The organism is Rhizobium sp. AN80A (assembly GCF_030053015.1).
GTDB lineage: Bacteria > Pseudomonadota > Alphaproteobacteria > Rhizobiales > Rhizobiaceae > Rhizobium > Rhizobium metallidurans.
On the sequence record NZ_JASJPX010000003.1, the window covers coordinates 2272173 to 2382386 of the forward strand.

Genomic DNA, 110214 nt, shown 5'->3' on the forward strand with positions numbered 1-110214 from the left:
CGGTCGCCACGACAATGCGCTCGGACAACAAGGCGGTTTCGGCGGTGCAGGACGCGCTGGGACTGAGCGGCGCCATTCTCGACACGACCTACGAGGCGATTGCCTCCTCGATCGACGTCATGTCGGAGATGAAGGCGAAGTTGGTCACGGCTTATGAAGACGGCGTCGACAAGACGAAAGTCAACGAGGAACTGACGCAGTTGAAGGGGCAGCTGACGGCGACGCTGGCGGCGGCGTCGTTCAACGGCCAGAACTGGCTTTCCTGGAACAGCAGCGTCGATTCCGCCGACAAACAGATCGTCACCTCCTTCATCCGAAACAATGACGGCACGGTCGAGCTCGGCACGGTGAGCTACGCGATCAACACGCCGCCGCCCCGCACCGACACCGACGTGCAGTATTTCGTCGACAACGGCGGCTCCGGCGAATACGGCATCCTGTCGAGCGAGGCCTTCGCCGTGCAGGCAGGCTCGGCCAAGAACTACGTGGTCCTGAAGGGCGCCACGGCGCCCGCGACGGCGACCGACCTGGCGATCAACAATTCGACGACATCGGCGGAACTCGACGACATGCTATCGACGCTCGAAGGCATGACAAAGCAGATGACGAAGGTGGCGTCCGACATCGGCTCCTTGAGCCGCACCGTTGACCAGCAGAACGACTTCGCCTCGAAGCTCAGCGATTCGATCGACAGCGGCATCGGCCGTCTCGTGGACGCCGACATGGAGGAGCAATCCTCCAGGCTCTCGGCGCTACAGACACAGCAGCAGCTGGCCGTTCAATCGCTTTCGATCGCGAACTCCGCGCCGCGCAACATTCTCAGCCTGTTCCAGGGCTAAAAACGATCTCGTAGCTCAACTGCAATGCAACGGCACCCGGCCGAACACGAGTGCCGTGCGACGCGAAATACGCGGGCTTTTCATCGTCTCGATCAACGGTTCAATCTGAGGGAAAGAGTGGTGCCCAGACGCGGATTTGAACCACGGACACGCGGATTTTCAATCCGCTGCTCTACCAACTGAGCTATCTGGGCATTCCTGCTTCGGCCACACTCTCACTTGCAAGAGCGGAAGGGGTTTGGTTTTCCCCGGAAGCGAGCGGGGTTATAACATCTTGTTCGGCCATGGCAAGCGCCAAATGAGAGTTTTTTGACAGGCCTGTGAATTTTCCGAATTATCGAACAAAATGAACGGCTTCCCGAGCGGAAAACGCGATCAGTTCTCGTCGGGATACTCGGCCTTCGTTTCGTCCTCGGCAACGGGAATGGCGTAGGAGCCGTTCAGCCAGCGGGAGAGATCGACTTCGCGGCAGCGGTTCGAGCAGAACGGATAATGCTCGCGCTGCGACGGCGTGTTGCACTCGGGACATGGGTGCGCCTTGCGCAGCGGTTCGATCTTGGCGCTCTGTCTGGTGTCATCGGGCATGGTCATTCCTTCGGGTTTTCGGCCCGCCGGCTTCAAGCCTCGGGCCACCGGCTATGGACGTCGAAGCCCTCGCCGGTCAGAAGCAAAATGGTCTCGTACAGCGGCAGGCCGACGACGTTGGTGTAGGAGCCGACCATCTTCTGCACGAAGGTGCCGGCCAGCCCCTGGATGCCGTAGGCGCCCGCCTTGCCGCGCCACTGGCCGGAGGCCAGATAGTTCTCGACCTCGAAACCCGACAAACGCTTGAAGCGCACCTTGGTTTCCACGATCTTCTGGCGGATCTTGCGATCAGGGGTCACCAGGCAGACGCCGGTGTAGACCCAATGGCTGCGGCCGGAGAGCAGGTAGAGCGAGGCCGAGGCCTCGTCGGCGAACTCGGCCTTGCCGAGAATACGGCGACCGACGGCCACGACGGTATCGGCGGCGAGGATATAGCTGCCCTTCCAGGTCATGTCGCCCTTGATGGCGGCCAGCGCTGCCTCGGCCTTTTCCGTGGACAGGCGGCGGGCCAGCGAGCGCGGGTGCTCCGACTTCTTCGGCGTCTCGTCGATATCCATCGGCATCAGGCGCGACGGCTCGATGCCTGCCTGGTTGAGCAGGTCAACGCGGCGGGGCGAACCCGAAGCCAGAATGAGCTTGTATTTGAGCGCCATGGAACCTCGACCACCGGGCAGACGGAAGCGAAAGCCCTGGGGGCTTTCAGCTCAAGCTTACTTGAAGCGGTAGGTGATACGGCCCTTGGTGAGGTCGTATGGAGTCATTTCCACAAGAACCTTGTCGCCGGCGAGAACGCGGATACGGTTCTTGCGCATGCGGCCAGCCGTGTGGGCGATGATCTCGTGCTCGTTTTCGAGCTTCACGCGGAACGTCGCATTCGGCAAAAGTTCGGTGACGATACCCGGGAACTCGAGGACTTCTTCTTTAGGCATATAGGTGTTTTCTTCCTGTCGGTTGAGATGGCGGCATTGGCCAAGATTGGGGCCGCCTCAAAATTTGGGCGGAAACTACACAATCAACAGAGGTTTGTGAACCAAATTGATCGCGTTTCCTTTATTTGTTTCATGCGGACTGCGCGGCGATACCACTTCGGTCTAATAGACGGTTCTCGATAAGCTCGGCGAGATGATTTCGCACCTCGCGATAGCTCTCCAGAATCTGCTCCCGCGTGCCCTGCACGACGGTCGGGTCCATGGTCGGCCAGTAGACCACCTCGACGGCGCTCGCTCGCGTCAGTTCCAGCGCTGCGTGATGGGCTGGCGGAGAAAGCGTGATGATCACATCGAAATAATCGTCTTCGAGATCGTCGAGCGTGTGCGGCAGATGGCGCCCGAGCGAAAGTCCGATTTCATCGAGCACCACATCGACAAAGGGATCGCGCTCGCCCGCACGGACGCCCGCCGAGCATATATAGGTATTGGCGGGCAGCATGCTACGAGCGATCGCCTCCGCCATGGGCGAGCGGATGGCATTCAGGCCGCACATGAACAAAATCGCGCCCGGCTTGACCCTCGCGCCTGCTGGTTCGAGCTCGTCCATCCCGGTCATCCGCGCCAGTAGAGAACGCAGACCAGCGTGAACAGGCGGCGCGCGGTATCGAAATCCACCTCGATCTTGCCGTCCAATCGGTTCCGCAGGGTTTGTGAACCTTCGTTATGGATGCCGCGCCGACCCATGTCGATCGCCTCGATGCGGCTTGGCGAGGCGGAACGGATCGCCTCGTAATAGCTCTCGCAGATCATGAAGTAATCCTTCACGATGCGGCGGAACGGGGTGAGCGACAGGATATGGGTGGCGACAGCCTCGCCGCCTTCCGTCGTGATCGCAAAGACCAGCTTGGCATCGACGAGCGAAATGTTCAGCCGGTACGGGCCACCGGCATGGCCGATGGGCGTAAAACTGTTTTCCTCGATGAGATCGAAGATGGCGACGGCGCGCTCGTGCTCGACATCGGGCGTCGATCGGCCGATGGTGTCGTCCAGGACGACGTCGCAAAGCCGGAAGTCGCCCGCAGCCATCGCTTACCGTTCCAGGTTGAGGCGGATCGCGACCGACCGCGCGTGGGCGTCGAGACCTTCGGATACCGCGAGCGCGATAGCGGCCGGGCCGAGGGTGCGCAGCTGTTCGGGGCCGAGACGCAGGATCGAGGTGCGCTTGACGAAATCAAGCACCGAGAGGCCGGACGAAAACCGCGCGGAGCGGGCCGTCGGCAGCACATGGTTGGAGCCGCCGACATAATCGCCGATCACTTCGGGCGTATGCGCGCCGATGAAGATGGCGCCGGCATTGCGGACCTTGTCGACCAGCGCATCGGGATCGGCGACGGCGAGTTCCAGATGCTCGGCGGCGATGCGGTTTGCGAGCGGGATGGCGTCGCTGATCTGCTTGACCAGGATGACGGCGCCGAAATCACGCCAGCTGGCGGCGGCCGTGTCGGCGCGGTTCAGCGTCTTCAGCTGGCGCTCGACTGCTGCCTCGACTGCCTTGCCGAAGGCCGCGTCGTCGGTAATCAGGATCGACTGGGCGCTGACATCATGCTCCGCCTGGGCGAGCAGGTCGGCCGCGATCCAATCCGGATTGTTGTCCTTGTCGGCGATGACGAGGACTTCCGACGGGCCGGCGATCATGTCGATGCCGACAGTGCCGAAGACGTGGCGCTTGGCGGCGGCGACATAGGCGTTACCGGGGCCGGTGATCTTGTCGACCGGCGCGATGCTCTCGGTGCCGTAGGCGAGCGCCGCGACCGCCTGGGCACCGCCGATGCGGTAGATCTCGGTGACGCCGGCAAGCTTGGCGGCGGCGAGCACGGCGGGGTTGACCTGGCCGCCCGTTGCCGGAACGACGATGACGACACGATCGACGCCGGCGACCTTGGCCGGAATGGCGTTCATCAGCACAGAGCTCGGATAGCTTGCCGTGCCGCCGGGAACATAAAGGCCGACCGCCTCGATCGCCGTCCAGCGCGAGCCGAGCGTCACGCCCATGGCGTCTTCGTAGATATCGTCCTTGGGGAGCTGGCGGGCGTGGTGGGATTCGATGCGGACGGCGGCGACCTTGAGCGCGCCCAGCACCTCGGCGGGCACGGCCTCGACGGCCGCGTCGATTTCCGCTTCGGTGACGCGCATCGGCGTCTCGGCGAAATCGATGCCCTCGAACTTGCGCGAGTATTCGGCGAGCGCCGCATCGCCGCGGGCGCGCACATCATCGATAATGGCGCGAACGGTGGTGTTCACGTCCTCGGACATTTCGCGCTTGGTCGTCAGAAACGCCGCGAAACGCTGTCCGAAATCGTCCGATGCCTGATCCAACCAGATTGCCACGCGTCAATTCCTCTCGGTATGCTTCGATAAATGCGTATTCAGGCGCCGGGATGGCGCGGCTTGGATGCGGTTTCCCATGCGCCGCCGATATCCGCAAGCTGAACCTCGATGCATTCGACATCGAGCGCGATGGTGGCGCCGGCGGCCAGATCGATCTGCACGGTGCCCTCGGGCCCCTCCCCCTTCTGCTCGAAACGGATGGCGAGCAGCGACAGGACGTCCTCACGGTTCTTTTGATTGATGCCGACGGAGCGCACGGCCAGCACGCGCTTGAAGACGATGGCGGCGCGGCGGCGCTCGAAGCCCTTGCGCTTGGCGGCCGCTTCTTCCCAGACGAAACGATTGGCGGCGATGGAGAACTGGTGGTCGCGCGGCGACCAGGAGAGATCCGCGACCTTGAAGACGCTATCCTGCGTATGCGCGGAGACGATGGCAAGGTCTTCGCTATCCAGCGCAACAAGCTTCAGGTCGGTCATTCAGGCAGCACCCCGTTGTCTCCGATATCGCCGGGATGGCGATACCCGGCGCCGCGGAATGGCGGTGCCGTAGCAACAAGGGACATAAGGCGCTAACGCCCGTTGCGCAACGGGGACAAAGGGCGAATGACCGCCCTTTGTCTCGTTACGTCTACAGTTGCGCTTATTCGCTGACGCGTTCGACCACCGCGCCGCAGCGGGTGAGCTTTTCTTCCAGGCGCTCGAAGCCACGATCGAGGTGGTAGACGCGCGACACCATGGTCTCGCCTTCGGCCGCAAGGCCGGCGATGACGAGCGACACGGAAGCGCGCAGGTCGGTTGCCATGACCGGAGCACCCTTCAGGCGCGGCACGCCCTCGATCTTCGCCGTCTGGCCCGACAGCGAGATCTTGGCGCCGAGGCGGGCAAGTTCCTGCACGTGCATGAAGCGGTTTTCGAAGATGGTCTCGGTGACATGAGACACGCCGGTGGAGCGGGTCATCAGCGCCATGAACTGCGCCTGCAGGTCGGTCGGGAAGCCCGGGAACGGATCGGTGACGATATCGACCGGGCGGATGCCGGCGCCATTGCGGCGGACGCGCATGCCGTTGTTGGTCGCGGAGATCTCGGCACCGGCGCGGCGAAGCGTCTCGAGCGCGGTGTCGAGCAGCGCCACATCGGTGTTTTCAAGCACGACATCGCCGCCGGCCATGGCAACGGCCATGGCGTAGGTGCCGGTCTCGATACGATCCGGCAGAACGCGGTGGCGCGCGCCCGACAGCGAGGTGACGCCTTCGATGGTGATTGTCGAGGTGCCGGCGCCGGAGATCCTGGCGCCCATGGCGATCAGGCAGTTGGCGAGGTCGACGACCTCGGGCTCGCGGGCGGCGTTGCCGATGACGGTGGTGCCGCGGGCAAGCGTGGCGGCCATCATCATGACATGGGTCGCGCCGACGGAGACCTTCGGGAAGGTGTACTTTGCGCCGATCAGGCCGCCCTTGGGGGCGGTGGCGTTGACATAGCCGCTGTCGATATCGAGCGTCGCGCCGAGCGCCGTCAGACCGTCGAGGAAGAGATCGACCGGGCGCGTGCCGATGGCGCAACCGCCGGGGAGCGAAACGCGGCACTGGCCTTCACGCGCAAGAAGGGGGCCGATGACCCAGAAGGAGGCGCGCATCTTCGAGACCAGCTCGTAGGGAGCGGTCGTGTCGACAATGGTGCGGCAGGTGAAGTGGATCGTGCGGGAGTAGCTGTCTTCCTGGCGTTCGCGGCGGCCATTGACCGAAACATCGACGCCGTGGTTGCCGAGGATGCGCAGCAACTGCTCGACATCGGCCAGGTGCGGCACGTTTTCGAGCGTCAGCGTATCGCTGGTCAGCAGCGAGGCGATCATCAGCGGCAAGGCGGCATTCTTGGCGCCGGAAATGGGAATGATGCCGTTAAGCTCATTACCGCCGACAATTCTGATACGATCCATAGGCGATTACGGGCGATGCCCGCCTTTCTGAAACTCTGTCTTTTAAAAGGATGCAGGTCTTTAGACGAAATCCGCGAAGGCTTCAATTCGAAGCAGACGGAACATTACGATCCGTCCATTTTTGCGGCAGGCAGCCCATTTGTCTCGTCGGCCTGGCCGGAACGGCGGGCGCGCGTCTGCTGTTTGCGCCTCGAAAGATTTTCCCGCAATTTTTCGGCGGCCCGATCGCGGCGCAATTTCGCCTGCTGCTCGATCGCGTCCTTGCGGCCCTTGCGGGCATTTTCAGTGTCTTCGGTCATGTTTCATGGCTTACCCGAATTCGCGGCAATCCAAAAGTGGCGACGTGAAACTGACAGAAGTTTGAAATTGCGGCTTGCGCTTGTCCCGAAGCTGTGGCAATAGCCGCCCCGTTCACGCAACGCAGCCGGTTCGGTTGCCCAGCGTCTGGTCCTCGCTGCCGTAGCTCAGTGGTAGAGCACACCCTTGGTAAGGGTGAGGTCGGTGGTTCAATCCCACTCGGCAGCACCAGTTTTCTCCCCGGTAAATACCAGCTTCCGTATTGCGTCCGATCGACGCAGGTCCGCGCCTGTTCGGCCGGACAGCCGGGCCATTTTGGTGGAAAGCCCTTTTGCTACGGCATTATTGCGAGATTTGCGGTAATTGCGACGTGCAACGGACCTCCGGCTGAAAGAGATATCCCGGTTTGCGAAAGCGCGGCCGACTGGCTAAGAGGTGCCGATATTCAAACGCCTCTCCGGCCGCATAAGCGACAGGGCATGGCGACCCAGCAGGAGACGACGATGAGCACTGATGACAACGACCAGCAGAACAGCAAGGTGACGAAGGCCGTTATCCTCATTGCCATGGTCCTGGCTGTTTTCACCGCCGTCATCGGAACCATCGCCGTCTACAGAGCCATGTTCGTCTATACCATCGCTCAATAAAAGCTGTTCGCCGCCGGGATGACCCGGACATGAACATGCCTCTCAGCTCACATTCATGCTGCGCTTATTATTCGTATCGAACAAATTATCGATACGAACGTTTCGTCAACGCTGTTATGAATGGAGACCAGCATGAAGAAGCTTATTACCGCCGCCGTCGTGGCTATCGCATCGTTCGGCGCAACGGCAATGCCATCCTTTGCCGATAGCGTGACGGTGAGAATCGGTCAGCCCGGTTATCACGAGCGCTACAAGCCCCGCCCCTATTACAACCGCTCCTATCGCCAACATTCGGCGCGCTCCAATTGCCGCATGAAGACCGTGAAGTACCGCAGCCACGGCAAGCTCGTGACCGAGACCACACGGGTCTGCCGCTAAACGCGCAGGCTTGACGGATGTTGCAGGCACTCGGTCGAACGGGCCGGGTGCTTGTGCCGGATACGCCTTTGGTTCGGTCCGCCGAATGCGTGCGTCTTTTCCCATTTGCGGGTTTGTGAATTATCGCTAAAATGCTCTCGCACACTGCTTTGCGGGAGGAGCAGGCAGAACGCTGCAGAGTTATGGCGTGAGCAATGGAGGAGTGCGCAAATGGCAAGCGAAAAGTGGAATGACCCTATCCATGTCGGCTTCGAAACGACGGGCGCGCGGACGATATCCGGCCCATTCGACGCACTGACATGCCTTACGGAGCTCTGGCCCAATGTTCGCGGCCTGCGCTATCTAAAGGCCCGCAGCACATGCCGGGCGGCGCTGGACGGCCGCAAAAGCGTGGAAGAAGCACGCGCGGAATTCGTCGCGGCGGCGGAAGAAGCAAGGCTTCACGTCCACTGAACGAGCGCAGCCGATCAAATCGGTATCGGTTCGAGGCCCGATCGGGATCGTAACGGTCCACAATTGGCTCGAAATAAAACAGAGTTGATTTTTGCTTAACCCTTGCGGGAGCTTGTCGGGGGCAGCCGCGCGAAGCCGGTTGTCACGGTGACACAACGATCACTAGAACATTCTCAGCCATCATGATGATGGTCAGAGGCTCGTCACCCTCTGTGCCAAAAGCGCAGGCGGGCCTCGTACGATCTCCTTCAAAACAACAGCTTAGACAATGATGTTTGAACGGGCGGCAATACGCGCCTCACGTCCGCGCATCGTCTGGCGATGCGCCACGGCCGGCTGGTTAATTGAGCGTTACCTGATATCAGCATCCCGTATCGGCGCTTGCCACTTCCACATAACCCACGCCGATGATCGTGCCGTCACCGGCGCGAATGAACGACGGAACGTAACGTGCGGCGGAGGGTACGCAGGCGATCGGATCGCCATATTGCGCCACCACGACATCATCACGCTGCAGCGCGGAATAGTCGCTGTCGATCTCCAGTGAAGCCAAGGCCGGCAATGCAAATGCGCCAACCATCAGCGCTAAAGAAGGCATCCCAACTCGAAGAAAGCGCTTCATGCCATTCTCCCATGTTTGATTTACGCAAGTAACGGACCAGCCGCGAGTTTAGTTCCGCAAGAACGTGGCCACTTTTAACTGCGTTAACGTTTTTTACTTCTCGCTCACAGTATTGCCCCACCAGTGCACGACAAACCGGAAACACCAATCATCAGCGCCGCAGCATCCGGCTCTGGACATTGCCTTTTCCCACGACGTCCTCGGCGATCATCGTGGCGCGAACGATGTCGCTGGCACTGTGCGCGAACCCCTCGAGCACGGCGTAAGGCCCAAGCATCGTGACCGTGATCTCGGTGCAGTCGAGCTCGGCATCGGCGCTCAGCGCGCTTTCGACGGCAGCCCGCATAGACGACTGGCTGTGCCCCTGTTCGCAGTGATCCTCATGACCGGCAAAGGTCTGGAACAGCTGTACCATCTTCGCCTCCAAAGCGATTTGTCCTGCTGTTTAACGCTGCAACGCGGCATTTCGTTGCAGTGCGCGCGCGCTATAGTTCGAGTATTTTCGAGAAGAAAATCCGAACACCTCTTGGCGCGTGAAGCGAAGCGAGCCATATCAACAGCATAGACATTTTGGGTGATCGCCATGAAAATCCTGATATCGGCCGTTGCGGCGACATTTCTTCTGGCCGGCTGCACGACCAGCGAGACGGCGGAGGTGCAGCCCATCCCCGGAAGCATCACCTATGGCGGGCAGCCGCGCACCAAGCTGACGAAATCGCCGCCGGGCAGCGTCGTCCATAATTCCTTCTATGATTCAACCGGAACGAAGGTGCTGGAAACCTACATCCTGCAGCCCGACCGGACGCTGAAGCTGACCCGGCGCGAGACTATTCCGGATTTCCCGATGTAAGCACCGCGCCTGCCTAGACGAGCGCCAGCGGCGGTTCCGCCGGGCGCAGGAAGCGCTCGATCTCAGCGGGTTCGACCGCCTCGATCGTGGCGGGCATCCATTTCGGCTTGCGGTCCTTGTCGATGACGGCGGCGCGGATGCCCTCGTAGAAATCGGGACTGTGCAGGATGCCCAGGCAGGCGCTGAACTCGCGCCGCAGGCACTGGCCCAGGCTGCGGCTCTGCTTGCCCTCGTGCAACAGGCGCAGGGTCAGCGCCAGGCTGGTCGGCGAGCGCAGCTCGATGGCGCGCAGCGTTTCAGTCGCGAAATCCGAAACCTCCGCTTTCAAGGCGGCGATGATTTCGCCGACCGTGCCGAAGCGAAAGGTGCGCTCGATCAGGCTGCTGTTCAGCCTGAGCGGTCCCTTGCCCGGATCGGTCGACAGGTTCTTCAGGACGACATCGACATCGCGCGAGCTGGCGCCACGCGATAGCCCGGCCAGCGTATCGACGAGCTCCGGCAGCTGGAACGAGGCAACTTGCACATCGGCGAGGCCGGCATGAATCACGTCGGCCGCGCCCACCTCCAGGCCCGTCAGGCCGATCCAGATGCCAACTTCGCCCAAGGCGTGCGGCAGCAGCCAGGTGGCGCCGACGTCGGGGAAATAGCCGATGCCTGTCTCGGGCATGGCGAAGCGGGTGCGCTCGGTGACCACGCGGTGGCGACCATGCGCGGAAAGACCGACGCCGCCGCCCATGGTGATGCCGTCCATCAGCGCGACATAGGGTTTGGGATAGAAGGCGATGCGGTGATTGAGATGAAACTCGTGGCGCCAGAAGTCTTCCGCCAGCGACGTGCCGGCACGCCCGCTCTCGTGCAGCGCGCGGATATCGCCACCGGCGCAGAAGCCGCGCTCTCCCTCGCCCATGACGACCACGGTCGCCACATCGGCATCGGCGGCGAATTCACTGAGCGCCGCATCGATCGAGCGGACCATATCGAGCGTCAGGCTGTTCAACGCCCTCGGGCGGTTGAGGCGGATGATGCCAGCGGAACCCTGTCGCTCGACGATAACCTCGCGCTGATCGACCTTGTCGTGCATCCCGGGCCTCCTTGCGGCTTAACCGCGATCATGCGGCCACGCCAAATTGCTACTCCGCGCTCATGCTGTCAGCGCGAGGCGCTGCTTGTACACAAACTTATCGCGCTCGGCCGGATAGTCGATGGCTGTCCTGTGAGGAAGGCACTCGTGCCCGCGTTCGGTCGCAAGACTGCGACAGTCTCGGCGGAGCATGAGCTCGGTGGTGAACAGGCCTGACGACGGCTCAGAAGGAGGCGGCAAGTACGCGATGCAGCCCCTGCAGATCCTCGGCATCACGGCGCATCAACGACAGCTCCCAATCGAGCGCGCTGCGCACGATGGTCTCGAGCGAATCGTATCGGGGAGTCCAGCCGAGCACGCGGTTCGCCAGAGTAGCATCGGCCACGACGCTTGCGGAATCGCCGGGACGACGCGGCGCCATGTGGATCTTGAAGGCCTGGCCGTGCAGGCGCGTGACCATGTTCAGCACGTCGAGCACCGAATATCCGGCGCCATAACCACAATTGGCGACCAGCGAGCCGCGCTCGCGGCGCAGGTGCTGCAGGGCTCTCAGATGCGCCTCGGCCAGATCGCTGACGTGGATGTAGTCGCGCACGCCGGTGCCGTCATGCGTCGGGTAGTCAAGCCCATAGACGCTGACGCTGTCGCGGCGCCCGAGGGCCGCTTCGCAGGCGACCTTGATCAGATGCGTCGCGCCCGAGGTCGACTGCCCGGCGCGGCCGAGCGGGTCGGCGCCGGCGACGTTGAAGTAACGCAGGGCCACATAGTTGAAATCATAGGCGGCGGCGGCATCGCGGAGCATGAACTCGGTCATCAGCTTCGACTGGCCGTAGGGATTTTCCGGGTTGAGCGACGCGTTTTCCTTGACCGGGGCCGAGCTCGGCTGCGGCCCGTAGACGGCGGCGGTGGACGAGAAGACGAAATGGCGGATACCGGCGCTGACCGCCGCGCTCATCAGCGCCCGGGTCTTGCCGGAGTTATTGTCGTAGTAGGACAGCGGATCGGCGACGGAGGCCGGGACGACGGCGGAACCGGCGAAATGGATGATCGCCTCGATGTCGTTTTCGATAAAGATGGTCTTGAGCAATTCGGTGTCGGCGACATCGCCGAGATAGAAGCGCGCTTCCGGCGCCACGGCCCATCGAAAGCCCGTGGAGAGGCGATCGAGGACAACGACCTGCTCACCGGCATCCAGCAATGTCCAGACCATATGGCTGCCGATATAACCGGCACCACCCGTCACCAGAATTGCCATGTCCCACACTCCCGTTTTATCACACGGGCATCTGACGCGGCTTTCCTTTCCGAAATTCGAATAAACGGCCCGAGCGGTGTATCCGCAGGGGCGAAGTTTGCCGGTGTGGTTAGGGGCTGATTTGCGGGTTCGCTAGAATTTTATCGATGTGGCCGTTTCGGCCCCATCGAGAGTTCAGGCGCGCGGTTCCGCTGCGGCCCGGGGAGCCAGGAAGCCCTGCTCGACGGCGAGCGCGATCAGCCGTTCGGTGAGGTCTCCGAGTGTGCCCGAAGCGATGGCGATCGGCTCCATGCGCCTTACAACGTCCGGCTCCGTGACACCTGCCGTATGCCAGGTGCCGCCGCCGGTGAAGAAATTGTGGAGCAGCGGCTGGAAGCGGTCCATGGCATTGGCGAAGCGCGCATCGCTGGTGCGCTTCTCCTCGAACTCATCCCAGAGCGCGCGGAACTCGACGGCCTGATCGGCGGGAAGCAGGGCGAAGATGCGGTCGGCGGCCAAAAGCTCGCGCTCGGCCTGGCTGGCGCGGGCGACCGCGTCATAGGCGAAGGTGTCGCCGGCATCGATTTCGACGACGTCGTGGATCAGCAGCATCTTCAGGACGCGCAGCAGATCGATCGGCTCGCTCGAATGCTCGGCGAGGACGGCCGCCATCAGCGCCAGCTGCCAGGTGTGCTCGGCGTCGGTTTCGACACGCGAGCGATCGAGCAGCAGCGTGCGGCGCAGGATGGTCTTCAGCTTCTCGACCTCGAGAATGAAGGCCAGCTGCTCCATAAGGCGGCGATTGCCGAGAAAGCCTTCCAGATGGTCGGCGGTGATCTTTTCGGACATATGGATGCTCCCTGTTCAGAGCTTCAGGATATAGTCGCAGAGCCTGTCGGCGGCCGTCTGGATCTGGGCGGGATCGCGCAGGAAGCAGGCGCGGAGAAACAGCTCGCCGCCGGGGCCGAACGCGGTTCCGGGCGCCAGGCCGACGCCGGTCTTGTCGACGATATCGATCGCCGCCTTGCGGCTGTCGGTAACGCCATCGATCTTCAGGAAGGCATAGAGCGCGCCATCGGGCTTCAGCGTCTCGACCCGGTTGGTCGCAATCAGCGCGTCGCAGAGGATGTCGCGCGAGCGCCTTGCCTTGTCGATGTTGGCCTGCACGAAGGCATCGCCCTCGTTCAGGGCGGCGACGGCGCCCCGCTGCATGAACTGGGCAACGCCCGAGGTCGAATACTGGATCAGGTTCTCAAGCACCTGTCCGGTCTCCGGCGGCGCCACGATCCAGCCGACCCGCCAGCCGGTCATCGACCAGTTCTTCGAGAAGGAATTGACGAACATGACCTTGTCACCCACTTCCATCACATCGAGGAAGGAGGCGGCGCGGTCGCCGGGGAAATAGTAGCGGGCGTAGATCTCGTCCGCCATGATCCACAGGCCATGCTTGCGGGCGAGGCCGAGGATGGCGGCCAGATCCTCGCGCGTCGCGGTCCAGCCGGTCGGGTTGGATGGCGTGTTGATGAAGAGCGCCTTGGTCTTGTTCGTGATCGCGGCGGCGATGCGGTCGAGGTCGACGGCCCATTTTCCACCTTCGAAGTCGAGCTGCACGCCGACGGAGCGAGCGCCGGCGATCTCGAGAGCGGCGGCGATATTCGGCCAGGCGGGCGTCAGATAGACCAGTTCGTCACCCGGCGAGGTCATCGCCTGCACGGCGATCTGGATCGCCTGCATGCCGGAGCCGGTGACGAAGAAATGCTCGACCGGCAGCTGAATGCCGAAGTGGCGGGCGTAGTAATCGGAGAGTGCCTGGCGCAGCTCGGGAATGCCGCGCTGGTAGGTGTAGAAGGTCTCGCCGGCGGACAGCGCCGTCATGGCCGCCTGATTGACGAAATCGGGCGTGGGCAGATCGCCTTCGCCGACCCAGAGCGGCAAGAGGCCATCGCGGCCACGGGCATAGTTGACGACTTCGACGATCCCGCTTTCAGGTGCCTGGATGGCGCGCGGGCTGAGGCTATTGACGATCGACATGCATCACTCCGGTTTTCGCCTACATAAAACAAATGAGCGGGCGAATCCCATGACAATACGTGATGGCCGATCGATTTCCGTGATGGGTGAGCCCCGCCTCATCCGGCAGGGCTCGCATGCCCATCAGACCGTCGGACGCTTGGCCAGGAGGTCGCGGATTTCGGTGAGAAGGGCGACGTCGGCCGGCGGCGGCGGTGCTTCTTCCGGAGCGACCTTCTTCTGGCGTTCGACCTGCTTCTGCAGCGTGTTCACGCCCTTCACCATCAGGAAGATGATCCAGGCGAGGATCAGGAAATTGATGAGGACGGTGATGAAGCTGCCGTAGGCGAGGACGGCGCCCTGCGCGCGGGCAGCGGCCAGCGTCGGCGCATTGACGTTGGACGAGAGGCCGATGAAGTAGTTGGAGAAATCGAAGCCCCCGAAGAGAGCACCGACGATCGGCATGATGACGTCGTCGACCAAGGATTTGACGATGCCGCCGAACGCACCACCGATGATGACACCGACGGCAAGGTCCATGACGTTGCCGCGAGCAATAAACGCTTTGAACTCGTTGAGCATGCGATCTGTCTCCCTCTGATGCAGTTTGATTGCAGGCTGTTGTTTTTATTAGCTACATCTTCGTCGAGATTATTCAATTACAAATTACGAATTATTCATTTGCTGCCCGCGTCTTTGACTTAAGACCTAGACGCCGGCAATTCTCAAAGGCGCCGATTTGCCGTAGGCTTCGAGATCCGGGAGGGCCGGCGCATGGGACGCCGGCGGAGGAGAAATGCTGCCAGGCTGGGTCATACTCGCATCGGCGTTCGGCTACCTGTTACTGCTGTTTGCCGTGGCAAGCCACGGCGACCGGCAGCGCAGGAATTTCGGCGCGCCCGACAACGGCCGGCCCGTCGTCTATGCGCTCAGCCTCGCGATCTACTGCACCTCGTGGACCTATTTCGGCGGTGTCGGCCTTGCCTCGCAGCGCGGGCTGGAATTCACCGGCATCTATATCGGCCCGATCCTGGTGTTCACGCTCGGGATGCCGGTGCTGCGGCGGATCATCGACCTCGCCAAGACGGAGAAGCTCACTTCCGTCGCCGACTTCATTTCGGCGCGCTACGGCAAGAACTCGGCGGTGGGGACGATCGTGGCGCTGATCTCGCTCGTCGGCGCAATTCCCTACATCGCGCTGCAGCTGAAAGCGGTGTCGAGCACCGTGACGGCGATGCTCAATCCGTCGGATTACGGCATCGGCAGCGGCAATCTCTATTTCCTCGACCTGCCGCTTCTGGTGACGCTGGTGCTCGCCTGCTTCGCCATCATGTTCGGCACCCGCCATACCGATGCGACCGAGCATCAGGACGGGTTGATCCTCGCGGTCGCGATGGAATCGGTGGTGAAACTGCTCGCGTTTCTGACGGCAGGGGTCTGCGTCGTGTGGTTCCTGTTCGACGGACCGGCCGACCTCTGGCAAAAGGCGTCGGAGAACGAGCTGGTACTTTCGGCGCTGCAGTACCAGACGCCGATCAGCCGCTGGCTGACGCTGACCGTGCTTTCGGCCTTCGCGATCATCATGCTGCCGCGGCAGTTTCATGTGACTGTGGTCGAGAACCGGACGGCGAAGGAGCTGCGGCTGGCGGGGTTCCTGTTTCCGCTCTACCTCGTCGCCATCAATCTCTTCGTGCTCCCGATGGCGATTGCTGGCCTGCTGACCTTCGGCGGCAACGGCAATGCCGATCTCTACATGCTGTCGCTGCCGATCGTCGGGCAGATGCCCTTGATGTCGCTGATCACCTTCATCGGCGGTTTCTCGGCGGCGACGGCGATGGTGATCGTCGCATCGGTGGCGCTGTCGATCATGGTCTCCAACGACATCGTCATGCCGATCTTCCTGCGCCAACGGCTTGCCGGGCGCGGCGGCCAGCGCGACGATTTCGCCAAGACGCTGCTCAACATCCGCCGCAGCGCCATCTTCGCCGTGCTGCTGCTCGGCTATGCCTACTATCGCTCGACGGACAGCACCACGGGCCTGGCCTCGATCGGCCTGCTATCGTTCGCCGCCATCGCGCAGATGGCGCCTTCGCTACTCGGCGGACTGATCTGGCGGCGGGCCAATGCGCGCGGCGCGATCCTCGGCCTCTCCTCCGGCTTCGTGATCTGGATCTACCTGCTCTTTCTACCCTCGCTTGGCGGACCGGATTATTCGGCGGTGGCGAGCGCCGTGCTGGGCTTCGTCTTTCCCGGCACCAGCGTGTTCACCGACAATGCCGATCCGCTGGTGAACGCCACGGTCATGAGCCTGATCGTCAACACCGGGTTCTTCATTGTCGGCTCGATGACGCGCAATGCGCGGCCGCTCGAGCGCATCCAGGCCGGCATCTTCGTCAAGCGGCAATCGCGCTCGCAATTCGCCACGCGCGGCTGGAAAACGCGGATCAGCGTCGGCGACCTGAAGGCGACGATCTCGCGCTATCTCGGCGAAGAGAGGATGGAGCGGTCGTTCCAGACCTACCAGCAGAACTCCGGCCGCAAGCTGGAGGACGACCAGCCGGCCGACATGGCGCTCATCCATTTCACCGAGCAGCTGCTCGGCAGCGCCATCGGCTCGTCGTCGGCGCGGCTGGTGCTGTCGCTCATCCTGCAGAAGGTGGAGGATGCCTCGGCAGACACCGCGTGGCTGCTCGACCAGGCGAGCGAGGCGCTGCAGTATAACCAGGACATGCTGCAGACGGCGCTGTCGCAGATGGACCAGGGCATCGCGGTGTTCGACAGCTCCAACCACCTGACGATCTGGAACCGGCGCTTCCGGCAGCTGCTCGATCTGCCCGAGACATCCGGCCAGGTCGGGTTTCCGCTCGCCGATATCGTCGCCATCCTCAGCCAGCGCGGCGATGTCCCGGTCTCCGAGGTCAGCCAGACGGTCCGGCATTTCCTGACGCTGGACAAACCCTTCGCGCTGGTGCTCGGGCGCGGGGAACGCATCATCGAAGTGCGCTCCAACGCCATGCCCGACAAGGGGATCGTTGCGACCTTCACCGATATCACCCAGCGCGTGGCCGCCGACCAGGCGCTGAAGCAGGCCAACGAGACGCTGGAGCAGCGGGTGGCGGAGCGCACCGCGGAGCTTACCCGTGTCAATCACGAGCTCGGCGAAGCGCGCGCCTCGGCCGACGAAGCGAATCTCGGCAAGACGCGCTTCTTCGCCGCCGCCGGGCACGACATCCTGCAGCCGCTTAACGCCGCCAGGCTCTATTCCTCGGCGCTTGTCGAGCGGATGGGGCAATCGGAGAGCAGCGCCATCGTGCGTAACATCGATTCGGCGCTGGAATCGGTGGAGAGCATTCTGGGCGCCGTGCTCGACATTTCCAGGCTCGACACCGGGGCGATGCGCCCTCGCCTCGCCTCGGTTCCGCTTGCCGATCTGCTGGAGCGCATCCAGACCGACTTCGCGCCGATTGCGCGCGAGAAGCATCTGAAACTGGTGGTGATGCCGACGTCTCTTCGCGTGCGGTCAGACCCCAATCTGCTGCGCCGACTGGTGCAGAACCTGGTGTCGAATGCGATCAAATATACGCTGACCGGCAAGGTGCTGGTGGGTGCGCGGCGGCGCGGCAACCAGGTCGTCATCCAGGTGATGGATTCGGGCATCGGCATTCCGCCGTCGAAATTCCGCACCGTGTTCAAGGAGTTCGCGCGGCTGGACGAAGGCGCCAGGACCGCATCGGGCCTTGGGCTCGGGCTATCGATCGTCGATCGCATCGCGCGCGTGCTCAGCCACCCGGTGGAGCTGCATTCGACGCATGGCAAGGGCACCGACTTCCGCATCGTCATGCCGCGCGACATCTCGCCGGTGACCGAAGCGCCGATCACGGCTGCGCCCGCCGAGCGCTCGGCGCGGAATCTGGAAGGGCTGAAGGTGCTCTGCATCGACAACGAGTCGCATATCCTCGAGGGGATGCAGCTGCTGCTGAGCGGCTGGGGCTGCGCGGTGCAGTCGGCGGATTCGCTTGTCGGCGTCGCGGCGCTCGATGTCCGTGAGGGTGCGCCCGATCTCGTCATCGCCGACTACCATCTTGGAGACGGGACCGGGGTGGCCGCGATCCTCTCCGTGCGCGAGCGCTTCGCCACCTATGTTCCCGGTCTCGTCGTCACCGCCGACCGGACGCTGGAGGTGCGCGCGGACGCCGAGCGGCACGGGATCGGCATCCAGCACAAGCCGGTGCGCCCCGCCACGCTGCGCGCCTACATCACCCAGATATCGGCGCAGAAGCGGGCTGCGGCTGCCGAATAGGCTCGCGCGCCAGCACATCCGTCACAAGGTCGCGAACGCGCTCGATCGAGGGCTGGTCGCCAAAGAGGATGCGGTAGATGATGGGGGCGACGACGCCGTCCATGACCGCATCGATATCGGGAAACGCCTCGCCACGGGCATGCGCGCGCTCAGCAATCAACGCGATCTGTTCGCGGGTGAAGGCATCGCACTTGCAGGCGTTGGCGTTGTCCTGGACGGCCAGCACGTCGCGCATCATGTCGCGACCGATGCCAGAGGACATTTCCTCGCAATATTGCTCCGTCCACACTTCCAGATCGCCGCGTGCGCTGCCGGTATCGATCGGCAGCATGTCGGGGCGAAGGCGCTCGACGGCGACATCGGCGAGCAACTCCTGCAGCTCGCCCCAGCGGCGGTAGATTGTCGACGGCGTCACGCCTGCCTCGGCCGCGATCAGCGGGATGGTGACGTCGGCGCGGTCCATCGTCTTCAGAAGCGAGCGGACGGCATTGTGGACGGAGGCCTGAACGCGGGCGCTGCGCCCGCCGGGGCGGAGATTTTCTTTTGCTGGCATTGGTTATCCGACCTTCGGCCTCCCGAGCGCGCCATGGTTCAAAAACTTTGAGCGATCCATTAACGCAAATTATTTGCTTTTAGCGTGCGCCTACCCTACATCGGACTAACGCAACGACTTAGCTTTAAGGAGCTTATATATGCCCGCGCCCGGCAAATCCATAGAGACGAAGTCAAACCCCATCCGTTTTCACGCGGTGACGCTCGCCACCTTCTTCGGGGCCTCGGCGGCGCCGACGCCGCTTTACCGGATCTACCAGGAAGCCTTCACCGTTTCTCCCGTGCTGATCACGGTCATCTTCGCCGTTTATGCCTTCGCGCTGCTGCTTGCCTTGTTGATCGCCGGCTCGATCTCCGACCATCTCGGCCGCAAGCCGGTGATCTTTTCGGCGCTCGTGCTCGAGATCATCGCCATGGCGCTGTTTGCCGCCGCCAGCGGACCGGACTGGCTAATCGCGGCGCGGATCATGCAGGGGCTGGCGACAGGCATCGCCGGCGCTTCGATCGGTGCTGCGCTCGTCGATGTCGACAAGGCCAAGGGGCAGCTGGTGAACTCGATCGCGCCGCTATCCGGCATGGCGATCGGCGCTTTCGGAACCAGCGCGCTGATCCAGTATGGGCCCTTTCCGCTGCATCTCGTCTACGTGATCCTCCTCGTCGCCTTCGTCATCCAGGCCGGCGCGATCTGGGCAACCAGCGAGACCGCGTCCACGCGGCCGGGCGTATGGGCTTCGCTGAAGCCGCGCGTCGCCATCCCGCCGCAGGTGCGGCGGCCGCTGGCGCTCGTTACGCCGATCAACATCGCCAACTGGACGCTGGGCGGCTTCTATCTCTCGCTCGTGCCGTCTCTGGTGGTCAGCACCACAGGCAGCCATGCGCCGCTGACGGGCGGATCGGTGGTGACGGCGCTGATGGTATCGGGGGCGGTCGCCGTCTATCTGAGGCGCGCCAAATCGGCCAACGCCAACCTCGCCTTCGGGACGCTGGCGACCACGCTTGGCGTGCTCACGGTGGTTGCGGGCGTGCACCTTGCCAGCGTGCCGCTGCTGCTTTTAGGCACACTGCTGACCGGCGTCGGCTTCGGCACGAATTTCCTGGGCGCGATGGGCACGATCATGCCACTTGCCAAGCCGGACGAGCGCGCCGAACTCTTGTCGGCGTTCTATATCCAGAGCTATCTGGCCTTCAGCCTGCCGGCCATTCTCGCCGGTTTCCTGGCGAAGTCGCTCGGGTATCAGCTGACCACGGATATCTACGCGACGGCGATCATTCTCGTCACCTGGATCGGCTTTCTCGGCTTGCGGGCGGAGCGCGCGAGAGCGCAGCGGATCGCCGCCTGAACCCGAAAATCGGGCAACAAAAAAGGCCGGGCGAACCCGACCTTTCGTCCGTCCCGGCGAACCGGAAACGATATATTCGAAACTTAAGCAGCCTGCAGACGGTCTGCGGACATCTTGCCCGAACGCTTGTCGGCAACGAGCTCGTAAGACAGCTTCTGGCCGTCCTTGAGTTCGCGCATGCCGGCGCGCTCAACAGCAGAGATGTGAACGAAAACGTCGGCAGAACCGTCGTCCGGCTGAATGAAGCCGTAGCCCTTGGTTGCGTTGAACCACTTAACAGTACCTGTGCTCATGACGATATCCTTTTATAAATCGTACATAGATGGTGCACACCGAACAAAGCCAGCATGCGATGGAAACCGATTTTGGAGGAAGTTCGCGAGCAACAGCACGAGCGGCCGTAACAAAGTTCATCTAGCAAGATCGATGCGAGGCTTTTACGTGGTAATTGTGTCTCTGGCAAGGCAACTTTAGCGACCAGAGATGCCCGGATCGATCAATTTTTGGGGTGACCGGGCAGACTGAAAAGCCCGCCCGATCATGCGTATGGAAAGGTCGGTCAGGCAGCAGCCTTCGCGCCGGCATAAGGGTCGAAGCGGCCGTAGAAGGTCTCGCCCTTCGCCGCCATATCCCTGAGCAGAGCAGTCGACGCGAAGTGCGGTCCGTAAGAGGCTGCTAACTTCTCGCAGAGCGCCACGAAATTTTTCGCGCCCATGCCGTCGATGTAGGAGAGCACGCCGCCGGTATAGGGCGCGAAACCGAAGCCGAGGATGGAGCCGACATCGGCATCGCGCGGATCGGTGACGATGCCCTCCTCCATGGTGCGCGCGGCTTCGAGCGCGATGGTGACGAGGAAGCGCTGTTTCAGCACCTCGACATCGATCTCGTCGGCCTTCTTCTGCGGGTAGAAGGTCTTCAGCTCCGGCCACAGCGACTTCTTGGCGGGTTTGGCCGGATAGTCGTAGAAGCCCTTGCCGTTCTTGCGGCCGCGACGATCGAGTTCGTCGACCATCTTGTTGATCAGCGCCAGGTGCCTCGGGTCGACAGCTGCTTCGCCGAGATCGGCGACGGTCGCCTTCAGGATCTTCTGGCTGAGATCGATCGCCACCTCGTCGTTGAGCGACAGCGGACCGACCGGCATGCCGGCCATCTTGGCGGCGTTTTCGATCATCGCCGGCGGCACGCCTTCGATCAGCATGTCGTAGGCTTCGTGGATATAACGGAAGACGCAGCGGTTGACGAAGAAGCCACGCGTGTCGTTGACCACGATCGGCGTCTTCTTGATCGCGGCGACGTAATCGAGTGCCACCGCCAGCGCCTTGTCGCCGGTTTCCTTGCCGAGGATGACTTCGGTCAGCATCATCTTTTCGACCGGCGAGAAGAAATGCACGCCGATGAAATCGACCGGCCGCTTCGAGTTCTTCGCGAGGCCGGAAATCGGCAGCGTCGAAGTGTTGGAGGCGAAGACCGCGCCTTCGGGTAGCACCGCTTCGACAGCCTCGATCACGGCCTTCTTGATGTCGCGATCCTCGAAGACGGCCTCGATGACGAGGTTGACGTCCGCGAGATCGGCATAATCGGCCGACGGCGTGATGCGCGCGAGGAGGGCCGCACCCTCATCCTGCGTCAGGCGGCCCTTGCCGACCGAATCCTTCACCAGTCCCTCGGAGACCGACTTGCCCTTAGTCGCGGCTTCCATGTCGCGGTCGATGAGGGTGACGGGAATGCCGGCGGCGGCGGTCACGTAGGCGATCGACGCCCCCATGAAACCGGCGCCGACGACACCCACCTTCTTCAGCTCCGTTTTTGCGATGCCGGCGGGGCGGCGGGCCCCTTTGCCAAGCTCCTGCATGGAGATGAAGAGGGAACGGATCATCGAGAATGCTTCGGTGGTCTGCAGCACCTGCGTGAAGTATCGCTGCTCGATCTTCAGCGCCGTATCGAAGGGAACCTGCAGGCCCTCGTAGACGGATTTAAGGATGGCAAGCGCGCCGGGATAGTTGCCCGCCGTTTCGCGGCGCAGGATCGCCGGTGCGGCCGGCCAGAGCTGGGCAGCCGCCGGTGTCCATATGCCGCCGCCGGGGGCCTTGAAGCCCTTTTCGTCCCAGGGGGCGATCGGCTTCAGGCCGTCCTTGATCATCTGCTTTGCCGCGGGGATCAGTTGATCCGGCTCGACTACCTGGTGGATCAGGTTCATCGCCTTGGCGCGCGAAGCCGTCAGCGACTGGCCCGTTGTCATCATCTGCAGGGCGGACTGGGCATCCGCCAGGCGCGCGACACGCTGCGTGCCGCCGGCGCCGGGAAAGATGCCGACCTTGACTTCGGGAAGCGCGATCTTGACGGACTTGGCATTGGAGGCGACGCGGCCGTGGCAGGCGAGCGACATCTCCAGCGCACCGCCCATGCAGGTGCCGTTGATGGCCGAGACCCAGGGCTTGCCGGATGTTTCCAGCTTGCGGAACAGGCCGGTCATGCGGCCGACGAGATCGAAGAGTTTTTGCGCGGCGGTCGACGGGTCCTTGACCTTCTCCTCGTTGTAGAAGGTGAACATCGCCTTGATCATCGAGAGGTCGGCGCCGCCGGAGAAGCTCGACTTGCCTGAAGTGATGACCACGCCCTTGACGGCGCTATCGGCCACCGTCTGGTCGATGATCGCATTCAGTTCGTCCATCACCTCGGAGGTGAAGACGTTCATCGACTTGCCGGGCATGTCCCAGGTGACGAGGGCAATGCCATCGGCGTCGGTCTCGACGGTGAAATTGGTGTAGGTGGTCATGATGGGATTCCTCTTCCCGTGGAATTCTCTGTTGTGCCAGACCGCCCCTCACCCGGCCTCCGCTACGCTCGGCCACCCTCTCCCCGAGGGGAGAGGAGGATCGTCCACGTTGCGGCTCCTTCCCTTCTCCCCCACGGGGAGAAGGTGGCCCGAAGGGTCGGATGAGGGGGCTACACCCTCTCGATCACAGTCGCCGTGCCCATGCCGGCGCCGATGCAGAGCGTGACCAGCGCGGTGTTGAGATCGCGGCGTTCCAGCTCGTCCAGCACCGTGCCCAGGATCATCGCGCCGGTGGCGCCGAGCGGGTGCCCCATGGCGATGGCGCCGCCGTTGACGTTGATCTTGTCATGGCTAATGTCGAAAGCCTGCATGTAGCGCAGCACCACGGCGGCGAAGGCTTCGTTGAGCTCGAAGAGGTCGATATCGGCGAGCGTCATACCTGATCGCTTCAAGAGCTTCTCGGTGACATCGACAGGGCCGGTCAGCATCAGCGCCGGGTCGGAGCCGATGTTGGCGAAGGCCTTGATGCGGCCGCGCGGTTTCAGCCCCATGCTCTCGCCGCCAGCCTTGGAGCCGAGCAGCACGGCGGCGGCGCCATCGACGATGCCAGACGAATTGCCGGCATGGTGGACATAGTTGATCCGCTCGATCTCCGGATGCGCCTGGATGCCGACGGCCTCGAAGCCGCCCATTTCGCCGGGCATCTGGAAGGACGGGTTAAGCGATGCCAGCGCCTGCATGTCGGTGCCGGGGCGCATGTGTTCGTCGCGATCGAGGATCACGAGGCCGTTCTGGTCCTTCACCGGGATGACCGAGTTCTTGAAGTAGCCCTTTTCCCAGGAATTGGCGGCGCGCTTCTGGCTCTCGACGGCATAGGCGTCGACGTCGTCGCGGCTGAAGCCGTATTTGGTGGCGATGAGATCGGCCGAGACGCCCTGCGGCATGAAATAGGCCGGGAAGTTGACCGACGGGTCCATGAACCAGGCGCCGCCGGACATGCCGAGACCGACGCGCGACATGCTCTCGACGCCACCGGCGATCACGATGTCATCGGCGCCCTGCGCGATCTTGGCGGCAGCGAAATTGACGGCGTCGAGGCCGGAGGCGCAGAAACGGGAGATCTGCATGCCCGGCGCCTTGATGGAATAGCCCGCCTCGAAGGCCGCACCGCGCGGGATCACCGCGCCGGCTTCCATGACAGGATCGACGCAGCCCATGATGATGTCATCGACCGTTTCGGTGTTCAGCCCATTGCGGTCGCGCAGCGCTTCCAGCGTTTTCGCCGCAAGGCGCACCGACGGCACCTCATGCAGCGAGCCATCCTTCTTGCCGCGCCGCGCGGCGTGCGGACGTGATCGTAAATGAAAACTTCGGTCATCCTGTCTCGTCTCCCTAGCGGCGGTTAGGCCGTGAATTTGTCTGCCTCGGGCTTCCCTTCTCCCCCACGGGGAGAAGGTGGCCCCGAAGGGGTCGGATGAGGGGGCGGTTGGCTCGGCCTGACGGCCGATCGCTCCTTCGTCGCTCCCCCCTCATCTCCGGCGCAACGAGTTGCGCCTGATCCTTTCGGACATCTTCTCCCCGCTGGGGAGAAGAGAAAACCAGTGGTCAAAACGCCTCGGCGCTCAATGCCATCATCGTTTCCGCGCCGGTCTCGATGCGCGCCTTGCGCAGCGTCGTTTCCGGCATGATCCGCTCCATGAAGAAGCGGGCGGTGATCAGCTTGTTGCGCAGGAAAGCCTCTCGATCGGTCTCTCCGGCGGCCAGTCCGTCATTGGCGGCCTTGGCCATCTTCGCCCACATATAGCCGAGAATGACGAGGCCGAAGAGATGCATGTAGTCGGTCGAACCGGCGCCGGCATTGTCGGGCTTTGCCATCGCATGCTGCATGAACCACATGGTCGACGCCTGCGCGTCGTTCAAGCCCTTCTTCAGGTTCTTGGTGAAGAAGGTCATCTGCTCGTCGTTGCGGTTCTCCTCGCAGAAATCGCCGATCTCCTTGAACAGCGCCATCACCGCGCGGCCGCCATTCTGGCCGAGCTTGCGGCCGACGAGGTCGAGCGCCTGGATACCGTTGGCGCCCTCGTAAATCATGGCGATACGGGCATCGCGGACATACTGGCTCATGCCCTGCTCTTCGATATAGCCGTGGCCGCCGAAAACCTGCTGGGCCATGACCGCATGGTCGAAGCCCTTGTCGGTCATCACGCCCTTCAGGATCGGGGTAACGAGGCCGAGAATATCGTCGGCCGTCTGTTGCTCCTTCTCGTCCGTCGCGCGGTGGGCGATGTCTGATTTCAGCGCGGTCCAGAGCAGGAAGGCGCGGCCGGCTTCGTTGAACGAGCGGATGGTCATCAGCGCGCGGCGAACGTCGGGATGGACGATGATCGGATCGGCCTTCTTTTCCGGTGCCTTGGCGCCCGACAATGCCCGGCCCTGGATGCGCTCGCGGGCATATTCGGCGGCGTTCTGGTAGGCGATCTCGGCAATCGCCAGCCCCTGCAGGCCGACGCTGAGGCGGGCCTCGTTCATCATCACGAACATGGCGGCCAAGCCCTTGTTCTCGGCGCCGATCAGGAAGCCCGTCGCCTCGTCGTAGTTCATGACGCAGGTGGCGTTGCCGTGGATGCCCATCTTGTGCTCGAGCGCGCCGCAGGAAACCCCGTTGCGTTCCCCGGCCGCGCCATCGGCACCGACCATGAACTTCGGCACGATGAAGAGCGAGATGCCCTTGGTCCCCTCGGGGGCGCCCTCGATGCGGGCGAGAACGAGGTGGACGATGTTGCCGGACATGTCGTGTTCGCCGGCGGAGATGAATATCTTCTGGCCTGAAATCTTGTAGCTGCCGTCGGCCTGCGGCACGGCCTTGGTGCGCAGCAGGCCGAGATCGGTGCCGCAATGCGGCTCGGTCAGGTTCATCGTGCCGGACCATTCGCCGGAGACCATCTTCGGCAGATAGGTCTTCTTCTGCTCGTCGGAGCCGTGGACGATGATGGCGGCGATGGCGCCCTGGGTCAGGCCCGGATACATCATCAGCGACATGTTGGCGGCCGAGGTGTATTCGCCGACGGCGGCATGCAGCGTGTAGGGCAGCCCCTGGCCGCCGAACTCCTCCGGCACGGCAAGCCCCGTCCAACCGCCCTCGCAATAGGCGTCATAGGCCTGCTTGAAGCCCTTCGGCGTCTTCACCGAGCCGTCTTCCTTGCGCGTGCAACCTTCCTGATCGCCGGAATAGTTCAGCGGGAAAAGCACCTCTTCGGCGACCTTGGCGGATTCACCGAGGATCGCCTCGATCATGTCAGGGGTGGCGTCGGCGAAGCCCGGCAGGTTGTTGTAGCGCTCCAGACCCAGCACATCGTTCAGCACGAAAAGCGTGTCGTTTACCGGGGCCTTGTAGACTGGCATCGTTCGAATTCCTCCAATTCGTCAGCCGGGCGAGGCCGGCCTGTGTATGTGTCTTACAAAATATTGACGTTTGCGTAAACGTCAAATTTTGCTGCATCGCGAATTTGTGAGATCGATGCCGGGCGGGGCGGCGCGCAAGCGACGTCAGACGACAGCATTGCCGCGCAATCATCCCGTCAGCGGGTGGCCCGCGACACACTGTGAGGGTGCTATCTTTCCGCCGAGCTTCTCTATAGAACTCATCGCGACTTCAATGACCGGATGCCGCATGACCTCCACTGCCGCTTTCCTCCGCTCCAGCCTGATCATGCTTGCCGTAGGCGTCCTGATCCTGCTCGGCATCGTCGGCTCCTCGCTCTGGCTTGTCCAGGCGAACCGCGAATATTCCGACGAGACGGCATCGCTGCGCCGGGTGCGCAGCGCCATCGTCGGCGTTTTGACCACCGTGCAGGACGCGGAAACCGGCCAGCGCGGTTATCTTTTGGCGAACGACATCGTTTACCTCGCGCCATACACGACGGCGCTGGAAAGCCTGCCCAAACGCCGCCAGAACCTGATCGACAACGTCAAGTCGCAGCCGAGCTACGCGATGCAGCTCGACGCGCTGAACGAAGCGATCGACGGCAAGATGAACGAACTTGCCAAGACGGTCGCGCTGACGCGGGAGGGCAAGACCGCGGAGGCGGTGGCGGTCGTGCGTGACGATGCCGGACTAGTCTACATGAACAAGGTTCGTGCCATTCTCGGCGATTTCCTCGACCAGACCGACGGTCGCCTGCGGGTTCTGGTGGAAAAGCAGCTTTCCGCGGCCAGCACGCTGCAGATGGTGACCATCGGCGGCGCGCTGGCGATCCTTGTCGTCCTGGGCGGGGCGATCCTGATCATCGTCCAGCACGTGCGCGATCTCTCGCTCGCGACCAAGGAGGTCGAGCTGCTCAATGTCGGGCTCGAGGCGCGCGTCAACGAGCGCACCGAGGACCTGATGCGCGCCAACCAGGAAATCCAGCGTTTCGCCTATATCGTCACCCACGATCTCAGGGCGCCGCTGGTCAACATCATGGGCTTCCTGAGCGAACTCGACACGGCCATGAAGGCGGTCTCGACCTATGTGCTCGCGGACAACAAGACGCTGAGCGAGCAGGACATCCAGGATGCACGGATGGCGGTGGAGGAAGACCTTCCGGAAGCGCTCGGCTTCATCCGCTCATCCACCCGCAAGATGGATGCGCTGATCAATGCGATCCTGAAGATCTCCCGCGACGGTCGCCGCAAGCTGCAGCCTGAAAGAATCGACCTCAAGGCGATGATCGACACGGTTGCCGCCAATGTCCACCACCAGCTGGTGGAGACGGGCGGGACGACGGAAACCCGCGTCCGCATCGGCAATATCGTCAACGACCGCTTCTCGCTGGACCAGATCTTCGGCAACCTGTTCGACAACGCGGTCAAGTATCAAATGCCGGGACGGCCGCTTAAAATCGACGTCGATGCCTATCCCGATGGCCCCGGGCGTGTCAGGATCGACGTCAAGGACAATGGCCGCGGCATCGCCACCAATGATCTCGAACGGGTTTTCGAACTGTTTCGCCGGGCCGGCGAGCAGGATCAGCGCGGCGAAGGTATCGGCCTTGCGCATGTGCGTTCGTTAATCCGAAATTTGGGCGGAGACATTACGGTCCAATCCGAACTCGGAAAGGGCAGCACGTTCATTCTGACGCTGCCCGCGGACCTCACAAAAATCGTACGGAGTATGGAACTATGAAAGCAACCGGTCAGGAAGTCACGATCGTGATGATCGAGGATGACGAGGGCCATGCCCGTCTCATCGAAAAGAACGTGCGCCGCGCCGGCGTCAACAACGAGATCGTGCCGTTCACGCTCGGCAAGGGCGCGCTCGACTATATCCTCGGACCGGATCGCGACGGGCTGGTCAGCAAGGATCGCTATCTGCTGATCCTGCTCGATCTCAACCTGCCTGACATGTCCGGTCTCGACATTCTCGAGAAGATCAAAACCAACGAGCACACGCGCCGCCTGCCTGTCGTGGTTCTGACCACGACCGACGACGAGCGCGAAATCCAGAAGTGCTACGATCTCGGCGCCAACGTCTACATCACCAAGCCGGTGGACTATGACGGCTTCTCCACCGCGATCCGCAATCTCGGCCTGTTCTTCTCCGTCATTCAAGTTCCCTAACGAGTAGCCAAAATCTGTGCGCATCCTTTATGTCGATGATGATCCGGCCCTAGCCCGCCTTGCAACGCGGGTGCTTGCGCGCAGCGATTTTACGGTCGTCCATGCCCCGTCCATCGAGATCGGGCTCGAGCTTTTCGCGGCAGAGACCTTCGAGGCCGTCGTTCTCGACCATTATTTCGAGAACCAGACGGGCCTGAACTTTCTCGAGGCGATCGCCGAGATCGGCAAGCCGACGCCGGTTCTCTACGTCACCGGATCGAGCGACGCCGACGTCGCCATCCGGGCGCTGAAGGGCGGGGCCGCGGATTACGTCGTGAAGACGGCGACGGACGATTTCTTCCCGCTTCTGATCAGCGCGCTCAACCAGGCGATGGAGAATTCCCGGCTGCGCAGCGAGAAAGAGGAGGCCGACCGGCAGCTCGTCGTCGCCAAGGAGCGGGCGGAACTGCTACTCGCGGAGATGAACCACCGTATCGCCAACAGCCTGTCGCTGGTTTCGGCGATGATCCGCATGCAGATGCAGATCGCCGGCAGCGAGGAGACGAAGACGGCGCTCAACGAGACGCAGAACCGCATCACGGCGATCGCCGGCGTGCATCGCAGCCTCTACACCTCGGAGATCATCGGCGAGGTCGAGCTCGACGTCTATCTCGGACCGCTGCTGGCCGAGCTACATGGCAGCAGCACGATCGCCCGCGGCATCACGCTGAAATCGCAGCTGTGTCGGATCTCGACCACGGCCGACAAGGCCGTCGCGCTGGGTGTCATCCTGATCGAGCTCGTCACCAACGCGACGAAATACGCCTACACGGCTGGCACCGGCGAGGTGCGCGTCGTGCTTGATGCCACGGAGGATGGTTTCGCGGTGCTTTCGGTCGAGGACGACGGGATCGGCTATGACCGCAGCGTCGGCCCGAAGGGAACAGGCCTCGGGACGCGGCTGATCAACGCCATGGGCACGACGCTCGGCGCCGAGATCAGCTACGGACGCGACGGCAAGGCGGCGGGCACCTATGTCGCCGTTCGCTGGCAGCAGTAACACATCCCACTCTTGACATAGCTTGCGGCCGGTCGTCTGGCGGGCGCGCCGCAGGTATCGTTTGCTTCCTGCCGAAGACGCGCTAAACTTCGTTGGCTAACCGACGAAAAAGCTTAGGAGGAGCGATTTCATGAGACGGATGTGGCCCGAAGAGTTCAACTTCGTTCTGGACAATGCAGAAGAAGTAACACTCGATCTTCCCGCGATAGAACATGAGGACGGCTCGCGCAGCGAGGCAATCAGCCGACAGGCGTTGAAAGTCCGCATTCCGATGGAGGATTACGAGCGCATCTGGCCGCTGGCGGAAGCCCGCTACCGGCTCGACGGCCGAAACCTCGGCAAGGCGGTGACGCTGATCACCACCAATCCGCATTACCACGCCTGGCACCCCGCCGATGGCGGTACGGTCGACAACGTCACCGAAGGCGGACGCCACTTCACCACCAAATATGTGGTCGTGCACTTCCTGCTCGACGACGTCAGGGAGACGGCGGCGGCCTGAGCCGCCGCTTTTCCCTCACTCGCGGCGATCAGGCCGCGTCCAGCGCCTGGGTCAGATCGGCAATGAGATCGTCTGGATGCTCGATGCCGATCGACAGCCGAATGGTGGAATCCAGGACGCCGATCCTTTGACGCACATCGGCCGGAACGCCGGAGTGCGTCATCGTCGCCGGATGGCTGGCGAGCGATCCCGTGCCGCCCAGGCTGACGGCGAGCTTGAAGATCTGCAGCGCGTTGAGGAATTTGAACGAGGCCGGCTGGCCGCCTTCGATATCGAAGGAGAAGGTCGATCCGGCGCCGGTGCATTGCGCGGCGAAAGTGCGGCCGAGCGGCGATGACGGCTCGTGATACGGAAGATAATGGATCTTCCTGACCTTCGGATGCGCGCGCAGGAAGTCGGCCACCGCAAGCGCGTTGCTGTTGGCGCGTTCCATGCGGATCTGCAGCGTTTCCAGCGAGCGGCCGAGCATCCAGCAGGAGTGCGGATCGAGCTGCGTGCCGATCGCGCCTCTCAGCGCCTTGACCTGCTTCATGACGGCCTTGCTGCCCAACGCCGCGCCTGCGATCAGGTCGGAGTGCCCGCCGACATATTTGGTCAGCGAATAGAGCGAGATGTCGGCGCCGTGTTCGATCGGGCGCTGGAAGACCGGACCGAGCAGCGTGTTGTCGCAGGCGACGATCGGCGTGTGGCCCTGCTTTCTACCGATCTCATCGGCGATGCGGCGCATCATCGCGACATCGACGAGGCTGTTGGTCGGGTTCGCCGGCGTTTCCACGAGGATCATCGACACACGGCCCTTGGCCATCGCCTGTTCGGCGGCGGCGCGCACCGAGTTCTCGTCGACGCCATCGGCGAAGCCGACGGCCGCGACGCCGAGATTGAGGAAGGTCTTGGCGAGCAAGGTTTCCGTACCGCCATAGAGCGGCTGCGAGTGCAGCACCGCATCACCCGGGCGCACGAAGGCGAGCAGCGTCGTGGCGATGGCCGACATGCCGGACGAGAACAGCGCGCAGCTTTCCGTGCGCTCGTAGACGGCGAGGCGATCCTCGACGATCTCGCTATTCGGATGATTGAAGCGCGAATAGACGAGGCCGGCCCCCTGCCCCGCCGGCGGCTCGCGGCGGCCGGAGACATAATCGAAGAAATCGCGGCCATCCTCTGCGGACTTGAACACGAATGTCGAGGTCAGGAACACCGGCGGCTTGACCGCGCCCTCGGAGAGTTCGGGATCGTAGCCATAGTTCAGCATTTGCGTTTCGGGATGCAGGGCGTGATTGCCGATATGGGTCTTGGAGGGATGCGGCGCGGTCATGATCGTCTCCTGCTTCAAAGATGGATTGATGACGGCAAAATATATCGAAATGCGTGCGGTGTTATTGCTATTTGGAGCGCGGCTGCGATGTTGGAAGCAACATCGTGCGAGAGCGGAGAAGATTGCATGCAGAAAGTTGCGGATGAGATGGACAGGCGGATTCTGAAGGAACTGGCCGGCGACGCGCGGCTTGCCAACAACGAACTCGCCGAGCGCGTCGGCCTTTCCGCCTCCGCCTGCCTGCGCCGCTTGCGGCGGCTCGAGGAGGCCGAGATCATCCAGGGATATACCGCGCTGATCGATCCCGCCGTCAACGGCTGGACGATGACGGCGCTTGCCTCGATCCGCCTCAGCCGCCAGCACGAGGACGAGATCCGGATGTTCGAGAATGCCGTGCGCGAATGGGACGAGGTGCTGGAGTGCCATCTCGTCACGGGGTCGCGGGACTACGTGCTCAAGGTGATGAGCTCGGGGCTCGACGACTACGAGCGCTTCGTCAAGGAGAAGATCGCGCGGCTGAAATGCGTCGACACGATCGAGACGAGCTTCGTGATGAACACGATCAAGGCGCGCCGGATCTAGCGCTTCGCCTTGCCCTCCTTGTCGGCCGACACCCGGCGGCAGCGGTGGTATCCGCCTGAGCCTGCTTGTACATTAGAAGACCGGTTTCGGCACGAAATCGGCCGTGGCACCCGCAAAAGTTAAAAAATCTCCACACCGGTTAACGGGTTATTTACCACGTTCCGTGAAAGGTGACGGTTGAGCATTGGTGTCCTGCATTCCTTCTTTCAAGTCTCGCGTTTTATGGAATGCGCGCCACACGTACAGCTTGAGGAAAGCCTAATTGAATATCCTCTTATGGACGATGCTCTCTGATCCGCATTCGTTGCGGCTCTGACGGAAAAGCCAATGATCGGCCCTGACGAGGGTGCGAACAGATAAGCGAGCAAGAAGATGAACGGATCGCGATCACATTCTCCCCGGCCTTCCGACAGGGCGTCGCTTGACGCGCTGAACCGCACGATCGAGGGATTGGAAGCACGGATCGAAGGCTTGATCGGCAGCGGGGTGCGCGAGCAGCGCAATCGCCCGCCGGCGCCCGAACGCGAACCCGCCCCCGCCAGCTACGCCCCGCGCGCGCCATACGCCGCCGCCGAGCCGCGTCCCGATCCGCTCGCCGAGATCCGCCAGCGCCAGCGCATGCTGGACGCAAGCCGCGAGCGTGCCGCCCGCGAGACCACTCCTTACGCACCCCGCGAACAGGCGACGGCCTATGCGGCCCAGCCGGCACCCGCACACACGCCAGCGCCGCAGCCGCGCGCGGCCGTCCAGCCGCCGCAGGCACCCGTCGCCCATCAGCGCGGTGCCGAAGACACGATGACGGAAATCGCCCAGGCGCTCGTCAGCCTGCGCCAGGATCTGAAGCGCGATATCTCCGAGGGGGTTGCCCGGGAAATGGACGCGCTGCGCGGCGAACTGCGCGAGATCAAGGCGACGGCCGCCGACCGCCCCTTCGCCGAAGACATTCATGCCGACATGAGCCGGCTTGCCGACAGCATCAACCATCTGGCCGCGCGCTCGGAGACCTCGGAAGCCCATGGCCTGCGCGGCGAATTCGAAGACCTGCGCTCGCTGATGGACGGGCTGGCGCGCGAGGATTCGCTGCGCCACATGGACCAGCGCTGGGACGGCTTCGAAAACCAGTTGCACGCGCTCGACACGTCAGGCCTGCAGGAAGAGCTGGTGGCGCTTGCCTACCGCCTCGACGATATCAAGCGCCATATCGGCGGCATGGGCGAGAGCCCGGCCGTCAAGGCACTCGAAGACAAGCTCATCTCCATCGCCACGGCGATGGAGCAGTTCGGCAGCATGATCCAGCCGCATGACCGGGCGATGTCCGAGCAGTTCGCGTCGATGGACAGCCGCCTCGACGAAATCAGCCGCGCGATCGCCGCGACCGGCCGCGCCGCGACGTCGGGCGACCCGGCCGCCATGCACCGCCTCGAGGGACGGTTGAGCGGCCTTGCCGAACAGATCGAGATGATGGGCCAGAGCGTGGCAAGCCGCGCGAGCCCGGCCGACGGTCTCGCCGAACGGCTGGAAGCCCTGACCGCGCGTGTCGAGGAAGTCGCCAATGCCGAGGCCACGTCGCGGCTCGACGAACGGCTCGAACATCTGGCCTTCCTGCTCGAAAAGAGCCAGCGGGCCGCTCCGCAGCCGGAACTGACCGGCGCGCTCGCCGATATCTCGCGCAAGATCGACGCGCTGGAGAACGGCGCCGTCAACGACGCGCTGGCGCAGCGCCTAGACTATCTCGCCCGCCGCATCGACGAGATGGAATTCCAGCCGCAGCAGGCGATCCAGACCCCTGTCGATGACGCCGCATTCCTGCGCATCGAGGACCGGCTGAGCGATATCGCCGCGCGTCTCGACGAAAGCTCGGCAGCGCCCGCGACCGACGCGAATGCGCTGCGCAACCTGGAAGACCAGATCGCCAATCTTTCCGCGCTGATGAGCGAGCCGCGCCCGAGCACCGAGATCGCCATCGATTTCGACCGCCGCATGGGCGCGATCGAAGACTATATGGCGACCAGCGACGAATATATCGTCGAAGCCGCCCGCCAGGCGGCTGAAGCGGTTGTCGAGGCCTATTCGCGCAATGGCGCCCTGGCGGGCGGTGGTGCCGGCGTCGACATGTCGGCGCTCAACGCGCTGGCGGCCGATCTGCGCCATCTCGAGGATCTGAGCCGCAGCGGCGAGGAGCGCACGCACAAGACCTTCCAGGCGCTGCACGAGACGCTGGTGCACATCGCCGACCGGCTGGACGACATGGAAAGCCGCACGGCCCGTCCGCCGGCGCGGATGCCGACCGCCGACGTCGATTTCAACGTCGATCCCTATGCGATGACGCAGGCCGGCGCCGAAGAGACCGAGAGGCCCGCCGTGTTCGGCACACGCGTGCCGGAAGCGGTGCGCAAGACCGAAACCACGCCAGAGCCGGCCGCACCCGCGATCGCTCCATCCGACACCAGCGCCATTGCCATCGAGGCCGCCAGCAAGCCCGCCGCAGCCGCCAAGGGAAGCCTGCTCGTCAGCCTCGGCAAGCGCCTGCTGCCGTCGAAGAAGGCCAAGACCGGCGAACGCGCCGTCATCGACCCGGCTCCGTCGATCGATCCTGTTGACGTGATGCCGGCGGAAGCGGCCAACGAACCGCTGGAGCCGGGTTCCGGCGCACCCGACGTCAAGAAGATCCTGGAACGCGTCCGCGCCAGCCAGAACGCGGCCCGCACCAATCCGAAACCGGAAAGCGATACGGATCGCGCCGACTATATCGCGGCCGCCCGCCGTGCCGCGCAGGCTGCCGCTCTCGAAGTCGACCCCAGCGGCAAGACCGCGTCGGTGAAGGGCGAGAAGAAGGCGAAGATCAAGGACCCGACCAGGGAATCAGGCAAGGGCAGCGCGTTTTCGCGCTTCCGGCGTCCGATCCTGCTTGCCGTCGGCGCCGTGCTTCTGGCGATCATGGCGTTTCCGCTTGCCCGCACGCTGACATCGGGCGCGCCCGCGCCGACCGCGGAAGTGGCGACGATCACCGACGGACAGAACGGAACTCTACCGGCCGACAGCGAAACCGCGCCAGAGCCTTCGGCGCCCGTCGCCGCAGCGCCGGAGGCACCCTCCGTCTCGACGCAGACCCCGCCGGTGACGGCGGACACCGCGCCGGCGCCGACCGAGCCCGGCACGCCCGAGCGCCTGACCGAAGCCGCACCGCTCGGCGGCAGCGGCACGCTCTCGCCTTCCGGCGCTCCGCAGGACACATCGGCATTCACCGCCAACGACCCGGCACCATCGGCAGCCGCGACGGCGCCGACCGCCGAGATCGCCGTCCCCGACACGATCCAGCCGAAGTCGCTTTCGGATGCGGCAAAGTCCGGCGATCCGCTGGCGCTGTTTGAAATCGGCGCACGCTACAGCGAAGGCCGCGCGGGCGTGACCGCCGATGCGAACCAGGCGCTGAACTGGTATCAGCTGGCGGCCGACAGGGGCTTCGCCCCGGCGCAATACCGCCTGGGCAGCATGTACGAGAAGGGCAACGGCGTTGCCCGCGACGCCGACAAGGCCAAGCAGTTCTACGAACAAGCCGCGAGCCAGGGCAACGCGAACGCGATGCACAATCTCGCCGTGCTCTACGCCTCCGGCGCGCTTGGACAGCAGGACTATTCGGCAGCGGCCAACTGGTTCACAAAGGCCGCCAACCTCGGCATCACCGACAGCCAGTTCAACCTGGCGATCCTGTGCGCTCGCGGCAACGGCGTGCCGCAGGACCTGACGGAATCCTACAAGTGGTTCGCGATCGCGGCCAAGGGCGGCGACAAGGACGCTTCGCAGAAGCGCGACGAAGTGGCAAATGCCATGAAGCCGGATCAGCTGGAAAAGGCCCGCGCCAAGGCGGATCTGTGGAAGGCCGAGCCGCTCGACAACAAGGCCAACGGCATCCAGGTTCCTGACGAATGGGCCGGCACCGGCGCCGGCATCAAGACATCCAGCGTCGACATGAAGCGGGCGATCCGCAACATCCAGGCGATCCTGAACAATAACGGTTTCGACGCCGGCCAGCCGGACGGTGAAATGGGAACCAAGACGGTTGCCGCGATCAAGAGCTTCCAGAAGTCGATCGGCCAGGAGCCGAGCGGCAAGATCAACGACGCGACCGTCAAGGCGCTGCTGGAACGCAACAAGGCGCCGTCGACCAAGGCCTGATCGAACAAGGGCTCGCTACACATCCCCGCGAACCGTCGTTCGCGGGGGATTTTCGTTTGATTGAAGATCGCCTGACCAAATGCCTTTCGCCGGTGTGGGTTTAGTCCGGCATGATCAGCGAGCGGTGGGCGGCAACGCCGGCCATCACGCCCGCGGCCGAGGCCATGGTCGCATTGGCCATCGCGACCGCCGCATCGCCGGCGGCATAGACGCCCTTGACCGTGGTCTGCTGAAAATTGGCGACGCGGATGAAGGGGCCGGTGGGACCGGCTTCCAGCGCGCAGCCGAGCCGCTCGGCAAGGGGGGCTCGCGAGATGCGTCTTCGGCGCGACGAACAGGCCGCCGAGCGGCACGACGCGGCCGTCCTTGAGCCGGACGGCTTCCAGCTTGGTCTGTTCTCCCAGCAACTCGACGACCGGGCTGCGGACAATGGTGACGCCGCGCGCATCGAGCAACGCCGCCTGCTCGGGATCCGGCTCCCATTCTCCTTGCGTGAAATAGGTGGTCGGCCCCCAGTCCGGGATCATCTGCGCCTGATGAACCGACATCGGGCCGCCGGCAAGCACGCCAAGCGGCTGGTCGGCGACTTCGTAGCCATGGCAATAGGGGCAATGCATCACGGTCTTGCCCCAGCGCTGTTGCAATCCATCGATATCGGGAAGCTCATCGCGAACGCCGGTGGCGAGAACGACGCGGGCGGCGCGCAGCGTTTCGCCATCGGCAAGCGTCAGCGAGAACACATCCCCTTCCCTGCCGATGTCGGTCGCTTCGCCCTCCAACTGCGTCACCGTCCTGTAGAGGGCGAGCTGGCGTGAGGCCTCGGCGATGATCGCCTCGGGTGCCTTTCCATCCTGGCCGAGAAAGCCGTGGGATGCGGCGGCGAAGCGATTGCGCGGCTTGCGGCCGTCGACGACCAGCACGTTGCGGCGGGCGCGGGCGAGTTGCATGGCGGCGGACTGGCCGGCGAAACTGCCGCCGACAATGATGACATCGTAAATCATGACGTGCTCCTATCTCTCGCATCTTCATATGTTACATAAAAGCCTGTCGTCAAGACACGTAACCTATCTTGTTACAAATGATCGCCGGCGCTACATTGCTCGCAACAGGAGTAAGCGAATGAGACGCGACAGCCGCCTTTCGCGTATGCTGCACGTGCTGATCCACATGGACCGGCACTACAAGCGCGCGACATCGGAAACCATTTCGAAAATGCTCGGCACCAACGCGGTCGTCGTCCGGCGGACCATGGCGGGCCTGCGCGACAGCGGCTATGTCCGATCCGAGCAGGGGCATGGCGGTGGCTGGGAGCTCGCCCGCGGCCTCGACCAGATCACGCTGTTCGACATCTACGAAGCGATCGGCAAGCCGCCGCTGTTTGCGATCGGACCATCGGTCGATCAACCGGAATGCCTGGTGGAACAGGCCGTCGATGCGAAACTCGGCGATGCGCTGAAGGAGGCCGAGGCCTTGCTGCTCGAGCGTCTTCGCACCATCACCATCGCCGACATCGCGGCCGACTTCGACCGGCGCATGCCGGAGGGGCGATGCAATATTCACACGGAACAATCGGCATCCGCCTGAATTTACGCGAAAGGCGCGGATCTTTTGCGGAAGCTGGCCGACAGCACTTGATCCATTGCCGACCGATCATTTAAGCCTTGGCGACGCCGGGGAGAGGCTTCGGGCAGCGCAGGGATTTATCGCATCATGGAAATATTCACATCCGCCGGCTTGCTGGCGCTTCTGCAGGTCATCGTCATCGACCTGGTCCTGGCCGGCGACAATGCCGTCGTGATCGGGCTCGCGGCCGCGGCCTTGCCCCCGATCAGCGCAAGAAGGCCATTCTGGTCGGCATCATTGCCGCCACCGTGCTGCGTATCGCGCTTGCCAGCGTCACCGTGCAGTTGCTTGAAATCATCGGCCTGCTGCTCGCAGGCGGTATCCTGCTTCTATGGGTCTGCTGGAAGATGTGGCGGGAAATCCGCGCCAACAGCGCCCAGGACGCCGACGGGCAGAATGGCGAGGGCACACAGGCGCCGCGCAAGACCTTCTTCCAGGCCGCGACGCAGATCGTCATCGCCGACGTGTCGATGTCGCTCGACAACGTGCTCGCGGTCGCCGGCGCGGCCCGCGAACATCCGACCGTGCTGGTCATCGGCCTGATCCTGTCGATCGCGATGATGGGTATTGCCGCAAACTTCATCGCGCGCCTCCTCAACCGCTATCACTGGATCGCCTATGTAGGCCTGGCGATCATCCTCTATGTCGCCTTGAACATGATCTATCGCGGCACGCTGGAAGTCTGGCCGTACATGGCAGCGGCAACCGGCGGCTGACGCCCGCGGCCCCTTTTCAGGGGCCGTTGACGAGTTTCAGGATGAGCGCCTGCACAGTGCCGCCGTCGCTCATCTCCACTCTATCGAAATCGCGGCCGCGCTGGCGCTGCCTTGCGGATATCTCGCCGAGGCGCTCGGTGAGATTGGCGCGTATCTTGCCGCAGTCGGGATCGTCGGGCGCGGAAAAGCCGAGGCTCAGCGTCTCGATCTCCTTCACCATGTCGACGATGGTGTCTGCGTGCACGCGCTCATGCGTGCGGATGGCTTCTATGAAACTGTTCCAACCGGCCTGAACCGATGGCGAGAGCCGGGAAGACGGCTTGGGCAATGTGTAGATGATCGTCAGCTTCGGCCTGGCCACCGTCAGCTTGCAGGCGTTATCCGGCTGCCGCTCGTATTTGCGCGTCCATGTCAGCTTGAAGGTGGTGTGGGCGATGACCCGCGCCTGACCGCCGACCTCGGGACCGCGCTCGCCGATCGAGCGGTAGAGCTCGGCGCCGGTCGTGCCGGTTATGGCATAGTTGCGCACGTCTTCGACCGGCTTCCACTGCGCCGATGCCACGGCCGGCGCCGACGCGATCAGCGCGCCGAGCATCAACATTCGGATCGCTGATCTCACATGGTCCCCCGTATCTCGTTGGCGCGGCCAATCTAGAGAGCCGCCCGTCGCCGTTCAATCGTGCCAGCGGACGTTCGGCCGATCTTCACCACCCTCCTTGGCACTTGCGGCGAACAGTGTGCCGCGATTGTCACAAAACCTGAAAAAAGCCTGATTAATCAGAATTCTTCGCGTATTGAGGAGACACGGTGTCGCTGATCGAAAGCCTATCGCAACGATTTCAGGCTAGGGTGTCTCATTCGCACAAGATGTGGGGAAGGCAACGGCCCGTGGGGTCGTGCGCAAATCGGGGTCGGCTGTGACAATCTATCTGCCCATCGCAGAATTGTCGGTGAACATTTTCATCATCCTCGGCATGGGTGCGGCCGTCGGCTTCCTGTCCGGCATGTTCGGCGTCGGCGGCGGCTTTCTCATCACACCGCTTCTGATCTTCTATAACATCCCCCCCCGTCGTCGCCGTTGCCACCGGCGCCAACCAGGTGGTGGCCTCGTCGATTTCGGGCGCACTCACCCATTTCAGGCGCGGGACGCTGGATGTGAAGCTCGGCTCGGTGCTTCTGGTGGGCGGCCTGGCGGGCGCGACAGTCGGCATATGGGTGTTTTCGCTGCTGCGCCGGATCGGTCAGCTCGATCTGATCATCTCGCTGATGTACGTGCTTTTCCTCGGTACGGTTGGCGGGCTGATGCTGTTTGAAAGCATCAACGCCATGCGGCGGGCGTCGAAGAACATTCCGCCGGCGCCGCGCCGGCCGGGGCATCACCACTGGGTTCATCGCCTGCCGCTGAAAATGCGCTTCAAGAAATCGAAGATCTTTCTCAGCGTCATCCCGATCATAGCGCTCGGCTTTGGCATCGGCATCCTGACGTCGGTCATGGGCGTGGGCGGCGGGTTCATCATGGTGCCGGCGATGATCTATCTGCTGCGCATTCCGACCAACGTCGTCGTCGGGACCTCGCTGTTCCAGATCATCTTCGTCACCGCCTATACGACTGTGGTGCAGGCAGCGACCAACTTCTCGGTCGATATCGTGCTTGCCTTCATCCTGATGATCGCCGGCGTGATCGGCGCGCAATACGGCGTCCGCGTCGGCCAGAAGCTGCGCGGTGAACAGCTGCGCGCGCTGCTCGGCCTTTTGGTTCTGGCCGTCGGCCTTCGCCTGGCCGTCGCGCTGGTCGTCACACCGAGCGACATATATTCGGTCGCGATAGGTGGCAACTGATGCGTCGTCTGCTGCGTGCCCTGCTCTTCTCCCTGATGCTGCCAACGGCCGCCGGCGCGCAGATGCTGCTGCCGGGACAGGCAACGCAGCCGATTGCCGAAGGGCTGGAAATCGGCACCTCGACCAGCGAGATCGCCATCACCTCCGATTTTCACGGGGCGGATCTGACGATCTTCGGAGCCTTGACCAATACCGACAGCCTGCTGCTGGCGATTGGCCAATATGACGTGGTCGTGGTGCTGGAAGGCCCGCGCGACAATGCCACCGTGCGCAAGAAGGAACGGGTGTTCGGAATCTGGGTCAACACGCGTTCGATGACATTCGAGACGGTGCCAAATTCCTATTCGATGTCGAGCTCGCGCATGCTCAACGATGTAACGACGCCGCTCGATCTGACCGATCGCGGCATCGGCATCGACCACATTCCGCTGACGCCCATGGGCTTTCTCGGCAATGCCAGCAATGTCGGCGAATTCCGCGATGCCTATCGTCGGCTGCAGGAACGCAGCGGCCTTTACGTCCGCGATCCGAGCGGCGTGCGCTTCGTCAGCTCCAACCTGTTCAAGGCCAGCCTGCGACTGCCCGCCAACATTCCGAACGGCGTGCATACGGTTCGCGCCTATCTGTTCAAGAGCGGCAAGTTCGTCACCGAGAAATCGGCGCCGTTGCGCGTGATCAAGACCGGCATCGAGCAGACGATCACCGATGCCGCGCACGAGCAGCCCATACTCTACGGCCTGTTCGCCGTGTTTCTGGCGGTCGTTACCGGCTGGGGCGCCAGCGTGATGTTCCGCAAGGAGTAATCGGTCTTTTCCGGCGACGGCGAGCCCCGCCCCGCTCTCGCCACAAGATGATCACGGCTTCGTCATTGTCTAAAAACCGACCATTAAGATTTACCGGTTAGTAATCTCTCCGACGTCGAGAGGTTTCAGTCATGCGTATCCGTACTCTCCTTGCCGTCGCCATGCTGGCTGTGCTTGCCGGCTGCGCGACCGCGCCCAAACAGACCCGGAACATCTGCGCGGTGTTCGACCAGCGCGACGGGGTGTTCACCAGCTGGCAGCGCTCCGCCGAGAAGGCCGAGAAGAAATACGGCGTGCCGGTGCCGATCCTGATGGCGACGATGTACACGGAATCGGGCTTCCAGCCGAATGCGCGGCCGCCGCGCACGAAGCTGTTCGGCTTCATCCCGTGGAAACGGCAATCGACCGCCTACGGCTATTCGCAGGCGCTCAACGGCACCTGGGATCACTACCAGTCGGCAACCGGAAACTGGAGCGCGCGGCGCACCAACTTCGCCGACGCGATCGATTTCATCGGCTGGTATCACTCGCAGAACAGCCAGACGACGGGCATCCAGCTCAACGACGCCTACAGCCTCTACCTCGCCTACTATTCCGGTCCGAAGGGATATATGCGCGGCGACTGGCGCTCGAACCCGAAGCTGCAGAAGACGGCGCAGCGCTTCTCCAACATGGCGGCGACCTATCAGCAGCAGTTGCAGGGCGGCTGCAGCTGACTTGAATGACAAAGGGCCGGCGATCGCCGCCGGCCCTGTAAACATTCACATCGATATCAGGCGGCCCTGGCCGTCTTGTCGATCGGATGCTGGGCGCGGAAGCCGACGGCCAGGCGGTTCCAGACATTGATGGCGCCGATGGCAACCGTGATGTTCATCATCTCGGCCTCGCTGAAATACGCCTTCAGCGCCTCATAGTCGGCATCGGGCGCACCCGTCTGGGCGACCTTGGTGACAGCATCGACCCAGCCGAGCAGCGCGCGTTCGCGTTCGTCGTAGACCGGCGATTCCTGCCAGACGCACATGAGGTTGATCCACTGTTCGCTCAGGCCGTCATGGCGGGCTTCCTTGACGTGCATGTCGACGCAATAGGCGCAGCCGTTGATCTGCGAGGCCCGCAGCTTGATCAGGTGGATGAAGCGGCGTTCGAGGCCGGACTTCTGCACATAATCCTCGAGCGCGAGCACGGCCTTGTAGGCTTCGGGTGCGGCCTTGGCGAAATTGAAACGCGGTTGCATGGCACTTTCTCCTTTGATGGCTCAGCGAGCCGTTCGACGTTCATGCAGTTCCAGGAACGCGCAGCTTCTGGCTGCGATCGTCCCGTCGTCGATCTCCGCCAGTTCGGCGCCGAGATCGGCAATGGTGGTCTTGGCAAGCTCGGCGCGATAGACGCGCTCGGCCTTCAGCATCGCCGCCGAGATGTTGCACGGCTTGGCAAAGAAGCGGTCCGGCGCCGGGTTCGGCCCGCGCTGGCGAATTTCGTTGCAGCGAAAGGCAGGTGCAGGCCCTTCGACGGCGAGCACGATATCGAGCAGCGTGATCTTCTTTGCCGGCCTCGCAAGGCGATAGCCGCCCTTCGGGCCGGGTACGGTATGAAGGATGCCGGCGCCGGAGAGCGCCTGGAGGTGCTTCAGAAGATAGCTCGTCGAGACGCCGTGAAACTCCGCGAGTGCTGCGGCCGACAGCACGCCACCCTCGGAAAGACCCGAAAGCATCGCCACGCTGTGAATGGCCTGTTCCACACCGTCTCCGAGTTTCATGTGACCGGCTCCTCAATTCATGGATAAAATATATCCATGATTATTCTGCGCGTCAATCCTCTTTCCGCGGCGCCGCGATTGCGCGCGGGACGGTAGACTTTGGGCTTATTCAGCGAAGGCTTGTGAAGCGATCGGGATCAGCTAAGGTTGCATTGTCAAAAACACTTCAAAAGGGAACATCAATGAAGAAGACGATCCTCCTCACGACCGTGGCACTTCTCGCCACGGCGCATCTGGCGTCGGCCGAAGACACCATCCGGATCGCCACCGAGGGCGCCTATCCGCCGTTCAACTACGTGGAATCGGACGGCAGCCTGAAGGGGCTCGACGTCGACATGGCCAAGGCGCTGTGCGAGGAGATGAAGGCCAAGTGCACGATCGTCGCCCAGGATTGGGATGGCATCATTCCCGGCTTGCTCGCCAAGAAATACGACGCGATCATCGCCTCGATGAGCATCACCGAGGAGCGCAAGAAGCAGATCGACTTCACCAACAAATACTACACGACGCCGCTTGCCGTCGCCGTGCCCAAGGACAGCCCGATCAAGGGTGTCTCCGTCGAGGACATGAAGGGCAAGGTGGTCGGCGCTCAGGCATCCACGACGCAGGCCAATTATACCAGCGACGTCTACGCCAAGGGCGGCGCCGAGGCGAAGCTCTACCCGACACAGGACGAGGCCGTGGCCGACCTGCAGAACGGCCGCACCGATGCCCTGGTCTCCGACAAGTTCGTGGTCGTCGACTGGCTGAACAAGGCCGGCAAGGATTGCTGCAAGCTTCTCGGCGACGTGCCCGGAACAGAGACGCAGGCCGGTATCGGCATCCGCAAGGGCGAGACCGAGCTGAAGGAGCGCTTCAACAAGGCGATCGACGCGCTGGTTGCCAACGGCACCTACCAGAAGATCACCAAGCAGTATTTCCCCTTCGACATCTACTGATCGATCGCGTGGCCAAAGTGCGAGGCCCCTCAGGCTTCGCACTTTTCGCCGATAGCGAACGGACCGCCTTCTCATCGTCGCGGTTTGAACTACATTCAGGCGGTGGACCAGATCGATAGCGAACGCCTGATATCCCTGCCCGCCCCCTTTACCCGCTGGTTCGCGGAGAAGGGCTGGCAGCCGCGCAGGCATCAGCTGGAGCTTCTGGCGCGCGCCGAGGCCGGCGAGAGCACATTGTTGATCGCGCCCACCGGCGCCGGCAAGACACTGGCCGGCTTTCTGCCGTCGCTCACCGACCTCACCCGCCGCGGCAAGATGCCGCCTGGCTCGGCCTTTACCGGCATCCACACGCTCTACGTCTCGCCGCTGAAGGCGCTGGCGGTCGATATCGAGCGCAATCTGATGAAGCCGGTGCTGGAGATGCGACTGCCCGTCACCGTCGAGAACCGCACCGGCGACACCCCCGTTTCGAAGCGCCAGCGCCAGAAGCTCAGCCCGCCCGACATCCTTTTGACGACGCCGGAGCAGGTGGCGCTTTTGCTCGCCAATGGCGAGGCTGACCGCTTCTTCAAGGATCTCAGATACATCATCTTCGACGAGCTGCATTCGCTGGTCACCTCGAAGCGCGGGCACATGCTGTCGCTGGGGCTGGCGCGGCTCAGGCGGCTTGCGCCGAAGCTGCAGACGATCGGCCTTTCGGCCACCGTTGCCGAGCCGCTGGAGCTGCAGAAGTGGCTGGTGGCGCAGCCGGAAGGTGGCGAGCGGCATGCCGGGATCGTTACGGTGGAGGGCGGGGCCAAGCCCGACATCTCGATCCTTTCCACGGAAGAGCGCATTCCCTGGTCCGGGCACTCGGCCAAATACGCGATCCCCGACGTCTACAAGCAACTGCTCGAGCACCAGACGACGCTGCTCTTCGTGAACACCCGCAGCCAGGCGGAGATGCTGTTTCAGGAGCTGTGGACCGCCAACGACGACAATCTGCCGATCGCGCTGCATCACGGCTCGCTCGATGTCGGCCAGCGGCGCAAGGTGGAGGCGGCGATGGCGGCGAACCGGCTGCGCGCCGTGGTAGCCACCTCGACGCTCGACCTCGGCATCGACTGGGGCGACGTCGATCTGGTCATCCATGTCGGCGCGCCCAAGGGCGCCTCGCGGCTGGCGCAGCGCATCGGCCGCGCCAACCACCGAATGGACGAGCCCTCCAAGGCGATCCTCGTTCCCGCCAACCGTTTCGAGGTGATGGAGTGCCAGGCGGCACTCGACGCCAACTATATCGGCGCGCAGGACACGCCGCCTATCGGGCGCGGCGCGCTCGACGTGCTTGCCCAGCATGTTCTCGGCATGGCCTGCGCCGAGCCCTTCGACATGCTGGAACTCTACGACGAGATCATCAGCGCCTCGCCCTATGCGGATCTTTCCTGGGAGACCTTCGAGCGGGTCGTCGATTTCGTCGCTACCGGCGGCTATGCGCTGCGCACCTACGAGCGCTATGCCCGCATCCGCAAGACCAGGGAGGGGCGCTGGCGCGTCTCCAATCCGCAGGTGGCGCAGCAATACCGGCTCAATTCGGGCACGATCGTCGAGAGCCCGATGCTGAACCTGAAGATGGTGAAGCGCGGCGAAGGCGGCCGCATCGGGCGCGGCGGGGCCACGCTTGGAAAGATGGAGGAGTATTTCTTCGAGCAGCTTTCGCCCGGCGACACCTTCATCTTCTCCGGCAAGGTGCTGCGCTTCGAGGGCATCCGCGAGAACGAGGCGCTGGCGAGCCAAGCCTATTCCAACGATCCGAAGATCCCATCCTATGCCGGAGGCAAGTTTCCGCTCTCCACCTATCTCGCCGATCAGGTGCGCTCGATGCTCGACGATCCCGACCGCTGGCACCGGCTGCCGGACCAGGTGCGCGACTGGCTGGCGATCCAGAAGGAGAAGTCGATCCTGCCGAAGCGCGACGAGCTGCTGATCGAGACCTTCCCGCGCGGCAGCCGCTGCTACATGGTGGCCTACCCGTTCGAGGGGCGGCTGGCGCACCAGACGCTCGGCATGCTTTTGACCCGCCGGCTGGAACGCGCTGGCGCCAAGCCGCTCGGCTTCGTCGCCACCGACTATTCGCTCGGCATATGGGGGCTGGAGGATATGGGGCGGATGATATCAAGCGGCCGGCTCAGCCTCTCCGAGCTCTTCGACGAGGACATGCTGGGCGACGATCTCGAAAGCTGGCTCGACGGATCCTTCCTTTTGAAGCGCACGTTCCGCAATTGCGCCGTGATTGCGGGCTTGATCGAGCGTCGGCACCCGGGCAAGGAAAAGAGCGGCCGGCAGGTCACGGTTTCGGCCGATCTGATCTACGATGTGCTGAGGACCCACGAGCCCGACCACATCCTGCTGCAGGCGACGCGGCAGGACGCGGCGACCGGGCTTTTGGACATCGGCCGTCTTGGCGATATGCTGAAGCGAATCAAGGGGCACATCACCCACCGCCCGCTGGAGCACATCTCGCCGCTCGCCGTGCCCGTGATGCTGGAGATCGGCAAGGAGCATGTGCATGGCGAGGCGCAGGACCATCTGCTGGCGGAAGCGGCGGACGACCTGATTGCCGAAGCTTTGATGGATTGAATGGTGACTGGCTGAGGCCCACCTTAGTTCGCCCTCATCCCTGTGCTTGTCACAGGGATCCAGCCAGCCCAAGTCCTTGGGCTGAAAAGAGTCCCTACCGCGCAGACGCGCGGTAGCTGGATTCCTGTGACGAGCACAGGAATGAGGGTGGTCGAGCGGAGAAGAAACAAGCGTGATGAACCGGCTGGCCCTGGCGCGGGAATTGAACGGGATTGCGGCGATGCCGGGCGTGGAAACGTCCGTGCATGGGATCGCTGCCGTGTGCGATCCGCTGGGCGGGCTGTATCTGCCTGATACCGGCGTTCTCGTCGTCTCCGACCTGCATCTCGAAAAAGGCGCCGCCTTTGCCCGACGCGGCATGATGCTGCCGCCCTATGATACGCTGGCGACGTTGACGGTACTGTCGGCCGTCATCGCCCGCTACGATCCGAAGCTGGTGATCTCGCTCGGCGACAATTTTCACGACCGCATCGGCTCGGCGCACATGCCGGAGGCGTTTCGCACGCTGATTTCGGACATGGCGCGCGGGCGCGAGTGGATCTGGATCAACGGCAACCATGACCCTGACGGCACGGTCGATCTGCCCGGTGCCTGCGCCGACGAACTGCATCATGGCGGGCTCACCTTCCGGCACGAGCCGAAGGGCGGGTTGCAGAGCGGCGAGATCGCGGGGCACCTGCATCCTTCCGCCACCGTGCGGCGGCGCGAGAAATCGATCCGCCGTCCCTGCTTCGCCACCGATGGCGCAAGGCTGCTGATGCCGGCTTTCGGGGTGATGAGCGGCGGGCTCGATCTGCGCCACAAGGCGATGAAGGGGCTGTTCGACCAGCCGTCGCTGATCGCGCACTTACTCGGGCGCGACCGGATCTATTCGGTCCGCTTCGGCAATCTGCTCGGTTAGAGCGCGACGTAGCGGTCGGCGCGGTGGTTGATCGTGAGGAAGAGATTGAGCACGACGGCGCCGAGCACCGAGTAGAATACGACAGGCGGCGTGGTGACGAAGAAGGCGGCCGCAAGCACGCAGAGATCGACGGCCATCTGCACGAGGCCGGCGCGAATGCCAAAGCGCTCCTGCATGTAGATGCCGAGAATGCCGACGCCGCCGAGGCTGGCGCGGTGGCGATAGAGCGCCAGCAGGCCGAAGCCGAGGAGCAGACCGCCGAGAAGTGCTGCCCAGGCCGGATGAATGGTGGCGATGCTCATGACATTGGGCTGCAGGCTTGTCAGCAGCGAGGTCAGGCCGATGGCGATGAAGGTCTTCATGGTGAAGACGACACCGAGGCGCTTCCACGAGAGATAGAAGAACGGCAGGTTGAGCAGGAAGAAGGCGAGGCCGAAATTGATGCCGAAGGCATAGTGCAGCAGGAAGGCGATGCCCGCCGTGCTGCCGGTAAGCAAGCCGGCGCTTGCCAGCACGTATAGGCCAAGGGCGGCGACAAGGCTGCCGGAGAAGATGCCCTGCACGTCCTCGACGGGGGTATGGCGCGTGGCGCTCGTGTTCCAGAAGCCAAGGGCATTGATGAGCTGAGTCATGTCGCTAATCTCCAACGGCAGACAAGTTCAAGAACGCCCGGACAGATCCCAGGCGGCAGGGGATGTGAATGATTGGTCGCCGGGAAGAATTCGCGCTCTTCGGCTGATGAGCGGGATTATCCGGCTCATCAGCCGCGTTTTCAAGCGAAATACGTAAGCAATGCTGACCTATTCAAACTTCGCAAGAATCGGTCCGTCAGGCGATCTTGCGTGCAAGGAACAGAATGCCCGGAATGATGTTGGCGCCATCTTTGCGAATGGTGGTGCGGCTCATCGCGATCACCTTGAAGCCGTGGCGGGCGCAGAGCGATCGGATGTAGCCTTCCGAATGGGCATAGCGCAGGGAATGGGCGAGGTGAACACCATCCTCGTCCTCGGTTTCCTCGACCGAAAAGCCGAAATCGGCGCCTTCGGCGCAAAGGCCCGCGACCGATGTAAAGGCGATCTCCAGGTTGCCGAGATAGATCAGCACATCGGCCGCCGTGACGAGATCGGCGCGATGCGCGCCGCCATCGGAAAACAGCCCGGACGCTTGCGCGGGCAGCGACAGGTCCGCCTGGGCGAGATGGTCGTAGACATGCTTTTCCTCAGCCTTCGCCAGCATGTTCTGCGAGAGATCGAAGCCTTCGAGCCTGCCGGCCATGGAGCGGATTTCCGGCCCCATCAGCCCCGTGCCGCAGCCGAGATCGGCGGCCAGAGCGTAATGCCGGCCGGTCGCGGCGATCATACGGGCGAGCTTCGCCGGCACGTCGTAGCCGAGCTTATCGACCAGCGAGGTCTCGAAGCGGGCGGCGTAATCGTCGAACAGGCGCTCGACATAGATGCTCGGCGGCTGATCGGGCACGGCGATGTCGCCCAGGAAGGCGAGCTTCAGCGTGGCGCCGAAGATATCGTCTTCGGTGAGTTCGCCGGTCCGCCTGTAGGCTTCGATCGCACCAGCGATATTGCCTGATTTTTCGCGGTAGGTGGCAAGCCAGTACCAGCCGACCGCCCAATCCGGCACCAGTTCCAGCGCCTGCTCCATGAGTTCGGCGGCGGCATCCGGCTCGCCGCCCTTGTCCAGCATCCTGGCGTAATCGGCACGGCGGTCGGCGATGGCATCGCCTGAAGTCTGGAGATGAGGCGGCATGATGGTGACCTGTTGGCGCGGCCCGCATTTGGCGGCGGCCACAAAAAAACTCAAGTCCTATTTCAGAGGCGGATGCAACAGCCCTGAAAAAGCTTGCGGGCAACGATCCGCGCCCATATCTCAGGGGTGAACAGGAGATGATGCATGTCCGATCAGGTGAACAAGTTTCTGGGCGACTCGCTCGGCCGTACGTTGATCAAGCTTTTGGTGGTGTCGCTGATCGTCGGCTTCATCATGGCCGTCTTCGGGCTGGCACCGCTCGATTTCGTCTACGGCGTCCGCGATTTCGTCCTCGAGGTCTGGCGCCGCGGCTTCTCCGCGCTTGGTCGCGTCGGCGACTATCTGCTGCTGGGCGCCACCATCGTCATTCCGATCTTCCTCATCATCCGTCTCTTCAGCTATCGCCGGTAACATGACCTCAATCGATCTCTCACGGCGCAGTCTTCTGCGCTTCTCCGCTCTTGCGCTTGCAGCCGGCGTCGCCGGCTGCGCCACCGGCCCGAAAGAGCCCTCGACGCCATCCAACGGCGAGGACCAGACGGCGGCATCGCTGCCGCTCGTCAACCAGGTGCGCGCCAAGAACGGCCTGCCGCCGCTTCAGGTCGATCCGGCCGCGACGGCCGCCGCCCTCTTCCAGGCCAAGCGCATGGCAGCGGCCGGCAAGATGAAGCATGTCATGGGCATCGCCGACGGCTTCGGTCCGCGCGTGAAGGCGAGCGGCGTGCGGCTGCCGGCCGCCGAAAACATCGCCACGGGCCAGCAGACGGTTCCCGCCGTCGTCACCGCCTGGATCAACTCGCCATCCCACCTGGAAAACATGCTCGGCCGCTATACCGGTCTCGGCGTCGCGGTTGCCTACAATCCCGCTTCCCGCAACGTGCCCTATTGGGCCATGGTGCTTTCCAACTGAGGTGATTGCGCCTCTCTGTCGGGAGGCAGGACTTGAACGCAGGCTTGGACACCGGCGATAGCGGCAACGCACTGGCATTCGAGGTGACGCACCGGATGGTGCTGTCGATCGCCATTCCGATGACGCTCGGCTTCATCACCACGCCGCTGCTCGGCCTTGTCGGCACCGGCGTCGTCGGCCGCATGGGCGATCCCGATGCGCTTGCGGGCTTGGCGATCGGGGCGATGCTCTTCGACCTCATTCTCGGCAGCTTCAACTTCCTGCGCGCCTCGACCACGGGGCTGACGGCGCAGGCCTATGGCCGGCGCGAGCGGCATGCCGAGCAGGGCGTGTTCTGGCGCGCGATCCTATCGGCGCTCGGCTGCGGCGTGGCCCTGCTCTTTCTGTCGCCGCTGCTTCTTGCGGCGGGCCTGAAGCTGATGGGGCCGGAAAACGCGGTGGCGCAGGCGACCAGCACCTATTTTTCCATCCGCATTCTCGCCGCACCGGCGGCGCTCGCCAACTACGCCATCCTCGGCTTCGTGCTCGGGCGCGGGCAGGGAAGCGTCGGTCTCCTGCTGCAAAGCATGATCAACGGCGTCAACATCGTGCTGGCGATCGCCCTCGGCCTCTGGCTCGACTGGGGAATATCCGGCGTCGCCTGGGCGACGACCGTCGGCGAGACGATCGGGGCGCTTGCCGGTCTGTTCATCGTGCTTACAAGCTTCGGTCGCGGCGCGTGGCCGAAGCGCCGCGAGATCTTCGCGTGGCAGCCGATGGCCGAGCTTTTCACGCTGAACCGCGACATCCTGATCCGCACCTTCGTGCTGGTCGGCGCATACGCCGTCATGACGCGGATCGGCAGCGGCTTCGGCGCGGTGACGCTGGCGGCCAATGCGGTGCTGATGAACTTCCTGATGCTATCCGGCTTTTATCTGGATGGACTGGCCAACGCCGCGGAGCAGATCACCGGCCGCGCCGTCGGCGCCCGTCACCGCCCAGCCTTCGATCGCGGCCTGAAGCTGACGGCGATCTGGTCGTTCGGGCTTGCCGGTGTCATCTCGCTGTTTCTGTTCCTGGCCGGCGATACGCTCATCGCGAGCCTGACGACATCATCACAGGTGCGTCAGGTCGCAAGTCTCTATCTGCCCTGGGCGGCGATCACGGGACTGACGGGCGCGCTCGCCTTCCTGATGGACGGCGTGTTCATCGGAGCGACGTGGTCGAGCGACATGCGCAACCGCATGCTGATGTCGTTCGCCATCTATCTGGCCGCGGTCGCGATCCTCGTGCCGCTCCTTGCCAACCACGGCCTGTGGCTGGCGATCAACCTGTTCTTGCTCTCCCGCGGCCTCCTGCTGGTGCTGAGGGTGAAGCAGCGGGCCGATCAGACGTTCCGACCCGCCCAGTAATCCGTCCTGCTGTCGCGCAGATCGCGGATGGAGGCCGCCTTCTCGCGGTCCATGAGCCTCGACAAGCCGCGAACGATGTCACCCGCAAGACCCGGGCCTTCATAGACCATGCAGGAATAGAGCTGCACCAGATCGGCGCCGGCCTTGATCTTCTCCAGCGCGGTTTCGGCCGACGAGACGCCGCCGACGCCGATGATCGGCAGATCGGGGCCGACGCGCTTGCGCATCTTCGCCAGAACCGCGGTCGATTTCTCGAAAAGCGGCTTGCCGGAGAGACCGCCCTGCTCCTTCGCCTGACGCTGATCCTTCAGGCCGTCGCGCGACAGCGTGGTGTTGGAGACGATCAGGCCGTCGAGCGCATGCGAGAGCGCCTCGGCGGCGATGTCATCGATGCCCTCTTCCGTCAGATCCGGCGCGACCTTCAGGAAAACGGGGATCTTGCGGCCGGACTTTCCGGCTTCCTCGTCGCGCGCGGCAAGCACGGCCGACAGCAGCGCCGATAGGCTTTCGCGCGCCTGCAGATCGCGCAGGCCCGGCGTGTTGGGCGAGGAGATGTTGGCGGTGAAGTAGCGCGCCAGCGAATAGAAGCGGCGGATGCCCCTGACGTAGTCGTCGATGCGGTCGTCGCTATCCTTGTTGGCGCCGATGTTGACGCCGATGATGCCGTTGCCCCGGACGGATGACAGGCGCGCGAAGGCGGCGTCGTGCCCTTCGTTGTTGAAGCCGAGGCGGTTGATCACGCCTTCGTCCTCGACCAGACGGAAGATGCGCGGGCGCGGATTGCCGGATTGCGGCTTGGGCGTGACCGTGCCGATCTCGGTGAAGCCGAAACCGATCTTCAGCAGCGCTTCCGGCACCTCGGCATTCTTGTCGTAGCCGGCCGCCATGCCGATCGGATTGGCGAATTCGAGCCCGGCCACCGTCTGGCGCAGGCGCTTGTCCAACGGTGCGGCGCAGGCCGGCACGAGGCCGGACTTCAGCGCCGCGATCGACATGCCGTGCGCCGTTTCCGGATCGAAGAGGAAGAGACCCTTGCGGGCGGCGTGCTTGAAGAGATCGATCATGGCTGAAGGTCCGGAAAGATGTGTTTGCCTTCGGCGTCGAGCGGCAGGGGCTTTTCCCAGAGCACGGACGAAAGCGGAAGGTCCGCATAGAGATGCGGGAAGAGATCGCCGCCGCGCGAGGGTTCGAAGACGAGCTTGTCGCCAAGGGCGGCGCCATCGACGGCGACCAGCAGCAGGCCGGCCTGACCGGCGAAGTGCAACGCCGCCGTCTGCACCGCCTGGCTTGCCGTCGAGAAGTGGATGAAGCCGTCCTTCAGATCGATCGCGGCGCCACGAAAAACGCCGCTTTGCCGGGCGTCCCGCCACAGCGTTTCCGTCACGATCTTGTAAAGCGTGGGTGTCAGGGTCATGATGGCCTCATGAATGGCTGGTCTTTCCCGGGCTTTGCCGCAGTTGCGCGGCGATGTCCACGCGCCGCACGAAAAAAATGCGGCAGCCACAGAGATTTCCGGAGGAAACCATGAAAAATATCACGCTCAGCCTCGCCTTGGTGCTCATTCCGCTCGCCGTTTCGGCCGCCGAGCCGGACTCGAGCCGGTTCCAGCTGGAGCGCAGCGGCGACCGTTTCGTGCGGCTCGATCGCCAGACCGGCGCCATGTCGCTCTGCGAGCAGAAGGACGGGGCGCTGGTCTGCCGCATGGCCGCCGACGAACGCGCCGCCTATGAAGGGGAGCTCGACAGGCTGGCGGACCGGGTCACCGCGCTCGAGAACAAGAGCATCGTCAACAAGGCGCTTCCCTCCGACGCCGAAATCGACCGCTCGATCGGCATCATGGAGCGCTGGATGCGCAGCTTCATGGGGATCGTCAAGGAATTCCAGAGCGAGGATCAGGGCAATGCCCTTCCGCAAAAGACATGATTTGCTATAGTCCCTGCAGCAAGAAGGCATGAACCGTGGAGGAAGGCGGTGCATGGACTTCATGATCGGGCTCTTGGGAGGGAGTTTTCGATGCATGAGCAGACAATCATCATTGCCGACGATCATCCGCTGTTTCGCGATGCGCTTCGCCAGGCCTTGACCGGGATGGAGGGCCATCCCGATATCGTCGAGGCAGGCGATTTCGCGGCGGCTCGCAAGTTGGTCGGCGACAACCCCGATGCCGACCTGATGCTGCTCGACCTCGCCATGCCGGGGGTCAGCGGCTTTTCCGGGCTGATGGCGTTGCGCTCGGAGTTTTCGGGCCTGCCGATCGTCATCGTTTCGGCATCCGACGACGCGACGACGATCCGCCGCTCGCTGGAGCTCGGCGCGTCCGGCTTCATCTCGAAATCGGCCGGGATCGACGATATCCGGCGGGGCATACAGACGGTGCTCGCGGGCGACATCGCAACACCCGACAGCTACCGGGACGGACAGGAACAGGACCCCGACGTGGCCGATCTCATCCATCGGCTGCATACGCTGACGCCGCAGCAGAGCCGGGTGCTGACCATGCTCGCCGAGGGCTTGCTCAACAAGCAGATCGCCTATGAGCTCGGTGTGTCCGAAGCGACGATCAAGGCGCATGTCTCGGCCATCCTTCTCAAGCTCGACGTCGACAGCCGCACGCAGGCGGTGATCCAGCTCGGCAAGATCAACATGGCAATGGTCGCCTGACGAGAGGAGAGGATTTTATTCCTCTTGTCTCTTTACTCCTGCTCGCCTTGCGGTTAATCTTTCAGCCGATTAGGGAGCGCCGTGGCGCGCACGGGATCAGGCGACATGCTGTCACACGAGCAGATCTGGGGAGCGCTCGACAGGCTTGCCGAACGGCACGACCTGACACCCTCGGGGCTTGCCCGCCGCGCCGGCCTCGACCCGACCTCCTTCAACAAATCCAAGCGTCTTTCCGCCGATGGGCGGCTGCGCTGGCCGTCGACGGAATCGATCGCCAAGGTGCTGGAGGCGACCCGCTCCAGCATGGAGGAGTTCCTGTCATTCATGCGGCCACAGGGCAGTTTCTCGACGCTGCCGGAGGGCGCGTTTCCGCCGCAGGGCAGCTCCATCCCACTCCTGGGCTTCGCGCAGGCGGGCGCGGGCGGCTTTTTCGATGATGGCGGCTTTCCGGCCGGACAGGGCTGGGACGTGGTGGAATTTCCTGCCGCACCATCGCAGAAGGCGGGCGTCTATGCGCTCGAGGTGCAGGGCGAAAGCATGATGCCGCTCTATCGCGACGGCGACGTTCTGATCGTCGAGCCGGGCGCGCAGGTGCGCCGCAACGACCGCGTCGTGGTGAAGACCCGCGAGGGAGAGGTGATGGCCAAGGTGCTGATGCGCCAGAGCCCGCGCTCGATCGAGCTGATGTCGCTCAATCCCGAACACCCCAACCGAACGATCGAACTCTCCGACGTGGATTGGATCGCCCGGATCATCTGGGCCAGCCAGTAGGAAAATCTTCCATGAAGCCTGCGGCACTCCTGACAGCGACTGCGGGAATTGCGATCGTCATCGGCCTGATCACCGCTGGCGGAAATCGGTTGAGCGATGCGTCGGATGCGCGACGGGCCACTCAACCGGCGCAAGAGGCGGCCGGGCCTGAGACCTCTGCGCCCGCTCAGCCGACGGCAAACCCGGACACCAGCATGACGGCCCGGCCGGTGGACGACGCCAGCCAATTCTATCCGTCTTCGGTCGATGGCAAACCACTGGAGCGTGAACAGGCGCCGGAGCCGGAGAAAAAGCCCGTCGCGGTGGCCGAGAAAGGGATCGACCTGCCGCGCCCGGTGGCCGAGAGCGCCGGCATGCTCGGCTTCGGCGAAAGGCGGCTGCAATTGGCCGGACTGACACCGACACCGGTCGACAAGACCTGCCCGAGTGCCAAGGGCCCGGAATGGCCATGCGGCATGCTGGCGAAGACCAATTTCCGGCTCTTCCTGCGGCTGAGGACCGTCAACTGCGATCTCAACGATCCCGACTGGAGCGGCATCGCGATGGCCAGCTGCAAGATCGGCACGCAGGACCTGTCCGCCTGGCTGATCGAGAATGGGTGGGCCGAGGCCGAGGCGGGCTCAGCCTTCGCGGAGGCGGGCGCCAAGGCGAAGCGAGATGGAAACGGCATCTACGGGCAGGATCCCCGCCAGGCCGGCGCGATTGATACGCTCGACCTGACGCAGCCCCAAGATATGAGCGATCCCTTGTAATGGGCGCGGCCAATTCCTAAACTCTGCTGACATCGCAGAGGAATCATGCAGACATGAACAAGCCGCTTTCCGCCCACGACGCGTTGATCTACGTGATGGTCATGGCATCCGCCGTCGACAGCACGATGAATGACCGGGAGATGGAGCGTATCGGACAGCTGATCGGCTTTCTGCCTGTGTTTCGAGGCTTCGACGACGACAAGCTGATTTCCGCCGCGCGCGACTGCGCCGCTCTCTTGTCCGGTCCCGAGGGGCTCGACGTCGTTCTCGAAACCGTCAAGGACACGCTGTCGCCGAAGCTCTACGACACGGCCTATGCGCTGGCGGTCGAGGTCGCGTCGGCCGACCTCTCGGTGAAGGCCGAGGAACTGCGGCTGCTGAGCCTGCTGCGCGACCGGCTCGGCCTCGACAAGCTGACCTGCGCCGCGATCGAGCGCAGCGCCATTGCCCGCTTCCGCAAGGGCTGAACTGTCTACTTTATCGCATGTCGCCGCAGCAAAACCGCTGCACGCTTTTGCGCGACGTGACTAGTAAAGCCCATAGGGGAAGTAGCGCAGGTAGATTTCCTGCAGGCGACCGCTGCGTGACAGATCCGCGAGCGCATGATCGAAGGCCGAGCGCAGCACCTCGTCCTTTTGCCGCAGCATGATGGTCATGCCCTCGCCCAGGAACTCCTGCGACATATAGGGACCGTCGAACAGGGCGCAGCACTTTTCCGATGCCTGCGACGACACCCAGAAAGAGAGCTGCAGTGAATCGGCGAAGACGGCATCGACCTTGCCGTCCTTCAACGCTGCCAGCAGCGCTTCCTTGCTATCGAACGGGATCGCCTTGACCTTGGGGAAATAGGTGGAAAGCATGGCGGCATGCGCCGTTTCCTTGACGACGCCGACGGGGCGGTCGGCAAGGCTTGCCGCGTTCTCGCCCGTGATCGGCGCTTTCAGATTGCGGGCAAAGCGGGCGGGCAGCATCAGGTAAGGACGCGAGAAGGCGAACTGCCCGCGCAGCTCGCTGCCGACCGCCAGACCGGCGATCACCGCATCGCCCTGCGAGGCGGCCAGCGCGTCCTTGAGATTTGCGAAGGGCAAGGCCTGGATCTGGCACCTGTCCGATATCTCCAGTTCGGCGCAGATCTCGCGGGCGAGATCGACGTTGAAGCCCGAGAGCTTGCCGTTCTGATCCATGAAATTGAACGGCGGAAAATCGACTGAAGTCAGGAAGCGCAGGCGCACCAGGCTGGTCAAATCGGGCCTGGCGAGACGCTCGCGGCTGTCGAACAGCAAGGGCAAGGAGGGCGCCGCCTGCTGCGCCGCAGCCGAAAGAGGTAGCCAAATTGCAACCAGAAACAGCCAAAGGCTGAAAAACCCCTTAGGATTGAGAGATGCCAGCTTAAATCGCACCATTATGATCTGCCCCGGGGACTGCACTGCCAATTCAACGACGGTGTATCAGAGTCATGCGTATCGGGGAATATGCGTCGGGCGGGATCAGCACCCGTTCCACGACGCTTCAGCAGCGGCCGAAAATTCCGATCTCGCCGGCCGTGCCGGCGGGGTGTGGTCGATGATATCAGGCAGATCGAGATCGAGACGCTGCTTCGGCTCGGCATCGGAAAGCCGACGATCGCGCGCGCGGCGGCCGCGCCCGCCACAACGGCACGTCGATCGAGCGTGAGCTCCTGGCCAACCGATGGGTGGATGCGGAGAGCTATTATGCCGCCCTCGCCCGCGCGCTTCGCCTGCCATTCCTGTCGCAGCTCGATCCGGCCCTGATCCATGACGACCAGACACTGGACACGCAGCTTTCCGACACGCGATCGGTGCGGCTGGACTATGCCGACAAGGCGATGATCGCCATCGTTCCCGAGGCCGGCCGGCTGCTGGCGCTGGCGCGGACGATCGAGGCGCGACCGGGGCTTGCGGAGCGGATCATCGTCACCACCCCCACGGCGATGCGCGACGCCATCTGGCGCGTCGGTGCGACGCGGCGGGTGAAGCAGAGCATCGGGACGCTGTTCGAGGACAGCGGGCGGTTCAGCGCCCGCATCGTGCTCTCGGGCAAGCAGGGGTTCATCGCCGGCGCTCTTCTGTGCGCGTTCGGTTTCGCGGCGTTCTCCAATCTGCCGCTGGTCGCTATCGTTCACCTGGCGCTGTCGCTCGTCTACATGGCGGCGATCCTGCTGAGAATCTGCGCGTTGCGATACCGTCGCGGTCCGCAGCCAGCGCCGCAGCCAACCGAGCGGCTGCCCGTCTATTCCGTGTTCGTCGCGCTCTACAAGGAGGCGGAGGTCGCCGGCCAGCTCGTCGCGGCGCTGAAGCAGTTCAACTGGCCGACCGCCAAGCTCGATATCAAGCTGATATGCGAGGCCGACGACCATGCGACGATCGCGGCGCTCGAAAAACAGGATCTCGGGCCGCAGTTCGAAATCGTCGCGGTGCCCGTCGCCCATCCGAGAACGAAGCCGAAGGCGCTCAACTACGCGCTCGGCGCCGCGCGCGGAGAATTCCTCGTCATCTACGACGCCGAGGACAGGCCGCATCCCGACCAGTTGCGGGCGGCCTACGCGACTTTCCTCGCCAGCCGAAACGACATTGCCTGCCTGCAGGCGCCGCTGATCGTCTCCAATGTCGGCGGCTCGTGGATCAGCGCCGCCTTCGCGCTGGAATACGCGGCGCTGTTTCGCCTGTTGCTGCCGATGTTGGCAAAGCACCGGCTGCCGATGCCGCTCGGCGGCACGTCAAACCATCTGCGCGTCGCCGACCTCAGGGCGTGCGGCGGGTGGGACCCTTATAACGTGACCGAGGACGCCGATCTCGGTTTGCGGCTCTACAGGCTCGGCTACCGCTGCGGCGTGATCGACTGCCCGACCTACGAGGACGCGCCGACCACGCGCGACGTCTGGCTCAACCAGCGGACACGATGGTTCAAGGGCTGGCTGCAGACATGGCTGGTGATGATGCGCGCACCCGGCAAGCTCATGCGCGAGATGGGGGTCTGGCCGTTTGTCGTCTTCCAGGTGCTTATCGGCGGCATGCTCGTCGCCTCGCTCACGCATCCGTGGATGATCATGCTGATCCTGACCGCCGCGAGCTACATGATGCTCGGCTTTCCCATGCCCGGCACCGGCGAGGCGCTGTTGTTCCTGATCGATGTTTCCAACATGCTGGGCAGCTACGTGGTGCTGCTGGTGCTTGGCCGGCGCGCCATGCTGCGCGACGAGAAGCGAAAGGTCGGCTGGCGCTGGGTCGCCCTGCCCCTCTACTGGATGCTGATATCGGCTGCGGCATGGCGCGCCGTGTGGCAATTGCATTTCAAGCCGTTTTTCTGGGACAAGACCCCGCATCTGCCGACGGCCTCGCCGCCAACGATGCGCTCCGCCCCCGCATCCTCTCCGTGACCGGTCACGAACTAAATTTCGTGGACATCCGGATGCGTTAGGTTCGCCTTAAGCAATATGGATTCTAGTCGCGTTCGACGACACCGGTCCCCGACCGAATGCATGATGCGCCTGTCGAGCCTTACCGGCATCTTTCCCGCGGCATCGAAAGCGTCATCCTGCCTTCGAAACCGCCTGCCTTTTGAAAACGATCGTATCCGGCCACCCCCTGGCCGCAGCCCATGGGCCCATTCATGCTGAAAAACTACAAAATCCGCACCAAGATCATCTCGGTCGTTGCGCTTCTCGGCGTCATCGCGATCGGCGGTCTCGTTTACGTCATCGAGGAATTCCGCGGCGCCGATGCCGCCTACAGCGCTTTCATCGACCATGAAGCGCTTGCGGCGATGCAGGCCTCGCGCGCCAGCGCGTCCGCCACCGCGGCGGTGCTGCAGGCAACCGTCATCTCCGACCTTACCCCCGGCACGCCCGACTTCGACGCGGCGATCGCGGCGCCGAGCAAGATGCAGCAGGCGCGCGAGCGGCTACAGCAGGCAGCCGAGCTCGTGCCGAACCGCAAGTCCGTGATCGACGAGATCATCGCCGGTATCGACGAGATGGACAGCCTGTCGAAAAAGGTGAGCGAGCAGGCCAAAGCCGGCGACCGCACCGGCGCGCAGGCCACGGCGGCCGAGCTGAACGCCAAGCTTTCGCTTGTCACGCCGAAGATGATCGCCAACAACGACGCGCTGATGGTCCAACTCAACGACGGCGGCGACGCGCTTTCCGCCAAGGTCGATCGCCGCATCCTTCTCTGTTTCGTGGTGGTCGGGCTCGCCGTGTTGGCGGCGATCGGGCTCAGCATCTGGATCGCGCAGGCCGGCATCACATCGCCGATGGCCCGGCTTCGCGAGCGCATGACGCGGCTTGCCGAGGGCGAGACGTCGAGCGCCGTCGACGGCATGGACAGGCGCGACGAGGTGGGCGAAATGGCGGCTGCCGTCTCGATCTTCCGCGACAACGCCATCGAGCGCCTGCGCCTCGAGCAGGAGGCGGAGCGCAACCGCAATCTCACCGACAGCGAACGGCGCGAAATCGAAGCGCAGCGCGCCACCGAGGCGGCCGATCTTTCGCGCACGGTGAGCGCGCTCGGCGACGGCTTGCGCAAGCTTGCGACCGGCGATCTGATCTCGCAGATCAACACCCCGTTCGAAGGCAGCCTCGACAGCCTGCGCCAGGACTTCAACAATTCGATCTTCAAGCTCAACGAAACCATGCAGACCGTGGGCGAAAATGCCCGTGCGATTACGGCGGGCGCCGGCGAGATCCGCTCCTCGGCCGACCAGCTCTCGCGGCGCACCGAGCAGCAGGCGGCCTCTGTCGAAGAGACGGCTGCAGCGCTCGAAGAGATCACGACGACGGTGAAGGATGCCGCGCGCCGGGCGGAAGAGGCGCGCACGCTGGTGTCAAAAACCCGCCACAGCGCCGAGCGATCCGGCGAGGTGGTGCGCAAGGCGGTCAACGCGATGCAGCAGATCGAACAGTCCTCGGCATCGATCGGCAACATCATCGGCGTGATCGACGACATCGCCTTCCAGACCAATCTTCTGGCGCTCAATGCCGGCGTGGAAGCAGCGCGCGCCGGCGAAGCCGGAAAGGGCTTCGCGGTCGTCGCCCAGGAGGTGCGCGAACTCGCGCAACGCTCCGCCAATGCGGCACGCGAAATCCAGTCGCTCATCCTGACCTCGGGCAACCAGGTGAAGTCGGGCGTTTCGCTGGTCGGCGAGACCGGCAAGGCGCTGGAAGAGATCGTTCTTGAGGTGCAGGAGATCAACCAGCACGTCAACGCGATCGCCGAGGCGGCGCGCGAGCAATCGATCGGACTGCAGGAGATCAACACCGCGGTCAACACGATGGACCAGGGAACGCAGCAGAACGCCGCGATGGTGGAGGAAAGCACCGCGGCCAGCCACAAGCTGGCGACCGAGGCGGCGGCGCTCAACACCTTGCTCGACCAGTTCAAGCTGACCGGCACCGGCGGCGGCACCGTGGCCTTTACGCCAAGGGTGGTGCTGGATGCCAACGAACCCATGGCACCGCGTTCGGCCAAGCCCGTGCTGACCCGCAAGGCACCGGTGCGGATCGCCACCTCGGGCGTTACGCGGCCGACCTCTTCGCCGGCGCACGCTCTCGGCCAGAAGCTCGCCAACGCATTCGGCGGCACGCCTTCCGTGGAAAAGAAGGATGAAGACTGGACGGAATTCTGAGGAGCGACAAGCCTCTCGCAGAAACGAAATGGGCGGCTCGAGGCCGCCCATTTTCATACCGGCAGGTGCCGACTTCATTCATGCTGCGATCGATCGCCTAGACGAGACCGAGCGAAACCTCTTCAGCCTTGCGGCCACGGCCATAATCGCGCTCGTAGGAGGAGCGGCGGTCGCTGCGCTTGTAGGCGGCAATGTCGAGTTCCGGCATATGGTAGCCATCCGCGTAGGTTCCGGTGTCATCGGCATCGACGACATCGCGCTTTGCGGTGAAAATCTTCAGAAGCATTTCGCTATTCCTCCTCGTGTGCGCCAGTAACGGCCAGAGCGCCGTCCAAGTTCCATGTACCGGAGAATAGTTAAAAATTAACCACGTTCATTAGGGATTCGTCAAGTAAGCGGAAAGCGTTAGGGCTCAACGTGTATCGGGATGGACCATTCGGATTATCCAGGCGCGCGGAAAACGCTTCATCAATGATGCGCGGGCCTGCATGATATGATCCGTCACCCGCTTCGCCGTGGCGTCGCACCGGCGAGCACCGAGAAAAGAGCGAGAAGATGCGTACCACCAAAATCGTCCACGTCGTCAGCTGCCATGCCGAAGGGGAAGTCGGCGACGTGATCGTCGGTGGCGTCGCGCCGCCGCCTGGCGAGACCGTCTGGGAGCAATCTCGCTGGATCGCCAGGGACGAGACACTGCGCAATTTCGTGCTGAACGAGCCGCGGGCGGTGTCTTCCGGCATGTGAACCTGCTGGTGCCGCCGAAGAACCCCAAGGCGCAGATGGGCTGGATCATCATGGAGCCGGAGGATACCCCTCCGATGTCGGGATCGAACTCGATCTGCGTTTCCACCGTCCTTCTGGACAGCGGCATCATTCCGATGACGGAACCGGTGACGAGGATGGTGCTCGAAGCGCCGGCCGGGCTCGTCGAGGTCGAGGCGGAATGCCGCAACGGCAAGGCCGAGCGCATTACCGTGACCAACGTGAAGAGCTTCGCGCAGAAGCTCGATGTCGCGCTCGATGTCCCCGGCATCGGAACGCTGACCGTCGACACGGCCTATGGCGGCGACAGTTTCGTGGTCGCCGACCCCGAGCAGGTCGGTATCGAGCTTATCCCCGAAAATGCGCGACTGATCGCCGAAACGGGGATCAAGATCACCAACGCGGCAAACCGGCAGTTGGGCTTCTCGCACCCCGAGGAGACGGGGTGGAACCACATCTCGTTCTGCCTCTTTGCCGGAATACCCTATCGCAAGAATGGAGAGCTACTGGCGAAATCCGTCGTCGCCATTCAGCCCGGCAAGATCGACCGCTCGCCAACCGGCACGGCGGTGTCGGCGCGCATGGCGCTGCTCAACGCGCGCGGCCAGTTGCACGAAGGCGAGAGCCTGACGGGCGTTTCGATCATCGGCACCAAATTCGTCGGCAAGATCGTCAAAGAGACGACGATCGCGGGCCAGAAGGCGATCGTTCCCTCGATCACAGGCAGCGCCTGGATCAGCGGCACCGCCCAGCTGATGCTCGATCCCTCCGACCCGTTCCCCGGCGGCTACAAGCTTTCCGACACCTGGCCGATGCTGAAGTAGGGGCGACGATGCCGATAAGTGCTGGAAAAACTGGAGCGGGTGAAGGGAATCGAACCCTCGTATTCAGCTTGGGAAGCTTCCAGAACGCCGAACAAATTCAATGGAACGTTTCACTCAAAGGCACCCCGCCAAGCGTGAGCCTGGCGGGGCTCTGACACGGAAATTAAAACCAACACGCGCAACCAAAAATAAATTTGCTCGCCGTATGGTACCCAAATATTCACGGGAGACTATAAGGTGAGCGAGTACTTTGAAATCGGTTATGCGGCAGTCACAAATCGGCTGTGCTTCTTTACCGGTACAGGCTTTTCCAAAGCGGTCACTAACGATGCTGCGCCCAGTTGGAGATCCCTCCTCGAATCTCTATGCGACCTATGTACCGACGCAGCTGCGCTCCGTGCAAACTTGTTCCCTGCAGCCGGCGTTCCACCTCTAAGCTTAGAAGAGGCGGCCCAGGTAATTGCCATCGAGCTTTTGAAAGTTGGAAAGAGCATTCACGATGAAGTTGCAACGCTCATCAAACCGTTAGTTCCCGCTGGCTCGTACGGTTCGATCCAGAAATTTTTGTCGGAAATGTCATACCGTGTCATCACGACGAATTACGACAAGCTGATTGAACAGTTAGCGGGAGACAAGGATTGCCAATCGCTCACACCAGGCCTTCCCATACCTCGGTCATCATCTCGGGTAAAAGTTTATCACGTCCACGGCTCTACGGACTCTCCCGAGAATATGGTGGTGACCTCGGATGACTACTTTAAGTTCCTAAATAGTGAGACATATTTCTCGCGAAAATTGAGTACCATTCTCCACGAGAACACCGTCGTTATTCTTGGCTACTCACTAGGCGACACAAATCTGAAAGCGATAATTAGCGACTACAAGGGTTTCTCACGAAATCACGTGATCGGGTCGAACATTTTTATGGTCTCCCGCTCTCACGTAAACCGGCATATCAAGGATTATTACGCCCACTGCTACGGAATTCGCGTCCTCGACGAGACGTCGGTCCAGGATTTTTTCACCAAGTTAAACCTTAGCCTGCCAGAAGCAGAGAGGTGCAAGGTTTCATCCGTCGACAACATTAGAAAAGTGATTTTCGAGAACCATTCGTTCACTGCAGCATACCTAGGTCTTGAGAACTCGTTCTACGAAATAGTTGCTTCTCTCTCGGCCATTGGCTTGAGCATCAATCATGTTAGGGTCGTATCTACGCTAGGGTCGGTGATTGAGCAGAAGCGAGTTCTAACCACGCAATACAACGCTTGGCCTCAATACGAACAATTGGCACGATGGCTTATCCACCTTGCCAGCATACTGGAACTACGCGGCACACCCATCGAGGCTACATTCCTTGCTGCTGTCCACCGTTCGATGACAACGATGCGGAAAGAAATGTACACCGGCTACTCGTGGCATGCCTACCGGTCATGGGACGCGGGCTGGGACGGGATCATCGCGTCAAACCGAATGCTGATCAAGAATCACATAGAAGCGAACACGACATGGCCAGATGCGCTCTCTGTAGTGCAATTGGGATAAAAATGGCGCCCCATGCCGGAGTGCCACAGCGTACCGTCATCAAGGGCTTGACGGGACGTGAGGCGACATTCGCAACAGTCGAGTAGCTATGCTTTTCGACGCCTTTGTCTCACGGCGCACCGGTCCTTTACGGGGAGTATCGAAGCCAATATCCTTAGCTCATGGCAGACAACTCGACATGGGCAGGAATGATCGCCCTAAACCTCAGCTACCACGTTTACTGCAGCCACTGTGACCGGCATGCCGAGATAGACTTGGCAGCTATGCCGCCCGAAGGAAATGCGATTGGGCGCATCTTCAGATGCAGCACGTGCGATCAGCCGGGGTCGACCGTGGTCAGTCACCAGAGTGCAAACCATTCATACCCAGGCGCCAAGAGCAAGCACCCCTAACCGTCCGATCCGGTTGGCGCTGGAGGCGCGGGGTCGCTTGGAATAATTATGAACTTAATTGGCGGCGACACGACGTGGATCGGACCTATCCAGCTTTGTAGGGGGTTGCAGATGTAGTCGAGGGTCACCTCGTATCGAGCTGGGCCAGGTGTTGCGGCAGTCGGGACCGTGATTGACCGGCGATATGTCTCCCTTCCCGCCAGCAGCCGGAGCCCGGTCGTGAACTGCGGGATTGAGTGTCGCTCGCCAACCGCATCATAAAGCCAGCGCTTCGTAACGAGCGGGCAGATCCGCTTCCGGAAGACGGAAAACTCAATGTCGAGCGTTCCGCCCTGCGACACCGTCGGCGAGAGCGCCACCGCGCTTTCGTATTCGATCGGCGGCTCACGGTCGGAAACCCATAGCCCGAGGTTCACTGAACCGAGGATGGCGAGCGAGAAGACGACGGCGCCGACAAATCTCCAAAGGGTCCGTTTCAATGGGCTGGCCCTCCACGGATGTATCCGATCACCTTGATGATGTTCTCGTAGAGCACCACCGTTCCCAAAAAGATGCCTATGAACGTTATCACCAGCCATTTCGTGAACCGCCCGACTGTTCGAATATCGTGCACCATCTTGAACGCCTGCCTGACGTCATCGGCAGGAAGCTCGACGACTGCCTGAAGCGTCTTCAGTTCGTCCGGACGGAGATCGGCTAACCAATCCCTGGTATCCGGTGGAAGCTCTTCGAGCCGTTGTGGAGTGTGTTCCGCCATATCAATGTTCCCTAGCAACCCCGTATGCCCTTTCGATCGAATGCCATGCTTGACCGGTTTCATCCGATCGACTAAATCCGCCGCCGCCGTGCTTCCTGTCACAAGACGGCAATGGGAGGGTCCGGCCTGACGAGGAGGTCGGGCCCTTGCTACTTCTGCCCGCTACCCTGCCCGTGCGCGCTGCATTCCGTGGAAGTCCAGACGCCGGCAGCACACAAACCCGCCGCCGTATCGTCGATCGCGTCCTGATCCTTGCTTGTCTTGCCCTTCGCGCCGATCAGTGAGGTGCCGACGATGGCCCTAGTCGTTGTCGACAGGCTTTGCTTCGTGGCACTCACCCTTGGCGAAGTCGTACATGCCGCCGCGCTCAGAGCACAGACGGCGACGAACGCGAGCTTGATCCGCTGCATTGCTCAGTTCTCCGATTGCTTTGTTGGTGGCCGCCATCGCCTGGGCGGCTTCAAGGTCTCGCCCCTCCCGCCGTGCGTCAGGCAACCACCAGATGGCATTGAGGGTGGAATAGACGATCAGGACGAGGAGGCCGCCAACGACAGCCCCCAGTCCGATCTTCAGGACATCACCGACGCTCATTCTTCCACCGCCTGGCGAATGTCCTTGATGGCTGCGATGAGCTTCTGGCGAAGCAGAAGGCCGCCAAGGATCAGCACCGCAATGAAGCCGAGGATTACCAACAGCGCGCGCCAGTCGAGATCCGGCGAAGGCTGCAAGGCTAAGCCCGCCACCGCTGACTGCGCTTCCGATCCAGCCGAACAGGTTGAACTTCTTCTTGACCGTCTGTTCGACAGCTACTGGAACGACTTCCTTCTCGTCGACCACAGGCGCCGCGGCGAACGCCGCCATCTTGGTCGAGGCACCGGAGAGCCCCAACAGAGACTTGTGAAGAGCTGCGCGGGTCTTCGGCCCGGGATCGCCATCAGCGTCAAGCCCGGCGGTCTGCTGAAACTGCGCGACGGCGTTGGGCGCATAGCCAAGAACCACAAGCGACAGACGAACGAAGCGATCGACGCGATCGGCGAAGCCGTTCATTCCGCCGTTCCACTTCTTGGTGATCGTCTCGATGTCGCCCTGGTCGGCCCAACGATTGAGGTTGCGGCTCTGCCAGTACCAGATCGGCACGAGGCCTTCCCATGGATCAGTGTTGACGAGATCAGGCTTGGCGACAAAGTTGGGAGGGGTAAGCCCCTGGGCGACACACCAGTCGTAAAACGCCTGATAATTCCCCTTTCCGGTCAGCTGGCCAGCAGTCCGCCCCATGTAGAGCTTGCCGTCGCCGTCGACCTGGGGAGTGTTGCCGAGATCCGTGCGCGTGTCGTAGCGCTTCTGGGCATCTGTCGAGCCCCAGATCTCCCGGTCGAAGCGGAAGTCGCCGCTCTCATGCGATAGCTGGGCGAGGAACTGCACCGATCGGTGCGGCCGGTCGAGGCCATATCGAGCGCCGTAGCGATCGAGCGCCACGAGGACAGAGTTCATGTTCTGGGCATTAACAGCCCCTTTCGCAGCCGCGCGCAGATGCGCGGCAGTTACCTGCACGGTCATTGAAGGCTCCAGATTGTCGAGGGTGGATTAGCTTCAGGCGGTAGAGCCGCCGAACAACGAGGTTCGAACGCTCGCGAAGAAATTCGCGCGGTTCATGATGGTCTCCGATAATGAAAAGAAAGATTGCTGGCGGCCCACTTGCTCAGTTGGCCTGTTTTTCATAAGACTGCCGCCCTTGAGGCGACCGTCGTGAGGCGCGCCATTGGTAGCATCGGGGACGCTCACAATGAGATCGCAGCCAGAAATAACAAAAGGGTGGGAGCGAGACGAGAACGGCAAGCTCCGTATGGATGTGATCGCCGGAGCCGCCGTCGTCGCGACGGGGCCGAACACGATTGTCGTCAAACTCGATTACACAGGCGTAGACGACCAGTCGGCAAAGCCATCGACCGTCCAAATCGCGATGCCAGTCTCGGTAGCTGTGGAGCTTCAGAAGATGCTTCAGATGGCTGTCGCAAGTACCAAGTCACCGCCTACAAAAACCAAAAACTGACTGGAATTTAGATGAGTACGACACTCGACAACCACGGTGAACGGCTAGTGCCTGGGGAGTCCCACGACTCTGCTGAGACCATTCGTCACAAGAGCAGCTACCGGTTCTTCAAGGCGATAATCGAGGCTGACAACCCTACCAATCCAAGAATACTGGACTTGGGTTGCGGTGTCGGCCATGGCTCATTCACTTTGTCGACTATCCCAGGCGCCATCGTCACAGCGATCGATGCCGACGCTCCGGCAATCGAGTATGCTCAGGCGAACTACGGCGCTGAAAACATCACCTATATTGCGATACAGGCTCAGCAGTTTCTCGATCGAGGCGAAACGTTCGACTACGTCGTTTCCCGCCATGCGCTGGAGCACATTCCAGACGGGCTCAATCTCGCAACCAAATTCTCCTTTCAAAAGCGCTTGCTAGTCAATGTCCCCTTCATGGAGCCAGCCGAGGATCTCGATCACAACGAGACGAACCCCCACCATGAGATAAACGACATTTCGCGGGAACACTTCATCAAGTACGAGAACCCGCAATTCTTCTTTGAGTCCATGGACGGGGTTACCTCTGAACAGGAGGATGCGGCGAACTCGATCATATGCGCCGCCCGCCATTCTGGCATTCCGCCAGTGAGCGTTGAGATCCCATTCGCTGCATGGAAGCCTGCTTCAAGGCTTGAGTCGATTGCTCTGTCTTCGCAAGACCTTTCGTACGAGTTGGATGCCCTGAAAAAAGACTTCGCCGACCAAGGAGAGGTTTTGCGCCGTCTTAGGGTGGAGCACGAAGAGCTTCAGGCTGCGCATCGCGGCTTGTTGTCGTCAGGAAGCGTAAAGACAGCGTTGGCGCTTTCCAATATGCTTTCGAAAATCAGGCCCTAAGCCCGAACAATATGAGGCGGTTGTGAGAGAAATACGTTCTTTGACAGGCCTTAGAGGCTACGCGTCACTTTGGGTTTTCTTTTTACATGCGATGTATGGTTGGCCCGAAGGAAGTTTTCTAGTGAAAATCGCTAGCCTCGGAGGCGCTGGCGTGATCGTCTTCTTCGTGCTCTCAGGCTATATCCTTAGTCTGACATACGCTGATCGTTTTCGTGATGAGTCCGCTGGTTATCGGAATTTCGTCATCGCTCGATTGGCCCGCGTATATCCCTTGCATCTCTTCACGCTTTTCGCCTTCGCGTTCCTCGTATGGCTGGGATACCTTGAGAAGATGCCCACAGACAACGCGTACACCTTTATTCTCAACGTTTTGCTGATCCAGTCGTGGGGCTTCACCGATCTCGTCTCATGGAACCAGCCATCCTGGTCAATCAGCACCGAATTTTTCGCCTATCTTATGTTCCCGCTATTCATTGCTAGGCTTACCAAAGCCACGTTTGTATTTCTCGCCGCTGTAGCGACTGCGCTGGCCTGCCTGATCTACTTCCCCATATATGACCTTTCGTTAAAGTATGCTGGCATTACCGATGGCGTCCGTCAGTTTCAGTTCGGATCAAGCTTACTCTCGTTTTTCTGGGTATTTGCGGCCGGCTGCACGCTGTATTCCTTCGCCCGCCGTATACGCTCCAATGCGTTGATCTCAGACCTCTCCACGTTCGCCGGCTTGCTCTTTTTGGTGGTATCGTGCCTAACGACTCAAAGTGGCTTGTCTCTTTGGCAAGGGACAATCGCATCGGTTCTGATAATATTTGGAATACGAAACGATACCGGCATATCCGCGATGGTATTCGCTAACCCCATAATACACTTCATTGGCCGGGTATCTTTCGCCCTTTACCTGTGCGCATCTTCTGTCGAATGGACTGCCAGGCACTACGTTAATCCGTTGCCGCTCTGGGCAAATCTAGCATTGTCACTTGGTGTGGCAACGGCTCTACACTACTTAGTAGAAGTTCCAGCACGGAATGCCATCCGGGGCGCGACCGTAGCTAGGAAGCCGCAGGCACCGGTCATCCAGTCAGCTTAGCCTCCTGCTACGCCAAAACGTTTGCAAGCTGCCCCGTATTGATCTGCTGATTCGAGCCACTTGAGGTGTCGCTAATCTTGGCTACCCCAACTGCGGATATCCAATTCCGTGGCCCCACGACGCACAATGTGGTCGTGCCGACCAGACGAACACCGTAGCTCGAGCCATTCACAGGCGTGACGCCGTCCGGGCCAGGGCGCCCAGAACCACCTGCTATCGTGCAGTATGAAACCTCACACATGTAGGGCAGTCAGCCAGGGTAATCTGCGACAAGATTGCTGGAGGACCAACGAATTCGCCAAGATAGGCCGGATGCTCGCACCAATTCCTATTGACGATAGCTTGAGCGCATGCCCCTAGATAAATCTGTCCATTGCGTGATGTCAGGTTGTTGTCCTCGATGATCAGCTGTCGAGCACCAGACACCTGACTGCAATTGATTGCGACGCCGATCCCGTCAGAAATCGTATTCTTTCTAATGATGATGCTGTCACCGATGAGCTGACCGAGAATGCCTGCGTCTGACCCCGTCGTCATACGGCATTTTTCGATTATGCCGGTGAAAAACCCATCACCTGACGCGATGTGGTTATCGAGATAAATCGCAGCGCTGGCGAACGTCTGCCAGAGGTAAATGCCGGAGATTTCCCAGTTGGCCATGAAACCGTCAGCGTGCGTTTGCTCGAACTTTATCCCGTGAATGCAAGCGTTCGCGACGGGAGCCGTTATCGCGAAATCTCTCAGGATAGTCCCGACGTTTGGCGCCGGTATCAGCACGTGGATGCCAGCGCTACCGGCACCTGTTGAGGTGACGTTGAGGACGCTGGTCATCCCGCAGCCTATCAGCACCATGCGCCCGGTGAAGACAATCCCGGTGATGTCATAGGTCTTTGGTGGCAGTAATACCGGGCCGGCAGCAAGCGCCGCTTCGAGCGCCGCCTTATTGAGCGCAGCGCTTGCGCCGGCTACCCCCACGGCCTTCATGCCATAGGATTCAGGGTTGATAAAAGCCGAGGCTGCCGAGCCACTGCCGCCAGACAGCAAGGACGCTGGAATTCTTGTGATCGACATGCGTTAAACCTTTATTTCTTCAACGATGAGGGTTGAGGCGCTGACGCCACCGAAGAGCCTGGCGGCTGATGAACCATTCATGCGGATCGAACCGGACCCTGCCCCGACACGAACGGAGATCGTTTGTGTAGTGGTAACTCCCGGTGAATATTCGACTTCACCCGTCAGGTTCGCACCGTGGCCACTGTCAGCGATGGCGATGTAACCGGCTTTGATCGCATTGGCGCCGCCATTGAAGATGGCGTAGGCGATGGGCTGCGCGACCGCCTTCGCGGCGACATTGCCGGTAAACCTGATACGCAATTTGCTGTTTGCAGCCTTCGGGGTCACATCGACGGTAAGGATCTGCGTCCCCTCTGTAATCTGAGGGATCGTGTCATCGATCGGGATGTTCGCAGAAAGATCAGCACTGGTTGTGTAGGGCGTTGCGGAAACGCTCTGAATAACCGACCCGGCCGGGAAAAACAGATCGCGCAATTCCGCCGGACTAATCTCCTCAGTCACGCCGGCCCCGGCCGTCTTTCTCCCGAGAAGGCGCAAAGTGGCTGTTATGTTCTGGATCTTGTCATATGTGATGCTTCCAGTGGCGGGTGAGCCAACGGCGATCCGGAACCCCATTTCAGCTTCGATTGCGACCCCGTCCGGCGGAGCCTCGCTGAAACGCAGCTTCGGCGCCCCGCTCACGTATACAAGTGAGTAGGACGAATGAAGCTGCCCCGCGCCGTTCATGTTGACGCGGATGTTATTGGCGCTGCCAGGATCGACAGTCAGGGGGAAATCTGTTGTCGAGCCGTCCCCAGCGAACGCGTTCACGACGACGTCGTTGCGGGCCAAGGCAGCATAGTTGGCGGCGGCGGTCGCCGCGGCTTCCGCGGCTGCTTGTATGGAAGCGCTGGACTGATCGGTGACAAGCTGGAAGGTTGATCCAATCTTGACGCCCATGACAAGACCTACGATGCCGCCGGGGATGGGATCGTTGCCACCGATCGTTTTGATGGTGAGGGGTGCATCGCCGTTAAACGATACCGTTACAGCACCAGGGCCATTTGGCTCGAAGAGCCGGAACCACACGAGTGCGGACTCCGAAATAGGGATAGCGCTTGTCGCCTGGATAGCGTTCGGTGTTCCCGCTCCAACATCGGTAGCAATGATGAAGGAATACGGCAGATCGCCGACGCGAATCCATGACCCAGAATTCGTAGCTCCGGCTTTCTGATAGATGCCGCTGTAGGCCGCCGTGGGGTCAGAGATCACCCAAGCCATCGCCTTATCATCAGGCTTTAAATTGGCAAAAAGCTGCGCCCGGCTTGTATACACCGACCCACTGTTCGTCCCAATGGATGATATGAACGTTTCAATCCAGGTCCCCCACGTCCGTATTTCAGACTTCTTGGGTTTCCATGGGCCCGAAGAGGGTATTCCATCTGCGACAAAGTCGCGCCAGATCTGCATGGCGTTCTGAACGAGGCCCATGTCTTCTCCACTATAAAATTGTTTATTGTTGGGTTAAGTGACCGTCACGGCCCCGGTCGCCACCGGAGATGCCGGCGTACCAGACGCATTGATCGAGACGATAAAGCCGTATTTCGTACCTGCGGTGATGCCCGTCACTATGCGGCCATCCGCGATGTTGGGCGGCCCGTACTCGGTTCCCACAAGCGTCGCGCCTGCAAAGGTGTTAGTCGTGTTGGTGTAGAGTCTTACGCCAGCGTAGTTCGCACTGTTTGGCGCCACCCATGAGAAGTTAATCTGGCCAACGCCCCCAGTGGCTCCAGCGCCCGACACGACGCCGGGAGGCGTAGAGTCGGCGACTGCCGTTCGGATCTCGTACCCAGTCCAATCAGACTTCCGCCCATTCGACCACGTGCGAAGGCGAAACTTGTATTGAACGCCGTCAGACAGATAATTCGAACGAAGTTGATCTTCATTGGTCTTCGAATTCACGGATCGGGCCGGCTCACCGCCGCCGGTGGGTTCCCACTCCAGCTCGTATATCAAAGAATTGGCCAAATGGGTCCAAGTAGCGAGGGCATATGCCGCCGTGGCGCCACCGGCCAACGTCTCGGTCTGAATGACCACGTTAAAGCCAGAAGGAAGCGGGACTCCCGTTGGTGGCGCCGGGATGGCGCTCGATCCTGCAAGTCCCTCCTCTATCGCGGCATTGAAGCCGTAGAGATCCTCCGGGACAACAATGCCAGAGAACTGCACGGTCATGTCGCGTAGGGAGACCTTCGGCGACGAGGTGATCTCGATAACGACTTCATTTAGACGTGGCGGCAGATGAACACGAACGAACCGGCGAGACGATACGCCCTTCGCTGCCTCGTGGTGAGCTGTGATGGTGACGCGAGGCGCATTGGCGCGGATATATGCAAGCTTCTGCAGCCGCTGCATGTGGTTGTGATATTGGACGGCCTGATTATCGACCGTCTTCGTGCGTTCCGTATCCTCACCGATATAGGGGTCACCGTAGATCGCGGCATCGACAGTGTTGTAGGTTTCCTCAGGGCTTGTCCAGCGACCGCGAACCGCAAGAACAGTCGAAGAGCGGCGCTGATTGACATCATGCGAGCACCTCGTGATCTCCGCTGCAGTGAGCCTGATGTCCGGCTCGACAAACTCGCCCGCATGCACGCCGATCAATCCGTCCGGCCGCTCGTAGACGACGAGCTCGGCGGCTTGATCCATAAGTCGGCCTATTTGAACCGGGTCGTTCTCGGCACGGAACCATAGACCACCATGGTAACGTGGCTCACTGCCGCCCGACCGATTGAAGACAATCTGATCACACACATTCGCCGCATTGATCCAATCCGGCAGATACATATCCTCGATCGCCATCTTGCCGCCGACTGGGCTGCAAAGATGCCACAGCCGCATCAGCGCGACATTTGCCGAGAAAGCCGAGACGCCCGTCCTAGGATCGAACAACTTCATGCCGTCGCCAACTGCCGAATGTTGAGGCATCTGGTTTGGATACACAGTCATGTAGTTTTCGCTGCTGGCAGTCTCGCAGGACATACGAATGGTAGCCAAGCCGTCGCCTCGGTGAGCAGCGGTCCATATTGTTGGGAATCTAGCCACCACGTCGCCGTAAGCTGTCTCGGCATCCGACCCTAGACGGGTCAAAATTTGGACGTAGGGATATGAATCTATGTTGTAGTTGAAAGGCGAAACTACAACTCCGAACCCGTCCAACTGGACTGCGTCATCATGAATGTAGTGCCGCACGAAGCCTTGGATGTTATGAGAGGCCCAGCACAGGATGTGAAAAGCCGACCCTCCCGACTCCTCGAGAAACACATAATCGCTGGCCTTCTTTACCCGACCGAGCACGTATGCGAGCGATGGAACGGCTTGCTTCAAATTATACTGGCCATCCTCCGGCTTCGGAGCGGTGGGCTTTTTAACGAACAATCCTTGAAGGGCTGTCGCGCCGAATGCTAAGCCCGCATAGGCCAAGGCATAAGTGCCAAGATAAAGCGCGTTCGCGGCGAGCGTGGTCGTTGCCAGCGACGAGATGATAAGCGCCGGTATTTCGATAAGGCCAGGCATTCGATTAAATGCTCCAGATTGCCAGAGTAGGAGCCACAAGCGGCATGAAGCCAGCCTGGGCGCGGATGAGCCAGCGGCTCCCGTCGAATACTGCACCCCACTGCCGCTCGATGTTCGATGGACTGCCGATGACGCCGATCGAGCCCAGATAGGGTTGCTGAAGTGGCTTGCCCGCGATCTTCACGATGCAGCTCGCGACGACAGGCACGACCCCGCCAGCTTCGGCGATGATGGCCCGGAAGCCGGCCTCGTCATCGTATCTACCACGAAGATGCGTCGCGGGGTCCGGATGGCCAATGGCCACCGCCCAATCGGCAAGGCACAGGCAGCAGTCCAGCGTTCCGGGTTGCCACGGCTGCGAGCCGTGCCAATCGATAAACTCGGAGAGGCTGATCATCACCAGTTCGGCCAGCTGATCGTCTTGTCGAGCAGAAGCGGGATGCGCTCACAGAACTTGTCGAGAGGCGCACCAGGGTTGAGGACTGCCGATCGCGCTTTCTGATCGACGTCGGACAGGACAGATCCGCTGGTGAGCGTTCGAAGGGTGAACCGGTTCGTGATTTCAACAGTGATCGTCGAGATGATCTGGTCACCGCTCGCAGCGTCATCAAAGATGATGTCATCGATCGTGCCGGTGAACTTCACTTCCGGACTGCCATTCGGCTGCTCGAACTCGTCGAGGGCTTGTAAAAGGATGCGCATCCGCGATCCTATGATCTCGCCTGCTTCGTAGTCGGCCCAGATCCGGTTCGACGCTTCCACGTCGATGCCCGAGATATTCAGCGATAGGGTGAAGGCCTCGGCGTTGATGGCCATCTCGATCTGATCGAGGGCGTCTTCAGTCAGCACGCAGGCCCGCCACTTGTTTCCGTCGGCATCGACAAATGGACCGCCGGAGCCGTCCCACATTCTGATCGTTCCCGAAGGAAGATCGATCGGTACGAGAACGCGCAGTGATTTGGTTGCCATTACACCAAGCCCATTGCCAGTTGGTTCCAGTAGTCAGTCGCCTCCTGAAAGGAGACGCTTGGGTAGTTCGACTTGCGGATCGCATCCTGCTGGACATCCATGCCTCTATCTTCAGCAAGGCGACACAAGCAGGTGGGCTGATCAAACTCCAGCGTCGATCCCGAAGGGATCACTTCGCGGACAGTTGGCGATATCGGAACAGTCCAGACGTCACCGTCGACCGCTATCACGGGACCAGTTTCGTACAGCGCGTGGTTGAAAGAGAAACGGACACCGACAAGATTTGGAGCCGCACTGATGACGCGCAAACGGATCATTGCCGCGCCCATGGGTGTCACGCCATCGCTGACGATGGATATAGCCCCCTGCAGATAGTCGGTATCGTCATCAAACAGAGCATCGTCATCATGTGCTGTTTCCGCCTGCGGGGTGAACGCCCCGCTAACGAAAGGCGCAGAAAGTGACGAACGTACGGGCACAACGATGAGGCCAGAGCGCCCGGACAGCTTTTGCCGCAGGGCCTGCCAAGTCTGCCACTGCTCTCGGCGACGATCCTGCAGGATGACGTTGGAGTATTCTATAGCCCAATACCCGAGATCTGTCCTTGTGACCGGCTCAACTCCTCCCAAGGAGCGGCCACTGGTCCGCGAAAACGGAACGAGGTTCGCCGCCACTTGCTGAGGCTTGAGAGTGCAATACGGCCAGATAATAGCATCAGCCATTTCGGTAGTCCCCGCCAGCGGTGTTTGCTTGATACTTGGACATTGTGGGGACAACTTGCTGACTTGCCGCCGACAGAAGTTTCGGACTAGCGGAAGCAACTGTTTGCTCGCTGACCGATTTAACGAAGGGCATCAGATTGCCGCTGTCGTCGACATCAACGCCAACTGTGACATGAACGGCGCTACCGCCGCCCATCTTCGTTCCGCGAGGCAACACCACCTCGCCGCGCTGGAGGATGGCGGGCACTTCACCTGGCTGCAAACCGGCAATGCCGCCGGTGTGATAACGCTTCGCACCGGAAAACACAGATGGCGATACAGCCCGGCCGTGGTTGTACCCATCCGAGCCAGCGACGCCGCCACTGTGAAGGATTCCGGGTATGAGGAGACCGCCCAAAAGCCCGCCTTTGCCGCCGCCAAAAAGTCCGCCGCCGCTAAACAAACTATCGAGAGACACGTCGAGAAGCTTGTCGATCACCTTGTCGAGTGCGTTAGCCAAAGCCTCGGTTGCGGATTTTCCGCTGCGCAAATCCGAGATGAAACCGCCAACAACGTCGCGGCCGAGATCTCGGAATGCTTCGGCTGATTTCTTCAGCTGATCCTGAGAGGCTTTCAATCCCTCTGTGGCCGCAGATGCCCTGGCATAGTTACCGGCAAGCGCTTCGATACTGGCTGCCAGCTCCGGCGTGACGGTAACGCCCGCCTTTTGCGCTTCAGAAAGCAGCTGCTGCTGGATCTTAGCCTTTTCCACCGCAAACCCGTAATCGTTAATCAACGGGTTCAGCCTCGATTGAGCCGCGTATTCTGCGTTCAATACATCGATGCGCTTTTGGATCTCCGCCACATCCCCCTGGAATACGTCTGTCGGAGACCGCTTTTTTCGTGGCAGAAAGGCCGGCATCTGACATGGAGACGCCCGTGCCTGAGAGGTACGCTTGCGCCTCGTCTTTACGACGGCCTGGATTTGCAGTCAGTGCGGCAATCGCCTGAGCCACCTTTGCCGGTCCGCCTCCATCCTTAATCGCCTTGACGACAGCATCCGGGAGGGAGCCATAATTGTACGCAATCGACGTCAGCGCCGCTTTTTGCGCTTCCGAAAGGCTCTTCCAGGTCTCGATACCGATAGCGTTCTGAATACCGTCCTGAAACTCGACAATGCGACGAGACAGATCGCGCTGCGCATCGTCGAGCGTTACGACGGTATCCTTGGTGACCTTTTCGATGACGCCGTTCGCGCGTGTCGTCGTATCGCTACCGAACCCGGTACGAAAGGCGTTCACGTCCCACTTGGCGGTGCTGATGAAACCCTCGAAGCCGCGGATCATTTGCGCAGCGGCCGACTTTCCGATCTCGTCAAGGTTGGACTGTTGGAAATCGTAGGTACGCGCTTCCTCACCGTTCATGAATTTACCGCCACCCGAATAGATGGGTGACAGCTGGCCAAGCGGTGATTTGTTGATCTGCGACTGCAGCGTGCTAAGGTTCTTCGCATACTCGCCGACCTGCGAGAGCGCCTGCCCCATGGCAGGTATCAGCTCCGTTTTGATGCGGCTGGCGATATCGCTGATCGCGCCGCCACCAGCGGTCCCCAGCCCGAGGGCGGATGCGGTCAATGCCGCAATGGCATCCTTCGCCTGCTGGCCCGTCAGGTAGACGTCTTTGAGGCGCTTCTGCGTTCCTTCCATTGCCTCCTGCAGCGGCAAGGACTCCTGCGCCGAAAGCCGCAACTCCTTCGCCAAATCGCGGATATTCTGCGGAATGCCGGTCATGCCCTCGATCTTCGCCATATCGAGCGAGAACTCGCGGAAATCCGGAATATCCTGATCGAGCTTGCGGAGCGCCGCCTGAAAATCGAGAACGGTCTGCGTCGCGCCGCCGAACTCACTGACGGGCACGCTCAGAATGTCGGAGGAAAGGTCTTTACCCGCGGCCTGGATAGCCTTCTGCAGATCGCCGAACTGGTCTTTCAGCTTCTGCACTTCGATCTGGCGGACGGAGTCCGAGTAATCCTTGGCGCCCTTTTGCGCCAAGCCCCAGGACTCGTCGAACGAACGGATCAGTTCCGCGTGGGCCTTCAGCAGCTTTTCCGTGTCTGGAATATCGGACTTGAGGGTCGAGACGTACTGAAATGCCGCCCCGGCCAAACCAATGATCGCAAACGAAGCCAGGGAAACCGGATTGACCACTTGAGCGAACGCGCCACCAAGAATTTTGACGGCGCCGATCAGGCCGCCGCCAGCGCCCTGAAAGACCTGCGCTACCTGACTTCCTTGCTGCACCATGACGGTGAAGGGCGATGCGCCCGACAGCAGGCTCGTTGAAATATCGTTCAGCTGAAAAGACAGGTTGGAGATAGCAGCACGTTGTGCCCCGAGAGACGCAATCGACTTCTTGGCACCAGCATCAAAACCACCAGCGACGTTGTCGTTGGCCTTCTTGAACTTGCCCTCGATCCCGGTTGCAGTGTCACCAGCCGCCTTCGCTATCAAGGCAAGCTGACGCTCGAACTTCTTTTGCGTCGCCTCGATCGAAACGAGCAGTCTTGCCTGATCTTCAGCGTTTGCGGCCACTAGAATCCCTCGATACCCAGTTCAGCCATCAGCTCGTCGCTCATGGCAGGGGGTGGATCATCTTTTGTTTGATTGGCTTTGCGGTAACCGTCCATGCAGGCCGCGTATTCCCAGAGTGTCATGTCATCGACGTCACGCGGGGTGTAACCTACGACGGCTCCGGCCCCGTAGTAACTGGACCACCTGGTTCGTCCGTTTGGAAGCGGGTTTGGGTCGGGCTCTCCGCCCCCGCTTGTGGCTCCCCCGGCTTATCATCCATCTCCCACATGATGAATCGACGAAGGATCTCCGCTGCAGTGATGGCCAGAGCATAGGGGCTGGCCATGTCCATTGCCGAGTCAATGATCTTCTGCGCGGCATCCTGCGGCGTTCCCGTGGCCATAAGACCTAGGCGGATCGGCTGGATAACGTCGTCGATCTTCCACTGCTGTCCGAGCAGCCGCATCATGACAACAGCGCAACCGGCATCGCAACGCTGCTCAAGAGCACGCAACTCGCCGATACCCAGGCGGAATTCATGCTCTCCGCCTGGCCAAACGATTGTTTCCGATCCGCGCATCAGGCCGCCTTCGCGGTGCGGACCGGCAAGCCGTCGAACTGAATCTCGATTTCAGCGGTGACGCTCGGGCCTTTTTCAGCCGTATTGTTCAGGCTGACGAGATACGCATTGCCCGTCTCGTACTCGGTATCGCCGACAGCAGCCTTGAGATGACCGACGCGGATCTTCTTGGTTTGGCCGGAGTACCACCAGTCCAGCATCAGTTCATGGCTCTGCGCTGCCCAGACGCCTGTCCCGGAAATAGTCACTTCCTGCGACTGGACCGAGCGCTCGATGCTGTTGGGCTTCGACTCGTCTTCGCAGTCAGGCACCTCCGACGTCTGCATCGTCGAAGAGCGATTGACGCCGCGCTGCGTGACACCGCAGATTTTCGACCAGGTGCCGGGCGTCTCAGTTTCGAATTCCACAACCATGTGCTGGAATTTCGCGGTAGTAGCGTCTGCCATTGCAGTTCTCCATTGGAAAAGCGGACCGGCTTTCGCCAGTCGATCGACAAGGGCTTGAGGCCCGGTTCAGGTGAGTGGGCTATTGAGCCCGAGATTTGCCCTTGCGAGCTTTCGCCGCCTCCCGATTGGGAGGCCGGACCTCTTCCGCCAATCCTTTGGAGACGGCATAATCGACGACATCTTGAGGCCAGGATTGCGGCTCGGGATCAGCGGGAAAGGTGAACGAAAACTTGGAGCGCGGCCGCCGATAAGTGGCGCCAGTCTTTACGATCATCCAAGCCATCATTCATCTCCACCAGGACGCTCGACGGAAGCCGTCACCTGAACTATGCCGTGAACCGTTAGCGGGTCCGGATCATCAATCACTCTCGACAAGGTCACTCGCAGCTGAAGCAGTGCATTCTCTGCCAGCTGTAGATCGTCCCGCTCGTGCAACGCCTTTCGAACAGCCTCGACGATGTCATCGCACTGCCAACGGTTCGGTTTGCGCGACCACACATCGACCTGAAAGGTGATTTCGAGACTGTCGATGCAATCTGCGCCATCATCCACCGCATAGACGGGTCCTCGGCTGATGTGCGCATTCTTGCCCTTCCAAGGATTAGTGCCAACCTTGTCATAAACCGTATCGACCAGAGCCATGACACCGGGATCGGCAGCGAGCGTATTCTGTATAAGCTTCCAGGTCTCTGCCGCCGGGCTGGTCATTCTGAAGCGCTTTCTGCCTGAATGGCCTTTTTCATGGCGCGCACTGTGCGGGACTTGATCCGCTTCCGGAGCGCACGATAGGCCGGATAGAAATAAGGATGTGCCGGCTGCTCTTTGGTGCCGAATTCGACCCATCGAGCGTAGTACGCAGCCTTGCTGCCGGCGTAGATCGTGATCTTGAGGCCACGACTGTCTTCAGCGCTTTCGCCGACGACGACAGCTCCATCCGGAGCGTCACCCCACGTCCACGATATCGACATCTGGAGATCCCCAGTATCGATCGGTGCAAGGCGCTTCATCATCGAGACAAGCTCCTCGGCGCTCTTCTCCATCGCGGCGCGCGTTGCTTCCTCGACACGCTTCGGCATCTCGACTGTGAGCTTCTTCTTGAGCGCGGCAATTCCCTCAACCATCAGGCAGCGACCCCGCTCTCGACCATGACGTCGAGAAACTGGCGATCGTCAGTAACAGCGATTGAGCGAACCGCGTAAATAGGCCCATCCCAATAACGCTCATCGCCAACGCCTTGCCAAGCACCGTTCCGCGTATCGCGCATGCGCCAGTCCTGCTGAATCTTAAGCGTGTCGCTGTCGCGGCGGAGACGCACGACGATCGGTTGACGCCCTTCCAAACGGGAAGCAACTACGGACTCGCCACCGCGCAAGAAGGTGAACCCGGCGCGACGCTGGAATTTCTCGACGAAGCCGCCTTGAATATTCCCAGAGCCGTCATCCTGATCGGCGCGCTCATCAAAGGCCACCTTCTCTTTGAGTCGACCTGCATCACGCTTATCCATCGACTCAAACCCTAAGCCAGCGGTAAGGATCAATCAGCAACCTGCTCGACCTGGGCAAGCCGTCTAACCCACCGCGATCCTCGTAAAGCGAGGCCACGTACATCATTGCGGCCACCTTGAAGACCTGCTCAGTGCTGACAGGGACGAGCGAGATGTTGCAATATTGAAGAACAGCGCTTTCCGCCGCATTCATGTATGCCTGAATGGTTACGTCGTCGTCATCGGTGTCGACGCGCAGATGCTCCTTCACCTCGGCGAGCGTGTAGAGCGGGCCAGTAGAGAGGACGACGACGTTTCCCATAGCAGACTTCCTTACTTTTCTTCGCCGTTTTCAGACTTGTACCCTAGCGCCTTGGCGACAGCCTCGGATCCAGAGAGGGAGGGATCATTGAAATCGATCCGGTTCTGCTTTTCGGTGGTGTTGGCGCGGGGATCCGCATCAACAGCCGGATGTGACGGATCGACGTCAGCAACAGTCTGAATCGGCGCACCCGAAGGATCAAACTCCGTGGCAGGCGCGACACTTCCCGTTGGGGCGTTAGGATCGATCGTCTCGACCGTTTTGGCCTTCTTCGTAACCATGATGATGCCTCTTGGTTGATGGTTGGAACGCGGGAGGCGAAAAGTCGCCTCCCGTATTGCTTCAGGTGGACTAGGGGTTCACGGCGACCTTAAGGGCGCGCATAGGCTCCGGATTGTGGACGCCGCCGCCGACTCGCTTGGTCGTATAGAAATGCACGAACGGCTTGTTGGTGAAGGGATCACGCAGAACGCGGATGCCAACACGGTCAACAACCAGATAGGTTGCATCCATGTCGCCGTAGAGCGCAGCGATGTTGTTCGCCGCAACGCCCGGCATGTCGGGAACCTCGACGATGGTTTCGCCAGCAAGTGTTGCCGGCTGGCCGGCAGCATATGACGGCTGCCACAGGTAGTTATTCTGCCCGTCTTTCAGCTTGCGCATCGACGACTGCGACAGGCGGTTGGCATAAAGCTTCGCATTCGAGCGATACGCAGCCGGCAGGCTGTAGAACAGGTCGATGAAACCATCCGAGGTGAAAGCAGCGGCCGCGCCACTGTTGACCACCGGGATAGCGCCCCAAGGGTGCTTCGCAGCATTAGCGGCGCCGGTCACATAGGTGAGGATGCCAAACGGCTTATTCGCGCCATCGCCGGAGATAAAAGCGATCCCTTCCTGGCGGGCGAACTCGGCATCAACTTCGTCGGCGAGCCACTGCTCAAGGTTGATAGCCGCATCGTCGAGAAGCTGCTGAGAGATGGCTGGATTAGCGTAAATTTCGCCTGGAACGAAATCCAGCGTGCCGATCTGCGGCGTCGAGGTTGCCGGGCGCGAAGCCGTCTCACCAACCCAGCCGGAGCCGATGGCACGGTCGTTAAACAGCTTCTTGAATCCAGCACCGGTGATAGAGATTACCCGGGCACTGGCGCGGATGGGCGAGATTTCCTTCAGCTTGTTGGTGATGGTGCGATCCCACTCGACGGGAGCGAGATAACCACCATCAGCATCGGTGCCCTTCGTCATCGCGGCCTGGACGTCGCCCTTGCGCATGTGAGCCTTGAAGGCGTTCACATATTCAGGGTCCGCCTGCAGATCACCGATAACGGCGCCGCCGAGGTTCGCAGCAGCCATCTTGGCATTCAGGTCGTCAATTGCCTTCTGGAAATTGCCGACAGCGGCGTCGATGCGCTCGACCTTCTCGTTGACGACAACGTCCGCCTTGCTGTTGAGCTTGTCGTCGTGCGCTTTCTTGAAGTCCTCGAAGGCCGACTGGAGGGCCGAAATCATCGCCTTCGGGTCATTGGCATCCGCGCGGATGCCAAGTCCCGTTACGGCGCGCGGGGTCGAGAGAGCCGTCGCGGCTGCGAGTGCGGCGCTGGGAGAAACATGCTTCATTTGAAGCTCCTTGTGTTTCAGGATTTAAGGGTGGAAAGCAAACCGGTGAGTCCGGTCCATTCGTCGCCAGCGCCGGGCGTGGCTTCAGAGGCAGCGCCTGGCGTGCCTTTGATCTTGTTGATGCGCGCACGAGCGTCAGTGCGAGAGCTGCCGGCAGAAACCAGCGACAACTCGAGAGCGCGCAATTCGTTGACATCTTGGTCGCGAGACTTCGCGTCCTCATCGACTTTCATAGTGTCGGCGGAAAGCAATGCGTCGGCAAAGCCGCGCTCGATCGCCTGCGATCCAGACATATAGGTTTCCGCGTCCATCCATTTCGCGACGTCCTTTGCATCACGGCCGGTCTTGGCGGCGTAGAGATCAACCATCGCCTGGTCGAACGGCGCCAACCAATCGGCCGTTTCCGCCATGTCGTGGCGGTTTCCGATGGCAATGACCCAGCAATTATGGATCATCAGGAAGGAAGCAGCGCCGATCTCAATGCGATCACCTGCCATAGCTATGATCGAGGCAGCAGAGGCCGCCATTCCCATCACCTTGACGGTGATATCCTGGGGATGCTCGCGAAGCACATTGTAGATCGCGATACCCTCGAACATGTCGCCGCCTGGGCTGTTGATCTGCACCTCGACGGGCCGATCGCCGATTGCACGGAGCTGTGCCGCGACACGCTTCGCCGTGATGCCGCCGCCACTCCAATAATCCTCGCCGATGACGTCAAACATGGTGATGACATTGTCACCCTGCTCGATCGCGCGAATGCCGGAAGCATCGGCCGCCCACTTGTCCAGCACAGACGATTTTGTCAGCGCGCAGACGTCGCGGTTGGCGGGCATAGGAAGCGCACCGTGGCGGGCCTTCGCGAAAACTGTCGACCGACGATCACACGTCATTGCCATTTCCTTTCGGGGTGTTTGCCTGAGCGCTCATCGCGCCCTTGCTGACGTCATCGCCGCCCGCCGTGGGAGGCATGTCGGACAGGTCTCTAACTTCATTCTGGGACATCCAGCCTGGCGCGCCACCAGCGCCCAGTGCCTTGGCGAAGAAGTCCGCCTGATCTTTCATGGAGCCGCGCAACAAAGCGCCAGCATTGAACTTCGCGGAAAACCGCTCCTTCTCTTCGTCTTCGAGAAGTGAGCGCTCAACAGATTGCTCCCACGCCGTAAACCACGGCCCAAGAGCATACTGGACGAAGAACCGGCCCAGCGCTTCGATACCGGATCCCCAACTAGTTTCGTCGACCATAAGCAGGGGACGAGGGACGCCGCTCACGCGGGCGATCTCCTCGACTTGCAGTTTCCTGATCTCGGTCAACTGTGCGTCGCGCGCGTTGCTGCCGGGAACATCATACGCCATTCCCTCCTCAAGAATGAGGTTCTTGCCGGCGTTATCCGCGCCCTCCTTTTCCGCAAGGCTGGCTTTCAGGCGCTCGAAAGCCGGGTCAGACAGTTTGCCAGGGTGCTTGAGCATGCCGCCGACAAAAGTGCCGTTTTTGAATAGCCGCGCAGCCGCTAGCTCGGCGGAAAGTGCAATGCCGATCGCATCCCTTGCCTGCTTGACGAGCGAGATGCCACACAGTCCGTCAAGAGAAAGACCACGAAGGTGAAAAACGTCTCGGCTCGCCAGGAGTTGCAGCGGACCATTCTTTGGCTGATACCTGTAGGTGATCGACCAGTCGGAATTCTGCACCGGCGTGACCATTGTCGGATCAAGGGGTATTAACTGACTGACAACCCTTCGACCGAGGCGAACATCATAGGACCGTACAATCCGCGCATATCCATTGCCGTGTGAAAGAGCCCTCAGCTGCATGAGAGACCGGAAGTCGAAAGCCGTCTGCCACCCGTTCGGTTCACGATGCATAAGCCTATAAAGCGGATGATCTGACGCTTTCTGCTTCGTTTGGTTGTCGATCAACTGGAACGGAAGCATCCCGATTGCGTACGATATCAGGCTGAAGGCGCGGAACAATGACGTGTTCCGCATGGCGGTTTCGACCGAGACCGGCACACCCGAATTACTTTCGAATCCGAACCGCAGGAACTCCACTAGGCGCGGATCGTCCAGCGAATAAAGCTGCACAGAATCACCCGAGATGTCCGCGCGAGGCGAGGAAGCGTCCGCATTCTTCGACCGAAACAAATCACGAAGGCCCATGGGCTAGATCATCCTTATGCCGTGCGTCTCGTAGGTGGATCGCCCGGTTGCCTCTGGATTTAGGAACATCAGCATCGCGGCATTGAAGAGCGCCATGAGAGGGTCGATCTTCGAAGCTCCGGCGGCCTGCTTTGTTACGAGATAGTTCGACCCGCGCAGTTCTGTTTTTGCATTGCTGGCGGCCCACGCCATCAGCGGCTGCCCGCAGTGGACCATTGTCCGGTCTTTTAGCTTTCGTGGCAGCGTGTTGATTGCGGACTGAAGCTTCCAGCCCTGCCCAACCGCCAACGTCTGCTCGCCGCCGATACCTCTTTCGCCGAGCTCGTCGAGCAAAGTGGCAATGCCATATGCATCGAGACCGATCCCTGCCTTCTCCGGCAACAAGCCCGCCACGAGAATGCGCTCACAAATGTCGGCAATCTCCCTGACGTCGTCGTCAACTTCCTTGCAAACGACGAGGTCGCCTTCTTGCTCGAACTGACGAAGACGTGGGGCAATTTCCTGCCGCCGCTCGAAGACATCCTCGTGAGCCCAGGCGCGCCCCCAGTGGAGCCAGTTTCTTGTTTCTCTGTGCCGACCTATCACCGCCACGGCCATCAAGTCATCGAGACCACCCCCGTCGACGCCAACCACCGCGACATCACATTCGGCCAGCAAGTCGTCGAGGGTTAGGCCTTCGATAGCGGCGGATAGCCAGTAATCGGCGCCAGCCCATCGATCAGCATGCAAGCCAAGGCCAATCTCGACATTGAAATGCTGCGACGCGATTAGCGCCAGCTTCTCGGGGCCTTCGCGCATGGCCGTGGCGATCTCACCGGCCAGGTATGCTTCATCGACGGATCTGTTGAGGTTTGGATTGACCAAACCCCACAACTCGCGACGCATCCAACCGCCATCGACAGCATCCTCTGCAGGCAACTCATAGAGGACCGCCAGCATCGGAAATACAAAGAGCCCGTCGCGCACATCGCGAGCCTTCTTCAACTCAGCCTTGAACACGCCTGTCGGCGGTGTCTTTGACTGGGTTGTGATTTGCACCAGAAAGCCATCGGGCCGGGCCGCCAAAGAGCCGCGGATTTCGACGAAGATGTCAGCGGCCTTTGCCATGGTCGCAAAGACGTGCGTCTCATCGATCAAAATGTAAGTCGCCTTCGAACCGGTAATAACGTCAGCGGCTGCAGCCTTGACGATGATCACCGCGAGGGTGTTCAGGTGCGTGATGGTCTTCAGGTGATCCTGAATGTGAAACAGCTTGGACAGCTCCACATCCAAACGGACTATACCGGCGGCCTGCTTAAACGAGATGCCGGCAATGGTTTTCGTTGGTGCGATCAGCAACAGTTCCGCTTCCGGCCGCTCATTGAGGATGGCGGCCGTCACCATGATTGCTGCTGCGATCGATGACTTTCCGTTCTTCTTGGGCACCAGCAAGAAGAATTCTCGCAACATGCGCCGCTTAAGGTCCGGATCATAGCTGCCGAATATGACGCGGACGATCTCAAAGACCCACTCGTCGCACGCTTCACCGTAGGTCGGGTGACCGATGACATCGGGTACTCGCAGGCGCTTGAATATCCTGAGCGCCTTTTCCGCCATAGCGTCAAAGAGAGGCAGATCTGGAACCATGGACTTGCGCAACCGAATGCGCTCCTTCCAGTCTGGGACGGCAGTCGACCAAGTCGAAGCCGGCATCCAAGCTGTGTCCATTAGTTAGGTTTCCCTTGAATACCTGGTAGGAGGTCACTGCCCCAGTGGCTGTCGGCGCCGGCGGTCTTCGCGGCTGCCTTGGCGGCCTCTTTTTTACCCTGTGGCGCGTCTTGGTCCTTCGACTTCTGGGTATCGGTCCTTCTGCTTGCCTGCGCATCCCGAAGTCGCTGATCCATCCCCATCCGATCGTTGCTGTCGAGCATCTTGCCAAGCTCCTTCAGCGCAGCGACGTTTCCGGCGTTTGCCTGATCCATCGCAATCTCAAAACGTCTTGCATCGAGCCGGTCACGCATCGCGTCGCGCTGTTTGAGTTCGGCTCTAAAATAACGTTTTAAAGTCGCTGGAGAGACCCCAATCCCGTTTGCCATCCGCTCGATCGACCAGCCGAGCGCGAGTAACAGCTTGATTTTGTTCCGGTCTTTGTCGGATGCCTCATATGGTGGTCGTCCGCGCTTCCCTTGCCAGTCAGGAATGGCGTGACCGAACAGGTCAAAATTGTCGCTCATCCAAAAAAAATCTCTGCGTGAGAGGGGCGCGGGTCTAGGCCGGAAGGGGGTCTCAGACTTTCGACCCGCCCCCCTAGGCCTCGATCGGGGTCTCGGTCGGCACCTCGCCGACCTCGACCATGACGGGAGGGTGCATGGTGCCGAGGATGCGAAGGTGCACGGAGGCGCCAGCATTCAAGCGCTCCAGTTCGTCAGGTGTCGGCGTCCATGCTGTCACCATTGCGGGTGTGCCCTCGCCACCGACCGTGCAGTTGATCAGCTCGTCGCGCAGAGGAAGGCCGAGATAGCCTTGGCTCTTGCCGAGGACGCGGGTTGCTCGCTCGATCATCGCTATCTGCATGATATCACCATCCGGGCTGTGCCCGCTCCTGCTTCTGCTTCTCGCTGTCGTGGTAAGCCTTGCTCACACAGTGCAGATTGTTGATGTCCCAGAAGAGCGCCTCATCACCGTGGTGCGCCTTCTTGTGGTCGGCGACCGGACTGTTGGGCGCTGGATGCTTGCCGATGCACAGCACGCCAGTGCGCTGGCATGTGAAGGCGTCGCGCAACAGCACCTGCTCTCGAAGCTTCTGCCATCTGCTGGTCTTGTACCACTTGCGATGTTCGAGGTTGGCGTCACGCTGGCGATGTCGCTCAGCCTCTGCCTCTTGCCTCGATGCCGGCGCTGTTGCCGATGGAGTGAGGCGACTGCCCAACGTCTGCAGCCGTGGCTTAAGCGATTGAAGTCTGCCCATATCTCTAGATACAGCAAAGGCGACCGTTAGGCCGCCTCGTCAAACGTCTAGTCATAGCAGTAGCACTTGCCCTGAATCGATGCCTCTGGTGCTTGAGGCTGTAGGGCGGGGTCCGACCGGTGTACCAACCCCAGAACTTACGTTCCCGCATGCTACTGCGTTCTCAGGGGCTCACTATCAGGATCATCGGATCATCCGTGAGCGCTTTGTACTCATGATTCTTCGACTTGCGCAATATCCAATTCCAGCGGCGTGGAGCGACCGAACATCATCACCTCAACGGTCACCCGGTTCTTGGATGGCTCGAAGTCTGTCACCAATCCAGTGAAGCCGGCAAAGGGACCGTCAGTCACCTTGAGGGCCTGACCAACCACGTACTCGACTGTCGAGACGCGGTAATCGTAATCGCCACGAACCGCCCTTCGTTTGAATTTCTCGATGAATTCCGAAGGGATGGGATACGGCCTCTCGCCGCCACCGATGATGCCGATGACATCCTTTACGCCTCGAAGCGCGATGAAGCATTGCGCCTTCGTAGCACACTGGACCAGTACATAACCCGGCATGACCGGGATGCTTGGGGCCGGTATCACCCGGCCTCTGTGGCACTTCTCCTTGCCTTTTTTTGTAGGAACCAAGGCCTCAACATTTTCTTCGTAGAGGTGCTTTTCCACAGCGCGCTCGCGTCCGCTGATCACCTTCAGGCAGTACCATGAGCACAGTTCTGGATGGTCAGCGACAATTCGCCGGCTCGCCTCGGCGAGGTTGCCGATCTTGATTCGCTGCTCGCTGGCGATCCGCTCAAGCTTCTCGATCCCCTTGAGCGAAACTTTACCGTCGAAGTCGAATGCGCCCCGCTTATGCTGCATCGTCATTGCCCCGTTCCCTCGCTACTGTCTTCCTGAATTCCGCCATCGCCTCCGCAGGCTCGCCGGCTGGCACTTGCAGGCGATTGAACCCTGAAGTCGGCCAAGGCATGCCCGCCCCCTCGAACAGCGCCCGCCAGCGCTTGGCGAGGTCACTATCCGGGTCGATCCCGACGAAGCTCTCGGAGATGCCAACCAGCATGGCCGGAACGGTCATTGGCTTCTGCTCAGAAACCATCCTCGATGCCTTGGGCCATCCGTACTTCGACCGTCGCTCAAGCTCGACAGTGCGCGCTGCCTCCGGGCCGCTGGCTGCGTGCTGCTTCTGGAAGCTCGTCATCGTCGGCCAGACCGTCGACATGGGCTTGAGCATCTCGGCGAGGAACAGCGCCATCCACGGCTGACTGAACGGATCGTGGATCGATGGAGGGCCGATCTCATCCTTCGGGTTCTCAAGGCGCTCCCAGGCCCGCTCCTTGAGGTAGACGGCCGCATAGGTGAACTTCCCACCCTTCGAGGCCTTCACCGCGGCGACGAAAGCCGGTGTGCGCTCGATGCATGCGGCGCGTTGCTCTGTCGTCAGATCATGCCAGCACTTGCGCGCTGCGTCCTCGCTACCGTTCGGATAAGCGGGCCACGTCGGATGCCACTTGAGGAAAGCCTTCTCGATCTTCTTTCGATCATCATCAGAAGCCGCGCTCGCGCCCTCTCTCTCAGATGATGGTTCTATTGGTGGTTCTATTACGGTTAGGGTGACACCGTGACACCCGTCAGCGTCGTCCGTGTCACCCGTGACCTGCTCGTTTGTCACCCCATCGTCGCCGTCCACGGGTGACACGCTGTCACCCGTGACTTTGGGCTTATAGGAGAACAGCCGAGCGAGATCGAAGTCGTATGCATTGGCGATACCGCGTCGGCCGGTAGCCTCGCGGACGACGACGAGGATGCCCTCACTGACGAAATCGCCGAGAATGCGCTGGATCGTCCGCTCGGAAAGTTCCGTTTCTTCAGCCAGCCGCTTGACGCCAGGATAGATGCCGCGCCCTTCGTCGTCGGCAAAGTCCGCCAGGCGCACCGCCAGAAGCTTTCTATTGCAGCCGCCAAGGTTCATCTTGAACAGGCGGCTCATGATCATGATGCTCACGCCGCGGCCTCCAGTAGGGCCGCCAGATGCCAGCAGTTCGCTCCGACGAGAGCCTCCGCGACCGGCGGCGACACCGAGTTGCCGACGCAGCTGACCTGCACAGACTTCGAGAACACGCGCCCATTGCCGTCGCCGTCGATGAGGTAATCCGGAGGGAAGCCTTGGGCGTTATACAGCTCGCGAGGCGTCAGCATCCGCATGCCGATATCGACGATTACGAACATCTCGCCGCCGATCTCGACCGTTACGAACTCCCGATCGTCCCAGAAACCGTGCGTACGAAGAAAATCGGCGACTTGGCGCGCACGACCTTCCTGCGCCGCGGTGAACGGCGGCGCATCGATACGCGCCTCGACATGGCCGTGCCGATCCTTGGTGGTGATCGTACGGCAAGGCTGATCCTCCTCGCCGCCATCCCCCGTCCCGTAATAGGCTTGCAGGTACGGCGCCACCAGCATCGACTTTCCTCCGCCATCCGCCGTCGTGGTTGCCAGAGGCTGCTCCGCCTCGTGGCCGGTCGACGTGCCGAACTGGCGAGAGACGAAGGCGCTGACCACGCCCTGCTGCGCTCCCGTCGACGTCACGGTCGACATAGGCTCGCCGATGTGTCTTCCGGGACGGGCAATGTCCTGACCGTCCTTGCGCGGGTCACCATTATGTTGTGCGATGAACGCGACGGCGGAGCAGACATCAGCCTTTGCGGTGATCGTTGCGAGAGGTTCATCGCCGCCCCGTGGACGGCTCTGTCCAGCCCGCCCGCCGCACCCTACAAGTGACGGCACAATAACAGCGTTCTGATCCTTGCCGCTAGCCGTGATCGTATGATGGGGATCCTCGACACTGCGATTGGCGCCGCCCTGTTGCGCGTAGGTTAAAACCGGCGCCACAACAGACAGACCTGCGCCACCTGCCGTGATGGTATGCGTCGGCTCGTCCGCTCCATTGAACGGCTTGCCGCTGTTGCGCATCGTCATCAGATGCGGCGCGACGACACCAACCGGAGCGCATCCGCCGGGGCGCTTGATGAAGCTGTTCGCCGTGATCGTCGACAGCGGCTCTCGGACATCCTGCCCAGTCGCCCCGGTATTCATCCGGATCACCGAAGGGGCAACGACGGCCTTTTCTCCCCGGTTAGCTCCCGTGATCGTGTTGAACGGCTCTGCCGCATCCTCGCAGCGCGCACCATGCGTCAGATTGACGATGAACGGTCGTTCCGCATCGAGAACGTACCGCTTCATGCCGCGCGCAACGCGCGCCATCGTGTTGTCGGCGAGAGGACGCACAGACCGAAGGCCGTGCTTTTCCATCACTTCATCTGTTGTGTCGAAGATCGACGGGCACGGCTGTGACCAATCGATGATCTCGGCCGCCGTACGCCAGGGCAGCTTTCGGCCCGCGATCACATCACGATCATCTGGCGCGCCGTGGGTGGGCTTCGGCCAGACAATCGGCTTCTTGTCGAAGCGGATGATGACGAAGAGGCGCTTGCGGATCGTCGGCGCGCCGTAGTCGCAGGCGCGCAACTCCTTGTACTCGATCTTGCCGCCGAGACGGCGCAACGCCTTGCACCATTTCTGAAAGGTCTCGCCGCGACGCTCCGGATCAGGCATCTGCCCCTTGTCGGTCATCATCAGCGGTCCGTAATCCTTGAACTCCTCGACGTTCTCCATGATGACAACATCGACCTTGCCGCCGCTCTTCTGGATGCGCTCGATCCAGCCAGGTATTACCCAGCAAAGATCGCGGATATTGCGCTCGACGGGCTTGCCGCCCTTGGCTTTGGAGAAATGCTTGCAATCTGGGGAGAACCACGCGAGGCCGACGTGTCGACCCTTCAGATACTCCAGCACATCGACCTTGTAGACATTCTCCGACAGGTGCAGCGTCTGCGGATGATTGGCGGCATGGAGTGCCAGCGCATCCGCATTGTGGTTGATGGCGATATCAGGCGAGCGACCCAACGCCATCTCGATGCCGGTCGAAGCGCCGCCGCCCCCGGCGAAACTGTCGATGATCATCGGCGGCACCCTGCCGCCATAGTCCCTCAGAATGTCGGATGTGCTCGCATCCCCAAAAAGCGTGCCCAAATACATGCTATGCCCCCTCGATAAGCGCCGCCGCGCCGTCTGCATCGTCGCCTTGCGGCTCGTTCGCCGCTTCGAAGCCCCACGCCGTCCAGCCCGGACGCGGCGTGCGGCAGAACATTTCCAGCCTCGGCATGTCCGGGTAGAGTCGCTCGATCGTTTCAGCGTAGAAGTCAGGCTTCGCGCTGTGGCGGCCCTTCGCCTCGCGATGGACGGTGTTTGGCTGGGAACCGGGAAGCGGCGCCGCAGGGTCACCGCGGCGACCGATCAACAACAGCTCGTGGCGATCGCGACCCCAATATCCGGTTCCCGCGATTTCCTTGTCCCAGATCCAATGATGAACGTAGGTGAAACCCCACGCTTCCATAACGCGCAGCGCGTCTGGCAACATCGGGTTCGTCGCCCACAGGAAGAGAACTGCGTCCTTCTTAGCTGGCGATCCGATCTGCTCCCAGAGCGCGCAGATCTCGTGCGTCGTCATGGTCGGATAGTGGTTTTCCGGGCTCTTTTCGCGCCCCGTCACTTCCGAATGGACGCCGAACTTCCACGGCGGATCGGCATAGATGACCGGATAGCGCGTCGCCACTTGCCCAGCCGTCGCCGCGCCGTTCGTCGTGACGTGCGCCATGTGGGTCAGTCGCACGGCATGACGCACCTCCGACAATGCCCGCCGGTTCGCCTTGACATCCGCCGCCTTGCGTTTCTCTTCGTCGAGTGCGGCCTTGACGTAGAGAACCTGCTTGTCCTCCGGAACGTGCTTCAGGCGATCGAGGAAAGCGCCGCTATTCAACCGGGTTCCACGCACCAGGTGCAGGGCCATGTCAACGATACGCTCGCCGCGCGCCGCATCGCGTTGAACGACCCGCTCGGATTGCCCGGTGGCTGCAGCGGTGGCGGCGGAAAACCGCTGAGTATCTGCTTTTTTCAGTTCGCCAAGTTGGCGATCTGATCGCCGGTCGCCGCCATTGGCGGTTTCCGGGTGCTTGAGCAGATAGATTTCCTTGCGACGAGCTGTGAACAGTGCCCGGTCGGCGGGCGTCAGTTCGGAGCGGATGAGGTTTTCGTCGATCTCCCAAAGCTCGCGATCGAGGTCGTCAACATCCTCGTGAAAGCAGTCGATGAACTCCTCACCAAGCTGGCGCATCGCCTCCAGGCGGTGCTTGCCGGCGCCAAGCGTGACGCGCTCGTCAGTCGGTTTTCCCTGCACCGTGATCGGCGTCTTCTGTCCATGCTCGCCGATCGATTGCTTCAGAGCCTCGACTGCGGCCTGATCGACAATGCGAAGGCGCGCCTCGCTGTCGATGGTATCAATACGCCGCCGCGTCACCGCACGGTAAACAGCGTCGGAAGATTCCGTCGCGGACGCCATATGCTCTGCCGCCCGCTCTGTCGGATACCACTTGTCCGCGCTCTTTTCGTCGCGAGTGAGGATGCCCTTGGCATTCATCTTGATGCAGGAGACCCGCTCAGACGAGCTTTCGCTGATGACGAACCCGTCGCGCACGGCTTTGGCAAGCAATACCGCCTGCCTATCCTTGGCTACTTGGACTGCGCTGATGCTCATCTCGCGATCCTCCGATCGTAAGCCGCCAAACCGCGCAGGATGCGATCAAGCGACCGCCCCCGATCCAGGCGCTCTTCCATCTCACGCGGCTCGCATACGAAAGCCGCCCCGGCGATCGCGACACGGAGCGGCTTGGGAAGACTGTCGAATGCCGTCATGCGAGCGGCGCATTCGGTGTTGGGAGTGCTCAATTTCCGCCTCCCTCTTCCAGCTTCGCCAGAACGTGCTCGATTGCCCGCAGAGCTTCGCGGCCCTCCCGGGCAATCTGCTTGCGTTCGAGAGCGTCGATGCGATTGTCGAGAAGGGCGTTCAGGATCGCCTTCGAGAGATCCATACTTTCTGACAGCACCCGATGCGCATCCATTTCGGTGATCGGTCCGGCGGTCGGTGCCTCGTCGTCGGCAACCAGGCGATAGCCAAGCGCACGAGCCATAGCCGATGTGATAACCGGGCTTTTTGCTCGTCGGTCGGCCTCGATTGCGACATCGCACGGGATGACGTTTTCCGTGAGCTCGTCGTTGAAAGACGCATACTTGGAGAGCGTCGACACATTTACCCGCGTCAGGTCCGGGAAAGCGGTCACGCCGCCACCCAATGTGTACGCCGCCTCGGTGGCGGCCTTGATCGAACGAACTTCGACCGGTGAAACTGTGCGCACGGAAACTCCCCCTCAGGATCAAGGAAACAAAAACGGAAATGGATTCGGTGATCGGCGCGCTCGCGCGCCTTACTGGTCGATCGTCAACACATCACGGAGGGCCGGATGCCTGAGCGAAAGACTGAACTGCATTCGAAGAAGAAGGGGCGCCGAGCGCTGAAGGTCCGCTGCGGTCGGCGCCAGTTGGTGCGACGGGTGAACGCGCGCACTGGGAAACACGGTTCATGCGGCCTCCTGATGAGTGGGGCGCGGAACGTCAGTCGGCCACTCGACATCATCGGGCCAATTCGTCGAAAACCAGAAGACAACCTCGTCATACTTTCGAAGCGTGAAGGTCTTTCCGTCGCGGATACGCGAAAAGAACCGACCGTCCGACGCGCAGTGGCGTCCGATCGTTGCCTCGCCCAGATCGCGGGCTGCGGAAAACCGTTCCGAGAGAGCTATAAGATGGCTGACGAGTTGTGTTTCCATGCCCCGTTTATAGTGGGATGCATCCCACTTTTCAATAGGAAATATCCATATCGCCAAGGTGGGTGGAAATTTCCTATGGTGGCGTCATGACAAAACTGCAGGAAATTGTGAGAAATCGTGTGGATGAGCTGGGGCTAAAGGCCGGACCAGCTGCTATTGCCGCAGGACTTTCAAAGGGCTTTATCTACGATATCCTTCGCGGGAAGAAGACCGACGTTAAGGCAGATAATCTCGTGAGATTAGCCAAGGCGCTGCAGCTAGACGCTCAGGCACTCTCAAACGGAGAAGCCATCCCGGTCGCCCGCCCATCGACCACGCCGTTACCTAACGCAAGCTTCCCGCCACGCTATCAAAGCTTCGCGAGTGACGGCTACGTGCCGCTGCGCGGTCAATCGGTTGGAGGACCTAACGGCAGGTTCATTCTCAATGGCGCCGAGGTCGGCCGCTTGTTCGTCCCGCCATCCTTGGAAGGCGTCGAAGGTGCTTACGCGGTAAGGGTTTTTGGAACATCTATGGAGCCTCGCTTCAAGGCCGGCGAAACGGTGTGGATCAACCCCCATGAGCCCGTGCGGAGCGGCGATGACGTTATCGTCCAAGTGCTGACGGATGAAGAACACCAGCTCGAAAGCTACATCAAGGAGTTCAGATCGCGGTCATCCAAAGTCACTCGTCTTTGGCAGCACAATCCGGACGAGGGCGAGGAGAACGAACTCGTTTTCGAAAGCGATCAGGTCTTTTCAGTCCACAAGATCGTATTTCACGCCACCATGTAGCGCGGCCCCGCGTGTATCCAGGTGGGACGTATAGTGAGGTTCCGCTGCGCAGGCGGGACCTTCGGGCATTCGCTACACCGGATCTTCCTGCACAACTGCATATAATTATGGACCCCAAGAGAAGCGGCCTCCCTGAGGTTTTTCAGCTTCAGGACGCGAGAGTGTCCACAATCATCGCACTGAACATAAAGCTCTGAAATTTCAACGACGAGTCTCAAGGCGTCTTGATGATCTACGGGTGACCTCGGCACGTCGCTCTCCCTTTTGTTCTCATTCCGTTCACGTATCAAATCGCAAACCTGGCGACGGGAGTCGAGTCAAAAGTGATTCGTTTTCCGCGAGTTTTCCTAACCCTATGCGTTCAAACGGAAATTTCTCGACGCGGTTTGCAACCTCCGCTGCGCGTGGGATTGATCCTATTTTCCTACTTGCAAAGTGGGATGCATCCTACTATTGTCGTCTCGTCCGGTCATCCTCCTCCCCGCCCGGATCGCCATGATGGCGCGCCGCTGCCTTCCTCCAGGCAGCGGCGTCATCGGGAGACGGAGAGCAAGATGAAAAACAAGAACCAGATCACCGCAGACGACAAGCGCGACCGCGATCTCATGCTGTCGCTCGCCGAGGATCGCGGCTCCATGACCGCCAAGCAGCTGGTTGCCGCTGGCATCAGCGAAGAAAGCCAGGCGCGGAACGCCGGCTGGGTGGCCGAGCAGCTGAAGCTGCGTGCCATGCCTGTCGCCGCCTGAGATCCGATTTCGGTTTCCGCTTGTCGCGCCACCCCTCGCAGCAAGCGGTCTCCGAAACGGATGGAAGGAGACCTCCATGCATCGCATCGCAATCAAAACAATGACGGTCGACGAAGGGTATCTTGCGGCAAAGCGCCGGACCGAGCGTGTGGCGCTTCAGATCATCGCCACCATCGCGATGCTTTGGCTCGTTGGCGCGACCATCGCCGCGCTTGCCGCAGCTGATCGTGCCGCGATGTTTGCGGCGGTCTAGCGCCATGAACATCACCCGCTTTCCACCAAAGAACGCGCCACGACTGCGCTTGATCGAGGACGAGAAGCCGGATCTGGAACAGAAGTTTGATCGGGCATTCGAGGCTATCGACCGGCTTACCGCCGTTCAGCGCGACCTGATCATGGCGAGCGCCATGCTGAAGCACGGATCTGACATCGGACCCGGCTCAGCCATCGTAGATGGGGAGACGCTGCAAAGTCTCTTCCAGGTCGCCATCAGAACAATCGAACTCGCCAACGCATCCGACCGGGATCTGATGATCCTCGGCGCGATCCGTCAATGGCTCACAGAAAACGGAGACTGACATGGGCTGGGAGCGCAAGGTTCCAAACGAGGCAAAGCTCGTCGCCTTGATGAAGGCAGGCAAGAGCATCAACGATATCGCGAAGATCTATCGCGTGCGGCCGCAGGCAGTGCGGCTTCATGCGATCCGTTACGGCCTCATCGAGTGCCGTACCAACGCCGTGCGGCTTGCTGAGCTGCAGAACAGGCCTGCGCCGTCATCCGCGAAACGTGGGTTCGCAGTTCATGATGATCGCATCACGTTCACCCGTGACGCTCACGTTGCTGGGCGAGGCTGGGAATTGCGCGGCCTATCTCTGCCGGCGCCGAAGATTTACGTCGCCGCTGTAGCCGCCAAGCAGGGAGGCGCACATGCCAGCCTGTAGAGCATGCGGAAAGTTCTTTGCGACGGACGTGTGTCAAGAGGACATCGATCGGCTATGTCGCGCTATCGCTGACGGCGAGCCCAAACTCGAAATCCTGCACATCGTCTTTGATCTATTTGGAGCGGACTTCGATCTGTCGCCACCCGCTCACCAGCTGCGCGTCGCAGATCGAGTGAACGCCGGAAGGACCGGAAGCCGTGGCTGACATCTATTTCAAGGTACATCGCACCCAGTTGATGCCGGCGCTTGACGCGGTCTCCGAGGCGGTCGACACGCGGGCGTCGATCCCGATCCTGGGAAACGTCCTGTTGCGACCGGAAGGCGACGTCTTGCGCCTTAGCGCCACAGATCTGGCCGTGGAAGTTCAGACGTCATGTGAATTGCTCGACGGCGGCGCAGGCATCGCTATCACACTTTCAGGCGCGGACCTGCGCGACATCGTCAGGAAGCTCCCCGAGACGGCGGAGATCGAGTTCGCGGCTGGCGCGTTCGCTGGCCAGGTCCGAATTCAGGCGGGCCGCTCGCGCTTCGTCCTGCTATCTCTGCCAGAGCAGGACTTCCCCACGCTCATGGACAAGATCAAGGGCGTGAGCTTTGACGTCGACATCGCGCCACTGGCGGCCGCGATCGGCAAGGTGACCTATGCCGTTCGCCACGACGAAACGCGCTTCTATCTGTCCGGCGTGTGCATTCATCCGCATAAGGATGGCACCGGCCTGGCGGTCGTCGGCTGCGATGGACACAATCTTGCCGTTGCTAGAGTTGACGCGCAGGAAGTCCGGGAGTTCAAGCCATCCATCGTGCCAATTAAGGCGATCAAGTCTTTCTCGAAGTTGTTTGGCGACAAGAAAACCAAGGCCCGCCTTCTGGTCTCCGATGCGATGATGCGGATAGAGGCCGATGGACTGGTCTTTCTGACAAAGCTCGTCGACGGGGTCTATCCCGACTATCTGCGAACCATCCCGCAGGCCAACGAAAAGCGGGCGATCGCCGCCGTCGACACGTTCCGCTCGGCAATCTCCCGCGTCTGCTTGGTGGCCAACGATCTCGACAAGGATACCGTTCGGATACGCATCGATACCGGCTCCATGAAGGTTTCACTCGCCACCCAGGAGGGTGAAGAGGCCGACGAGGATCTGCCGGCAGACTATGACGACGAGGCGATCGAGATCGGCTTCAATGGGAAGTACCTGGTCAACATGCTGCAAAGCATTCCCACGCAGGACGTCGCGATGTGGCTTTCGTCTTCAGCATCCCCCGCGATCTTTCGCCCGACGATCGAAAGCGACGAGCTGTACGTTCTCATGCCGAGGAGGCTGTGATGCAGCAAGATCTTCTCTCCCCAGGTGTCATCAAGGCCGCGACCATCTCGGACTGCACACGCTATCGCTACGAGCTGCGCCGTGTGTGGGACGCTAACCAGCGTCTGCTCGTAGTTTGCATGCTGAACCCATCGACGGCAGACGCCGAAAAGGATGACCCCACCATCCGCGAGCTGACGTATTTCGCGAAGCTATGGGGATACGGCGGGCTGCTCATCGTAAACCTGTATGCCTTTCGCGCATCGCAGCCTCGCGAGATGATGGCGCAGGACGGAAACATCATCGTCGGCCCGAAGAATGGCGAGTTCATCGAAGCCGCCTTCACTTTTGCGCGCCATCAGAACACGCGCATCCTTGCGGCATGGGGGGAACGACGGCGCTTTCGGTGATCGAGATGAGTGGTTTATCGCCCGCGCCCAGAAGCACACGGTGAGCCTCGTCTGCCTCGGCAAGACTAAGGGCGGCTTCCCAAAGCACCCAATGTCGCGCGGTCTCAATCGCATCCCGCGTGATCAGCAGCCAATCATGTTCCGCAGCGCGATGGAGTTGGCTTGATGGCGTCCGCTACAGAGAGGGCCAGATTATCAACGATCAAGTCTCGCATTTCGGACGCCAGCACGAACTGGCATCTCGGCAAGATGGGCATGGAGATCATGGCCGTCGTCGTACCTGGCACCGAGCCGGTTGCAATCGCCGACCTGTCCGCCGATTGCAGCTACATCGATCGCGACGTGCTTCTGAACGCCTGCGACGATATCCGATTCCTTCTCTCGCTGCTCCAGCGCGCGAGCGATGAGATACGCCGCTGGAAGCCGGTCGAGAACCAGCAGCAGGACCAGGCGCACGCCAAGGGGAACTATGCTGCCGAGTGCGCCATGCGCTGCTCCGATCAGGCGTTCCGCCGCTTCCTGCTTGAGAGAACAGGCGCGACAGACGTCAGCGACAACATGCGCGTCGAGTCTCACGTCCGAGGACTGCTTCGGGTCGACAGCCGCTCAGAACTCAACAATTCCGCCGAGGCCCGCAATCGCTGGTTCGATCTGCGCGCCGAATTTGAAGCTTGGATGAAGGTGTCCGCATGACTGAGATCCCAAAGACTATCGACGAGGCATGGGGAGCGTTCAACAGCCGGGCATTCAACCACGGCAAGGACGAGACCGCGTACAATAGCTTTCGTGCCGCGCTTTCGTGTTTGTTTGACGAGACCCCACCACCCGTTGATCGGGAAGCCGTCTTCCACGGCCCATACACCGTGACCTTCATGGGCCCTGCCGTATGGGCCGGCATCAAAGACGAGCTGCCGGGGCATCTCGTCGACAAGCAGGTATGGGTCACGGCAACGCCACCTGGTGGCCGGGCCGAGCCTGATTATTGCTACGATCCAAAAGAGTGGGAATTCACCAGCAGCTGGGATGAACGCGACCAGGTGCACGGCCACGGCGACGGATTGACGCGAAGCGAGCCTATGGAGGTCGCAACCCTTATTCGCGGCCCGCGCAAGTGGGTAGCAGATGTTCCTGTCACGTGGGACGACGCCGGAGATCCGGACGAAACGGAGATCAAGTGGTTCGACAGCGAGGCAGATGCCATTGCCGCCATTGCAGCCAAGCCGGAGGCAATCGGCGATGGACGCTAAGCAGATCCACATCCTCCAGCACTCGCTTGGCCTCGACCAATACGGACGAGGGACGATGTTCCGGAACCACTTCGTGACGGGTGAAGGCAGCATGGACCATGCCGACTGCATGGCTCTTGTCGACGCTGGTTACATGGGCGTCCGCAGAAACCATCCGTTAGCCGGCGGCGATGACGGCTTCTGGGTCACCGAGGCCGGCAAGGTCGCGGTCGTCGAGAATAGCCCCGCCCCGCCAAAGCTCACCCGCAGCCAGCAGAACTATCAGGACTGGCTGAATTACGACAGCGACCTGCCCTTCATCGAATACGTGAAAATGAAATCGCACCTTCGGGCGAAGGAGGCTCGTTGCCAATGACCGACTTTTATCGCGCACAGGAGATTATTGGCAGGAAAGAGCACCTCTGCGAGCAGTGCATGAAGCCGATATCGGTCGGGACCAAGCATCGTTACTCCGCCGGGAAGCTAGATGGCGACTTCAACACTTATCGAGAGCACCTTGAATGCCACGAGGTCTGGCTGGAGATCCGCAAGCTCAGAGAGCTGAGCTGGGACGAGACGTCGGAGTTCCTACATTGCTCTGAGGATCTGGATGAGGATCGGGCTTGGATCATCGAGGATCACCCGATCGTCGGCGAGCGTCTTTTTGGCGTCGCGACTGGGGGCGCAAGGTGAACCTCCGCACGCTCAAAAAGCTGTCCAAACGGGCGCTGCCACTGCTGCAGCAGCTGCGAGAGGATCGGGAAATGTTTGTTGCCCGGCCCTCGGACAACTACACCCATCTTCTTATCACCGACCGTAAGCATTGGGAGCGCGGCCAGTGTCATCCCACCCATGAGCCGTTTAACCGCTTCGGCGCTACGAGTGCGCGCGGGATCAAGCTTCAAACGCGGAAGGGTAGATGGATTGCAATCGAACCGCCCCATCATCCGCGCAAGGGAACGCCGATGGTCGGATGCACGTCCGGCTATTACGAGCCGGAATGGGAAGAAGAGACCGCATGGGAAGCGCTCGACTCCATCGTCCGCGATCACTTCACTGACTGGGACAAGATGGAGGAGGACGATCTGCCGTTCGGCGGGGCGCTTTCTCGCGACCTGTCCACTGTCTCCCTCATTTTCGCCGCCGCCAAAGACATGCTCGCTGAGAGGAAATCAGCATGACCCTCAAAATCACCGCCGAGAACAAGATCATCGACATTCCCGATCTCAACCGTTTCCAGATCGGCGATGAAGTGATTGTCGATGCCAGCGACGTCAACGACAGGTTCGAAGGCGTCATCATAGGTATCGAGATGCGGCGTATCTACGGCTCCAGCGTCCTGACGCCATGCATCACGCTTCTGCACGACGGCTACATCACGGATGAGTTCAAGCCGATCGATTGCCGCAAGGTCGCGCCCCCAGCGCTAACTCATAATGAGAACACCTGGCGCCCGTGGAAGGATATGCCGATCGGAGACCAACGTTTCATCGTTCGCGAAGTTTGCGGTGACGGTGGGCAAACCGCGTTGGCTTACTGGACGGGCAAGGTCTTTGCTTACGCCCCGGTGAGTGATGATCCGGTCGAGGTGCCATTTAAGGTCACCGGACAGCGAACCCCAGTGCCTCAACATGAGGTGGTGGTGAACCTCTTGCGCTGGGAAGCCCACGGCGAAGGTTATCGCGGCTGCGGCCCGATTATCTACGATGTTTATCCGGCCACCAACGGTGGCGGGTGGTGGGCCGCGCTCTGCATGGCAGGCTACCTGCCATACCGGGAGCGCTTGCCGACACCAGAAGCGGCCAAGGAAGCGGCGCAACATGACTACGAGCTTCGTATTCGTGATGGTATCGGCGCCCCACCGCCCCTTCCTAAATTGGTGGCGGGCGAGAAGCTCGAAAAGCGTCCTGTCGCGTTCGAAATTTTGGACACGGAAGAAGGAACGTATCTCACTCGTTCTGAGCAGGCGGCCATCAACAGCGAGTACGAGTACCACGGCCTTTATCGTCGTGACGGCGGCGCTCCTGAACCTGTTTCGGTGGGGAGTTCCGATCTTATCGAGTCCGGAAAGATGGCCCGAACAAGGCTAATGAATTACGCCAACGCTGTTCAGCGCGGCGAAGTCCAGGGAGGCGGACGTGAGTTTGAGCGCCGGGTATGGGGAGCGTTCTCCGATTTCGACCAGGCATGTGACGCGGTCGCTGCGAACTCACCCGCACCCGCGGCTTTGACCGCCACCGCCGACACTCAAAACCCGTTGCCTCCCAAAAATGGCGAAATTGGAGAGACAAGCCCAGCACCCGCAGAGCTTTCGATGGGCGGCAAGTTCGGCCTTGGCGCTCGCGTCCGCAAGACAAAGGGCTCATCCTGGCAGGGTCGCATCGTCGGCTTCTACAGCACCGATCTGACACCGATTGGCTATGCCGTCGAGAGCGAGCGAGAGCCCGGATCGGTTCAGATCTACCCCGAGGCTGCCCTCGCCAAGCTGGAGGAACAGCCATGACCATCATGAAAACCGTGTGCCAGCACTGCAATCGCGTGACCGGTGTGCCGGCAGAGACTATCGCGGCAGTAGCGGCCATGGAGCCGCTACAAACCGCTACTGACGGCTACAGGCCAGTGGCTGATTATAGCAAACCGGCCTCAAACTATAATCCTGCCGAGCAGGTTATAGGTAACTACCAAGCACCCGCTGAGCTTTCGGTGGGCTGGCGACCGATCAACAGCGCACCCGTTGGCGAGGCTGTCTGGATCGCTCACAGCGCTGGACTGATGGAGCCGGCGAAGGCGGTGAGGACAACGTTCGTAGCTGACGGTGGTGAACCCGTCCAACCGAAGAAGATCAAACCCAGCAAAGCCCATCCCCGTCATGGCTGCGGACCTTACCGGGCTCTGGTTACCAGTCAACTAAGGGTCGCGGCATGAACAAGGCGTCCACCATCATCATGGAAACCATGACGGCATGCCTCCCAGAGGGAGCGCCACTGTCCTTTACTCGGATCGTAACCTCCTCATTCAAAAGCAAAAATCAGATAATTGCAGAGGTACTAATGTTCGATGGATTGCATGCGAACCTGCATCTCAATCGTTGGGAGCATGGGTGGTCCCACGGGTGGGACAATTTCCCAGGGGGCGATTGCTACCTCGACGATGACGGTGATTGGAAGCGGGTCACATCGCAGCCAGACCTATTCGGAGAGGCGGCATGAGCTACTGGGACACTCTAGGGAAGTCGGACGAGTGGTACACTCCAAAGCATGTGTTCGACGCACTGGGATGCGACTTCGATGTTGACGTTGCACACCCGAAGGACTGCGACACGTTCGTTCCGGCCAAGAAGTTCATCACCGAAAACAGCCTCCAGCGCGGCTGGTATGGCTTTGCGTGGATGAACCCGCCGTTCGGTGGGCGGAACGGTCTTGCGCCTTGGCTCGACAAGTTTTTCGAGCACGGTAACGGCATTGCTCTCGTCCCCGACAGGACGAGCACACCTTGGTTCCGCGATGCCTGGTCGAAGGCAGACGCGGTCCTCTTCACTCCAAAGCTAAGGTTCCACCGCCCAGATGGAACTATCGGCAAATCGCCTTCTAACGGGACGGCCCTTTTCGGCGTCGGTTCTCGTGCGCTCATTGCCCTCAATCGAGCCCACGAGCGCGGCCTCGGCATATTGGGTCAGCCAGTGAAACACAGCCCGTCCGCCCGATCCGCTCCGAGCTTTGATCCACTACTCGGATCGGGCGGACTACCGTTGGAGCAAGGGAATGAAAAATGAACCCGTCAACCTCAAAAGACGAAGAGAACCCGGAGCGGACAAATGCCACTTCAACCTCAAAACTCGCAAAGCCAGCGCCCAGATGGCAGCATTGGAGAACAGCCTGGGACCGGCACGGTGTTGATGGCGCTTGGTCAGGCAGGCATTGACGCGCTTTCCCGCGCCGTTGTTGCAGGTCTTGGCATCACCGTCCAACCCCGAAAAATTGGAGAGGCAGCATGAGACAGACCCTGATCCCCACCTGCTCATTCCGTTGGCTCCGCGACTATGACGGCGAGCGCATCCTGCAACAGCGCTTCGTCCGACCCTCAGGCGGCGAGGTCTGGCAAGACGTTCCAGAGGTAACCTTCGAAGAAGCCAAGGCCCCAGCGCCCGCTTCGAGGGAGGCAAGCGATGGCTAATGCCCTCAAAGCATACGCCGTTCTTGAGAAGGACGAGTACACCGGCGACGTCTACTTCGCGAAACACTCCATCGTTGCCGCCAAGGCCGGCGCGAACGAATATGGAGATGGCGAGCTATCCTATGTTCAGTGCCGCCGTGCACCATGGGCGGACGTGTTCGTCGGGAAAGGCGTCCCGGCAAAGGTTGCTGTTGACCACGGCTGGCGTTTTGAGTGCCACGGTTGCGGCATCACAATTGACCAGTATCTTGAAGACGAGCATCGTTTGCCAGTCTCAGGCGTCGTGGGCTCAATGCATGGCGCCGTCTATTGCTGCGCCCGCTGCAAGTGGCGCCGGATCAAGAGCGATGCGCGCCGCAAGCGCGAAGAGACAGCAGCGATCGAGGATTTCAAGGCGATCGTCCGAGCCAGGTTCCCGGATGTGGCCTTTGCCGACGAGGAACCCGAGTTCAGAGGCCATCACGCCTATGTGATGCGAGCCGATCGCTCGGACTTTTGGCATCGCCGCCAAGTCATCGTCGCCTTCCGTTTTCCCGGAATGAAGATTGGCCCAGCGCACTTTCGCCTTGAAGATTATCACCGGATAGGCCCGCCTGTAGCTGGCTATACCTGTTGCAACGGTGACCGGGAAGCTTTCGAAGCTTACGCCGCAACCACTCGGAAGGGGGCTTCATGAGTCGCGTAGCCTTCCGTCAATCAGACATGGAACGAGTCGTTAAAGCGGCCGGCCGGGCGAAAGCATTCGTCCAGATCGACATGAAAACCCTGATTGTAACCATCATCCCATCGGATCAACAGAATCCGGTTGACGAAGAGGGCAATCCGCTGGGCATCTTGCCATCGGGCAATTACGCCCCCGATGGAAAGGAAAATTGGGATGAGGAATGACAGGCCCGGTTACCAGTACCGGGCTAAAAAGGACGGAACCCGCGTCCATTACTGGAACCCGCAGCGAGCGGTGAAAGGCGCGTCGAGCGCTCTTTCGATCATCCGCCTGCCTGATGACTTCACCGAGGAGCAGATAAGCGCCGAATGCCAGAGGCTGACGAAGCAGCTCCGGCCCGAGGTCCGCAATTCCGGTAACGCGCCAACGTTCGACGGCACGATCTCCTCGCTCATCAAGTGCTACCGTCATGACAAGACGAGCACCTTGCACGGGGTGAAGCACTCGACCCGGATCAGGGACTATGAACCGAGCTTGCGCATCCTCGAAAAGAACGTGGGCGATCGTGATATCAACGCTCTCAGGGCGTCTGACTTCACCAGATGGTTCAATGGGTGGAGAAAGAAGGGAAAGCACCGCCGAGCAACCGGCGCAATCAAGCTTCTCCGGTTGATCCTGTCATATGGTGCTGGCGAGAGATTGCGAGGATGCAAGGACGCTAGGGCAATCCTGGCTGACATGCGATTTGAGCAGCCGGCGCCGCGCGACGTGTTCATGACCTACGAGCAGTGCTTGGCAATCGTGAAGAAGAGCGCGGAGCTCAAATGCCCGTCCATCGGGTTCGTCGAGGCGGTCAAGTTCGAGACCGCGCTGCGACGCATCGACGTGATCGGCGAATGGGCGCCATCGGAAGAAGGTGGTCCATTCAAATGGGCTGGTCTAACGGCGCCGCGCGACTTGTCGCGAGATATGATCCTGTCCATCAAGACGAGCAAGACGGGAGCGCCAGTGGCGCGCGACCTGAAAAGCTACCCGTTGGTGGTCGAGGCTCTAAAGGCCTACTCGCTACCCGATATCGGCCCGCTCGTGATCGATGAGGATTACGGCAAGCCCTACTGGGAAAACCGCTACGCGACCAAGTTTAGAGCGGTTCGCGATGCGGCTGGCGTGCCAGACAATGTCTGGTCAATGGATACCCGTGCTGGCGCCGTTTCGGAGACGGTGGAAGCAACGGGCTCTATCGAAATGGCCAGCGATCTAGCTACCCACACGACGACGAAGATGACAAAAAAGTACAGTCGCGGCGACGGTCTTGAGACCAGCCGCAAGATTGCCGAAGCACGTAACGCTAAGCGCAAGTGACACGGCAGTGAAACGAGTGAAACGCCGTTATACTTAAGTTATTGAATTTGCTGGAGCGGGTGAAGGGGATCGAACCCTCGTCGTCAGCTTGGGAAGCTGCTGCTCTACCATTGAGCTACACCCGCGTTACGCGCAGATTTCCAACAGATGATGATCGCTGTCAAGCGGCCTTGAAGCACTTGCCGGTGATGTGGCTCAGATCCGGAAGTGCTTGGAGAGCTTGAGGCCCTGCGCCTGGTAGTTGGAGCCGAGGCCGGTGCCGTAGAGGCTTTCGGGGTGTTCCTGCATGTGCTCGTAGACCAGGCGGCCGACGATCTGGCCGTCTTCGAGAATGAAGGGGACCTCGTGGCTGCGGACTTCGAGGACGGCGCGGCTGCCTCGGCCGCCGGCGGGGGCGTGGCCGAAGCCGGGGTCGAAGAAGCCGGCGTAATGGACGCGGAATTCGCCGACCAGCGGATCGAAGGGCGTCATCTCGGCGGCGTAATGCGGCGGCACGTGGACCGCCTCGCGCGAGACGAGGATGTAGAATTCGTCGGGATCGAGGATCAGTTCGTTACGACCACGGCTGTAGATCGGCTCCCAGAAATCGAAGATGTCGTGCTGTGCCTTCTTGTCGACGTCGACGACGGCCGTGTGATGCTTGCCGCGATAGCCGATCAGGCCGTCCTTGTCGCCGGCGAGATCGATCGACAGCGCGATGCCGCCGCCCGAGACATTCGGCTTTGTGCTTGCGACCAGCGTCTCGGCATCGTGCAGCGCCAGCAGTTCCGGCTCGCCGAGCAGCGACTGGCCGATGCGGAAGCGGATCTGCGACAGGCGCGAGCCGCGACGCACGACGATCGGGAAGGTGCGCGGCGAGATTTCGAGATAGAGCGGGCCGGAATAGCCGGCCGGGATCTTGTCGAACTCCTGCGCGTAATCGGTGATGACGCGGGTGAAGATATCGAGGCGACCGGTCGAGCTTTTCGGATTGGCCGAGGCCGACATGTCGGCCGGCAGATCGAGGCGCTCCATCAAGGGAACGATGTAGACGCAGCCGGTTTCGAGAACCGCGCCCTCCGTGAGATCGACGACATGCAGCTTCAACCGGTCGAGCTTGTCGGAGACGAGACTGGTGGGACCGGGCATGAAGCTGGCGCGGACGCGAAACGCCTTGGCGCCGAGGCGGAGATCGAGGCTCGCCGGCTGGACCTGGTCGCTGTCGAGTTCGCGCTCGGCGACGAGCCGTCCGGTCTCGAATAACGCCGCGATCGCGCGGTCTGCCAATATTCCTGTTTCGCGAGCCATCATGCCCCATCCATAATTTGCCGCAGACAAAACCAAAATCGAGGAATTGACGCAAGCACGCAACGGCAGTATTGCAGCTTTATCCCGTGGTGATTTGGCCGGTCGGCTTGCAGCCACGTTAAACAAGTGGCTAAATAGACCGGGTTGAAACCGGTCTGCATTCGCGGCCGGTTTTTTTGTGTTTGAAAGTGGTGATTCATGAGCAAGACCTGGCGCCCGGCAACTCAACTGGTTCATGGCGGAACGCTGCGCTCGCAGTACAGCGAGACCTCAGAGGCGATCTATCTGACGCAAGGCTTCGTCTACGACAGCGCGGAAGCCGCCGAGGCGCGCTTCAAGGGCGAGACCGAAGGCTATATCTACGCCCGCTACGGCAGCCCGACCAACGACATGTTCGAAAAGCGCATGTGCGCGATGGAAGGCGCGGAAGAAGCCCGCGCCACCGCATCGGGCATGGCAGCCGTCGCCGCCGCCATCCTCTGCCAGGTGAAGGCCGGCGATCATATCGTGGCCGCCCGCGCGCTGTTCGGTTCCTGCCGCTGGGTGGTCGAGACGCTGGCGCCGAAATACGGCATCGAATGCACGCTGGTCGATGGCCGCCACCTGGAGAACTGGGAAAAGGCGATCCGCCCCAATACCAAGGTGTTCTTCCTCGAAAGCCCGACCAACCCGACGCTCGAAGTGGTCGATATCGCGGGCGTCGCCAAGCTTGCCAACCAGGTCGGCGCAAAGGTCGTGGTCGACAACGTCTTCGCGACGCCGATCTTCCAGAAGCCGCTGGAACTCGGCGCCCATATCGTCGTCTACTCCGCCACCAAGCATATCGACGGCCAGGGCCGCAGCCTCGGCGGCGTGATCCTGTCTGATCGCGAATGGGTGACCGAGCATCTGCAAGACTACTACCGCCACACCGGTCCGGCCATGTCGCCGTTCACGGCCTGGACGCTTCTGAAGGGTCTCGAGACGCTGCCGCTGCGCGTCAAGCAGCAGACGGAAAATGCCGGCAAGATCGCCGACTTCCTCGCCGAGCAGAAGCAGGTGGCCAAGGTGATCTACCCCGGCCGCAAGGACCATCCGCAGGCCGATATTGTCGCCAGCCAGATGAAGGGCGGCTCGACGCTGGTGGCGATCGAGCTCAAGGGCGGCAAGGAAGCGGCGTTCGCGCTGCAGAATGCGCTCGATATCGTCAAGATCTCCAACAATCTCGGCGATGCCAAGAGCCTGATCACCCATCCGGCGACGACCACGCACAAGAACTTGACGGACGAGGCGCGCGCCGAACTCGGCATCTCTCCGGGCACCGTGCGCCTGTCGGCCGGCATCGAGGATACCGACGACCTGATCGAGGATTTCGCGCAGGCGCTGTCGAAGATCAAGGCCTGATCAAGAATAGCCGGCCGGGTCGATGTGGCCCGGCCGGATTTAAACGCGCATATTGGAAATTCACTCGCGCCAGACTGGTATGGTATTAGTCTTAACGCGCGAATTTTTCGCGCTTACAGCCAATTGATTGCGGATTCCGGCCTGGTTTATTGACCTGCAGCACCTCTTATAAGATACCAGTAAGGTATTCTTATTATGGTGTAGGCATGTACCGCGCCCTGACACGAGATATTGAAGTGGTGGTCGAGCCCTTTTACCTGGAGGAGCAATCCGACCCGGACGACGATCGCTATGTGTGGGGCTACCGCATCGTTATCAGCAACAATTCGGACCTCACGGTACGCCTCGTCAATCGCTACTGGAACATAACGGACCAGAACGGCGTCGTCGATGAAGTGAGCGGCGCCGGCGTGGTCGGCGAGCAGCCGACACTCAGCCCAGGTGACACATACGAATACTCGTCGGGCTGCCCGCTCGATACGCCCTCGGGCCTGATGTTCGGCCACTACCAGATGCAAACCGACGAAGGCGAGATTTTCCAGGTGGAAATTCCCGCCTTCTCGCTTGATTCACCTGGCCTGCTCAGAGTGCTGAACTGATCACCCTTCGCTAACCGATCACTCCGCCGCCTGCGCGAGCTCTTCCGCTTCGAAGCGATAGGTCGTCGAGCAGAACTCGCAGGTCACCGCGATCTTGCCCTCTTCCTGGCTCGCCTCGATTTCCTCGGCAGAGAAGCCCTTGAGCACGCCCTTGATCTTCTCGCGTGAGCAGGAGCAGCGGTCGAACACTTCGCGCGGCTCGTAAACGCGCACGCCGCGCTCGTGGAACAGCCGGAACAGCAGGCGCTCGACGCCGACCTGCGGATCCGTCAGCTCATCTGCGTGGATGGTTTCCACCAGCGAACGCGCTTCGGCCCAGGCATCGTCTTCCGCATGCTTGACGGTGCCTTC

General features: G+C 61.4%; 117 protein-coding genes, 3 tRNA genes, 6 pseudogenes and 1 riboswitch (2 of these 127 running past the window's edge). Of the genes and pseudogenes, 59 read left to right on the forward strand and 67 right to left on the reverse strand.

The features are described from left to right. Positions 1-839, forward strand: the 3' portion of a protein-coding gene (locus tag P3R82_RS22810) for a flagellin (protein ID WP_283195437.1). The gene continues 142 nt to the left of window position 1, outside the view; 839 of the gene's 981 nt are visible here — the last part of the coding sequence; its start codon lies off the left edge, out of view; it ends in the stop codon at positions 837-839. Positions 840-957: 118 nt separating this feature from the next. Here P3R82_RS22810 and P3R82_RS22815 read toward each other — a convergent pair. From P3R82_RS22815 to P3R82_RS22860, 10 genes are all read right to left on the reverse strand, one after another. Continuing rightward, positions 958-1033: transfer RNA gene (locus P3R82_RS22815), tRNA-Phe, on the reverse strand. Between the two features lie 181 nt (positions 1034-1214). Continuing rightward, the gene (gene yacG / locus P3R82_RS22820; RefSeq protein ID WP_283195438.1) at positions 1215-1424 is read right to left on the reverse strand and encodes a DNA gyrase inhibitor YacG; all 210 of its coding nucleotides are present in this window, start codon (positions 1422-1424) and stop codon (positions 1215-1217) included. A 32-nt stretch (positions 1425-1456) separates the two neighbouring features. Next, positions 1457-2077: a Maf-like protein gene (locus P3R82_RS22825; protein ID WP_018898379.1), complete on the reverse strand. Its 621-nt coding sequence runs from the start codon at positions 2075-2077 to the stop codon at positions 1457-1459. Between the two features lie 57 nt (positions 2078-2134). Continuing rightward, positions 2135-2353, reverse strand: a complete 219-nt coding sequence (gene infA, locus P3R82_RS22830; RefSeq protein WP_003545338.1) for a translation initiation factor IF-1 — start codon at positions 2351-2353, stop codon at positions 2135-2137. A 130-nt stretch (positions 2354-2483) separates the two neighbouring features. Further along, positions 2484-2960 (reverse strand): low molecular weight phosphatase family protein, encoded by a 477-nt coding sequence (locus P3R82_RS22835; protein ID WP_283195439.1) that lies wholly within the window; start codon positions 2958-2960, stop codon positions 2484-2486. A gap of 5 nt (positions 2961-2965) precedes the next feature. After that, complete coding sequence (locus P3R82_RS22840) at positions 2966-3439, reverse strand: UPF0262 family protein (protein ID WP_283195440.1); 474 nt, start codon at positions 3437-3439, stop codon at positions 2966-2968. Positions 3440-3442: 3 nt separating this feature from the next. Next, positions 3443-4741, reverse strand: a complete 1299-nt coding sequence (gene hisD, locus P3R82_RS22845) for a histidinol dehydrogenase (RefSeq protein WP_283195441.1) — start codon at positions 4739-4741, stop codon at positions 3443-3445. Between the two features lie 38 nt (positions 4742-4779). Beyond that, entirely contained in the window at positions 4780-5217 is a 438-nt protein-coding gene (locus P3R82_RS22850) for a DUF2948 family protein (RefSeq protein ID WP_283195442.1), read from the reverse strand. 163 nt (positions 5218-5380) lie between these two features. Beyond that, on the reverse strand, positions 5381-6673 hold the full coding sequence (gene murA / locus P3R82_RS22855) for a UDP-N-acetylglucosamine 1-carboxyvinyltransferase (protein WP_283195443.1): 1293 nt from the start codon (positions 6671-6673) through the stop codon (positions 5381-5383). A gap of 104 nt (positions 6674-6777) precedes the next feature. Continuing rightward, positions 6778-6972, reverse strand: a complete 195-nt coding sequence (locus tag P3R82_RS22860) for a hypothetical protein (protein WP_283195444.1) — start codon at positions 6970-6972, stop codon at positions 6778-6780. Positions 6973-7126: 154 nt separating this feature from the next. Between P3R82_RS22860 and P3R82_RS22865 the strand changes: the two genes are divergently transcribed. The 4 genes from P3R82_RS22865 to P3R82_RS22880 all read left to right on the forward strand — a co-directional run bounded on the left by P3R82_RS22865 (position 7127) and on the right by P3R82_RS22880 (position 8448). Continuing rightward, positions 7127-7201, forward strand: a tRNA-Thr gene (locus P3R82_RS22865). Between the two features lie 272 nt (positions 7202-7473). After that, the gene (locus P3R82_RS22870; RefSeq protein ID WP_183901533.1) at positions 7474-7617 is read left to right on the forward strand and encodes a hypothetical protein; all 144 of its coding nucleotides are present in this window, start codon (positions 7474-7476) and stop codon (positions 7615-7617) included. A 132-nt stretch (positions 7618-7749) separates the two neighbouring features. Then, entirely contained in the window at positions 7750-7995 is a 246-nt protein-coding gene (locus P3R82_RS22875; RefSeq protein WP_283195445.1) for a hypothetical protein, read from the forward strand. A 210-nt stretch (positions 7996-8205) separates the two neighbouring features. Continuing rightward, the gene (locus P3R82_RS22880) at positions 8206-8448 is read left to right on the forward strand and encodes a DUF982 domain-containing protein (protein WP_183901531.1); all 243 of its coding nucleotides are present in this window, start codon (positions 8206-8208) and stop codon (positions 8446-8448) included. Between the two features lie 361 nt (positions 8449-8809). Here the strand turns inward: P3R82_RS22880 and P3R82_RS22885 are convergent, their stop codons facing one another. Together P3R82_RS22885 and P3R82_RS22890 are read right to left on the reverse strand one after the other, a co-directional pair. Beyond that, the gene (locus tag P3R82_RS22885) at positions 8810-9070 is read right to left on the reverse strand and encodes a hypothetical protein (protein WP_183901530.1); all 261 of its coding nucleotides are present in this window, start codon (positions 9068-9070) and stop codon (positions 8810-8812) included. Positions 9071-9221: 151 nt separating this feature from the next. Then, a complete protein-coding gene (locus tag P3R82_RS22890; protein WP_283195446.1) occupies positions 9222-9485 on the reverse strand; it encodes a hypothetical protein in 264 nt (87 codons plus the stop codon). A 168-nt stretch (positions 9486-9653) separates the two neighbouring features. On the opposite strand from P3R82_RS22890, the gene P3R82_RS22895 reads away from it, so the two are divergent. Then, positions 9654-9920: a hypothetical protein gene (locus P3R82_RS22895; protein ID WP_283195447.1), complete on the forward strand. Its 267-nt coding sequence runs from the start codon at positions 9654-9656 to the stop codon at positions 9918-9920. Between the two features lie 13 nt (positions 9921-9933). Here the strand turns inward: P3R82_RS22895 and P3R82_RS22900 are convergent, their stop codons facing one another. From P3R82_RS22900 to mscL, 5 genes are all read right to left on the reverse strand, one after another. Continuing rightward, on the reverse strand, positions 9934-11001 hold the full coding sequence (locus P3R82_RS22900) for an enoyl-CoA hydratase/isomerase family protein (protein WP_283195448.1): 1068 nt from the start codon (positions 10999-11001) through the stop codon (positions 9934-9936). A gap of 223 nt (positions 11002-11224) precedes the next feature. Further along, positions 11225-12256: a UDP-glucose 4-epimerase GalE gene (gene galE, locus P3R82_RS22905; protein WP_283195449.1), complete on the reverse strand. Its 1032-nt coding sequence runs from the start codon at positions 12254-12256 to the stop codon at positions 11225-11227. 174 nt (positions 12257-12430) lie between these two features. Next, positions 12431-13084, reverse strand: a complete 654-nt coding sequence (locus P3R82_RS22910) for an HD domain-containing protein (protein ID WP_283195450.1) — start codon at positions 13082-13084, stop codon at positions 12431-12433. Positions 13085-13099: 15 nt separating this feature from the next. Next, positions 13100-14266 (reverse strand): pyridoxal phosphate-dependent aminotransferase, encoded by a 1167-nt coding sequence (locus tag P3R82_RS22915; RefSeq protein WP_283195451.1) that lies wholly within the window; start codon positions 14264-14266, stop codon positions 13100-13102. A gap of 123 nt (positions 14267-14389) precedes the next feature. Continuing rightward, positions 14390-14827 carry a large conductance mechanosensitive channel protein MscL gene (mscL, locus tag P3R82_RS22920; RefSeq protein ID WP_183901523.1) on the reverse strand — a complete coding sequence of 146 codons (438 nt, stop codon included), beginning with the start codon at positions 14825-14827 and terminating at the stop codon, positions 14390-14392. Between the two features lie 214 nt (positions 14828-15041). On the opposite strand from mscL, the gene P3R82_RS22925 reads away from it, so the two are divergent. Beyond that, the gene (locus P3R82_RS22925; protein WP_283195452.1) at positions 15042-18545 is read left to right on the forward strand and encodes a PAS domain-containing hybrid sensor histidine kinase/response regulator; all 3504 of its coding nucleotides are present in this window, start codon (positions 15042-15044) and stop codon (positions 18543-18545) included. Here P3R82_RS22925 and P3R82_RS22930 read toward each other — a convergent pair. Then, positions 18502-19098 carry a TetR/AcrR family transcriptional regulator gene (locus P3R82_RS22930; RefSeq protein WP_283195453.1) on the reverse strand — a complete coding sequence of 199 codons (597 nt, stop codon included), beginning with the start codon at positions 19096-19098 and terminating at the stop codon, positions 18502-18504. The two genes, P3R82_RS22925 and P3R82_RS22930, sit on opposite strands and share 44 nt — an antisense overlap. Positions 19099-19237: 139 nt before the next feature. On the opposite strand from P3R82_RS22930, the gene P3R82_RS22935 reads away from it, so the two are divergent. After that, positions 19238-20437 (forward strand): MFS transporter, encoded by a 1200-nt coding sequence (locus tag P3R82_RS22935; RefSeq protein ID WP_283195454.1) that lies wholly within the window; start codon positions 19238-19240, stop codon positions 20435-20437. Between the two features lie 83 nt (positions 20438-20520). On the opposite strand, the gene P3R82_RS22940 is transcribed toward P3R82_RS22935, so the two are convergent. The 4 genes and pseudogenes from P3R82_RS22940 to P3R82_RS22955 form a co-directional block, all read right to left on the reverse strand. Further along, positions 20521-20730: a cold-shock protein gene (locus P3R82_RS22940; RefSeq protein ID WP_018898356.1), complete on the reverse strand. Its 210-nt coding sequence runs from the start codon at positions 20728-20730 to the stop codon at positions 20521-20523. 266 nt (positions 20731-20996) lie between these two features. Further along, entirely contained in the window at positions 20997-23213 is a 2217-nt protein-coding gene (locus P3R82_RS22945) for an FAD-dependent oxidoreductase (protein WP_283195455.1), read from the reverse strand. A gap of 170 nt (positions 23214-23383) precedes the next feature. Continuing rightward, a pseudogene (locus P3R82_RS22950) lies at positions 23384-24591 on the reverse strand (acetyl-CoA C-acetyltransferase). 227 nt (positions 24592-24818) lie between these two features. Next, the gene (locus tag P3R82_RS22955; protein WP_283195456.1) at positions 24819-26615 is read right to left on the reverse strand and encodes an acyl-CoA dehydrogenase C-terminal domain-containing protein; all 1797 of its coding nucleotides are present in this window, start codon (positions 26613-26615) and stop codon (positions 24819-24821) included. A gap of 268 nt (positions 26616-26883) precedes the next feature. Here P3R82_RS22955 and P3R82_RS22960 point away from each other — a divergent pair, with 268 nt between their 5' ends. The 4 genes from P3R82_RS22960 (at position 26884) to P3R82_RS22975 (ending at position 30352) form a co-directional block, all read left to right on the forward strand. Continuing rightward, on the forward strand, positions 26884-28377 hold the full coding sequence (locus P3R82_RS22960; protein ID WP_283195457.1) for a CHASE3 domain-containing protein: 1494 nt from the start codon (positions 26884-26886) through the stop codon (positions 28375-28377). Beyond that, entirely contained in the window at positions 28374-28811 is a 438-nt protein-coding gene (locus tag P3R82_RS22965) for a response regulator (RefSeq protein WP_183901515.1), read from the forward strand. Before P3R82_RS22960 ends, P3R82_RS22965 begins: the two co-directional genes overlap by 4 nt. Positions 28812-28827: 16 nt before the next feature. Further along, a complete protein-coding gene (locus P3R82_RS22970) occupies positions 28828-29850 on the forward strand; it encodes a histidine kinase dimerization/phosphoacceptor domain -containing protein (RefSeq protein WP_283195458.1) in 1023 nt (340 codons plus the stop codon). A gap of 130 nt (positions 29851-29980) precedes the next feature. After that, entirely contained in the window at positions 29981-30352 is a 372-nt protein-coding gene (locus tag P3R82_RS22975) for a hypothetical protein (RefSeq protein ID WP_111561667.1), read from the forward strand. A 28-nt stretch (positions 30353-30380) separates the two neighbouring features. Here P3R82_RS22975 and P3R82_RS22980 read toward each other — a convergent pair whose 3' ends face one another. Next, positions 30381-31664: a cystathionine gamma-synthase family protein gene (locus P3R82_RS22980; RefSeq protein WP_283195459.1), complete on the reverse strand. Its 1284-nt coding sequence runs from the start codon at positions 31662-31664 to the stop codon at positions 30381-30383. Between the two features lie 126 nt (positions 31665-31790). Between P3R82_RS22980 and P3R82_RS22985 the strand changes: the two genes are divergently transcribed. Next, positions 31791-32246: an Lrp/AsnC family transcriptional regulator gene (locus tag P3R82_RS22985; protein ID WP_283195460.1), complete on the forward strand. Its 456-nt coding sequence runs from the start codon at positions 31791-31793 to the stop codon at positions 32244-32246. A 372-nt stretch (positions 32247-32618) separates the two neighbouring features. Beyond that, on the forward strand, positions 32619-36422 hold the full coding sequence (locus P3R82_RS22990) for a peptidoglycan-binding protein (protein ID WP_283195461.1): 3804 nt from the start codon (positions 32619-32621) through the stop codon (positions 36420-36422). 100 nt (positions 36423-36522) lie between these two features. Here the strand turns inward: P3R82_RS22990 and P3R82_RS22995 are convergent. Beyond that, positions 36523-37423, reverse strand: a pseudogene (locus tag P3R82_RS22995) (NAD(P)/FAD-dependent oxidoreductase). Between the two features lie 118 nt (positions 37424-37541). Between P3R82_RS22995 and P3R82_RS23000 the strand changes: the two are divergent. Continuing rightward, positions 37542-38006: an Rrf2 family transcriptional regulator gene (locus tag P3R82_RS23000; protein ID WP_183901508.1), complete on the forward strand. Its 465-nt coding sequence runs from the start codon at positions 37542-37544 to the stop codon at positions 38004-38006. A gap of 126 nt (positions 38007-38132) precedes the next feature. Continuing rightward, positions 38133-38761 (forward strand): annotated as a pseudogene (locus tag P3R82_RS23005) (TerC family protein). Positions 38762-38777: 16 nt separating this feature from the next. On the opposite strand, the gene P3R82_RS23010 reads toward P3R82_RS23005, so the two are convergent. Beyond that, a complete protein-coding gene (locus P3R82_RS23010; protein ID WP_283196409.1) occupies positions 38778-39362 on the reverse strand; it encodes a DUF922 domain-containing protein in 585 nt (194 codons plus the stop codon). Between the two features lie 316 nt (positions 39363-39678). Between P3R82_RS23010 and P3R82_RS23015 the strand changes: the two are divergent. From P3R82_RS23015 to P3R82_RS23025, 3 genes and pseudogenes are all read left to right on the forward strand, one after another. Then, positions 39679-40600 (forward strand): annotated as a pseudogene (locus P3R82_RS23015) (sulfite exporter TauE/SafE family protein). Next, a complete protein-coding gene (locus P3R82_RS23020; RefSeq protein WP_183901505.1) occupies positions 40600-41403 on the forward strand; it encodes a TIGR02186 family protein in 804 nt (267 codons plus the stop codon). Before P3R82_RS23015 ends, P3R82_RS23020 begins: the two are co-directional and overlap by 1 nt. A 131-nt stretch (positions 41404-41534) precedes the next feature. Beyond that, on the forward strand, positions 41535-42119 hold the full coding sequence (locus tag P3R82_RS23025) for a transglycosylase SLT domain-containing protein (RefSeq protein ID WP_183901504.1): 585 nt from the start codon (positions 41535-41537) through the stop codon (positions 42117-42119). A 56-nt stretch (positions 42120-42175) separates the two neighbouring features. Here P3R82_RS23025 and P3R82_RS23030 read toward each other — a convergent pair whose 3' ends face one another. Together P3R82_RS23030 and P3R82_RS23035 are read right to left on the reverse strand one after the other, a co-directional pair. Next, a complete protein-coding gene (locus tag P3R82_RS23030) occupies positions 42176-42637 on the reverse strand; it encodes a carboxymuconolactone decarboxylase family protein (RefSeq protein ID WP_283195462.1) in 462 nt (153 codons plus the stop codon). Between the two features lie 21 nt (positions 42638-42658). Continuing rightward, entirely contained in the window at positions 42659-43159 is a 501-nt protein-coding gene (locus tag P3R82_RS23035; RefSeq protein WP_283195463.1) for an Rrf2 family transcriptional regulator, read from the reverse strand. Positions 43160-43341: 182 nt separating this feature from the next. On the opposite strand from P3R82_RS23035, the gene P3R82_RS23040 reads away from it, so the two are divergent. The 3 genes from P3R82_RS23040 (at position 43342) to pdeM (ending at position 47614) form a co-directional block, all read left to right on the forward strand. Further along, positions 43342-44097 carry an ABC transporter substrate-binding protein gene (locus P3R82_RS23040; protein ID WP_283195464.1) on the forward strand — a complete coding sequence of 252 codons (756 nt, stop codon included), beginning with the start codon at positions 43342-43344 and terminating at the stop codon, positions 44095-44097. 102 nt (positions 44098-44199) lie between these two features. Continuing rightward, positions 44200-46713, forward strand: coding sequence for a ligase-associated DNA damage response DEXH box helicase (locus P3R82_RS23045; protein ID WP_283196410.1), 2514 nt, complete (start codon positions 44200-44202; stop codon positions 46711-46713). Between the two features lie 175 nt (positions 46714-46888). Continuing rightward, positions 46889-47614 (forward strand): ligase-associated DNA damage response endonuclease PdeM, encoded by a 726-nt coding sequence (gene pdeM / locus P3R82_RS23050; protein ID WP_283195465.1) that lies wholly within the window; start codon positions 46889-46891, stop codon positions 47612-47614. Here the strand turns inward: pdeM and P3R82_RS23055 are convergent. Together P3R82_RS23055 and P3R82_RS23060 are read right to left on the reverse strand one after the other, a co-directional pair. Continuing rightward, complete coding sequence (locus P3R82_RS23055; RefSeq protein ID WP_283195466.1) at positions 47611-48246, reverse strand: YitT family protein; 636 nt, start codon at positions 48244-48246, stop codon at positions 47611-47613. The two genes, pdeM and P3R82_RS23055, sit on opposite strands and share 4 nt — an antisense overlap. Positions 48247-48442: 196 nt before the next feature. Then, positions 48443-49375, reverse strand: a complete 933-nt coding sequence (locus P3R82_RS23060) for a methyltransferase (protein WP_283195467.1) — start codon at positions 49373-49375, stop codon at positions 48443-48445. 144 nt (positions 49376-49519) lie between these two features. Between P3R82_RS23060 and P3R82_RS23065 the strand changes: the two genes are divergently transcribed. Genes P3R82_RS23065 through P3R82_RS23075 form a run of 3 tightly spaced genes read left to right on the forward strand, consistent with a single transcriptional unit; the run spans position 49520 to position 51676 of the window. Continuing rightward, entirely contained in the window at positions 49520-49786 is a 267-nt protein-coding gene (locus tag P3R82_RS23065; RefSeq protein WP_183901498.1) for a DUF6460 domain-containing protein, read from the forward strand. Position 49787: 1 nt separating this feature from the next. Then, on the forward strand, positions 49788-50285 hold the full coding sequence (locus tag P3R82_RS23070) for a CAP domain-containing protein (RefSeq protein ID WP_283195468.1): 498 nt from the start codon (positions 49788-49790) through the stop codon (positions 50283-50285). A gap of 44 nt (positions 50286-50329) precedes the next feature. Then, positions 50330-51676, forward strand: coding sequence for an MATE family efflux transporter (locus P3R82_RS23075; RefSeq protein ID WP_283196411.1), 1347 nt, complete (start codon positions 50330-50332; stop codon positions 51674-51676). On the opposite strand, the gene P3R82_RS23080 is transcribed toward P3R82_RS23075, so the two are convergent. Together P3R82_RS23080 and P3R82_RS23085 are read right to left on the reverse strand one after the other, a co-directional pair. Continuing rightward, positions 51652-52740, reverse strand: coding sequence for a quinone-dependent dihydroorotate dehydrogenase (locus P3R82_RS23080; protein ID WP_283195469.1), 1089 nt, complete (start codon positions 52738-52740; stop codon positions 51652-51654). The genes P3R82_RS23075 and P3R82_RS23080 overlap by 25 nt on opposite strands. Beyond that, positions 52737-53090, reverse strand: a complete 354-nt coding sequence (locus tag P3R82_RS23085) for a DUF952 domain-containing protein (protein ID WP_283195470.1) — start codon at positions 53088-53090, stop codon at positions 52737-52739. The genes P3R82_RS23080 and P3R82_RS23085 overlap by 4 nt, the downstream gene beginning before the upstream one ends. Before the next feature lie 110 nt (positions 53091-53200). On the opposite strand from P3R82_RS23085, the gene P3R82_RS23090 reads away from it, so the two are divergent. From P3R82_RS23090 to P3R82_RS23110, 5 genes are all read left to right on the forward strand, one after another. Continuing rightward, positions 53201-53599, forward strand: coding sequence for a hypothetical protein (locus P3R82_RS23090; RefSeq protein ID WP_283195471.1), 399 nt, complete (start codon positions 53201-53203; stop codon positions 53597-53599). A 90-nt stretch (positions 53600-53689) separates the two neighbouring features. Then, the gene (locus P3R82_RS23095) at positions 53690-54337 is read left to right on the forward strand and encodes a response regulator transcription factor (RefSeq protein WP_183901493.1); all 648 of its coding nucleotides are present in this window, start codon (positions 53690-53692) and stop codon (positions 54335-54337) included. Positions 54338-54442: 105 nt separating this feature from the next. Next, positions 54443-55108, forward strand: a complete 666-nt coding sequence (locus P3R82_RS23100) for a helix-turn-helix transcriptional regulator (RefSeq protein ID WP_183901492.1) — start codon at positions 54443-54445, stop codon at positions 55106-55108. A gap of 11 nt (positions 55109-55119) precedes the next feature. Continuing rightward, entirely contained in the window at positions 55120-55860 is a 741-nt protein-coding gene (locus P3R82_RS23105) for a thermonuclease family protein (RefSeq protein WP_283195472.1), read from the forward strand. A gap of 53 nt (positions 55861-55913) precedes the next feature. Further along, positions 55914-56327 (forward strand): tellurite resistance TerB family protein, encoded by a 414-nt coding sequence (locus tag P3R82_RS23110; protein WP_183901490.1) that lies wholly within the window; start codon positions 55914-55916, stop codon positions 56325-56327. A 60-nt stretch (positions 56328-56387) separates the two neighbouring features. Here P3R82_RS23110 and P3R82_RS23115 read toward each other — a convergent pair whose 3' ends face one another. Next, positions 56388-57263 (reverse strand): transporter substrate-binding domain-containing protein, encoded by an 876-nt coding sequence (locus tag P3R82_RS23115; protein ID WP_283195473.1) that lies wholly within the window; start codon positions 57261-57263, stop codon positions 56388-56390. Between the two features lie 290 nt (positions 57264-57553). On the opposite strand from P3R82_RS23115, the gene P3R82_RS23120 reads away from it, so the two are divergent. After that, positions 57554-59257: a glycosyltransferase family 2 protein gene (locus P3R82_RS23120; protein WP_283195474.1), complete on the forward strand. Its 1704-nt coding sequence runs from the start codon at positions 57554-57556 to the stop codon at positions 59255-59257. Between the two features lie 233 nt (positions 59258-59490). Further along, positions 59491-61503, forward strand: coding sequence for a methyl-accepting chemotaxis protein (locus P3R82_RS23125; RefSeq protein ID WP_283195475.1), 2013 nt, complete (start codon positions 59491-59493; stop codon positions 61501-61503). A gap of 97 nt (positions 61504-61600) precedes the next feature. Here the strand turns inward: P3R82_RS23125 and P3R82_RS23130 are convergent, their stop codons facing one another. After that, complete coding sequence (locus tag P3R82_RS23130) at positions 61601-61789, reverse strand: hypothetical protein (RefSeq protein ID WP_183901487.1); 189 nt, start codon at positions 61787-61789, stop codon at positions 61601-61603. Between the two features lie 269 nt (positions 61790-62058). Between P3R82_RS23130 and P3R82_RS23135 the strand changes: the two are divergent. Further along, positions 62059-63089 (forward strand): annotated as a pseudogene (locus P3R82_RS23135) (proline racemase family protein). Positions 63090-63326: 237 nt separating this feature from the next. After that, positions 63327-64631 (forward strand): SIR2 family protein, encoded by a 1305-nt coding sequence (locus P3R82_RS23140; RefSeq protein WP_283195476.1) that lies wholly within the window; start codon positions 63327-63329, stop codon positions 64629-64631. Between the two features lie 388 nt (positions 64632-65019). Here the strand turns inward: P3R82_RS23140 and P3R82_RS23145 are convergent, their stop codons facing one another. From P3R82_RS23145 to P3R82_RS23155, 4 genes are all read right to left on the reverse strand, one after another. Then, a complete protein-coding gene (locus tag P3R82_RS23145) occupies positions 65020-65502 on the reverse strand; it encodes a hypothetical protein (protein ID WP_283195477.1) in 483 nt (160 codons plus the stop codon). After that, the gene (locus P3R82_RS23150) at positions 65499-65843 is read right to left on the reverse strand and encodes a hypothetical protein (RefSeq protein ID WP_283195478.1); all 345 of its coding nucleotides are present in this window, start codon (positions 65841-65843) and stop codon (positions 65499-65501) included. The genes P3R82_RS23145 and P3R82_RS23150 overlap by 4 nt, the downstream gene beginning before the upstream one ends. An 86-nt stretch (positions 65844-65929) precedes the next feature. Beyond that, positions 65930-66190, reverse strand: coding sequence for a hypothetical protein (locus P3R82_RS30320; protein WP_349294078.1), 261 nt, complete (start codon positions 66188-66190; stop codon positions 65930-65932). Beyond that, positions 66081-67337 carry a peptidoglycan-binding protein gene (locus P3R82_RS23155; protein ID WP_283195479.1) on the reverse strand — a complete coding sequence of 419 codons (1257 nt, stop codon included), beginning with the start codon at positions 67335-67337 and terminating at the stop codon, positions 66081-66083. Before P3R82_RS23155 ends, P3R82_RS30320 begins: the two co-directional genes overlap by 110 nt. 226 nt (positions 67338-67563) lie before the next feature. Between P3R82_RS23155 and P3R82_RS23160 the strand changes: the two genes are divergently transcribed. From P3R82_RS23160 to P3R82_RS23170, 3 genes are read left to right on the forward strand one after another with little or no spacing between them, the layout of a single operon-like run. After that, the gene (locus tag P3R82_RS23160) at positions 67564-67830 is read left to right on the forward strand and encodes a hypothetical protein (protein WP_283195480.1); all 267 of its coding nucleotides are present in this window, start codon (positions 67564-67566) and stop codon (positions 67828-67830) included. 11 nt (positions 67831-67841) lie between these two features. Next, a complete protein-coding gene (locus tag P3R82_RS23165) occupies positions 67842-68708 on the forward strand; it encodes a class I SAM-dependent methyltransferase (protein WP_283195481.1) in 867 nt (288 codons plus the stop codon). A 22-nt stretch (positions 68709-68730) separates the two neighbouring features. Beyond that, positions 68731-69795: an acyltransferase gene (locus P3R82_RS23170; protein ID WP_283195482.1), complete on the forward strand. Its 1065-nt coding sequence runs from the start codon at positions 68731-68733 to the stop codon at positions 69793-69795. Positions 69796-70008: 213 nt separating this feature from the next. Here the strand turns inward: P3R82_RS23170 and P3R82_RS23175 are convergent, their stop codons facing one another. From P3R82_RS23175 to P3R82_RS23305, 27 genes are all read right to left on the reverse strand, one after another. Then, entirely contained in the window at positions 70009-70866 is an 858-nt protein-coding gene (locus P3R82_RS23175) for a hypothetical protein (RefSeq protein ID WP_283195483.1), read from the reverse strand. A gap of 3 nt (positions 70867-70869) precedes the next feature. Further along, positions 70870-72339, reverse strand: a complete 1470-nt coding sequence (locus tag P3R82_RS23180) for a hypothetical protein (protein WP_283195484.1) — start codon at positions 72337-72339, stop codon at positions 70870-70872. A 33-nt stretch (positions 72340-72372) separates the two neighbouring features. Then, entirely contained in the window at positions 72373-74421 is a 2049-nt protein-coding gene (locus P3R82_RS23185; RefSeq protein ID WP_283195485.1) for a hypothetical protein, read from the reverse strand. 4 nt (positions 74422-74425) lie between these two features. Next, entirely contained in the window at positions 74426-74818 is a 393-nt protein-coding gene (locus P3R82_RS23190) for a hypothetical protein (RefSeq protein ID WP_283195486.1), read from the reverse strand. Continuing rightward, positions 74818-75390 carry a hypothetical protein gene (locus P3R82_RS23195; RefSeq protein WP_283195487.1) on the reverse strand — a complete coding sequence of 191 codons (573 nt, stop codon included), beginning with the start codon at positions 75388-75390 and terminating at the stop codon, positions 74818-74820. The genes P3R82_RS23190 and P3R82_RS23195 overlap by 1 nt, the downstream gene beginning before the upstream one ends. Beyond that, positions 75390-76112, reverse strand: a complete 723-nt coding sequence (locus P3R82_RS23200) for a hypothetical protein (protein WP_283195488.1) — start codon at positions 76110-76112, stop codon at positions 75390-75392. Before P3R82_RS23200 ends, P3R82_RS23195 begins: the two co-directional genes overlap by 1 nt. Continuing rightward, positions 76105-76887, reverse strand: coding sequence for a hypothetical protein (locus tag P3R82_RS23205; RefSeq protein WP_283195489.1), 783 nt, complete (start codon positions 76885-76887; stop codon positions 76105-76107). Before P3R82_RS23205 ends, P3R82_RS23200 begins: the two co-directional genes overlap by 8 nt. After that, positions 76880-78682 carry a phage tail length tape measure family protein gene (locus P3R82_RS23210; protein ID WP_283195490.1) on the reverse strand — a complete coding sequence of 601 codons (1803 nt, stop codon included), beginning with the start codon at positions 78680-78682 and terminating at the stop codon, positions 76880-76882. Before P3R82_RS23210 ends, P3R82_RS23205 begins: the two co-directional genes overlap by 8 nt. Positions 78683-78830: 148 nt before the next feature. Beyond that, on the reverse strand, positions 78831-79241 hold the full coding sequence (locus P3R82_RS23215; RefSeq protein WP_283195491.1) for a gene transfer agent family protein: 411 nt from the start codon (positions 79239-79241) through the stop codon (positions 78831-78833). Further along, positions 79241-79687 (reverse strand): phage tail tube protein, encoded by a 447-nt coding sequence (locus P3R82_RS23220; RefSeq protein WP_283195492.1) that lies wholly within the window; start codon positions 79685-79687, stop codon positions 79241-79243. The genes P3R82_RS23215 and P3R82_RS23220 overlap by 1 nt, the downstream gene beginning before the upstream one ends. A 282-nt stretch (positions 79688-79969) precedes the next feature. Further along, positions 79970-80395, reverse strand: a complete 426-nt coding sequence (locus P3R82_RS23225) for a DUF3168 domain-containing protein (protein WP_283195493.1) — start codon at positions 80393-80395, stop codon at positions 79970-79972. Next, positions 80392-80808 (reverse strand): HK97-gp10 family putative phage morphogenesis protein, encoded by a 417-nt coding sequence (locus P3R82_RS23230; protein ID WP_283195494.1) that lies wholly within the window; start codon positions 80806-80808, stop codon positions 80392-80394. Before P3R82_RS23230 ends, P3R82_RS23225 begins: the two co-directional genes overlap by 4 nt. Further along, positions 80808-81191 carry a head-tail adaptor protein gene (locus P3R82_RS23235; protein WP_283195495.1) on the reverse strand — a complete coding sequence of 128 codons (384 nt, stop codon included), beginning with the start codon at positions 81189-81191 and terminating at the stop codon, positions 80808-80810. The genes P3R82_RS23230 and P3R82_RS23235 overlap by 1 nt, the downstream gene beginning before the upstream one ends. Positions 81192-81195: 4 nt before the next feature. Then, a complete protein-coding gene (locus P3R82_RS23240) occupies positions 81196-81492 on the reverse strand; it encodes a head-tail connector protein (protein WP_283195496.1) in 297 nt (98 codons plus the stop codon). Positions 81493-81503: 11 nt separating this feature from the next. Further along, on the reverse strand, positions 81504-81773 hold the full coding sequence (locus P3R82_RS23245) for a hypothetical protein (protein ID WP_283195497.1): 270 nt from the start codon (positions 81771-81773) through the stop codon (positions 81504-81506). 70 nt (positions 81774-81843) lie between these two features. Further along, entirely contained in the window at positions 81844-82998 is a 1155-nt protein-coding gene (locus tag P3R82_RS23250; RefSeq protein ID WP_283195498.1) for a phage major capsid protein, read from the reverse strand. A 125-nt stretch (positions 82999-83123) separates the two neighbouring features. Then, positions 83124-83942, reverse strand: a complete 819-nt coding sequence (locus tag P3R82_RS23255; RefSeq protein WP_283195499.1) for a head maturation protease, ClpP-related — start codon at positions 83940-83942, stop codon at positions 83124-83126. Between the two features lie 46 nt (positions 83943-83988). Continuing rightward, entirely contained in the window at positions 83989-85263 is a 1275-nt protein-coding gene (locus P3R82_RS23260) for a phage portal protein (protein ID WP_283195500.1), read from the reverse strand. 3 nt (positions 85264-85266) lie between these two features. Continuing rightward, positions 85267-86901, reverse strand: a complete 1635-nt coding sequence (locus P3R82_RS23265; protein WP_283195501.1) for a terminase large subunit — start codon at positions 86899-86901, stop codon at positions 85267-85269. Positions 86902-86969: 68 nt separating this feature from the next. After that, positions 86970-87476 carry an AraC family transcriptional regulator gene (locus P3R82_RS23270; protein WP_283195502.1) on the reverse strand — a complete coding sequence of 169 codons (507 nt, stop codon included), beginning with the start codon at positions 87474-87476 and terminating at the stop codon, positions 86970-86972. A gap of 73 nt (positions 87477-87549) precedes the next feature. Then, a complete protein-coding gene (locus P3R82_RS23275; protein WP_283195503.1) occupies positions 87550-87816 on the reverse strand; it encodes a hypothetical protein in 267 nt (88 codons plus the stop codon). A gap of 4 nt (positions 87817-87820) precedes the next feature. Continuing rightward, positions 87821-88210 (reverse strand): HNH endonuclease, encoded by a 390-nt coding sequence (locus P3R82_RS23280; RefSeq protein ID WP_283195504.1) that lies wholly within the window; start codon positions 88208-88210, stop codon positions 87821-87823. Positions 88211-88422: 212 nt separating this feature from the next. After that, positions 88423-89085, reverse strand: coding sequence for a transcription termination/antitermination NusG family protein (locus P3R82_RS23285; RefSeq protein ID WP_283195505.1), 663 nt, complete (start codon positions 89083-89085; stop codon positions 88423-88425). Beyond that, on the reverse strand, positions 89069-90187 hold the full coding sequence (locus P3R82_RS23290; protein ID WP_283195506.1) for a helix-turn-helix domain-containing protein: 1119 nt from the start codon (positions 90185-90187) through the stop codon (positions 89069-89071). Before P3R82_RS23290 ends, P3R82_RS23285 begins: the two co-directional genes overlap by 17 nt. Before the next feature lie 29 nt (positions 90188-90216). After that, entirely contained in the window at positions 90217-92313 is a 2097-nt protein-coding gene (locus P3R82_RS23295; protein WP_283195507.1) for a DNA cytosine methyltransferase, read from the reverse strand. Position 92314: 1 nt separating this feature from the next. Beyond that, complete coding sequence (locus tag P3R82_RS23300; RefSeq protein ID WP_283195508.1) at positions 92315-93868, reverse strand: MT-A70 family methyltransferase; 1554 nt, start codon at positions 93866-93868, stop codon at positions 92315-92317. A 187-nt stretch (positions 93869-94055) separates the two neighbouring features. Continuing rightward, positions 94056-94463, reverse strand: a complete 408-nt coding sequence (locus P3R82_RS23305; protein ID WP_283195509.1) for a phage regulatory CII family protein — start codon at positions 94461-94463, stop codon at positions 94056-94058. A gap of 620 nt (positions 94464-95083) precedes the next feature. On the opposite strand from P3R82_RS23305, the gene P3R82_RS23310 reads away from it, so the two are divergent. The 20 genes and pseudogenes from P3R82_RS23310 (at position 95084) to P3R82_RS23405 (ending at position 106594) form a co-directional block, all read left to right on the forward strand. After that, positions 95084-95770, forward strand: a complete 687-nt coding sequence (locus P3R82_RS23310) for a S24 family peptidase (RefSeq protein WP_283195510.1) — start codon at positions 95084-95086, stop codon at positions 95768-95770. 554 nt (positions 95771-96324) lie between these two features. Then, the gene (locus tag P3R82_RS23315) at positions 96325-96516 is read left to right on the forward strand and encodes a hypothetical protein (protein ID WP_113200896.1); all 192 of its coding nucleotides are present in this window, start codon (positions 96325-96327) and stop codon (positions 96514-96516) included. 76 nt (positions 96517-96592) lie between these two features. Beyond that, the gene (locus P3R82_RS23320; protein WP_283195511.1) at positions 96593-96769 is read left to right on the forward strand and encodes a hypothetical protein; all 177 of its coding nucleotides are present in this window, start codon (positions 96593-96595) and stop codon (positions 96767-96769) included. 4 nt (positions 96770-96773) lie between these two features. Beyond that, positions 96774-97094: a hypothetical protein gene (locus P3R82_RS23325; RefSeq protein WP_283195512.1), complete on the forward strand. Its 321-nt coding sequence runs from the start codon at positions 96774-96776 to the stop codon at positions 97092-97094. A gap of 1 nt (position 97095) precedes the next feature. Further along, complete coding sequence (locus tag P3R82_RS23330) at positions 97096-97458, forward strand: hypothetical protein (protein WP_283195513.1); 363 nt, start codon at positions 97096-97098, stop codon at positions 97456-97458. Between the two features lie 197 nt (positions 97459-97655). Beyond that, positions 97656-98780 carry a DNA polymerase III subunit beta gene (dnaN, locus tag P3R82_RS23335; protein WP_283195514.1) on the forward strand — a complete coding sequence of 375 codons (1125 nt, stop codon included), beginning with the start codon at positions 97656-97658 and terminating at the stop codon, positions 98778-98780. Beyond that, positions 98780-99169, forward strand: a complete 390-nt coding sequence (locus P3R82_RS23340) for a DUF1643 domain-containing protein (RefSeq protein WP_283195515.1) — start codon at positions 98780-98782, stop codon at positions 99167-99169. The genes dnaN and P3R82_RS23340 overlap by 1 nt, the downstream gene beginning before the upstream one ends. Before the next feature lie 165 nt (positions 99170-99334). Then, complete coding sequence (locus tag P3R82_RS23345) at positions 99335-99862, forward strand: hypothetical protein (RefSeq protein ID WP_283195516.1); 528 nt, start codon at positions 99335-99337, stop codon at positions 99860-99862. Next, entirely contained in the window at positions 99859-100416 is a 558-nt protein-coding gene (locus P3R82_RS23350; RefSeq protein ID WP_283195517.1) for a hypothetical protein, read from the forward strand. Before P3R82_RS23345 ends, P3R82_RS23350 begins: the two co-directional genes overlap by 4 nt. Continuing rightward, complete coding sequence (locus P3R82_RS23355) at positions 100406-100771, forward strand: hypothetical protein (protein ID WP_283195518.1); 366 nt, start codon at positions 100406-100408, stop codon at positions 100769-100771. Before P3R82_RS23350 ends, P3R82_RS23355 begins: the two co-directional genes overlap by 11 nt. After that, complete coding sequence (locus P3R82_RS23360; protein WP_283195519.1) at positions 100768-101088, forward strand: hypothetical protein; 321 nt, start codon at positions 100768-100770, stop codon at positions 101086-101088. Before P3R82_RS23355 ends, P3R82_RS23360 begins: the two co-directional genes overlap by 4 nt. Further along, entirely contained in the window at positions 101085-101576 is a 492-nt protein-coding gene (locus P3R82_RS23365) for a hypothetical protein (RefSeq protein ID WP_283195520.1), read from the forward strand. Before P3R82_RS23360 ends, P3R82_RS23365 begins: the two co-directional genes overlap by 4 nt. 1145 nt (positions 101577-102721) lie before the next feature. After that, a pseudogene (locus P3R82_RS23370) lies at positions 102722-102898 on the forward strand (DfrB family trimethoprim-resistant dihydrofolate reductase); the annotation flags it as partial. Beyond that, positions 102895-103320: a hypothetical protein gene (locus P3R82_RS23375; RefSeq protein WP_283195521.1), complete on the forward strand. Its 426-nt coding sequence runs from the start codon at positions 102895-102897 to the stop codon at positions 103318-103320. The pseudogene P3R82_RS23370 and the gene P3R82_RS23375, both read left to right, overlap by 4 nt. Positions 103321-103600: 280 nt before the next feature. Then, positions 103601-104167 (forward strand): DNA N-6-adenine-methyltransferase, encoded by a 567-nt coding sequence (locus P3R82_RS23380; protein ID WP_283195522.1) that lies wholly within the window; start codon positions 103601-103603, stop codon positions 104165-104167. 42 nt (positions 104168-104209) lie between these two features. Continuing rightward, positions 104210-104389, forward strand: a complete 180-nt coding sequence (locus tag P3R82_RS23385; RefSeq protein WP_283195523.1) for a hypothetical protein — start codon at positions 104210-104212, stop codon at positions 104387-104389. Further along, positions 104386-104568, forward strand: coding sequence for a hypothetical protein (locus P3R82_RS23390; protein WP_283195524.1), 183 nt, complete (start codon positions 104386-104388; stop codon positions 104566-104568). The genes P3R82_RS23385 and P3R82_RS23390 overlap by 4 nt, the downstream gene beginning before the upstream one ends. Continuing rightward, on the forward strand, positions 104561-105244 hold the full coding sequence (locus P3R82_RS23395; RefSeq protein WP_283195525.1) for a hypothetical protein: 684 nt from the start codon (positions 104561-104563) through the stop codon (positions 105242-105244). Before P3R82_RS23390 ends, P3R82_RS23395 begins: the two co-directional genes overlap by 8 nt. Beyond that, positions 105241-105456 (forward strand): hypothetical protein, encoded by a 216-nt coding sequence (locus tag P3R82_RS23400; RefSeq protein WP_283195526.1) that lies wholly within the window; start codon positions 105241-105243, stop codon positions 105454-105456. Before P3R82_RS23395 ends, P3R82_RS23400 begins: the two co-directional genes overlap by 4 nt. After that, positions 105428-106594 carry a hypothetical protein gene (locus tag P3R82_RS23405; RefSeq protein ID WP_283195527.1) on the forward strand — a complete coding sequence of 389 codons (1167 nt, stop codon included), beginning with the start codon at positions 105428-105430 and terminating at the stop codon, positions 106592-106594. Before P3R82_RS23400 ends, P3R82_RS23405 begins: the two co-directional genes overlap by 29 nt. A 51-nt stretch (positions 106595-106645) precedes the next feature. Here the strand turns inward: P3R82_RS23405 and P3R82_RS23410 are convergent. Further along, positions 106646-106719, reverse strand: a tRNA-Gly gene (locus tag P3R82_RS23410). Between the two features lie 70 nt (positions 106720-106789). Further along, positions 106790-107884 carry a 2'-deoxycytidine 5'-triphosphate deaminase gene (locus tag P3R82_RS23415; RefSeq protein ID WP_283195528.1) on the reverse strand — a complete coding sequence of 365 codons (1095 nt, stop codon included), beginning with the start codon at positions 107882-107884 and terminating at the stop codon, positions 106790-106792. Between the two features lie 73 nt (positions 107885-107957). Beyond that, positions 107958-108036, forward strand: a riboswitch (SAM riboswitch). Between the two features lie 43 nt (positions 108037-108079). On the opposite strand from P3R82_RS23415, the gene P3R82_RS23420 reads away from it, so the two are divergent. Together P3R82_RS23420 and apaG are read left to right on the forward strand one after the other, a co-directional pair. After that, positions 108080-109264 (forward strand): O-succinylhomoserine sulfhydrylase, encoded by a 1185-nt coding sequence (locus tag P3R82_RS23420; RefSeq protein ID WP_283195529.1) that lies wholly within the window; start codon positions 108080-108082, stop codon positions 109262-109264. A 206-nt stretch (positions 109265-109470) separates the two neighbouring features. Next, entirely contained in the window at positions 109471-109863 is a 393-nt protein-coding gene (gene apaG / locus P3R82_RS23425; RefSeq protein ID WP_183902734.1) for a Co2+/Mg2+ efflux protein ApaG, read from the forward strand. Between the two features lie 18 nt (positions 109864-109881). Here apaG and P3R82_RS23430 read toward each other — a convergent pair whose 3' ends face one another. After that, positions 109882-110214, reverse strand: the final stretch of a protein-coding gene (locus P3R82_RS23430) for an Hsp33 family molecular chaperone (RefSeq protein ID WP_283195530.1). Its footprint extends 663 nt past the window's final position; the window shows 333 of its 996 coding nt (coding positions 664-996); its start codon lies off the right edge, out of view — the gene reads right to left on this strand; the stop codon is at positions 109882-109884.

What these genes read in the sequence shown, in the direction of transcription:
- P3R82_RS23055 (WP_283195466.1), bottom strand. Translation starts at nt 48,246, where the DNA reads ATGACTCAGCTCATCAATGCCCTTGGCTTCTGGAACACGAGCGCCACG.
- P3R82_RS22975 (WP_111561667.1), top strand. Translation starts at nt 29,981, where the DNA reads ATGAGACGGATGTGGCCCGAAGAGTTCAACTTCGTTCTGGACAATGCA.
- P3R82_RS23390 (WP_283195524.1), top strand. Translation starts at nt 104,386, where the DNA reads ATGAGACAGACCCTGATCCCCACCTGCTCATTCCGTTGGCTCCGCGAC.
- P3R82_RS23395 (WP_283195525.1), top strand. Translation starts at nt 104,561, where the DNA reads ATGGCTAATGCCCTCAAAGCATACGCCGTTCTTGAGAAGGACGAGTAC.
- P3R82_RS23225 (WP_283195493.1), bottom strand. Translation starts at nt 80,395, where the DNA reads ATGACCAGCCCGGCGGCAGAGACCTGGAAGCTTATACAGAATACGCTC.
- P3R82_RS23405 (WP_283195527.1), top strand. Translation starts at nt 105,428, where the DNA reads ATGGAAAGGAAAATTGGGATGAGGAATGACAGGCCCGGTTACCAGTAC.
- P3R82_RS23325 (WP_283195512.1), top strand. Translation starts at nt 96,774, where the DNA reads ATGAACATCACCCGCTTTCCACCAAAGAACGCGCCACGACTGCGCTTG.
- P3R82_RS23230 (WP_283195494.1), bottom strand. Translation starts at nt 80,808, where the DNA reads ATGGTTGAGGGAATTGCCGCGCTCAAGAAGAAGCTCACAGTCGAGATG.
- P3R82_RS23385 (WP_283195523.1), top strand. Translation starts at nt 104,210, where the DNA reads ATGCCACTTCAACCTCAAAACTCGCAAAGCCAGCGCCCAGATGGCAGC.
- mscL (WP_183901523.1), bottom strand. Translation starts at nt 14,827, where the DNA reads ATGCTCAACGAGTTCAAAGCGTTTATTGCTCGCGGCAACGTCATGGAC.
- P3R82_RS23215 (WP_283195491.1), bottom strand. Translation starts at nt 79,241, where the DNA reads ATGCGCGGATCGGAAACAATCGTTTGGCCAGGCGGAGAGCATGAATTC.
- P3R82_RS23275 (WP_283195503.1), bottom strand. Translation starts at nt 87,816, where the DNA reads ATGCAGATAGCGATGATCGAGCGAGCAACCCGCGTCCTCGGCAAGAGC.
- P3R82_RS23085 (WP_283195470.1), bottom strand. Translation starts at nt 53,090, where the DNA reads ATGACCCTGACACCCACGCTTTACAAGATCGTGACGGAAACGCTGTGG.
- P3R82_RS22985 (WP_283195460.1), top strand. Translation starts at nt 31,791, where the DNA reads ATGCAGAAAGTTGCGGATGAGATGGACAGGCGGATTCTGAAGGAACTG.
- P3R82_RS23070 (WP_283195468.1), top strand. Translation starts at nt 49,788, where the DNA reads ATGACCTCAATCGATCTCTCACGGCGCAGTCTTCTGCGCTTCTCCGCT.
- P3R82_RS23260 (WP_283195500.1), bottom strand. Translation starts at nt 85,263, where the DNA reads ATGGGCCTTCGTGATTTGTTTCGGTCGAAGAATGCGGACGCTTCCTCG.
- P3R82_RS23340 (WP_283195515.1), top strand. Translation starts at nt 98,780, where the DNA reads ATGCAGCAAGATCTTCTCTCCCCAGGTGTCATCAAGGCCGCGACCATC.
- P3R82_RS23100 (WP_183901492.1), top strand. Translation starts at nt 54,443, where the DNA reads ATGCTGTCACACGAGCAGATCTGGGGAGCGCTCGACAGGCTTGCCGAA.
- P3R82_RS23200 (WP_283195488.1), bottom strand. Translation starts at nt 76,112, where the DNA reads ATGGCTGATGCTATTATCTGGCCGTATTGCACTCTCAAGCCTCAGCAA.
- P3R82_RS22935 (WP_283195454.1), top strand. Translation starts at nt 19,238, where the DNA reads ATGCCCGCGCCCGGCAAATCCATAGAGACGAAGTCAAACCCCATCCGT.
- P3R82_RS23035 (WP_283195463.1), bottom strand. Translation starts at nt 43,159, where the DNA reads ATGAAACTCGGAGACGGTGTGGAACAGGCCATTCACAGCGTGGCGATG.
- P3R82_RS23125 (WP_283195475.1), top strand. Translation starts at nt 59,491, where the DNA reads ATGCTGAAAAACTACAAAATCCGCACCAAGATCATCTCGGTCGTTGCG.
- P3R82_RS23295 (WP_283195507.1), bottom strand. Translation starts at nt 92,313, where the DNA reads ATGTATTTGGGCACGCTTTTTGGGGATGCGAGCACATCCGACATTCTG.
- P3R82_RS23220 (WP_283195492.1), bottom strand. Translation starts at nt 79,687, where the DNA reads ATGGCAGACGCTACTACCGCGAAATTCCAGCACATGGTTGTGGAATTC.
- P3R82_RS23240 (WP_283195496.1), bottom strand. Translation starts at nt 81,492, where the DNA reads ATGGGAAACGTCGTCGTCCTCTCTACTGGCCCGCTCTACACGCTCGCC.
- apaG (WP_183902734.1), top strand. Translation starts at nt 109,471, where the DNA reads ATGTACCGCGCCCTGACACGAGATATTGAAGTGGTGGTCGAGCCCTTT.
- P3R82_RS30320 (WP_349294078.1), bottom strand. Translation starts at nt 66,190, where the DNA reads ATGCAGCGGATCAAGCTCGCGTTCGTCGCCGTCTGTGCTCTGAGCGCG.
- P3R82_RS23025 (WP_183901504.1), top strand. Translation starts at nt 41,535, where the DNA reads ATGCGTATCCGTACTCTCCTTGCCGTCGCCATGCTGGCTGTGCTTGCC.
- P3R82_RS23290 (WP_283195506.1), bottom strand. Translation starts at nt 90,187, where the DNA reads ATGAACCTTGGCGGCTGCAATAGAAAGCTTCTGGCGGTGCGCCTGGCG.
- P3R82_RS23065 (WP_183901498.1), top strand. Translation starts at nt 49,520, where the DNA reads ATGTCCGATCAGGTGAACAAGTTTCTGGGCGACTCGCTCGGCCGTACG.
- P3R82_RS23415 (WP_283195528.1), bottom strand. Translation starts at nt 107,884, where the DNA reads ATGATGGCTCGCGAAACAGGAATATTGGCAGACCGCGCGATCGCGGCG.
- P3R82_RS23245 (WP_283195497.1), bottom strand. Translation starts at nt 81,773, where the DNA reads ATGGTTACGAAGAAGGCCAAAACGGTCGAGACGATCGATCCTAACGCC.
- P3R82_RS23150 (WP_283195478.1), bottom strand. Translation starts at nt 65,843, where the DNA reads ATGAAACCGGTCAAGCATGGCATTCGATCGAAAGGGCATACGGGGTTG.
- P3R82_RS22965 (WP_183901515.1), top strand. Translation starts at nt 28,374, where the DNA reads ATGAAAGCAACCGGTCAGGAAGTCACGATCGTGATGATCGAGGATGAC.
- P3R82_RS23155 (WP_283195479.1), bottom strand. Translation starts at nt 67,337, where the DNA reads ATGACCGTGCAGGTAACTGCCGCGCATCTGCGCGCGGCTGCGAAAGGG.
- P3R82_RS23280 (WP_283195504.1), bottom strand. Translation starts at nt 88,210, where the DNA reads ATGGGCAGACTTCAATCGCTTAAGCCACGGCTGCAGACGTTGGGCAGT.
- P3R82_RS23270 (WP_283195502.1), bottom strand. Translation starts at nt 87,476, where the DNA reads ATGAGCGACAATTTTGACCTGTTCGGTCACGCCATTCCTGACTGGCAA.
- P3R82_RS23180 (WP_283195484.1), bottom strand. Translation starts at nt 72,339, where the DNA reads ATGGGCCTCGTTCAGAACGCCATGCAGATCTGGCGCGACTTTGTCGCA.
- P3R82_RS23030 (WP_283195462.1), bottom strand. Translation starts at nt 42,637, where the DNA reads ATGCAACCGCGTTTCAATTTCGCCAAGGCCGCACCCGAAGCCTACAAG.
- P3R82_RS22990 (WP_283195461.1), top strand. Translation starts at nt 32,619, where the DNA reads ATGAACGGATCGCGATCACATTCTCCCCGGCCTTCCGACAGGGCGTCG.
- P3R82_RS23235 (WP_283195495.1), bottom strand. Translation starts at nt 81,191, where the DNA reads ATGGATAAGCGTGATGCAGGTCGACTCAAAGAGAAGGTGGCCTTTGAT.
- P3R82_RS22960 (WP_283195457.1), top strand. Translation starts at nt 26,884, where the DNA reads ATGACCTCCACTGCCGCTTTCCTCCGCTCCAGCCTGATCATGCTTGCC.
- P3R82_RS23310 (WP_283195510.1), top strand. Translation starts at nt 95,084, where the DNA reads ATGACAAAACTGCAGGAAATTGTGAGAAATCGTGTGGATGAGCTGGGG.
- P3R82_RS23115 (WP_283195473.1), bottom strand. Translation starts at nt 57,263, where the DNA reads ATGGTGCGATTTAAGCTGGCATCTCTCAATCCTAAGGGGTTTTTCAGC.
- P3R82_RS22890 (WP_283195446.1), bottom strand. Translation starts at nt 9,485, where the DNA reads ATGGTACAGCTGTTCCAGACCTTTGCCGGTCATGAGGATCACTGCGAA.
- P3R82_RS23090 (WP_283195471.1), top strand. Translation starts at nt 53,201, where the DNA reads ATGAAAAATATCACGCTCAGCCTCGCCTTGGTGCTCATTCCGCTCGCC.
- P3R82_RS23020 (WP_183901505.1), top strand. Translation starts at nt 40,600, where the DNA reads ATGCGTCGTCTGCTGCGTGCCCTGCTCTTCTCCCTGATGCTGCCAACG.
- P3R82_RS23080 (WP_283195469.1), bottom strand. Translation starts at nt 52,740, where the DNA reads ATGATCGATCTCTTCAAGCACGCCGCCCGCAAGGGTCTCTTCCTCTTC.
- P3R82_RS22850 (WP_283195442.1), bottom strand. Translation starts at nt 5,217, where the DNA reads ATGACCGACCTGAAGCTTGTTGCGCTGGATAGCGAAGACCTTGCCATC.
- P3R82_RS23285 (WP_283195505.1), bottom strand. Translation starts at nt 89,085, where the DNA reads ATGACGATGCAGCATAAGCGGGGCGCATTCGACTTCGACGGTAAAGTT.
- P3R82_RS23130 (WP_183901487.1), bottom strand. Translation starts at nt 61,789, where the DNA reads ATGCTTCTGAAGATTTTCACCGCAAAGCGCGATGTCGTCGATGCCGAT.
- P3R82_RS23165 (WP_283195481.1), top strand. Translation starts at nt 67,842, where the DNA reads ATGAGTACGACACTCGACAACCACGGTGAACGGCTAGTGCCTGGGGAG.
- galE (WP_283195449.1), bottom strand. Translation starts at nt 12,256, where the DNA reads ATGGCAATTCTGGTGACGGGTGGTGCCGGTTATATCGGCAGCCATATG.
- P3R82_RS23360 (WP_283195519.1), top strand. Translation starts at nt 100,768, where the DNA reads ATGACCGACTTTTATCGCGCACAGGAGATTATTGGCAGGAAAGAGCAC.
- murA (WP_283195443.1), bottom strand. Translation starts at nt 6,673, where the DNA reads ATGGATCGTATCAGAATTGTCGGCGGTAATGAGCTTAACGGCATCATT.
- P3R82_RS22940 (WP_018898356.1), bottom strand. Translation starts at nt 20,730, where the DNA reads ATGAGCACAGGTACTGTTAAGTGGTTCAACGCAACCAAGGGCTACGGC.
- P3R82_RS23380 (WP_283195522.1), top strand. Translation starts at nt 103,601, where the DNA reads ATGAGCTACTGGGACACTCTAGGGAAGTCGGACGAGTGGTACACTCCA.
- P3R82_RS22915 (WP_283195451.1), bottom strand. Translation starts at nt 14,266, where the DNA reads ATGTCGATCGTCAATAGCCTCAGCCCGCGCGCCATCCAGGCACCTGAA.
- P3R82_RS23175 (WP_283195483.1), bottom strand. Translation starts at nt 70,866, where the DNA reads ATGTCGATCACAAGAATTCCAGCGTCCTTGCTGTCTGGCGGCAGTGGC.
- P3R82_RS23375 (WP_283195521.1), top strand. Translation starts at nt 102,895, where the DNA reads ATGACCATCATGAAAACCGTGTGCCAGCACTGCAATCGCGTGACCGGT.
- P3R82_RS23355 (WP_283195518.1), top strand. Translation starts at nt 100,406, where the DNA reads ATGGACGCTAAGCAGATCCACATCCTCCAGCACTCGCTTGGCCTCGAC.
- P3R82_RS22895 (WP_283195447.1), top strand. Translation starts at nt 9,654, where the DNA reads ATGAAAATCCTGATATCGGCCGTTGCGGCGACATTTCTTCTGGCCGGC.
- P3R82_RS23400 (WP_283195526.1), top strand. Translation starts at nt 105,241, where the DNA reads ATGAGTCGCGTAGCCTTCCGTCAATCAGACATGGAACGAGTCGTTAAA.
- P3R82_RS22930 (WP_283195453.1), bottom strand. Translation starts at nt 19,098, where the DNA reads ATGCCAGCAAAAGAAAATCTCCGCCCCGGCGGGCGCAGCGCCCGCGTT.
- P3R82_RS23160 (WP_283195480.1), top strand. Translation starts at nt 67,564, where the DNA reads ATGAGATCGCAGCCAGAAATAACAAAAGGGTGGGAGCGAGACGAGAAC.
- P3R82_RS23350 (WP_283195517.1), top strand. Translation starts at nt 99,859, where the DNA reads ATGACTGAGATCCCAAAGACTATCGACGAGGCATGGGGAGCGTTCAAC.
- P3R82_RS23000 (WP_183901508.1), top strand. Translation starts at nt 37,542, where the DNA reads ATGAGACGCGACAGCCGCCTTTCGCGTATGCTGCACGTGCTGATCCAC.
- P3R82_RS23195 (WP_283195487.1), bottom strand. Translation starts at nt 75,390, where the DNA reads ATGGCAACCAAATCACTGCGCGTTCTCGTACCGATCGATCTTCCTTCG.
- P3R82_RS23320 (WP_283195511.1), top strand. Translation starts at nt 96,593, where the DNA reads ATGCATCGCATCGCAATCAAAACAATGACGGTCGACGAAGGGTATCTT.
- P3R82_RS23060 (WP_283195467.1), bottom strand. Translation starts at nt 49,375, where the DNA reads ATGCCGCCTCATCTCCAGACTTCAGGCGATGCCATCGCCGACCGCCGT.
- P3R82_RS23105 (WP_283195472.1), top strand. Translation starts at nt 55,120, where the DNA reads ATGAAGCCTGCGGCACTCCTGACAGCGACTGCGGGAATTGCGATCGTC.
- P3R82_RS22945 (WP_283195455.1), bottom strand. Translation starts at nt 23,213, where the DNA reads ATGACCACCTACACCAATTTCACCGTCGAGACCGACGCCGATGGCATT.
- P3R82_RS23185 (WP_283195485.1), bottom strand. Translation starts at nt 74,421, where the DNA reads ATGCCTGGCCTTATCGAAATACCGGCGCTTATCATCTCGTCGCTGGCA.
- P3R82_RS23010 (WP_283196409.1), bottom strand. Translation starts at nt 39,362, where the DNA reads ATGTTGATGCTCGGCGCGCTGATCGCGTCGGCGCCGGCCGTGGCATCG.
- P3R82_RS22840 (WP_283195440.1), bottom strand. Translation starts at nt 3,439, where the DNA reads ATGGCTGCGGGCGACTTCCGGCTTTGCGACGTCGTCCTGGACGACACC.
- infA (WP_003545338.1), bottom strand. Translation starts at nt 2,353, where the DNA reads ATGCCTAAAGAAGAAGTCCTCGAGTTCCCGGGTATCGTCACCGAACTT.
- P3R82_RS22910 (WP_283195450.1), bottom strand. Translation starts at nt 13,084, where the DNA reads ATGTCCGAAAAGATCACCGCCGACCATCTGGAAGGCTTTCTCGGCAAT.
- P3R82_RS23300 (WP_283195508.1), bottom strand. Translation starts at nt 93,868, where the DNA reads ATGAGCATCAGCGCAGTCCAAGTAGCCAAGGATAGGCAGGCGGTATTG.
- P3R82_RS23255 (WP_283195499.1), bottom strand. Translation starts at nt 83,942, where the DNA reads ATGCCCGCCAACCGCGACGTCTGCGCGCTGACAAAATCGTCTGTGCTG.
- P3R82_RS23110 (WP_183901490.1), top strand. Translation starts at nt 55,914, where the DNA reads ATGAACAAGCCGCTTTCCGCCCACGACGCGTTGATCTACGTGATGGTC.
- P3R82_RS23190 (WP_283195486.1), bottom strand. Translation starts at nt 74,818, where the DNA reads ATGATCAGCCTCTCCGAGTTTATCGATTGGCACGGCTCGCAGCCGTGG.
- P3R82_RS23040 (WP_283195464.1), top strand. Translation starts at nt 43,342, where the DNA reads ATGAAGAAGACGATCCTCCTCACGACCGTGGCACTTCTCGCCACGGCG.
- P3R82_RS23095 (WP_183901493.1), top strand. Translation starts at nt 53,690, where the DNA reads ATGCATGAGCAGACAATCATCATTGCCGACGATCATCCGCTGTTTCGC.
- P3R82_RS22885 (WP_183901530.1), bottom strand. Translation starts at nt 9,070, where the DNA reads ATGAAGCGCTTTCTTCGAGTTGGGATGCCTTCTTTAGCGCTGATGGTT.
- P3R82_RS23345 (WP_283195516.1), top strand. Translation starts at nt 99,335, where the DNA reads ATGGCGTCCGCTACAGAGAGGGCCAGATTATCAACGATCAAGTCTCGC.
- P3R82_RS22900 (WP_283195448.1), bottom strand. Translation starts at nt 11,001, where the DNA reads ATGCACGACAAGGTCGATCAGCGCGAGGTTATCGTCGAGCGACAGGGT.
- P3R82_RS22980 (WP_283195459.1), bottom strand. Translation starts at nt 31,664, where the DNA reads ATGACCGCGCCGCATCCCTCCAAGACCCATATCGGCAATCACGCCCTG.
- P3R82_RS22835 (WP_283195439.1), bottom strand. Translation starts at nt 2,960, where the DNA reads ATGGACGAGCTCGAACCAGCAGGCGCGAGGGTCAAGCCGGGCGCGATT.
- P3R82_RS23420 (WP_283195529.1), top strand. Translation starts at nt 108,080, where the DNA reads ATGAGCAAGACCTGGCGCCCGGCAACTCAACTGGTTCATGGCGGAACG.
- P3R82_RS22875 (WP_283195445.1), top strand. Translation starts at nt 7,750, where the DNA reads ATGAAGAAGCTTATTACCGCCGCCGTCGTGGCTATCGCATCGTTCGGC.
- P3R82_RS22860 (WP_283195444.1), bottom strand. Translation starts at nt 6,972, where the DNA reads ATGACCGAAGACACTGAAAATGCCCGCAAGGGCCGCAAGGACGCGATC.
- P3R82_RS22825 (WP_018898379.1), bottom strand. Translation starts at nt 2,077, where the DNA reads ATGGCGCTCAAATACAAGCTCATTCTGGCTTCGGGTTCGCCCCGCCGC.
- pdeM (WP_283195465.1), top strand. Translation starts at nt 46,889, where the DNA reads ATGAACCGGCTGGCCCTGGCGCGGGAATTGAACGGGATTGCGGCGATG.
- P3R82_RS22880 (WP_183901531.1), top strand. Translation starts at nt 8,206, where the DNA reads ATGGCAAGCGAAAAGTGGAATGACCCTATCCATGTCGGCTTCGAAACG.
- P3R82_RS23250 (WP_283195498.1), bottom strand. Translation starts at nt 82,998, where the DNA reads ATGATTTCGGCCCTCCAGTCGGCCTTCGAGGACTTCAAGAAAGCGCAC.
- P3R82_RS23330 (WP_283195513.1), top strand. Translation starts at nt 97,096, where the DNA reads ATGGGCTGGGAGCGCAAGGTTCCAAACGAGGCAAAGCTCGTCGCCTTG.
- P3R82_RS22955 (WP_283195456.1), bottom strand. Translation starts at nt 26,615, where the DNA reads ATGCCAGTCTACAAGGCCCCGGTAAACGACACGCTTTTCGTGCTGAAC.
- P3R82_RS22925 (WP_283195452.1), top strand. Translation starts at nt 15,042, where the DNA reads ATGCTGCCAGGCTGGGTCATACTCGCATCGGCGTTCGGCTACCTGTTA.
- P3R82_RS23315 (WP_113200896.1), top strand. Translation starts at nt 96,325, where the DNA reads ATGAAAAACAAGAACCAGATCACCGCAGACGACAAGCGCGACCGCGAT.
- yacG (WP_283195438.1), bottom strand. Translation starts at nt 1,424, where the DNA reads ATGCCCGATGACACCAGACAGAGCGCCAAGATCGAACCGCTGCGCAAG.
- P3R82_RS22870 (WP_183901533.1), top strand. Translation starts at nt 7,474, where the DNA reads ATGAGCACTGATGACAACGACCAGCAGAACAGCAAGGTGACGAAGGCC.